96 protein-coding genes and 2 tRNA genes (2 of these 98 only partly in view) are annotated in these 113062 nt (G+C 68.3%); 45 read left to right on the forward strand and 53 right to left on the reverse strand.

From position 1 onward, the window contains the following. From SNE35_RS15780 to SNE35_RS15795, 4 genes are all read left to right on the forward strand, one after another. Positions 1-1135, forward strand: the 3' portion of a protein-coding gene (locus SNE35_RS15780; RefSeq protein WP_320423885.1) for a DotU family type VI secretion system protein. It extends 245 nt beyond the left edge of the window; 1135 of the gene's 1380 nt are visible here — the last part of the coding sequence; its start codon lies beyond the left edge, outside the window; the stop codon is at positions 1133-1135. Then, positions 1132-4683, forward strand: coding sequence for a type VI secretion system membrane subunit TssM (gene tssM / locus SNE35_RS15785; protein WP_320423886.1), 3552 nt, complete (start codon positions 1132-1134; stop codon positions 4681-4683). Before SNE35_RS15780 ends, tssM begins: the two co-directional genes overlap by 4 nt. Then, on the forward strand, positions 4683-5840 hold the full coding sequence (locus SNE35_RS15790) for a formyltransferase family protein (RefSeq protein WP_320423887.1): 1158 nt from the start codon (positions 4683-4685) through the stop codon (positions 5838-5840). Before tssM ends, SNE35_RS15790 begins: the two co-directional genes overlap by 1 nt. Positions 5841-6100: 260 nt before the next feature. Further along, a complete protein-coding gene (locus tag SNE35_RS15795; protein ID WP_320423888.1) occupies positions 6101-7270 on the forward strand; it encodes a GGDEF domain-containing protein in 1170 nt (389 codons plus the stop codon). A gap of 15 nt (positions 7271-7285) precedes the next feature. Here SNE35_RS15795 and SNE35_RS15800 read toward each other — a convergent pair whose 3' ends face one another. Then, a complete protein-coding gene (locus tag SNE35_RS15800) occupies positions 7286-8650 on the reverse strand; it encodes a hypothetical protein (RefSeq protein ID WP_320423889.1) in 1365 nt (454 codons plus the stop codon). Between the two features lie 99 nt (positions 8651-8749). Here SNE35_RS15800 and tagF point away from each other — a divergent pair, with 99 nt between their 5' ends. The 6 genes from tagF to SNE35_RS15830 are packed head-to-tail and all read left to right on the forward strand — an operon-like array spanning position 8750 to position 15636. Continuing rightward, positions 8750-9367, forward strand: coding sequence for a type VI secretion system-associated protein TagF (tagF, locus tag SNE35_RS15805; protein WP_320423890.1), 618 nt, complete (start codon positions 8750-8752; stop codon positions 9365-9367). Between the two features lie 44 nt (positions 9368-9411). Beyond that, the gene (locus SNE35_RS15810) at positions 9412-11253 is read left to right on the forward strand and encodes a type VI secretion system contractile sheath domain-containing protein (RefSeq protein WP_320423891.1); all 1842 of its coding nucleotides are present in this window, start codon (positions 9412-9414) and stop codon (positions 11251-11253) included. Continuing rightward, positions 11250-12137 carry a hypothetical protein gene (locus SNE35_RS15815; protein WP_320423892.1) on the forward strand — a complete coding sequence of 296 codons (888 nt, stop codon included), beginning with the start codon at positions 11250-11252 and terminating at the stop codon, positions 12135-12137. Before SNE35_RS15810 ends, SNE35_RS15815 begins: the two co-directional genes overlap by 4 nt. Positions 12138-12176: 39 nt before the next feature. Then, positions 12177-13046, forward strand: coding sequence for a Tll0287-like domain-containing protein (locus SNE35_RS15820; RefSeq protein WP_320423893.1), 870 nt, complete (start codon positions 12177-12179; stop codon positions 13044-13046). A gap of 59 nt (positions 13047-13105) precedes the next feature. After that, a complete protein-coding gene (locus SNE35_RS15825) occupies positions 13106-14542 on the forward strand; it encodes a serine/threonine-protein kinase (protein ID WP_320423894.1) in 1437 nt (478 codons plus the stop codon). Positions 14543-14595: 53 nt separating this feature from the next. Beyond that, on the forward strand, positions 14596-15636 hold the full coding sequence (locus SNE35_RS15830; protein ID WP_320423895.1) for an aldo/keto reductase: 1041 nt from the start codon (positions 14596-14598) through the stop codon (positions 15634-15636). Here the strand turns inward: SNE35_RS15830 and SNE35_RS15835 are convergent. From SNE35_RS15835 to czcI, 4 genes are all read right to left on the reverse strand, one after another. Further along, positions 15590-18787 (reverse strand): CusA/CzcA family heavy metal efflux RND transporter, encoded by a 3198-nt coding sequence (locus SNE35_RS15835; protein WP_320423896.1) that lies wholly within the window; start codon positions 18785-18787, stop codon positions 15590-15592. The genes SNE35_RS15830 and SNE35_RS15835 overlap by 47 nt on opposite strands. A gap of 14 nt (positions 18788-18801) precedes the next feature. Further along, on the reverse strand, positions 18802-19965 hold the full coding sequence (locus SNE35_RS15840) for an efflux RND transporter periplasmic adaptor subunit (protein WP_320423897.1): 1164 nt from the start codon (positions 19963-19965) through the stop codon (positions 18802-18804). An 18-nt stretch (positions 19966-19983) separates the two neighbouring features. Continuing rightward, entirely contained in the window at positions 19984-21219 is a 1236-nt protein-coding gene (locus SNE35_RS15845; RefSeq protein ID WP_320423898.1) for a TolC family protein, read from the reverse strand. A gap of 74 nt (positions 21220-21293) precedes the next feature. Further along, entirely contained in the window at positions 21294-21662 is a 369-nt protein-coding gene (gene czcI / locus SNE35_RS15850; RefSeq protein ID WP_320423899.1) for a cation efflux protein, CzcI family, read from the reverse strand. 141 nt (positions 21663-21803) lie between these two features. On the opposite strand from czcI, the gene SNE35_RS15855 reads away from it, so the two are divergent. Both SNE35_RS15855 and SNE35_RS15860 read left to right on the forward strand, forming a co-directional pair. After that, entirely contained in the window at positions 21804-23693 is a 1890-nt protein-coding gene (locus SNE35_RS15855; RefSeq protein ID WP_320423900.1) for a serine/threonine-protein kinase, read from the forward strand. Between the two features lie 13 nt (positions 23694-23706). Then, positions 23707-24087, forward strand: coding sequence for a VOC family protein (locus SNE35_RS15860; RefSeq protein ID WP_320423901.1), 381 nt, complete (start codon positions 23707-23709; stop codon positions 24085-24087). 4 nt (positions 24088-24091) lie between these two features. On the opposite strand, the gene SNE35_RS15865 is transcribed toward SNE35_RS15860, so the two are convergent. Continuing rightward, positions 24092-25051, reverse strand: a complete 960-nt coding sequence (locus SNE35_RS15865; protein WP_320423902.1) for a phytanoyl-CoA dioxygenase family protein — start codon at positions 25049-25051, stop codon at positions 24092-24094. 124 nt (positions 25052-25175) lie between these two features. Between SNE35_RS15865 and SNE35_RS15870 the strand changes: the two genes are divergently transcribed. From SNE35_RS15870 to SNE35_RS15885, 4 genes are all read left to right on the forward strand, one after another. After that, entirely contained in the window at positions 25176-26051 is an 876-nt protein-coding gene (locus tag SNE35_RS15870; protein WP_320423903.1) for an AraC family transcriptional regulator, read from the forward strand. Between the two features lie 134 nt (positions 26052-26185). Then, positions 26186-27730 (forward strand): methyl-accepting chemotaxis protein, encoded by a 1545-nt coding sequence (locus SNE35_RS15875; RefSeq protein ID WP_320423904.1) that lies wholly within the window; start codon positions 26186-26188, stop codon positions 27728-27730. Between the two features lie 153 nt (positions 27731-27883). Beyond that, complete coding sequence (locus tag SNE35_RS15880) at positions 27884-31690, forward strand: hypothetical protein (RefSeq protein ID WP_320423905.1); 3807 nt, start codon at positions 27884-27886, stop codon at positions 31688-31690. A 25-nt stretch (positions 31691-31715) separates the two neighbouring features. Next, complete coding sequence (locus tag SNE35_RS15885; RefSeq protein WP_320423906.1) at positions 31716-34988, forward strand: hypothetical protein; 3273 nt, start codon at positions 31716-31718, stop codon at positions 34986-34988. 55 nt (positions 34989-35043) lie between these two features. On the opposite strand, the gene SNE35_RS15890 is transcribed toward SNE35_RS15885, so the two are convergent. Continuing rightward, entirely contained in the window at positions 35044-36939 is a 1896-nt protein-coding gene (locus SNE35_RS15890; RefSeq protein WP_320423907.1) for a hypothetical protein, read from the reverse strand. Positions 36940-37057: 118 nt separating this feature from the next. Further along, positions 37058-38416, reverse strand: coding sequence for a hypothetical protein (locus SNE35_RS15895; RefSeq protein WP_320423908.1), 1359 nt, complete (start codon positions 38414-38416; stop codon positions 37058-37060). Between the two features lie 123 nt (positions 38417-38539). On the opposite strand from SNE35_RS15895, the gene acnA reads away from it, so the two are divergent. Then, the gene (gene acnA / locus SNE35_RS15900) at positions 38540-41272 is read left to right on the forward strand and encodes an aconitate hydratase AcnA (protein ID WP_320423909.1); all 2733 of its coding nucleotides are present in this window, start codon (positions 38540-38542) and stop codon (positions 41270-41272) included. 57 nt (positions 41273-41329) lie between these two features. Here the strand turns inward: acnA and SNE35_RS15905 are convergent, their stop codons facing one another. Next, on the reverse strand, positions 41330-42322 hold the full coding sequence (locus SNE35_RS15905) for a PEPxxWA-CTERM sorting domain-containing protein (RefSeq protein WP_320423910.1): 993 nt from the start codon (positions 42320-42322) through the stop codon (positions 41330-41332). Positions 42323-42800: 478 nt separating this feature from the next. Further along, complete coding sequence (locus tag SNE35_RS15910) at positions 42801-43727, reverse strand: LysR family transcriptional regulator (protein WP_320423911.1); 927 nt, start codon at positions 43725-43727, stop codon at positions 42801-42803. Between the two features lie 76 nt (positions 43728-43803). Between SNE35_RS15910 and SNE35_RS15915 the strand changes: the two genes are divergently transcribed. Next, positions 43804-45243 carry an aldehyde dehydrogenase family protein gene (locus tag SNE35_RS15915; protein WP_320423912.1) on the forward strand — a complete coding sequence of 480 codons (1440 nt, stop codon included), beginning with the start codon at positions 43804-43806 and terminating at the stop codon, positions 45241-45243. Here SNE35_RS15915 and SNE35_RS15920 read toward each other — a convergent pair. The 3 genes from SNE35_RS15920 to SNE35_RS15930 form a co-directional block, all read right to left on the reverse strand. Continuing rightward, the gene (locus tag SNE35_RS15920) at positions 45158-45919 is read right to left on the reverse strand and encodes a PEP-CTERM sorting domain-containing protein (RefSeq protein WP_320423913.1); all 762 of its coding nucleotides are present in this window, start codon (positions 45917-45919) and stop codon (positions 45158-45160) included. The two genes, SNE35_RS15915 and SNE35_RS15920, sit on opposite strands and share 86 nt — an antisense overlap. Before the next feature lie 68 nt (positions 45920-45987). After that, positions 45988-46308 (reverse strand): RnfH family protein, encoded by a 321-nt coding sequence (locus tag SNE35_RS15925; RefSeq protein WP_320423914.1) that lies wholly within the window; start codon positions 46306-46308, stop codon positions 45988-45990. Then, entirely contained in the window at positions 46298-46780 is a 483-nt protein-coding gene (locus SNE35_RS15930; protein ID WP_320423915.1) for a type II toxin-antitoxin system RatA family toxin, read from the reverse strand. Before SNE35_RS15930 ends, SNE35_RS15925 begins: the two co-directional genes overlap by 11 nt. 47 nt (positions 46781-46827) lie before the next feature. On the opposite strand from SNE35_RS15930, the gene smpB reads away from it, so the two are divergent. After that, on the forward strand, positions 46828-47277 hold the full coding sequence (gene smpB / locus SNE35_RS15935; RefSeq protein WP_320423916.1) for an SsrA-binding protein SmpB: 450 nt from the start codon (positions 46828-46830) through the stop codon (positions 47275-47277). A 4-nt stretch (positions 47278-47281) separates the two neighbouring features. Here the strand turns inward: smpB and SNE35_RS15940 are convergent, their stop codons facing one another. Next, entirely contained in the window at positions 47282-48472 is a 1191-nt protein-coding gene (locus SNE35_RS15940; protein WP_320423917.1) for a PLP-dependent transferase, read from the reverse strand. Next, positions 48469-49869 (reverse strand): 30S ribosomal protein S12 methylthiotransferase RimO, encoded by a 1401-nt coding sequence (gene rimO, locus SNE35_RS15945; RefSeq protein ID WP_320423918.1) that lies wholly within the window; start codon positions 49867-49869, stop codon positions 48469-48471. The genes SNE35_RS15940 and rimO overlap by 4 nt, the downstream gene beginning before the upstream one ends. A 416-nt stretch (positions 49870-50285) precedes the next feature. Between rimO and SNE35_RS15950 the strand changes: the two genes are divergently transcribed. Next, positions 50286-51005 (forward strand): DVUA0089 family protein, encoded by a 720-nt coding sequence (locus SNE35_RS15950; RefSeq protein ID WP_320423919.1) that lies wholly within the window; start codon positions 50286-50288, stop codon positions 51003-51005. Between the two features lie 66 nt (positions 51006-51071). Continuing rightward, positions 51072-53732, forward strand: a complete 2661-nt coding sequence (locus SNE35_RS15955) for a S8 family serine peptidase (protein WP_320423920.1) — start codon at positions 51072-51074, stop codon at positions 53730-53732. Positions 53733-53800: 68 nt separating this feature from the next. Here SNE35_RS15955 and phaR read toward each other — a convergent pair whose 3' ends face one another. The 6 genes from phaR to SNE35_RS15985 form a co-directional block, all read right to left on the reverse strand. Beyond that, a complete protein-coding gene (gene phaR, locus SNE35_RS15960) occupies positions 53801-54406 on the reverse strand; it encodes a polyhydroxyalkanoate synthesis repressor PhaR (RefSeq protein WP_320423921.1) in 606 nt (201 codons plus the stop codon). An 87-nt stretch (positions 54407-54493) separates the two neighbouring features. Continuing rightward, positions 54494-56512 (reverse strand): M13 family metallopeptidase, encoded by a 2019-nt coding sequence (locus SNE35_RS15965; RefSeq protein WP_320423922.1) that lies wholly within the window; start codon positions 56510-56512, stop codon positions 54494-54496. Positions 56513-56582: 70 nt separating this feature from the next. Beyond that, a complete protein-coding gene (locus SNE35_RS15970) occupies positions 56583-58610 on the reverse strand; it encodes a M13 family metallopeptidase (protein ID WP_320423923.1) in 2028 nt (675 codons plus the stop codon). A gap of 131 nt (positions 58611-58741) precedes the next feature. Continuing rightward, the gene (locus SNE35_RS15975; protein ID WP_320423924.1) at positions 58742-60706 is read right to left on the reverse strand and encodes an alkyl/aryl-sulfatase; all 1965 of its coding nucleotides are present in this window, start codon (positions 60704-60706) and stop codon (positions 58742-58744) included. Positions 60707-60743: 37 nt separating this feature from the next. Beyond that, the gene (locus tag SNE35_RS15980; RefSeq protein ID WP_320423925.1) at positions 60744-62375 is read right to left on the reverse strand and encodes a GMC family oxidoreductase; all 1632 of its coding nucleotides are present in this window, start codon (positions 62373-62375) and stop codon (positions 60744-60746) included. A gap of 7 nt (positions 62376-62382) precedes the next feature. After that, positions 62383-63801, reverse strand: a complete 1419-nt coding sequence (locus tag SNE35_RS15985) for a coniferyl aldehyde dehydrogenase (RefSeq protein ID WP_320423926.1) — start codon at positions 63799-63801, stop codon at positions 62383-62385. Positions 63802-64028: 227 nt separating this feature from the next. Here SNE35_RS15985 and SNE35_RS15990 point away from each other — a divergent pair, with 227 nt between their 5' ends. Continuing rightward, complete coding sequence (locus SNE35_RS15990; protein WP_320423927.1) at positions 64029-65012, forward strand: AraC family transcriptional regulator; 984 nt, start codon at positions 64029-64031, stop codon at positions 65010-65012. Positions 65013-65021: 9 nt separating this feature from the next. Here the strand turns inward: SNE35_RS15990 and SNE35_RS15995 are convergent, their stop codons facing one another. The 6 genes from SNE35_RS15995 to SNE35_RS16020 all read right to left on the reverse strand — a co-directional run bounded on the left by SNE35_RS15995 (position 65022) and on the right by SNE35_RS16020 (position 69647). Further along, entirely contained in the window at positions 65022-65405 is a 384-nt protein-coding gene (locus tag SNE35_RS15995; protein WP_320423928.1) for a hypothetical protein, read from the reverse strand. 179 nt (positions 65406-65584) lie between these two features. Beyond that, positions 65585-65661: transfer RNA gene (locus tag SNE35_RS16000), tRNA-Val, on the reverse strand. 80 nt (positions 65662-65741) lie between these two features. Beyond that, positions 65742-65818, reverse strand: a tRNA-Val gene (locus SNE35_RS16005). Between the two features lie 64 nt (positions 65819-65882). Beyond that, positions 65883-68132 (reverse strand): RelA/SpoT family protein, encoded by a 2250-nt coding sequence (locus SNE35_RS16010; RefSeq protein ID WP_431312755.1) that lies wholly within the window; start codon positions 68130-68132, stop codon positions 65883-65885. Further along, complete coding sequence (locus tag SNE35_RS16015; protein ID WP_320423929.1) at positions 68129-69007, reverse strand: alpha/beta fold hydrolase; 879 nt, start codon at positions 69005-69007, stop codon at positions 68129-68131. Before SNE35_RS16015 ends, SNE35_RS16010 begins: the two co-directional genes overlap by 4 nt. A 34-nt stretch (positions 69008-69041) precedes the next feature. Then, positions 69042-69647 carry an ATP-dependent Clp protease proteolytic subunit gene (locus SNE35_RS16020; RefSeq protein WP_320423930.1) on the reverse strand — a complete coding sequence of 202 codons (606 nt, stop codon included), beginning with the start codon at positions 69645-69647 and terminating at the stop codon, positions 69042-69044. Positions 69648-69816: 169 nt separating this feature from the next. Here SNE35_RS16020 and ompR point away from each other — a divergent pair, with 169 nt between their 5' ends. Beyond that, complete coding sequence (ompR, locus tag SNE35_RS16025) at positions 69817-70563, forward strand: osmolarity response regulator transcription factor OmpR (protein WP_320423931.1); 747 nt, start codon at positions 69817-69819, stop codon at positions 70561-70563. A gap of 22 nt (positions 70564-70585) precedes the next feature. Next, the gene (locus tag SNE35_RS16030) at positions 70586-71905 is read left to right on the forward strand and encodes an ATP-binding protein (protein ID WP_320423932.1); all 1320 of its coding nucleotides are present in this window, start codon (positions 70586-70588) and stop codon (positions 71903-71905) included. Here SNE35_RS16030 and ispF read toward each other — a convergent pair. After that, positions 71883-72374, reverse strand: a complete 492-nt coding sequence (gene ispF / locus SNE35_RS16035) for a 2-C-methyl-D-erythritol 2,4-cyclodiphosphate synthase (protein WP_320423933.1) — start codon at positions 72372-72374, stop codon at positions 71883-71885. The genes SNE35_RS16030 and ispF overlap by 23 nt on opposite strands. Next, positions 72371-73084: a 2-C-methyl-D-erythritol 4-phosphate cytidylyltransferase gene (gene ispD / locus SNE35_RS16040; RefSeq protein WP_320423934.1), complete on the reverse strand. Its 714-nt coding sequence runs from the start codon at positions 73082-73084 to the stop codon at positions 72371-72373. The genes ispF and ispD overlap by 4 nt, the downstream gene beginning before the upstream one ends. A gap of 48 nt (positions 73085-73132) precedes the next feature. Between ispD and SNE35_RS16045 the strand changes: the two genes are divergently transcribed. The 3 genes from SNE35_RS16045 to SNE35_RS16055 are packed head-to-tail and all read left to right on the forward strand — an operon-like array spanning position 73133 to position 74767. Further along, complete coding sequence (locus tag SNE35_RS16045; RefSeq protein ID WP_320423935.1) at positions 73133-73405, forward strand: YlcI/YnfO family protein; 273 nt, start codon at positions 73133-73135, stop codon at positions 73403-73405. A gap of 8 nt (positions 73406-73413) precedes the next feature. Continuing rightward, on the forward strand, positions 73414-73728 hold the full coding sequence (locus tag SNE35_RS16050; protein WP_320423936.1) for a type II toxin-antitoxin system RelE/ParE family toxin: 315 nt from the start codon (positions 73414-73416) through the stop codon (positions 73726-73728). Then, the gene (locus SNE35_RS16055) at positions 73715-74767 is read left to right on the forward strand and encodes an RNA methyltransferase (RefSeq protein ID WP_320423937.1); all 1053 of its coding nucleotides are present in this window, start codon (positions 73715-73717) and stop codon (positions 74765-74767) included. Before SNE35_RS16050 ends, SNE35_RS16055 begins: the two co-directional genes overlap by 14 nt. Here the strand turns inward: SNE35_RS16055 and SNE35_RS16060 are convergent. Next, positions 74743-75414 (reverse strand): DJ-1/PfpI family protein, encoded by a 672-nt coding sequence (locus tag SNE35_RS16060; RefSeq protein WP_320423938.1) that lies wholly within the window; start codon positions 75412-75414, stop codon positions 74743-74745. The two genes, SNE35_RS16055 and SNE35_RS16060, sit on opposite strands and share 25 nt — an antisense overlap. 95 nt (positions 75415-75509) lie before the next feature. On the opposite strand from SNE35_RS16060, the gene mfd reads away from it, so the two are divergent. The 3 genes from mfd (at position 75510) to SNE35_RS16075 (ending at position 81643) form a co-directional block, all read left to right on the forward strand. Beyond that, entirely contained in the window at positions 75510-78974 is a 3465-nt protein-coding gene (gene mfd / locus SNE35_RS16065) for a transcription-repair coupling factor (RefSeq protein ID WP_320423939.1), read from the forward strand. Positions 78975-78982: 8 nt separating this feature from the next. Beyond that, positions 78983-79675, forward strand: coding sequence for a phosphoserine phosphatase SerB (serB, locus tag SNE35_RS16070; protein WP_320423940.1), 693 nt, complete (start codon positions 78983-78985; stop codon positions 79673-79675). 81 nt (positions 79676-79756) lie between these two features. After that, the gene (locus SNE35_RS16075; RefSeq protein ID WP_320423941.1) at positions 79757-81643 is read left to right on the forward strand and encodes a putative bifunctional diguanylate cyclase/phosphodiesterase; all 1887 of its coding nucleotides are present in this window, start codon (positions 79757-79759) and stop codon (positions 81641-81643) included. On the opposite strand, the gene SNE35_RS16080 is transcribed toward SNE35_RS16075, so the two are convergent. From SNE35_RS16080 to SNE35_RS16095, 4 genes are read right to left on the reverse strand one after another with little or no spacing between them, the layout of a single operon-like run. After that, entirely contained in the window at positions 81615-81842 is a 228-nt protein-coding gene (locus tag SNE35_RS16080) for an RNA-binding S4 domain-containing protein (protein WP_320423942.1), read from the reverse strand. The genes SNE35_RS16075 and SNE35_RS16080 overlap by 29 nt on opposite strands. A gap of 26 nt (positions 81843-81868) precedes the next feature. Continuing rightward, the gene (locus tag SNE35_RS16085) at positions 81869-83095 is read right to left on the reverse strand and encodes a cyclopropane-fatty-acyl-phospholipid synthase family protein (RefSeq protein WP_320423943.1); all 1227 of its coding nucleotides are present in this window, start codon (positions 83093-83095) and stop codon (positions 81869-81871) included. Next, positions 83092-83895, reverse strand: a complete 804-nt coding sequence (locus tag SNE35_RS16090; RefSeq protein ID WP_320423944.1) for a DUF1365 domain-containing protein — start codon at positions 83893-83895, stop codon at positions 83092-83094. Before SNE35_RS16090 ends, SNE35_RS16085 begins: the two co-directional genes overlap by 4 nt. Continuing rightward, positions 83892-85208 carry an NAD(P)/FAD-dependent oxidoreductase gene (locus tag SNE35_RS16095; protein WP_320424359.1) on the reverse strand — a complete coding sequence of 439 codons (1317 nt, stop codon included), beginning with the start codon at positions 85206-85208 and terminating at the stop codon, positions 83892-83894. The genes SNE35_RS16090 and SNE35_RS16095 overlap by 4 nt, the downstream gene beginning before the upstream one ends. 272 nt (positions 85209-85480) lie before the next feature. On the opposite strand from SNE35_RS16095, the gene SNE35_RS16100 reads away from it, so the two are divergent. Together SNE35_RS16100 and SNE35_RS16105 are read left to right on the forward strand one after the other, a co-directional pair. After that, on the forward strand, positions 85481-86065 hold the full coding sequence (locus SNE35_RS16100) for a sigma-70 family RNA polymerase sigma factor (protein ID WP_320423945.1): 585 nt from the start codon (positions 85481-85483) through the stop codon (positions 86063-86065). Between the two features lie 4 nt (positions 86066-86069). Beyond that, positions 86070-86726 (forward strand): ChrR family anti-sigma-E factor, encoded by a 657-nt coding sequence (locus SNE35_RS16105; RefSeq protein ID WP_320423946.1) that lies wholly within the window; start codon positions 86070-86072, stop codon positions 86724-86726. On the opposite strand, the gene SNE35_RS16110 is transcribed toward SNE35_RS16105, so the two are convergent. The 8 genes from SNE35_RS16110 to SNE35_RS16145 are packed head-to-tail and all read right to left on the reverse strand — an operon-like array spanning position 86709 to position 94651. Next, positions 86709-87125: a DUF2177 family protein gene (locus SNE35_RS16110; RefSeq protein WP_320423947.1), complete on the reverse strand. Its 417-nt coding sequence runs from the start codon at positions 87123-87125 to the stop codon at positions 86709-86711. The two genes, SNE35_RS16105 and SNE35_RS16110, sit on opposite strands and share 18 nt — an antisense overlap. A gap of 10 nt (positions 87126-87135) precedes the next feature. Then, positions 87136-87744: a DUF6134 family protein gene (locus tag SNE35_RS16115; protein ID WP_320423948.1), complete on the reverse strand. Its 609-nt coding sequence runs from the start codon at positions 87742-87744 to the stop codon at positions 87136-87138. Further along, the gene (locus tag SNE35_RS16120; RefSeq protein WP_320423949.1) at positions 87741-88532 is read right to left on the reverse strand and encodes a DUF1295 domain-containing protein; all 792 of its coding nucleotides are present in this window, start codon (positions 88530-88532) and stop codon (positions 87741-87743) included. The genes SNE35_RS16115 and SNE35_RS16120 overlap by 4 nt, the downstream gene beginning before the upstream one ends. Next, a complete protein-coding gene (locus tag SNE35_RS16125) occupies positions 88532-89584 on the reverse strand; it encodes an SAM-dependent methyltransferase (RefSeq protein WP_320423950.1) in 1053 nt (350 codons plus the stop codon). The genes SNE35_RS16120 and SNE35_RS16125 overlap by 1 nt, the downstream gene beginning before the upstream one ends. Positions 89585-89641: 57 nt before the next feature. Then, positions 89642-91090, reverse strand: coding sequence for a cryptochrome/photolyase family protein (locus tag SNE35_RS16130; protein WP_320423951.1), 1449 nt, complete (start codon positions 91088-91090; stop codon positions 89642-89644). Further along, positions 91087-92817, reverse strand: coding sequence for a thiamine pyrophosphate-binding protein (locus SNE35_RS16135; RefSeq protein ID WP_320423952.1), 1731 nt, complete (start codon positions 92815-92817; stop codon positions 91087-91089). Before SNE35_RS16135 ends, SNE35_RS16130 begins: the two co-directional genes overlap by 4 nt. A 46-nt stretch (positions 92818-92863) precedes the next feature. Then, the gene (locus SNE35_RS16140; protein WP_320423953.1) at positions 92864-93766 is read right to left on the reverse strand and encodes a substrate-binding domain-containing protein; all 903 of its coding nucleotides are present in this window, start codon (positions 93764-93766) and stop codon (positions 92864-92866) included. A gap of 27 nt (positions 93767-93793) precedes the next feature. Next, a complete protein-coding gene (locus tag SNE35_RS16145; RefSeq protein ID WP_320423954.1) occupies positions 93794-94651 on the reverse strand; it encodes an amidohydrolase family protein in 858 nt (285 codons plus the stop codon). A 228-nt stretch (positions 94652-94879) separates the two neighbouring features. Between SNE35_RS16145 and SNE35_RS16150 the strand changes: the two genes are divergently transcribed. The 5 genes from SNE35_RS16150 (at position 94880) to SNE35_RS16170 (ending at position 100236) form a co-directional block, all read left to right on the forward strand. Next, positions 94880-95851, forward strand: coding sequence for an ABC transporter substrate-binding protein (locus SNE35_RS16150; RefSeq protein ID WP_320423955.1), 972 nt, complete (start codon positions 94880-94882; stop codon positions 95849-95851). Positions 95852-95865: 14 nt separating this feature from the next. Continuing rightward, positions 95866-96888 (forward strand): amidohydrolase family protein, encoded by a 1023-nt coding sequence (locus tag SNE35_RS16155; protein WP_320423956.1) that lies wholly within the window; start codon positions 95866-95868, stop codon positions 96886-96888. A 13-nt stretch (positions 96889-96901) separates the two neighbouring features. Continuing rightward, positions 96902-97756 carry an HpcH/HpaI aldolase family protein gene (locus SNE35_RS16160; protein ID WP_320423957.1) on the forward strand — a complete coding sequence of 285 codons (855 nt, stop codon included), beginning with the start codon at positions 96902-96904 and terminating at the stop codon, positions 97754-97756. A 28-nt stretch (positions 97757-97784) separates the two neighbouring features. Continuing rightward, a complete protein-coding gene (locus SNE35_RS16165) occupies positions 97785-99059 on the forward strand; it encodes an MFS transporter (RefSeq protein ID WP_320423958.1) in 1275 nt (424 codons plus the stop codon). 73 nt (positions 99060-99132) lie between these two features. Further along, positions 99133-100236, forward strand: coding sequence for a porin (locus SNE35_RS16170; protein WP_320423959.1), 1104 nt, complete (start codon positions 99133-99135; stop codon positions 100234-100236). An 11-nt stretch (positions 100237-100247) separates the two neighbouring features. On the opposite strand, the gene SNE35_RS16175 is transcribed toward SNE35_RS16170, so the two are convergent. After that, on the reverse strand, positions 100248-101468 hold the full coding sequence (locus SNE35_RS16175; protein ID WP_320423960.1) for a LysR family transcriptional regulator: 1221 nt from the start codon (positions 101466-101468) through the stop codon (positions 100248-100250). A 157-nt stretch (positions 101469-101625) separates the two neighbouring features. Here SNE35_RS16175 and SNE35_RS16180 point away from each other — a divergent pair, with 157 nt between their 5' ends. The 6 genes from SNE35_RS16180 to SNE35_RS16205 are packed head-to-tail and all read left to right on the forward strand — an operon-like array spanning position 101626 to position 105426. After that, a complete protein-coding gene (locus SNE35_RS16180) occupies positions 101626-101832 on the forward strand; it encodes a hypothetical protein (protein WP_320423961.1) in 207 nt (68 codons plus the stop codon). A gap of 15 nt (positions 101833-101847) precedes the next feature. Continuing rightward, positions 101848-102909, forward strand: coding sequence for a DUF5694 domain-containing protein (locus SNE35_RS16185; protein WP_320423962.1), 1062 nt, complete (start codon positions 101848-101850; stop codon positions 102907-102909). Positions 102910-102959: 50 nt separating this feature from the next. Next, positions 102960-103436 (forward strand): protein-tyrosine phosphatase family protein, encoded by a 477-nt coding sequence (locus SNE35_RS16190; protein ID WP_320423963.1) that lies wholly within the window; start codon positions 102960-102962, stop codon positions 103434-103436. Positions 103437-103444: 8 nt separating this feature from the next. Continuing rightward, positions 103445-104053 (forward strand): RluA family pseudouridine synthase, encoded by a 609-nt coding sequence (locus SNE35_RS16195; protein ID WP_320423964.1) that lies wholly within the window; start codon positions 103445-103447, stop codon positions 104051-104053. Between the two features lie 3 nt (positions 104054-104056). Further along, complete coding sequence (locus SNE35_RS16200) at positions 104057-104665, forward strand: DUF938 domain-containing protein (RefSeq protein WP_320423965.1); 609 nt, start codon at positions 104057-104059, stop codon at positions 104663-104665. Between the two features lie 5 nt (positions 104666-104670). Further along, positions 104671-105426, forward strand: coding sequence for an SDR family NAD(P)-dependent oxidoreductase (locus SNE35_RS16205; RefSeq protein WP_320423966.1), 756 nt, complete (start codon positions 104671-104673; stop codon positions 105424-105426). 15 nt (positions 105427-105441) lie between these two features. Here the strand turns inward: SNE35_RS16205 and SNE35_RS16210 are convergent, their stop codons facing one another. From SNE35_RS16210 to rpsP, 8 genes are all read right to left on the reverse strand, one after another. Continuing rightward, positions 105442-106143, reverse strand: a complete 702-nt coding sequence (locus SNE35_RS16210; RefSeq protein ID WP_320423967.1) for an SDR family oxidoreductase — start codon at positions 106141-106143, stop codon at positions 105442-105444. A gap of 55 nt (positions 106144-106198) precedes the next feature. Then, a complete protein-coding gene (locus tag SNE35_RS16215) occupies positions 106199-106789 on the reverse strand; it encodes a TetR/AcrR family transcriptional regulator (protein WP_320423968.1) in 591 nt (196 codons plus the stop codon). Between the two features lie 52 nt (positions 106790-106841). Further along, positions 106842-107834: a CobD/CbiB family protein gene (locus SNE35_RS16220; RefSeq protein ID WP_320423969.1), complete on the reverse strand. Its 993-nt coding sequence runs from the start codon at positions 107832-107834 to the stop codon at positions 106842-106844. 37 nt (positions 107835-107871) lie between these two features. Then, positions 107872-108573, reverse strand: a complete 702-nt coding sequence (locus SNE35_RS16225) for a CoA pyrophosphatase (RefSeq protein ID WP_320423970.1) — start codon at positions 108571-108573, stop codon at positions 107872-107874. A gap of 129 nt (positions 108574-108702) precedes the next feature. Beyond that, positions 108703-109056 (reverse strand): 50S ribosomal protein L19, encoded by a 354-nt coding sequence (gene rplS, locus SNE35_RS16230; RefSeq protein WP_285231640.1) that lies wholly within the window; start codon positions 109054-109056, stop codon positions 108703-108705. 105 nt (positions 109057-109161) lie between these two features. Then, positions 109162-109908 (reverse strand): tRNA (guanosine(37)-N1)-methyltransferase TrmD, encoded by a 747-nt coding sequence (trmD, locus tag SNE35_RS16235; protein ID WP_320423971.1) that lies wholly within the window; start codon positions 109906-109908, stop codon positions 109162-109164. A gap of 29 nt (positions 109909-109937) precedes the next feature. Next, the gene (gene rimM, locus SNE35_RS16240; protein WP_320423972.1) at positions 109938-110543 is read right to left on the reverse strand and encodes a ribosome maturation factor RimM; all 606 of its coding nucleotides are present in this window, start codon (positions 110541-110543) and stop codon (positions 109938-109940) included. 13 nt (positions 110544-110556) lie between these two features. Beyond that, on the reverse strand, positions 110557-110817 hold the full coding sequence (gene rpsP / locus SNE35_RS16245; protein ID WP_320423973.1) for a 30S ribosomal protein S16: 261 nt from the start codon (positions 110815-110817) through the stop codon (positions 110557-110559). Between the two features lie 192 nt (positions 110818-111009). On the opposite strand from rpsP, the gene SNE35_RS16250 reads away from it, so the two are divergent. Both SNE35_RS16250 and SNE35_RS16255 read left to right on the forward strand, forming a co-directional pair. Further along, entirely contained in the window at positions 111010-111561 is a 552-nt protein-coding gene (locus tag SNE35_RS16250) for a GNAT family N-acetyltransferase (protein ID WP_320423974.1), read from the forward strand. Next, the gene (locus SNE35_RS16255; protein WP_320423975.1) at positions 111558-111980 is read left to right on the forward strand and encodes a hypothetical protein; all 423 of its coding nucleotides are present in this window, start codon (positions 111558-111560) and stop codon (positions 111978-111980) included. Before SNE35_RS16250 ends, SNE35_RS16255 begins: the two co-directional genes overlap by 4 nt. A 6-nt stretch (positions 111981-111986) precedes the next feature. On the opposite strand, the gene SNE35_RS16260 is transcribed toward SNE35_RS16255, so the two are convergent. Together SNE35_RS16260 and SNE35_RS16265 are read right to left on the reverse strand one after the other, a co-directional pair. Continuing rightward, positions 111987-113006: an inorganic phosphate transporter gene (locus tag SNE35_RS16260; protein WP_320423976.1), complete on the reverse strand. Its 1020-nt coding sequence runs from the start codon at positions 113004-113006 to the stop codon at positions 111987-111989. A 1-nt stretch (position 113007) separates the two neighbouring features. Then, positions 113008-113062: the end of a DUF47 domain-containing protein gene (locus tag SNE35_RS16265; protein ID WP_320423977.1), read on the reverse strand. The gene runs 593 nt beyond the window's last position; 55 of the gene's 648 nt are visible here — the last part of the coding sequence; its start codon lies off the right edge, out of view — the gene reads right to left on this strand; its stop codon occupies positions 113008-113010.

The following is a 113062-nucleotide window of genomic DNA, read 5'->3' on the forward strand; positions in this document are numbered from 1 at the left end:
GCTGCTGGCCGCGGCGCCGCGCGTGCGCACCACCGCGCGTCACCCGAACCCGGCGGGGCTGCGCGACGCGCTGTCCGAAGGCATCCGCAAGTTCGAGAACCAGGCGCGTGCGCAGGGGCTGCCGAACGATCAGGTGATCGCCAGCCGCTACATCCTGTGCACCCTGCTCGACGAAGCCGCCGCCAGCACCCCCTGGGGTGGCTCGGGCGTGTGGTCCGCGCAGAGCCTCTTGGTGCAGTTCCACAATGAGACCTGGGGCGGCGAGAAGGTCTTCCAGTTGATGAGCAAGCTGGCCGAGAACGTGGCCGGCAACCGCAACCTGCTGGAGCTGCTGTACGTGACGCTGGCCTTCGGCTTCGAGGGCCGTTACCGCGTGATCGAGAACGGCCGCGCGCAGCTCGACAGCGTGCGCGAGCGCCTGGCCCAGTTGCTGAAGCAGCAGCGCGGCAGCTACGAGCGCGCGCTGTCCCCGCGCTGGGAAGGCCAGCCGGTGGCCGGACAGCGCATCCGCGACGGCATTCCGCTGTGGGTCATTGCCTCGGTCAGCGCGCTGGTGCTGGGCCTGATCTTCATCGGCCTGCGCTTCAAGCTGAACGACCTGGCGCAGCCGACCTTCGCCGCGCTGGCCTCGCTCGATGCCAAGGCCGCGCAGATCGCCGCGCCCTCACCGCCCCCGCCGCCCGCGCCCACGCCACGCCTGGCGACCTTCCTGAAGCCTGAGATCGACGCCGGCCTTGTGCGGGTGCAGGATTTCGCCGACCGCTCGATCGTCACGATCAAGGGCGATGGCTTCTTCGAGCCCGGCAGCGCCGTCATCTCCAGCGCCGTGCGTCCGCTGCTGCCGCGCATCGCCGCCGGCCTGAACAGCGTGCCCGGCACGGTGCTGATCACCGGCCACACGGACAACCAGCCGATCCGCACCGTCCGCTACCCGAGCAACTGGCACCTGTCGCAGGACCGCGCCAACGCCGTGCGCGACGAACTGGCCAAGACGGTCAAGCCCGAGCGCATGCGCGCCGAGGGCAAGGCCGATTCCGAAGCTGTCGCCGACAACAGCACGCCGGAAGGCCGCGCGAAGAACCGCCGCGTCGAGATCACGCTGATCGTGCAACAGCCGCAGGCAGCCGCCCAATGAAAAAAGTTCTCTCGTTCCTCATCCATCCGCTGGCGCTCGCGCTCTACGGCTTCCTGGCGCTGGCCGCGCTGGTCTGGTGGCTCGGCCCGGTGATCTCGATCAAGGAGCATCACCCGCTCGACGACGAAGGCACCCGCCTGTGGGTGATCCTCGGCATCGCGCTGATCTTCGCGATCGTGCTGGGCATCAAGTGGTGGAAGCGTCGCCGTGCCAACGCGGCGATGGTCGACAGCATGAAGGGCGGCCCCTCCGCGTCCGACCGCGAGGCCGAGGTACTGAACCAGCGCTTCAACGAAGCGCTCGGCGTGCTGCAGGAAAGCGCGAAGAAGTCCGGCAAGGGAGGCTCGCTGTACGACCTGCCCTGGTACATGTTCATCGGTGCGCCCGGCTCCGGCAAGACGACGGCGCTGATGAATGCCGGCCTCACCTTCCCGCTGGCCGGCAAGATGGGCCAGGCGTCCGTCAAGGGCGTGGGTGGCACGCGCAACTGCGACTGGTGGTTCACCGACGAGGCCGTGCTGATCGACACCGCCGGCCGCTACACGCTGCAGCAGTCCGACGAGAAGACCGATGCCTCGGCCTGGGAGAACTTCCTCGGCCTGCTGCGCAAGTCGCGCCCGCGCCGGCCGATCAACGGCGTAATCCTGACCGTGAACGTGCAGGACCTGCTGCAACAGAGCCCGGCCGAGCGCAAGGACCACGCGGCACGGCTGCGCAGCCGCATCCAGGAGCTGCACGAGCGCCTGGGCATCCGCCCGCCGGTCTACGTGATGGTCACCAAGTGCGACCTGATCGCCGGCTTCAACGAGACCTTCGGCGACCTCGGCAAGGAGGAGCGCGACCAGGTCTGGGGCTTCAGCTACACCTACGACCCGCACAGCGTCGACAGCCCGATGCAGCAGTTCGGCAGCGAGTTCGCTGCGCTGGAGAAGCGCCTGCGCGACCGCCTGCTCGATGCGATGCAGGCCGAGGGCGACGTGATGAAGCGCGCCGCGATCTTCGCCTTCCCGCAGCAGTTCGGCGGCCTGAAGGGCCTGCTGGGCGGCTTCCTGGAATCGGTGTTCGACGGCGGCCAGGGCCTGGAGCAGAAACCGCTGTTGCGCGGCATCTACTTCACCAGCGGCACGCAGGAAGGCACGCCGATCGACCGCGTGATGGGCACGCTCGCGCGCACCTTCGGCGTGGACGCCAAGGCCGCGTCGATCGCCTCCTCGCGCGGCAAGAGCTTCTTCCTCAGCCGCCTGCTGAAGGAGGTGGTCTTCGCCGAACAGGGTCTGGTCGGCGACAACGCGCAGGCCGTGTCGCGCCGCCGCCGGCTGCGGCTGGCGGGTGTCAGCGTGATCGGCCTGGTGGCCGTGCTGGTGCTGGCCGGCTGGGTCGTGAGCTTCATGCGCAACAAGACCTACATCGACGAAGTCGCCGCGCGCGTGCCCGACGTGAAGGCCGCCGTGGACGCGCTGCCGGCCGCGCAGGTCGACGTGACCGCGCTGCCGCAGGTGCTCGACAAGGTCGCCGCCGCACCGGTGCCGAACGACTTCCCGCTGGACGAGCCGCCGCTGCTCAACGGCCTGGGCCTGTACCAGGGCAAGTACCTCGCCGCCGGCGACGAGATCGGCTACCGCCACCTGCTCGACAAGGCGCTGCTGCCGCGCGTGACGCGCCGGCTGGAGGAGCGCCTGCGCGCCGTCAACAAGGACAACCTGGAGCTGGCCTACGAGGCGCTGAAGGCCTACCTGATGCTCTACACACCGGAGCACTTCGATGCCGAGGCGCTGCAGGGCTGGGTCACGCTGGATTGGGACCAGAACCTCTCCAGCACCTTGACGCCCGAGCAGCGCGAGGCGCTGTCCAACCATCTGGCCGCGGCGCTGGCCAACGGCGCGCCGGCCGCGGTGGCGCCGATGGACAAAACGCTGGTGGCGAACGTGCGCGACATGCTGATCGCCTACCCGCTGGAGTACCGCATCTTCAGCCGCATCAAGCGCGCCAATGTGGGCGGCGACTTCCCCGAGTTCTCGGTCGCCTCGGCCGGCGGGCCCAACGCGGTCAACGTGTTCGAGCGCGCCAGCGGCAAGCCGCTGACCCGCGGCATCCCCGGCATCTTCACCCGCGACGCCTACTTCAAGGCCTTCAAGGGCAAGGTCGAGACGGTGGCGCGCCAGCTCGCCGACGAGGAACGCTGGGTGCTCGACGTGAAGACGCCGACCGACGCGCTCGCCAAGGCAAGCGCCGGCGCCGAAGACCTGGACACGCGCGTGCGGCGCCTCTACCTGCAGGAGTACATCAAGGTCTGGGACGAGTACATCGCCGACGTGCGCCTGGTGAAGCTCGGCGGCCTCGACCGCAGCCTGGCCGTCGCGCGCCTGCTGGCCGCACCGGATTCTCCGCTGACCGCCTACATGCGCGCCATCGCCCGCGAGACCTCGCTGGAGAAGCTGGCGCTGGAAGCGCGCGCCGCCCAGGCCGCGCAGAAGAAGGCCATCAGCAACATCAAGATCCCCGGCAAGCTCGGCAAGACGCAGAAGGAGCTGGCCGCGCTCACCGGCCAGCCGGCCGGCGGCACGCCACAGCAGGCCGATGCGGGCCGTCCGCTGGAATCGATGGTGGACGACCATTTCGCCAACATCCAGCGCATGGTCACCGGCACGCCGGCCCCGATCGACGACGTGGCCAAGCTCTTCAACGAGGTGTTCGTGCAGCTGACTGCCGTGGACGCCGCGCAGAAGAGCAAGAGCCCGCCGCCGCCGGGCGGTGGTGGCGCGGCCAAGGCCGCCGCCGCGCTGCAGCCCGAGCCGATCAAGACCATGCTGGAAACGCTGGCCGACGCCGGCGCCAACCAGAGCCGCACGGCCGAGCGCCAGGGCCTGAGCTCCGAGCTGCAGCCGATGGCAGACTTCTGCAAGCGCACGATCGCCGGCCGCTATCCGTTCGCGCAGGGCTCGAAGTCCGACGTGCTGCCGGACGACTTCGGCCAGTTCTTCGGCCAGGGCGGCATGCTGGACGACTTCTACCAGCGCCGCCTGGCCGCGCTGGTGGACACCGGCGCCAGCCCCTGGAAGTACCGACCGCTGCCCGACGGCAGCACGCCCCCGGGCGGCGGCGCCGCGCTGGCCGATTTCGAGCGCGCCGCGAAGATCAAGGAGGCCTTCTTCCGCGCCGGCGGCAAGCAGCCGGGCTTCAAGGTCGACCTGCGCGTGATCGAGATGAGCGACGGCATGAAAGACCTGACCCTCGACTTCGACGGCACGGTCTTCAAGTTCACCGCCGGCAACACCGCCGCGCAGACGCTCACCTGGCCCAGCAGCAAGGTCGCCTCGCAGATCAAGCTCAGCGAGGGCACGGGCGCGCCGCAGCTGTTCGAGGGCCCGTGGGCGCTGATGCGCATGTTCGGCAAGTTCGAGATCCAGCCCTCGGCCCAGCCGGAACGCTTCACCGTCGTGCTGAACCTCGACGGCAAGAAGGCCAAGCTGGAAGTCATCTCGGGCAGCGCGATCAACCCGCTGCGCATGCGCGAGATCGGCCAGTTCCGCTGCCCGGAGACGCTTTGATGTTGCTGAAGTGCGCGCTGGTTGGATCGCGCTTCTTCGGCGCTTCGGTGTTCGAGGCACTGCGCGGCGAAGAAGGCATAGCGATCACGAGCGTGGTCGCCCCCGCGGCCGATGACCGGCTGGCGGCGGCGGCGCGGGCCGCGGGCATCGAGCCGCACGTGCTCGAGAACCCGCGCCTCGTGCCGGCACACGCGATCGGCGAAGGCACCGACCTGATCATCGCCGCGCACACCCATGCGCGGGTCACCAACGAGGCGTTGGCGCGCTCGCGGCTCGGCGGCGTCGGCTATCACCCGTCACTGCTGCCGCGGCATCGCGGTATCGCCGCGGTCGAGTGGACGATCCTCGCCGGCGATCCGATCGCCGGGGGCTCGGTGTATCACCTGGCTGACGGTTGGGACGCGGGCGCCATCGCGGCGCAGGACTGGTGTTTCGTCGGCCCGGGCGAGACCGCGCGCGATCTCTGGGAACGGGCGCTCGCGCCGCTGGGCCTCTCGCTGCTCACCCAGGTCGCGCACCACGCGCGCCTGCATGGCGAACTGCCCGCTCGCACGCAGGACGCCCGCTACGCCACCAAGGCGCCGATGATCCGCCGCTCCGTCGTCATGACCGAGGACGCGACGCCCGCGATGACCTCCGTCGTCGTCACGATCATGGGCCCCGACCGCCCCGGCATCGTCAGCCTGCTGTCCGACCGCGCGCAGCGCCACGGTGCGAACTGGGCAGCCAGCCGCCTCGGCCGCTACGCCCGCGAGTTCGCCGGCATGGTCCATTTCGAAGTGCCGCGCGACAACGCCGACGCGCTGGTCGCCGCACTGCAAGGGCTGGAGTCCACCGGCCTGCGCCTGGCCATCACCAAGAGCGACGACACCCACGTGGCCGGCTCACTGCGCAGCGTCGAGCTCTCGCTGGTCGCGGACGACCGTATCGGCATCGTCAGCCAGCTCACCCGCGTGCTTGCCGATCACGGCGTCAGCATCGAGAACATCCAGACGGAAATCGTCCGCGGCGGGCCAGCGGGCAAGACGACCTTCAAGGTGCACGCACACCTGCTCGTCCCGGCCGCGCTGTCGATGGAGAGCCTGCAGCGCGAGGTCGGCGCGCTGGCGCACGAGATGACGGCGGACCTGGCGCTGGGAGAGCGCGGGGCGGGATGAGAGCTTCGCGATAGAGGCTTAGCTGACTGGCGCCTGCCACGGGCAGCGGGTGTGCAGCAGACATAGGACCGCAGGGACACCTCGCACAACTCCACTTCGCGTGGCGTTGTCGTCGTGCGCGCGCGCTCGCAACTGCCGCTCAATCGTCCAGTTCCGGGAGCCGCCAGGCCCTGCGGACCCCCCACGTTTGTCACCACTAGCCTCCGCTACATTTTCCCGATGCAGCGACGCTTGAAATGCTGACTTGACAACAGAAACAGATGGACCCGCGTACCAGCGTTCTTATTGGCTGCATCACCTGCGCGCTCATGGCGATCGTGATCACGGTGCTCGCCCGGGTGACGCCGCTTCCTGTTCCCGGCCTCAGGCGCTGGATGCAGGGCTCGTGGCTGATCTTCGTTGCCTTGCTGCTGCTGGGACTGAGGGATTGGGTTGCACACCTCGCGTCGGTGACCGTGGGCAACGGGGCACTGATGCTGGGATATGTCTTCTGGCTGGCCGGCACGCACGAGTACCACCGGCAGCACTTCAGATGGACGAGGTGGCTGGTCGCCACGGCCCTGGCCGTCGTCGCTATCACCTGGTTCGTCTACGGCGAGCCCAGCTTTCGCATGCGGGTCGTCATCGTCGCGGGGCTCTGCACTCTCATCAACGCACGGCACGCGTTCGTCATGCTGCACATGCCGAACAGCAAGCGCAGCCTGAAGACGCTGGGCGTGCCGATGGCTGCGACCCTGCTCATCGGCCTGACGCTGATCTACGGGTGGCGCACCGGCCATGCCATGCTCTTTCCACAGGGCAACACCGGGCTCCTGACGCAGGACGCCATCCAGGTCGTCTACACAAGCAGCTTCACGGTGTGCAATCTGATGCTCGTGGTTGCCTTCGCCACCTTGGCATCGGACCATGTGCGTGCCCGGATCGAGGAGGAGTCCGTGCGCGATCCGCTGACCGGCGCGCTCAACCGGCGTGCGTTCTCGGAGGCACTGGACCTCGAGCTTGCGCGCAGCCAGCGTTACGGCCGCAGCTTCTGCGTGGCCATGATCGACGTGGACCATTTCAAGCGCGTCAACGACCAGTTCGGGCATCCCTGCGGCGACCGCGTTCTCGTCGGCATCTGCCGACGCGTGGCCGGCCTGATGCGCCCGAACGATGTATTTGCCCGCTACGGCGGTGAAGAGTTCGTCGTCCTGATGCCCGAGACCACGCTGGAATTCGCCATGCAGGTCGCGGAAAGACTCCGCAGCGAGATCGACCGCAGCGTCGACGACAAGGTGCCGCATGTCACCGTCAGCGTCGGCATCACCGAATGGTCTGCGCGCGATGTCGATGCGGAGCTGCTGATGGCGCGGGCCGACGAGGCCCTGTATGCCGCCAAGGCCGGCGGCCGCAATCGGATTGCGAGCACTCCGAATCCAGCCTTGGAATAGGCTGGCGGACCGAACTCAGGGCTTCTGGACCTTCAAGTCCGCGCCGGCCTTTTCGCTGTGAAGCGCGGGGCCGGCACCGGCACCAGCACTGCCGGATGCGCCGCCCGAGACACCGCCGGAAACGCCGCTGCTGAGTTTCGGGACCGCAGCGCTGGCACCACCGCTCAGGCCACCACCGACACCGCCGCTCAATTTCGGCGCGACGCCTGCCGCGCCGCCGGCGATCCCGCCTGATGCTCCACCCGTCAGGCCACCGCCGACGCTCAGCCCACCGGCCGCGCTACCTGCGCCACCGCCAGCCGCCACCTTCAACCCAGCCGAGGCACCGGCACCCGCCGCGCCCATTGCCAGACCGGCGCCGACGGCTGCCGGGTTGCTCAGCAAGGCCAGCGGGCAGACGGGCAAGGCGCAGGAGCCGGGCGCCAGACCCAGCTTTGCGCTGGCCATCAGGTTCATCAGCATCGCCAGTTGCGCCGCGCCGGACAGATTGGCCGCAGCCACGCCGGCCAGGTTCATGCCGGGGGCGGCGCTGGCCGATGCTGATGCCGAGGCACTGGCGCTCGCGGTGGCCGCGAGACTCGCGCTGAGGCTCGCCAGCGCGGCCAGTGGCAGGCCTGCCAGCGCCAGCTTCAGCTGCGCCAGCGCATTGGCGGAGAGCAGGTTGACGCCCAGGCCCAACTGGATCGTCGCGAGCATCGACGTCACCGCCGACAGGCTCGCCAGCGCGCCGAAATTGCCGATGCCCGGCAGGCCCGCCATCATGCTGGCCAACGCGGAGGCTTGCGCATTGGCGGCCAGCGCACCATTGGCGTTCATCGACAAGCCCAGCGCCGCCATCAACGAGGCCATCAGGCTGGCCTTGGCACTGACGCTGAGCGCGGCCGACGCCGAGGCGGACGCCATCGCGCTGAGCTTCGCCTGCAGCGCCAGGATCGCACCGCTGGCGCGCAGGTCGATACCGAAGGCCGCCTTCACCGCCAGCACCAGACCCGCCAGACCCACCAGCAGCTTGAGGTCCAGCGCCAGCTTGGCCAGCAGGCCCACGTTGATGCCCAGCGCCGCGGCGTTGAACGAATTGATCGAAGCCGCCAGGCTGGCCGAGGCCTGCGCCGACAGCGCCGCCGACAAGGCGGCCTGCAGGTTCATGCCCAGCGCCGACTGCAGTGCTGCCGAAAGGCTGGCCATTGCCGACAGATTGGCGGTCGCGCTCGCCATCGCACCCACGTTGGCCGCCAGGCCCAAGCCCAGGCCCGCACCCATCGACAGGCTGCACGCGGCGACGAGGTTCAGCGAGATCGGCGGCACCAGGCCGATCGTCGGCGGCACCAGCGACAACTGCGCCGTCAGGCTGGCAAGCTTGGCCGAGCAGAAGCAGGACATGGATGGGGTTTGAATGGTGGGGCGCGACGATGATAGCGGCTACAGTCACGGGGATGATGGCGACTAACGCCTAAACCAAGCTGACACGGGAACGGACACTTGAACGACGACGCAGCGCCCCCCCGCACCGGCTGGTACGGCAAGCTGCCCAGCCTCGGCGACTTCGCTTCGCGTCGGCTGGCGCCGGAGCGGGTCGAGGCCTGGGACCAGTGGCTCGCGGCAGGCCTGGCGCAGTGGCGCGAGCAGGATCCCGATGGCTGGCTCGACGCCTACCTGACCGGCCCGAGCTGGCGCTTCCTGCTGATGCCGGGCGCGCTGGTACCGGGCGCAATGCAGCCGATCGGCGGCGTGCTGATGCCCTCGGTGGACCGCGTCGGCCGCTACTTCCCGATGACGCTGATGCACGACTGCGACAAGGCCTGTGCCGGCACTGAGGCACACCTGTCCTGGCTGCACCGTCTGGACGATCTGGCCCTGGACGCGATGCACGAGGACTGGAGCGTCGAGCAGTTCGAGGCCGAGCTGGCTCGGCTCGATGCCAATGAGCTGGCGCCCCCTGCCGACGCCGTCTCCAGCCTGCCCGAGCTGTACCGCGGCCAGGCCTGCTGGTGGCGCATCGGCGACGACGGCCATCGCCTGACGCTTTGCACCGATGGCCTGCCCACCGGCGCCGCCTTCATTGCGCTGCTGAGCGGTCACGCCGGCGCGCCCGATTGAATCGACACCCCGACACACGAACGAACACCAAGGAGAGACCCGACATGAGCGACAACGACTGGACCGGCGACTTCGCCGGCATCAGCACCCCGGCCCCGAGCTGGAACCCCAAGCGCCCGCTGCGCATCGCGATCCTGGGCGACTTCGGCGGCGGCGCGCTGCGCGGCCGGCTCGACAAGGGCGCGGCGCTGGCCAAGCGCAAGCCGCTGAAGGTCGAGTTCGACACGCTGGAGGACGCACTCGCCCGCCTGGACCTGAAGCTGACCCTGCCGATCGGTGCCGACGGCGCGCCGGTGGAAGTCGAGATCTCGGAGCTCGAGTCCTTCCACCCCGATGAGCTGTACCGCAACGTCGAGGTGTTCTCGGCCCTGGCCTCGCTGCGCAAGCGCCTGAACAACAGCTCCACCTTCGCCGCTGCGGCGGCCGAAGTGCAGGCCATGGGCGGCAAGTCCGGTGAAGACAGCTGGCAGACCGCCTCCAGCGTCTCGCGCCACGGCCGCGCCCGCGGCGGCGCACCGGCCGGCAGCGCCAAGCTCGACGACTTCGCGCGGCTGACCGGCCGCGCCAGCGTCGGCAGCCAGGCGGACGACTCGATCGCCGCGCTGCTCAAGCGCATCGTCGGCCCCTTCGTGAAGGCCGCCGCTGCGCCGAACAAGGACGCGCTGATCGCCACCGTCGACGCCGCGCTGACCGATGCGATGCGCGCCGTGCTGATGCAGGGCGATTTCCAGAACGCCGAGGCGCTGTGGCGCGGCGTCGACTTCCTGCTGCGCCGCGTCGAGACCAGCCACCAGTTGCAGGTCCACCTGATCGACATCAGCGCCGAAGAGCTGGCGGCTGACCTGAGCGCCGTCGACGACCTGTCGGAATCGGGCCTCTACAAGCTGCTGGTCGAGACGCCCTCGCAGGACGCGGACGGCGGCTACAGCTACATCGCCGGCCTCTACCAGTTCGAGGCCACGCCGCCGCATGCCGAGCTGCTGGGCCGCGCCGCGCGCGTCGCCGCGCACGCCGGTGCGCCCTTCATCACGCAGATCGCCCCCGATGTCTTCACCGATCGCAAGGAGCCGCCGCACCGGCTGATCCAGCAGGCCTTCCGCGCGCTGAAGGAGCTGCCCGATGCGTCCTACCTGGCGCTGATGGCGCCCTCCTTCCTGCTGCGCCACCCCTACGGCAAGAAGAGCGATCCGATCCAGAGCTTCGCCTTCGAGGAGTTCAGCCGCAGCAGCGGCCTGCGCGGCATGCTGTGGGGACACCCGGCGCTGCTGGCGCTCAGCGTGCTGGCCACGCCCGGCGCGCAGCTGACCATCGGCGACCTCGCCTTCCACTACTACGTGGACGAGGACGGCGACAGCATCGCCCTGCCCTGCACGAACCGCCTGGTCAACACCAACGCGTCGAGCCTGCTGCGCGAATGGGGCATCAACGGCGTAATGGCGCACAAGGGCGAGGCGCTCGTGCGCCTCGCCGGCCTGGAAGCCGTCAACGACGACGGCCTGGCCGCCGGCAATGCGCCGCGCAAGAAGCCCAGCGACAGCCGCGGCTCGATCGGCAGCAAGCCCGCCACCGGCAAGCCGGCCGTGGACTGGGCGCCAGCGCAGCGCGGTGCCGGCACCGTCGGCGTCAGCATGACGACCAAGGCAGCAGCACCGGCCCCCGCTGCCGCCGCCCCCGCGCCGGCCGCCGCCGCTGCCGAGCCCGAGGAGGCCGCTGCGGTCAGCGCCGACGATGAACTCGACGCGCTACTCGCCAGCCTCGGCGACCCGCCGGAGCCCGCTGCCGCCGCGCCCGCTGCGGCAGACGAGCCGGCGGCAGCGCCGGCCGAAGCCGCTGCCGATCCCGACATGGACCCCGACCTGGAAGCGCTACTCGCCTCGCTGGGTTGACCGAGACCCACGGCACCGTCATGCCCTCGCGCCGACAGATCCTGTCCCTCTGCGTCCCGCCGTGTCTGTCGGCCGCGCTGCCCGTTCTGCCCGCCCGGGCCGCGGGGTCGGGTCTTGCCCTCACGACCATTCTTGACGGCGAGGCCGCGCTACTGCGCGGCGAGACCCGGCTGCAACTCACCGAGGGAGTGGCGCTGCAGGCGGACGACATCGTCGAGCTGCCGGAGAAATCCGGCCGGCTGCTGCGCATCGAGTTCGCCGACGGCCTGTGCCTGGACCTCGGCCCCGGCGCGCGTACGCTGCTGGCGCCGCGCCTGCCGGGTGAGCGCGGCCGTGCGCGCGCCTACCTGCTGGGCGGCTGGGCCAAGCTCACGCTGCCGCCGAAGGGCCAGCCGGCGCTGCTGCTGACGCCCGGCTTCGATGCCGGCGGCATCGACGGCAACGCCGTGCTGGCTGCCCTGCCCGATGGCGCCGGCCAGGCCTTCGCCGAGGCCGGCCGGATCGAACTGCGCATGGCAGGCGCAGCGCCGATCGCGCTGAAGACCAACGAATGGATGAGCCTGCCCCCGGCCGGCGGCAAGCCGGTCGTCCACCCGCACCCCGGCCCCGCCTTCGTGCAGCAGGTGCCGCGTCCGTTTCTCGATCCGCTGCCCTCTCGCGCCGCGCTGTTCGCCGGCAAGGAGCGCACGCCCAAGTCCGTCGGCATGATCAGTTATGCCGACGCACAGGACTGGATGGACAATCCCGACCCCGCGCTGCGCCGGCTCGCGCTGACGCGCTGGCGCGGGCTGCTGCGCTCCAACGAATTCCGCGCCGGTGCCCTGATGGGCTTGAAGGCCCATCCTGAGTGGCAGCCGCTGCTGTTCCCGCCACAGGCCAAGTAGTACTCGCCGACCGCGCCCGATTTCCCAAGGACTCCGATCATGAAACTCCTCGTCAAATTCAACCTGATGTTCCTGCTGGTCTTCCTGCTGGGCCTGGCCGGCTCCTGCCTGGTCGCGCGCGGCATGCTGCAGAAGGCCGCCAAGGAAGACGTGATCGACCGCGCGCGCCTGCTGATGGAGAAGGCCAACGCGGTCAGCACCTACACCGCCACGCAGATCAAGCCGCTGCTGGAAACGCAGATGAAGTACACCTTCCTACCCCAGTCGGTGCCGGCCTACTCGGCGGCCGAAGTGCTCGCCGCGCTGCAGAAGTCCTACCCCGAGTACGGCTTCAAGTCGGCGATGCTGAACCCGACCAACCCGCGCGACCGCGCGGTGGCGTGGGAGGAAGACGTGGTCGGCCAGTTCAAGCAGAACCCGGAGATGAAGGAATTCATCGGCGAGCGCGACACGCCTACCGGCCCCTCGCTCTACATCGCCCGCCCGATCCGCATCAGCAACCCGGCCTGCCTGGCCTGCCACACCACCCCCGACATCGCGCCCGCCACCCTGACCGAGCGCTACGGCCCCTCCAACGGATTCGGCTGGAAGCTCAACGAAACGCTGGGCGCGCAGGTCGTCTCCGTGCCGATGAGCGTGCCGATGAAGCGCGCCGACCAGGCCTTGCTGCTCGTCGCCGGCATGCTGGCCGCCGTGTTCCTGCTGATCGGCGCCACGCTGAACTTCATGCTCTGGAAGCTGGTCATCCAGCCGGTCAGCACCTTGTCGAAAATCGCGGACAAGGTGAGCCTTGGCGAGGAGGCGCCCGACTTCTCGGTGCGCTCGCAGGACGAGATCGGCACGCTCACCGAGTCCTTCGGCCGTATGCGCAAGAGCCTCGCCCACGCAATGAAGATGTTGGATGCCTGACCCGGCAGAACAACTAGTTCACTGACGCGGCGCCGCCGCTGGCGGATACTCGCCCCTCCATGAAAGCAGTCCCAGAACGCATCGGCAAGTTCACGATCGAGAAGGTCCTCGGCCAGGGCGCGATGGGCGTCGTCTACCAGGGCTTCGATCCGCACATCCACCGGCGGGTTGCGATCAAGACGGTGCGCAAGGAACTGCGGGGCGACGGGGGCGATGCGCCCGATTCGATCGCCGCGCGCTTCCGCAACGAGGCGCAGGCCGTGGGCCGCATCCACCATCCCGGCGTCGTGGCGATCTACGACTTCGGCGAGGACGAGGAGCAGGCCTACATCGCGATGGAGTTCGTCGAGGGCCGCAACCTCGAGCAGATCCTGGCTGGCACGCCGCTGCTGCCCGAAGCGCAACTGCTGCACATCATGGACCAGTTGCTGGAGGCGCTGGCCGCCGCCCACGCCCAGGGCGTGTGGCACCGCGACATCAAGCCGGCCAACCTGCTGATCACCGCCAGCGGCCAGGTCAAGCTGACCGACTTCGGCATCGCACGGATCGCCGACATGGGGCTCACCCAGGTCGCCTCGATGATCGGCACGCCCGGCTACATGGCGCCGGAGCAGTACACCGGCCGCCCGATCGACCAGCGGGCCGACATCTTCGCCGCCGGTGTGCTGCTGTACCGGCTGCTGACCGGCCGCCCCGCCTTCAGCGGCACGGCCGAGGCAGTGATGTACCAGATCGTCAACGAGGCGCCGGTGCCGCCCAGCGAGCTGAGCCTGGGCCGCCGACCCAAGGCCTATGACGCGATCGTGTCGCGCGCCATCGCGAAGCGGCCCGACGAGCGCTACTCCAGCGCCGCCGAGTTCCGCCGCGCATTGGCCGCCTGCGCCGCGCACAGCGCCAGCGCGGGCGACGCCACGGTAATCGTGCCGCCGGGCCACTGGGCACGCGCCGTCGAGGCTGCTGCCTCGGCGCATGGCGGCGCCCCGCAGGGCAGCAGCGGCTTCACCCAGTCCGCCCCGCCCACCGGCTGGGACGCGCAGGTGCTCAGCCGCATCGAGCGCAGCCTGGCCAGCTTCGTCGGCCCGATGGCCAAGCTGATGGTGCGCAATGCGGCCAAGCATTGCCACGACGTCGCCAGCCTCGCCAACGAGGTGGCCCAGCACATCGGCGAGGAAAAGCAGCGCCAGCAGTTCATCGCCACCGCCACCGGTGGCACGCAGCTCGCACCACGCAGCGGCGCGACGGCGCTCGGTTCCTCGGCCACGCAGCGGGCACCCGCCACAAACCCGCCGGCCACGCAACTGGCCGGCGAACCGCTCACCGACGAGTTCAAGGCCCACGCGCTGCAGGTGCTGGCGCGCCACCTGGGCCCGATCGCCAAGGTGGTCGTCAAGCGCACCGCGGAGCGCACGCACACGCGCGGTGCCTTCATCACCGCGCTGCTCGATGCGGCCGAGGGCGTTGACCGCACGGTGCTGCAGCGCGAGCTGGGCAACTAGCAAAGTTCGAAGCGCATACTCCGCGGGCTTTTTCCCGCAGGAGGATCCCGCGCATGCAATACAAGCAATTCGGCCGTACCGGCCTGTTCGTCTCGCAGCTGTGCCTCGGCACGATGACCTTCGGCGGTGCCGGAGACCTGTGGGGCAAGATCGGCCGGCTGCAGCAGGACGAGGCCGACCGGCTCGTCGGCCGCTCGCTGGACGCCGGCATCAACTTCATCGACACCGCCGACGTCTACTCCGAAGGCCAGTCCGAGACCATCACCGGCCAGGCGCTGAAGAACCTGAAGGTGCCGCGCGAGAACGTCGTCGTCGCCACCAAGGTCTTCGGCGAGACCGGCAGCAAGGCCGCCAACTCGCGCGGCGCCTCGCGGCTGCACATCATGGACGGCGTCAAGGCCAGCCTTGCGCGCCTGCAACTGGATCACATCGACCTCTACCAGATCCACGGCTTCGACCCCGCCACGCCGATCGAAGAGACCGTGCGCGCGCTGGACACGCTGGTCCAGCAGGGGCACGTCCGCTACGTCGGCGTTTCCAACTGGGCGGCTTGGCAGATCATGAAGGCGCTGGGCATCGCCGAGCGACTGGGGCTGGCACGCTTCGAGTCGCTGCAGGCCTACTACACGGTGGCCGGCCGCGACCTGGAACGCGAGCTGGCGCCGATGCTCGCCAGCGAGAACCTCGGCCTGATGGTGTGGAGCCCGCTGGCAGGCGGCCTGCTCAGCGGCAAGTACAAGCCCGACACGGCTGCGGCCGCGGGCGACCGGCGCGCCACGTTCGACTTCCCGCCGGTGGACCGGCCGCGCGCCTTCGCCTGCGTGGACGCAATGCGGCCGATGGCCGAGAAGCGCGGCGTCAGCGTCGCGCAGATCGCGCTGGCCTGGCTGCTGCACCAGCCGGTCGTCACCAGCGTGATCATCGGCGCCAAGCGCGAGGACCAGCTGGAGGACAACCTCGCCGCCACGCAGGTGAAGCTCGACGCCGACGAACTCGCCGCGCTGGCCCAGGTCAGCGCGCTGCCGCCGGAGTACCCGGGCTGGATGTTCACGCGCCAGGGTGAATACCGGCGGAAGCAGCTGGCAGGCGGCTGAACTCGTCGTCCGGCTCGCGTTCCGGCTCCTGCCGGTGCGCGCAGCGGTACAGCAGCGGCAGCACCAGCAAGGTCAGCGCGGTGGACGACAGGATGCCGCCGATGACCACCGTCGCCAGCGGGCGCTGAACCTCTGCGCCCGTGCCGGTGGCCAGCGCCATCGGCACGAAGCCCAGCGAGGCGACCAGCGCCGTCATCAGCACCGGCCGCAGCCGGGCCAGCGCGCCTTCGCTCACCGCCTCTTCCAGCGGCCGGCCCTCCTCGATCAGCTTGCGGATGAAGGACAGCATCACCAGGCCGTTCAGCACCGCCACACCCGACAGCGCGATGAAGCCGACCGCGGCCGAAATCGACAGCGGGATGCCGCGCAGCCACAGCGCCAGCACGCCGCCGGTCAGCGCGAACGGGATGCCGGTGAAGACGAGCAGCCCGTCCTTGGCGTTGCCGAACATCGCGAACAGCAGCACGAAGACCATCAGCAGCGACAGCGGCACGACGAGCTGTAGGCGCTGCGCTGCGGACTGCAACTGCTCGAAAGTGCCGCCCCAGGTGGTCCAGTAGCCAGCGGGCACCTTTACCTTCTGCTCGATCGCCGCCTGCGCATCGGCGACGAAGGAGCCCAGGTCGCGCCCGCTGACGTTGGCGCTGACGACGATGCGGCGCTTGCCGCTCTCGCGCGAGACCTGGTTGGGGCCCGGTGCGACCTCCAGCATGGCAATCTCCGAGAGCGGCACATAGCTGGCGGCGCGTCCTTCCGCGCGCGGCAACGGCACCGGCAGCCGGCGCAGCGCATCCAGGTTCTCGCGCTGCGCATCGGGCAGCCGCACCAGCAGCTCGAAGCGCCGGTCGCCCTGGAACACGGTGCCGGCCGCGCGGCCGCCGATCGCGGTGGCGACCAGCTCCTGCACCTCGGTCATGTTGAGTCCGTAGCGCGCCGCCTTGGCGCGGTCGATGTCCACCGTCAGCATTGGCAGGCCGGTCGTCTGCTCCACCTTCACCTCGGTCGCGCCGGGCACGGCCTGCAGCACCTGGGCGATGCGCTGGGCCGTCGCATCCAGCACCTCGTTGTCGTCGCCGAAGACCTTGACGGCCACGTCCGAGCGCACGCCGGAGATCAGCTCGTTGAAGCGGAGCTGGATCGGCTGCGAGAACTCGTAGTTGCTGCCGGGCACTTGGGCGGCCTCGTCGCGGATCGCGGCGAGCAGTTCGTCGCGAGTCATTCGTGGTGCAGGCCATTGGTCTTCAGGCTTCAGCATGATGTAGCCGTCCGAGATGTTCGGCGGCATCGGGTCGGCGGCGATCTCGGCGGTGCCGGTGCGGGCGAAGATGCGGTCGATCTCGGGGAACTTCGCCTTCAGCCGCGCCTCCAGTTGCTTCTGCATCTCGACGGATTGCGTGAGGCTCGTGCCCGGGATGCGCAGCGCCTGCACGGAGAAGTCGCCCTCGTTCAGATGGGGCACAAACTCCGAGCCCAGCCGGCTCGCCACCGCGCCGCAGAACAGCACCAGCACGACGGCGGCCGTGGCGACGACCGGCCCGTTGCGCAGCGAGCCGGCCAGCAGCGGGCGATAGCCGCGCTCGGCCCACTGCATCAGCCGGTTGTCCTTTTCGGCGACGCGCTCGCCGATGAACAGCGCCACCGCGGCCGGCACGAAGGTGACGGACAGCAGCATCGCGCCCAGCAGCGCCAGCAGGACCGTCCAAGCCATCGGGTGGAACATCTTCCCCTCGACGCCGGTCAGCGCCAGGATCGGCACGTAGACGACCATGATGATCAGTTGGCCGTAGAGCAGCGGCCGGCGCGCCTCGCGGGCCGCGGCGAACACTTCCTCGAAGCGCTCGCTGCGGGTCAAGACCTGACCCTTGCGATGCTGCGCATGCGCCAGGCGCCGCACGCAGTTCTCGACGATCACGACGGCGCCGTCGACGATGATGCCGAAGTCCAGCGCCCCCAGGCTCATCAGGTTCGCGCTGATGCCGGCGCGCACCATGCCGCTGAAGGTGAACAGCATCGCCAACGGGATCACCATCGCAGTGACCAGCGCCGCGCGGATATTGCCGAGGAACAGGAACAGCACGGCGACGACCAGCGCCGCACCTTCGACGAGGTTCTTCTGCACCGTGCGCACCGCCTTGTCCACCAGGGTCGTGCGGTCGTAGACGGTGACGGCCTTCACGCCGGCGGGCAGCGTCTTGTTGATCGCCTCCATCTGCCGGTCCACCGCGCGCGAGACGGCGCGGCTGTTCTCGCCCATCAGCATGAACACCGTGCCCAGCACGACCTCCTGGCCGTTCTCGGTGGCGGCGCCGGTGCGCAGCTCGCGGCCCAGCTCCACCGTGCCGATGTCGCTCACGCGGATCGGCTGGCCCTGCGCGCTGCCGACGATGATGTCGCCGATCTCGTCCATCGAGCGCACCTGGCCCGGCGCGCGCACCAGGTACTGCTCGCCCTGGCGCTCGATGTAGCCGGCGCCCTGGCTGGCGTTGTTCTTCTCCAGCGCGGTGACGACGTCGGCCAGGCCCAGGCCGTAGGCCGAGAGCCGCTCCAGGTTCGGCGCCACGACGTACTGCTTCTCGAAGCCGCCGATCGAGTTGATCTCGGTGACACCGGGCACGTTGCGCAGCTGCGGCTTGATGACCCAGTCCTGGATCTCGCGCAGGTCGGCCGGCGTGTAGGCGCCGCCGCCGTCGGGCTTGCGCGCGCCGGGCTCGGCCTCCACGGTCCAGAGGTAGATCTCGCCGAGGCCTGTCGAGATCGGCCCCATCGTGGGCGCGATGCCCTCGGGCAGGCGGCTGCGCGCCTCCTGGATGCGCTCGTTGACGAGTTGGCGGGCGAAGTAGATGTCGGTGCCGTCCTTGAAGATGATGTTCACCTGCGAGAGACCGTAGCGCGACAGCGAGCGCGTCTGCTCCAGGCCCGGCAGGCCGGCCATCACGGTCTCGATGGGGAAGGTCACGCGCTGTTCGGTCTCCAGCGGCGAGTAGCCGGGCGCCTGCGTGTTGACGACGACCTGGACTTTGGAGATGTCGGCCACGGCGTCCAGCGGCAGCCGCGTATAGCTGTAGACGCCGAGGCCCGCCATCGCCAGCACGACCAGCATCACGAGCCAGCGCTGCTCGATGCAGAAGCGGATGAGCTTTTCGAAAAACATGTCATGCCCTCCGTTCAGTGGTCGTGCGAGGCGCCGGCCTTGCCCAGCTCCGCCTTCAGCACGAAGGCATTGGCGGCGGCGACGCGGTCGCCCGCCGCCAGGCCCTGCACGATCTCGACGCGCCGGGCATCGCTGCGGCCGGTCTTCACCGGCACCGCATCGAAACCCGCGGCCGTGGCCCTGAACACCACCGCCTCGTTCGCGATCGTCTGCACCGCCTCGGCCGGCACCGACACCGCCACGGCCTGCTCACCGCCCAGCACGCTGACGGTGACGAACAGCCCCGGCCGCCACGCGCCCTGCGGATTGGCCAGGGTGACGCGGGCACGCGCGGTGCGCGTCTGCTCGCCCAGCAGCGAGCCGACGTAGGAGACCTTGCCCTCCACCTTCTCGTCGAAAGCCGACGAGGACACGACCACCTTCTGGCCCACGCGCACGACCGCCAGGTCCTTCGGCGCCACGGCGAACTCGGCCCACACGGTGCCCAGATCCGACAGCGTGAAGATGCTGGCGTCCTCGCGCACGGCCTCGCCGCGCGACAGGTGCTTCTCGACGAGGGTGCCATCGAAAGGCGCGCGGATCTCGAAGCGGTTCAGCGGACCGCTGCTTCCGGCGGCGCCGATGGCCGCCAGCTTCTGCCGCGCGTTGTCCACCGCGATGTCGGCCTCGCGCAGCGCCGTCTGTGCGGCCAGGTAGTCCTGCTCGGCGGAGATCTTCTGCTGCCACAGCCGCTGCTCGCGCTCGTAGGTGGCACGCGCGGCTTCCTGCCGGCGCTGCGCCGTCAGCAGTTCGCTGCGCTGCTCGGACAGCGCGGTGCTGGCGATGACGGCCAACACCTGCCCGGCGCGTACCTGCTGGCCGAGATTGGCCGGCACTGCCTCCGCCACGCCGGCCAGGCGCGGCACGACGTGGGCGGTGCGGTCGTCGTTGAAACGGATCTCGCCGCTGAAGTCGCTGGTGCTTTGCAGCGACGCGGGGCCGGCAGCCACGGAGACGATGCCGGCCGCCTTCTGCTGCTCGGCGGAGAGCGTGACGGCGCGTGAGTCCTCATCGTGTGTCTCGGCGACTTCGGCCGCGGGTGCAGCGGCGTGGCCGCCCCACAGCACGGCGGCCGTGCCAACCAGTCCGGCCGCGGCCAGTGCAGCCATCAGGCCCGCTTGTTTCTTCGTGATGTTCATGAATGTCTTTCCTGTTCCTCAGCGACCGGTGATGCGGTCGATGGCGGCGGCGGCCTGGAAGGCGGCGGCCAGGGTGTTCAGGGCGCGCGAGCGCGCCTGCAGCAGCGAGCGCTGCGCGTCGATCACTTCGAGAAAGCCGAACTTGCCGGCGTCGAAGCCCTGGCCCGCGGCCTCGTAGGCTTCCAGCGCGGCCGGCAGCACGGCGTCTTCCAGCGTGCGCAGCGAGGCGCGGGCCAGGCTCAGCCGGCCGCTGGCTTCCTGCAACTCGGCCAGCAGGCTCAGACGCGCGGCCTGCAATTCGTCGTCGGCCTTGGCGGCGCGGCGCGAGGCTTCGAGGATGGCGCCCTGGTTACGGTCGAACAGCGGCAGCGGGATCGAGAAGCCGATGACGGCCTGGCTACGTCCAGCGGCGGCGTCGCGCTTGCCGCCGAGGCTCAGCGTCAGGTCCGGCTGCGCCTTGCTGCGCTCGACCTCGATCAGTGCGCGACGGCGCTCGGCCTCCAGGCGGCCGACCCGCAACTGAGGCGAGCTTTCCAGTTGCGCCATCAGCTCCGGCAGCGCGGGTCGCAAGGGCGCGGCCGTCTCGCCTCGCACGGCATCGAAGTCCGGCGCGTCCTCGCCCATCACGGTCGCGAGCCGAACGCGCGCGTTCTGCAGCTCGGCGGCCGCCTCGTCCCGTTCCAGCCGGGCATTGGCGACGTCGACCCGGGCGCGCGTCGCCTCGACCGGCGAGACTTTGCCCGCCGCCACGCGCTTGCTCACCGCATCGGCCGCACGCTCGGCCAGGCTCACCGAGCCGGCCGCCAGCTCGACGCCCTGCTGCGCGACCAGCACGCCGAAGAAGGCGCCGATCGTGCGGGCGCGAAGCTCGGCGCGGAGGTTATCGAGTTCGGCGCTCGCGACGCCGACGGCGCGCTCGGCGGCGCCCAGGCGCGCCGCGCGCTTGCCACCCATCTCGAGCGGGATGTCCAGCGTGAGGGTGCTCGTGCGGGTCTCTGGGCGCGTGTCCTCGACGGTGGCACTCAGCGACGGGTTGGGCCGCACGCCGGCCTGGCGCACGGCGGCCTGCTGGGCCTCGACCTCCTTTGCCGCGGCGCTGAGAGCCGGGCTGCGGGAGAGCGCGCGATCGAACGCGGCTTCGAGGGTCAGCGGGGGGCGTGCGCCATCAGCCTGCGCACGGACGGAAACAGGGCTGGCGAATGTGCCAATGCAGGCGACCGCCAGTCCAAGCGGCCATAGGAAATGTTTTCTCATCGAATCTCATCGGTTGGAACCTTGGATTCGGCGAGACGGAACGAAGGGGATGTTCTGTTCTGACGTCTCGCCGGCTAGGCGAGACGAGGCCACTGTGGGCGGTCGGGCGCGCGCTGTGGCGCAGAGGGCGGGCGCAGATCGCCCAGCGCCAGCGGCGGGACAGCCGTGGCGGGTGCTTCAGGCAGCGCCTCGAAGGCCGGCAGCGCGGCCGCAGGCGAGGCGTGGCAGAAGCCGCAGTCGAAGTCCGCCGCCAGCTTGGCGCCGGCGAGCTTCCCAGCAGTCTTGCCACCATCAGGCTTGGCCTCGGTGTGCACATGCGTGTGGTGCCCGAAGTGGCGGGCCTGCTGCGGCGTCGTCTCGTGCTGGCAGTAGGTCGCGGCCACACCCCAGGCAAGCTGGAAGGGCAGCAACAGGGCCACGAGAAGGACGAACAGACGCTTCATGCGGGGCCGATTATGGCCGACGGCCGGAGGGCAGCGGCGCTATCAAATATGGTTACGATCACTGGAATCTCGGCGTTAGACCGCGTTGTGCGCGCGCGGACGATGCCCCAGAATCGGCCCCTTATCCCCATCCGCCCCCCAATGAGCACCGAGTCCAGCCCTGCCGACGACGATCGCACGCAGATCATCGCCCCGCCCAAGGCTCCGCCGCCCGCGCCGGCCCAGCCGACTTCCGCCGGCCATAGCAGTGCCGGCGACAGCGGCAACGCGCTGCCGGTCGGCACCTACCTGGCCGAGTTCGAGATCAACAGCGTGCTCGGCGAAGGCGGCTTCGGCATCGTCTACCTGGCCTGGGACCACTCGCTGGAACGCCGTGTCGCTCTGAAGGAGTACATGCCCGCCTCGCTGGCTTCGCGCAGCGGCGCGACGCAGGTGAACGTCAAATCGGAGCGCCACCGCGGCACCTTCGAAGCCGGCATGAAGAGCTTCATCAACGAAGCCAAGCTGCTGGCCCAGTTCGACCACCCGTCGCTGGTCAAGGTCTACCGTTTCTGGGAAGCCAACGGCACCGCCTACATGGTGATGCCCTTCTACGAAGGCACGACGCTGAAGGACCGGCTCAAGAGCTTCGGCCAGCCGCCCGACGAGGCCTGGCTGATGGGCCTGCTGGCGCCGCTGACCGAGGCGCTGGCCGTGATCCACCAGGAGCGCTGCTACCACCGCGACATCGCGCCCGACAACGTGATCCTGCTGAACGCGACCGGCCGGCCGCTGCTGCTGGACTTCGGCGCCGCACGCCGCGTGATCGGCGACATGACGCAGGCGCTGACGGTGATCCTGAAGCCCGGCTACGCGCCGGTGGAGCAGTACGCCGAAACGCCCAATATGAAGCAAGGCGGCTGGACCGACGTCTACGCACTGGCCGCCACCATCCACTTCGCCATCCTCGGCCGCACGCCGCCGCCCTCGGTGAGCCGGCTGATGGGCGACAACTACCAGCCGCTGGCCGAGGCCGCCGCGGGCCGCTACAGCGAGCGCTTCCTGAACGCCATCGACAAGGCGCTGCGCGTGCGCCCCGAGGAGCGCACCCAGACGATCGGCGAACTGCGCGCCGACCTGGGCCTGGACGCCGAGATGCCACACCACGCGCAACCGACGCAGATCGTGCTGCGCGGCGACGCCACCGGCATGAGCGGCGACGAGAAGACGCAGTTGCAGGCCCGGCCTCCGGCCCCCAAGCGCGCGCCCTCTCCTGCCGTGTCATCGCCATCCGCTGCCGCGCCGGCCCCCGCGCCCTCATCGAAGACGCCACTGATCGCCGGCATCGGCGCGCTAGTGCTCATCGGCGGCGGCGTGGCCGCGTGGATGGCGATGTCCGGCAAGAAGCCCGAGCCCGCGGTCGCCGCCGCACCGCCCCCCATCAGCACCGCCGCGGCACCCGCTCCGGCCCCTGCCGAAGCGCCCGCCCCTGCAGCCGCGCCGGCCACCGCAGCGCCGACGACGCATTTCGACGCCCTGGCCCAGTTCGACCAGTTGCTCGCCTCGCAATCGCCGGGCTTCAAGGTCGAGGCCACCGCGGAGAAGTCCCGCCTGCGCATCGGCAAGGACCTGCTGAGCTTCACCGTCAAGTCGCAGAAGGACGGCTACGTCAACGTGCTGGTCTACGGACCCGACGGCTCGCTGATGCTGCTGTTCCCGAACAAGCTGAATGTGCAGACCGGCCACAACAAGATCAAGGCCGGCCAGACGCTGCGCATCCCCGACGAGAACTGGGTGCTGCAGACCTTCGAGCCGACCGGCCCCGAGCACTTCGCCGTCATCGTCAGCGACCAGCCCCGCGACTTCGCCGCCATCGGCGCCGTGCCCGACGACGCCTTCATGAAGCTGCAGACCGGCGCCGCCGGAGACGCCCAGATCGCCCGCTGGACCAAGCCCACGCCGATGCTGCTGGGCACGCCGCCGGCCGGCTGCACGGGCGCGAATTGCGATGCCTACGGGGCCGCGCGATTCACGGTGGAGATCGTGCGCTGAGACTACGCTGGCCATGTTCGACCACGTGAAATTCGGCGTCAGCGACTACGCGGCCAGCAAGGCGTTCTTCCTCAAGGCGTTGGAGCCTCTCGGTGTCGCCGTCGTCGCGGAAGGCGAACCGACCTACGGTATCGAGCTGTGCGTGCCCGGCGAGACGGTCTCGCTATGCCTGTACCAGGCGGAGCACCAGCCGGCGCCATTGCACCTCGCGTTCAAGGCCACGAGCCGCCAGCAGGTACGCGACTTCCATCGCGCGGCCCTGAAAGCCGGCGGCACGGATCACGGCGCGCCGGGCCTGCGGCCGCACTATCACGCCAACTACTACGCCGCCTTCGTCATTGGCCCGGACGGGCACAACGTCGAGGCGGTGTGCCACGAGCCCAACGAGACCTGAGGCTTCAGCAGTCCCGAGCGCCCAGGATCTTCTCGCCCAGTTCGGTCAGCTCGGCCCGCCCATAGCGGGTCTTCTCCCATTCCCGCGGATCGCCCGGGAAGGCGAAGCCCTCGGGCGCCTGGCATTCGCGCCAGGCGCGCACCCGCTCCTCGCGAAGCGCGGCATCCGACGAGTGCGCCGGCGCGAAGGAGATGTATTGCGCGAGCCGCACCTGGTCTTCCGACGTGTTGGGCCGGATGCCGTGGGCCAGCAGGCTGTTGAAGATCAGCAGGTCGCCGGCCTTCATCGGCACGAACTTCACCGACCAGGGCACGTGGTCCAGGTCGGGGCGGAACGGGTGGCGATCCTGCGGCGCCGCGGCGCGCCAGTCGTCGAAGTGCTCGAACAGCTCGGGGATGCACTGAAAGCCGCCGGTTTCCTCGCTGGTGTCGGACAGCGCGAGCACGCCCTGGACATTGATCGGCAGCGGCGTCATCGAGGTGTCCGAGTCCCAGTGAATGAAGCCGGTGAAGGCGCGGGCGCCGCGGTTGGGTGTGTTCAGGTTCGCACGGTCCAGGCTGACCCACAGGTCTTCCCGGTCCCAGATGTCGACGAAGGCGTCGTAGACACGCTGGGTCTGCCGGTTGTCCCAGAGGTGCTGGTTCTGGTAGACCTCGACCATGCCGGAGCCGTTCAGCTCGGCCATGCCATGGCTGCGGCGCTCGGCCTGGTTCCATGAGGCGGGGTCGTGGCGATCCAGTTCCTGGAATTCCCAGAGGAAGTCCACCGTGCGCCGCACCTGTTCCTCGGGCACCGCCTGCCGGATGATCACGTAGCCGCGGCGCTGCCAGTGCTCGAAGTCGGCCTCGCTCAGCACCCGCAGCGGCAGGGCCTTCTTCAGCTCGCGCAGCTGCACGCCGTTGGCATAGGTGAGGCTGGGGTTGCCCGGCGTGTCCGGGCGGGCCTGGCGGTAACGGTCGTTCATGATGAGCTTGTCTCCATCGCTGCTTTGATTGATGGAGCAAATTCTGGAGACGGTGGCGCTCGCGCTGTTCGCCGCGCCTGACCAGAGTTGATACGATTCTGACGATTTCATCTCGCCGAAGATCATGAAACCGCAGTTCGAACAGGTCACCCTGGCACCCGGCGAGTCGTGGACGCTGCTGTGGCGCGAGCTGCCGGAACTGCCCTTCCTGTGGCACTACCACCCCGAATACGAACTCACGCTGACGCTCAACGCACGTGGCCAGCGCCACGTCGGCGACAGCTTGGAAGACTTCGAATCGGGCGACCTCGTGCTGCTGGGTCCGAACCAGCCGCACACCTGGGCGGCGAGCGAGCGCGCGGACGATGAGACGAAGCCCATGCTGGCCGTGGTCGTCTGGTTCAGCGAGGCCTGGCTGCAGCGCCTGATCGATGGCTGGCCGGAGCTGGCCGTGCTGCGCCGGCTGGTGGACGGCGCGGGCCGAGGCTTGCACTTCTCAGCCGCCACCGCGCAGGCGGCACGGCCACTGCTGGCTCGCCTGCAGGACCTGACGCCGGAACAGCGCCTGCCAGTCCTGCTGCAGGTGTTGCCGCTGCTGGCGCGCGACGAAGGCGCCCGAGCGCTCGCCACCCATGCCGCCAACTCACCACCCGGTGACAACAAGGCCCGCGGCCGGCTCGATCGCGTGCTGGAGCGCCTGCACGCCGCGCCGCTGGCCGACCCGCCCGGCGCGCCGCAGCTCGCGGCCGAGGCGGCGCTCTCGCTGGGCGCCTTCCATCGCTTCTTCAGGCGCCACACCGGCATGACGATGCTGGACTACCTGGCGCAGTTGCGCATCGGTGCCGCCTGCCAGGCGCTGATCAGCAGCGAGAAGCCGATCGGCGTCGTCGCGATGGAGGCCGGCTACGGCACGGCCGCGCACTTCAATCGCCAGTTCCTGGCGCGCAAGGGCATGACGCCGCGGCAGTTCCGCGCGAGCTACCGCGGTAGCTCGCGCTAGGGATTACGGGCGGATTGCACGAATCCATGCGCCATCGCGCGCGGCAAGGGCGAATAGCAATCGCTTTTTCTGTCGTCCCCGTCAGAATCCCGGCACCGCTTGAATTGGCAGTTAGTACTGCTCGAAAGACCTCCATGACTTTGAACAACTTGCGCGTCGGTACCCGGCTCGGTGCCGGATTCGCCCTGATCCTGCTGCTGCTGGCGCTGATGCTGGTGGTCAGCGTGCTTCGCCTCAACAGCGCGTCCATCGCGGTACAGGGCATGATGGCCTCGCCGCTGGCCAAGGAGCGCCTGATCGAGGAACAGCTGCGCAACGTCGCCGTCGGCGTGACCCGCGGCAAGGCGATCGCGAAGAACGCGGACGGCGGTCTCGAAGCGCTGTTCCGCGACGAGGCCAAGGCCTCGACGGCCCGCGGCAACGAGATCATCAAGTTGCTGGCCGCCATGCCCTCGAGCGAGGCCGAGAAGCCGCTGCTGGAGAAGTTCAACAGCGCGCGCGACGCCTATCTCAGCGCACGCAACCGCATGATGGATGCCAAGCGCGCCGAGAAGTCGGACGAGGCCAACGCGATCTACGACAAGGAATTCTCCGTCGTCGCCCCGGCCTACGTGGCCGCGCTGACGGCCGTGCTGGACTTCCAGCGCAAGACCATCGACGACATGAACGCGCAGATCGCCGCCGACACGGATCGCGGCGAGGTGCAACTGGCGCTGCTCGGCGCCGTGGCAATCGCGCTGGGCGCCGTGCTGGCCGTGATGCTGACCCGCTCGATCACGCGCCCGATGGCGCAGGCTGTGACCCTCGTCGACGCCGTCGCCAAGGGCGACCTGTCGCAGCGACTGCAAGTCGACGGCCGCGACGAGATCTCCCACCTGGTCGGCTCGCTGGGCGAGATGAGCGGCGGCCTGGCCCAATTGGTGCGCCAGGTGCGCGAGGCCTCCGAGAGCATCCAGACGGCCAGCGACGAGATGGCCATGGGCAACATGGACCTCAGCGCGCGCACCGAGCAGCAGGCCAGCGCGCTGCAGGAAACCGCGTCGTCGATGGAGCAGCTCAGCTCCGCGGTGCGTCAGAACGCCGACAGCGCCCAGCAGGCCAACCAGCTGGCGCGCAGCGCCTCCGACGTGGCCACGCAGGGCGGCGAGGTGGTCAGCCAGGTCGTTCAGACGATGAAGGGCATCAACGATTCGTCGCGTCAGATCTCCGACATCATCGGCGTGATCGACGGCATCGCCTTCCAGACCAACATCCTCGCGCTGAACGCAGCGGTGGAAGCGGCACGCGCCGGTGAGCAGGGCCGCGGCTTCGCCGTCGTCGCCTCCGAGGTGCGCTCGCTGGCTGGCCGTTCCGCCGAGGCGGCCAAGGAGATCAAGCGCCTGATCAGCGCCAGCGTCGAGCGCGTCGAGCAGGGCTCGTCGATGGTCGACAAGGCCGGCGAGACGATGAACGCCGTCGTCGGCAGCATCCGCCGCGTCAACGACATCATCGGCGAGATCAGCTCGGCCAGCGGCGAGCAGTCGGCCGGTGTCGCGCAGGTCGGCGAGGCGGTCACGCACATCGACCAGGCCACGCAGCAGAACGCCGCGCTGGTCGAGCAGATGGCTGCTGCGGCCACGGGCCTGAAGTCGCAGGCGCAGCAACTTGTGAAGGTGGTGGCGACGTTCAGGCTGGCGTAACGGGCACGAGCTTCAAGCTTGCGATGGGCGGCTAAAGCCGCCCACATCGATCGGGATTCACCTCAGTATTTACACGGGGGGCTGTGGCATATTCCTGCGCGGAGCGGACGCCGAACATTTCGGCACCAAAAACACAATCCCCAGGAGTTGCAGATGCCCGACCCCACCCTCAGTGAAGCGGCCAAGTGGTGCGAGGAGGCCCGCAAGAAGCTCAAGCTCAAAGGCGGCGCCTACAAGCCAACCAAGGGCGAGGCCAACATCAAGAAGGAAGGCGCGGCGCTGCAGAAGAACCTGAAGGCCTTGCAGGGCCTGGATTCCGATGCCGCCGCCTCATTCGAGCAACTCTTCATCGGTCTCGCGAGCCAATTGAACAAGGCCGCCGAAGCAGGTGACAGCGCTGGCGTGGCGATCGCCGCCGAAGACCTGGCGCTGCTGAACCTGCGCGTTCAGGTGGACCTGGCGAAGTCGGCCAAGAAGCCGGACCGCGGCGCGGTCACCAAGGCCGAGAATGCGCTGGCCGAGAAGATGAAGCAGTTCGAACAGCGCTACCTGCAGGCACTGCCCCTGTGCGAGCAGAAGCTGCGTGACCTGCGTGCCGTTCCCTACGCCGTCGTCACCGCGGTCGAGACCAACATCAACGAGGCCAAGGCCGCCGGCCCCGGCCGCAAGGACTGGGCGGCCGCCGTCGGCCTGCTGAACACCGTCAATGCGCTGTTCGAGAGCGCCAAGAAGACCGCCGAGGACTGGAAGAAGGTCGAACTCAAGCACGCCGCGCAGGAGCAGCATTACAAGAGCAAGACGACGAAGCTGGGCGAGGTGCTGGTCGAGCTGACAATGGTGCCGAGCGCCCAGGCCGCCTGCGCGACGATCCGCAAGGCGCAGAACGCCGGCGTGCTCGCCCTCGAGCCGCCGTCGGGCTGCCCGCTGACGATCAAGTTCTACGACGACGGCTACAAGGCGATCGTCGCGATCATTCCGAAGACCAAGGTCTTCCACAAGGAAGCACTGGAAGCCGCGTCCAAGACGGACAAGGCGATGGCCAAGGACTCGGACATCAGCAAGGCGGTCGAGGCGACGCGCAAGGCCATGGTGGCGCTGCGCACCCCGCCGGCCCTGCTGCTGACAATGAGCGCGGCCGAGCCGCACGAGCTGGAAATCTCGAAGGCTGAACTGCTGAGCATCCAGAGTGGCAAGAAGGAGTTCGGCATCAAGCGCCTGAACGAGCTGACCGGCCAACTGACCGGGCTGAAGAACACGCTCGAACCGCTGCGCACTTCCTGCCTCAAGAAGACGCAGGACGCCGAGAACGCGATGGGCGCGCTGCTGAGCGCCGCCTCGACGTCCGACGAGCGCGACGCCCTCGCCCGCCTGCAGAAACGCCTCGACGACGCCGGCGTCGCCGTGGCCGCGCTGGAGTTCCAGGAGGCCGACAACGCGTTGACACAACTGGTGTCGGAACTCAACACGCTGCTGTCCAACAGCACGACGACACCCGACGCGATGAAGGCGAAGTGGGACGCCATCGCCAAGCCCGGTGGCCGCCTGGACAACGCGCGGCGCCGGATCGGCGAACTGCAGAAGCTGCTGCAGGAGAGTCCCATCCCGGGCGCCAAGGGCCTCGGTGATGGCTCCTATGCGGACATCCTCGACCGCGAACTGACCAAGATCGAGAACATGGCCAAGCTCGACAAGGCCTGGGCTCGCGCCGTGACGCGATTCAACGAGATCTCCAAGGAGATCGTGAACCATCGTAATCGGCAGAAGGACGTCGGCAAATTCATCACCGAGCGGGACAAGCTCGCCGCCCCCGTGGCGCTGCAGATCAAGGCCGCCGAGGCGGCGCTGCAGAAGCTGCGCGACGCACTGGCGAAAGTACCCAACTCCGGCAACACGCTGGCCCTGGCCGCGGACGAACTGGCCCAGGCCCAGCAACTGTGGGAAGACCGGGCCACGCGCGCCGGCAATGCCACCGAGCTGGCGGCCGATCAGGCTCTGGCCACCTTCAAGCGCCTGACGGACAAGTTCAACGGCTTCACCGCTTCGCCCGAGGCGCTGAACCAGGCGGTAGCCGACGGCCGCGACGACGCGGCGATGAAGGAATTCGAGCAGCTTGCCGGGCCGGTGGAAGAGGCGCTGGTGGCGCTGCGCCAGCGCGACGGCACCGCCGCCGCCCTCCATGCCAAGACCCTGGCCGGTCTGCGCGGCGAACTGAAGGCCAAGACCGACCTGCACGGGCAGGACAACCCGCGCGAGAAGCTCAAGCGCCTGAGCCTGCTGGTGACCGAAGCCGTGAAGACGGCGCAGGACCAGCTGAACGCCGCCACGCTGGCGGCCAAGACCGAGTACGACAAGGTCAACCAGCAGTTGGTCGCGCTACGCAAGCTCGGCGCCAAGTCGCTGGGCCGGGGCAACCGCGATCTGTTCACGCCCTTCTTCGACAAGCTGGAGCAGGAGTTGAAGGACCTGCTGGGCATGGTCAACAGCCCCAGCATCAACACCGCCAAGGCAGCGCTGAGCGAGCTGCAGGCGATGTCGGCACGGGCTACGAAGCTCCAGCAGGAAGTCGAAGCGCAAGGCAAGCAAGGTGCCTCGGGCATCGCCCAGGGCCTGCTGGACGAGCCGACCGACGACGAGGACCTCGGCCTCTCCCAACTGTTCAGCGACGAGCCGGTCGAGGAACGCGCCACGCCGAATTTCCGCCTCGTGCTCGAAGCGGTGCGGCTCATCACCAAGAGCCTGGAAGACGCCAACCTCGCCACCTGCCTGCCGGCCCAGAAGCTCCAGTTGGACACCGACTTCACGACGCTGCAGGAAAGCATCTACGAGGACGACCCGACCACCAGCTTCGAGGCGCTGCGCGAGCTGCACCGGCGCGTCACCGAGACCATCGGTCGGGCCGCCACGGCGATGGAGTTGCGCGAGCAGTTCAAGCTGAACCTCGTCACCGTGCAGCAGCACTTCCAGACGCTCGGCGGCTACAAGGTCGACACCTGGGCAGGCAAGCTGCACAAGCTGCGCAGCGAGCCCACCGCCTACCTCGGCGAGCTGGATCAACGCATCGTCGCCGCCAAGTCGCTGACCAAGACGCCACAGAAGGAGCAGCGTGCACTCGACGACCTGGCCAAGATCGACCAGGAAATGCTCGCCGTCATCTCGACCGACACGGACACCGACGAACAGCGGCAGGAGAAGCAGGAGAAGCGCGTCGAGCAGGAGAAGGCCGCGCAGGCCCGTGCCCACCAGAAAGAGCTCGAGAAGGTCAAATGGAAGGCGCTTGTCACTGACTTCGAAAACATGGACCTGGACCGCGCGACGAAGGCGGTGGACGGAGCCGATGGCGGCGACGACACGCAGATCACCGACCTCAAGAAGATGCTCAAGCAGGCCAAGGGCATCTTCGACGACAGCGGCAATTTCGTCGGCGCGGTGGAACTGCTGAACTCGGCCAAGCAGTACGCGGCGCGCGTCATCGCCCACCCGATGGGCCTGAAGGCCGCCGCCCGCGACGAACTGCCCAAGGTGCGCCAGCACTGGCACGACGCCGTCCTCGCGTTCAACAACAGCGTGGACGCCGTGACTAGCGCCATCTCGTCGGCCGATGACGACATCGACATGAGCGGTCTTTTCGGCGGCGACGACGAGGAAGACGAGGCGGCGAAGAAGCGCGTGGCCGAGGCGGTGAAGAAATCCGTCTCGATGCTGGAAGGCCTCAAGGGCCTGTTCAACGCCAACATCATGAACGCGCCGATCGCCGTGCTCACCAGTGACCAGAAGGCGCCGATCAAGCGCGCCGCGCGCGAGCAGGCGATGCAGCACGTCAACGCCTACAAGGATCTGCTGCGCACGGACCCGGTGCTGCTCAAGCTGATGCAGAAGGACCGCCCCTTCGGCACCGTCGACTTCTACGGCCTCAATGCGGCACTGCGCGACCTGGACCTGAACATCCAGCGCGCCGTCTGAGCAAACTCCAACAGGACTACCCATCGTGTCACTCAGCAAGCCCCAGATCGACTGGCTGCAGGAAGTTTCCGGCCTGGCCATCGTCAAGCAGCGCGCCGACAGCAAGCGCGAGAAGAAGAACGGCCTGGCCAACGAGCGCAACGCCAAGGTCGGCAACGCCAAGGAGAGCATCAAGCGCAAGCTCTCCGCGGCTTCGTACAAGAACGGCGTCTTCAGCAGCGTCAAGGTGCTGGACGAGAAAGGCGGCCAGCAGGCCGAGTTCGACTACTCCGACCTGAAGGGCGATCGCCAGTTCGAGCAGCAGTACCTCGTGATGATGCAGGACGCCATGGAGCAGATCTCCGAGGCCGTGGCCGCGATGCGCGACGAGAAGGTGCCAGTCGTCTACCAGCCCACCGGCAAAGAGGTGAAGGACAAGGACGGCAAGCTCCGCACGGCGGAGGGCTATATCGTCGACGGCAACAATCTGCGCGACGAGAACGGCGACATCGTGATGGAGCCGCTGTACACCGACGAGGAGATCGCCGAAGAGGTCTACATGCCGCTGGTGCGCGAGCGCGTGATGCCCGAATGGCTCGTGCCCAACAAGTGGAGCAAGACGCAGCAGATGCTGGACGCCAGCGACAAGCTCTACAAGGACCGGCTGATCGAGTACACGGCCGAGTTGGACGAGGAGGACCAGTCGCTGCTGGATGCCGGCAAGGACGCCACCACGCAGCTCGGCGCGCTGGCGCAGAAGGCCGCCGCCATGGTGCCCGGTGGCGAGGCGGCCGGCACCATCATCGGCCTTGTGACGCTGGGCACGACGACGCTGATCACCGGCGTACAGGCCATCAGCAAGGGCAAGCTGACGAACTCGCTGAACGGCGTCATCGACAACGTCGGCAAGATCCTCGCCGAATCGGTCACCCTCGCCACTGGTGACAAGGACGCCGGCAAGGCCGCAGCGACGCTGTTCACCGCCGCCGCCACCGGCAGCAAGATGGCCGTCTCGCTACTGCAGACGCCGCCCGACAAGGCCGGCGCCATCAACATCTTCGCCGAGGGCCTGGGCGCCGCACTGGGCGCCAGCCTGGAAGGCGCGCACGTCGACCCGGGCGTGACCAAGATCGCCAGCAGCGTGGCGACGCAGGTGTTCAAGCGCATCGCCAACGCGATCAACATCGTCGAGCACGTGGCCAACGGCGACTCCGAGGCGGTGATCGCGGAGCTGACCACCGCCGGCAAGGAAACGGTCAAGGCGGTGCAGGAGATCGTCACGCAGGAGCTGTCCAAGGGCAAGTCCGAGAGCGGCAAGAAGAAGTTCGAGAAGTCGCAGGAGGAGCTGACCGACCAGATCCTCAAGGGCATCGATCTGGCCGCTTTGGGCATCAGCACCGGCAAGAAGATCGTCGACGCCGTCAAGAAGCGCAGCATCGACGGCATGGCGGAGGAGATCGTCAACGGCGTCGGCGACGTGCTCACCGGCACCCTGAAGATCGCCGCGCCGGCGGTGGCCAACGAGATCGGCAATGCCTACCGCGCGGTCACGAAGACCACGCTGGTGGCCTACTACCTGACGATGGATCCGCCCGACCAGGCCAATGCGCTGAACAGCCTGGGCAAGGGCTTCGAGGCCGCGTTTAAGCTGGCCGGCGACGAAAGCAGCAGCAAGGCGCTGGAGACCGTCGGCAGCGCGGTGTCCTCGGCCTTTGTCGCCGCGGCGAGCACGGTCGACCTCGGCAAGGCGATTGCGGACGGAAAGTACAACGATGCGGCCAAAGCCCTGTCCAAGCTGGCCCGCACGGTGCTGGGCAAGGCGCTGAACGCGGACATGAGCGGCGACCCGTCGGTCACCGCCGAAGGCGAACAGGGCAACGAGCTGATCGAGGGCATCGAGAAGGGCATCGGCACCTTCGAGAAGATCAGCGGCGAGGTGGCGAAGGCGCTCGAAGGCCTGAAGGACCCGAAGGTCAAGGCCAAGCTGCAGAAGCAGCTCGACGACATCGAGACCGCCGAGGCTCTCGCCGACATCGAGGACGCCAAGGACGAGGTCGAGCGCATCCTGATCCAGGGCGACGGCGGTGGCGAGGCCGCGGCCGACACCCGCTCGATCGAGGTCCTGATCCAGGCGATGAAGCGCGACCGCATGATCATGGAGATGGCGCTGAAGCTGGTCTCCGGCGGCGTCTCGGTGGTGCAGCACTTCGTCGCGCCGATGGCCGCCGCGGGTGCAGCAATCAAGCTGGCCGCCAACCTGATCAAGGCGGCCGAGCGCGCCACGACGCTGAACACCTGGATCAACAACCAGAAGGACATGCACAAAGCGGTCAGCAGCTTCGAAAGCTCGGCGGCCAACTTCGTCAAGAATCAAGGCGAGCAGTTCTCGCACTACGCGATCCAGGCGGCACTGGAGCTGGCGCGGATGATCGGCGAGATCGTCGCCTGCTCCGGCATCGCGACCGCCGCCGGCCAGGCACTGGCCAAGGGCTCGGCGCTGGCACTGGCCGCCGAAGACATCGCCTACCAGTTCTACAAGAAGGCCGACCTGGAGAACGCCTGGCGCATCACGCGAAAGGCCTGGGCCCATCCGGAAAGCCGCAAGCTGGGCCTGCTGGCCCGCAAGCTCAACCCGACGCTGGCCAAGTACACGCTGGCCTGGGGCGCCACCGTCAAGCGCGATGCCCTGGCCCAGGAGGCCATGCGAAGCTGCGGCCTGAACGCGCTGACGCTCTCCCAGAAGGACAGCAATGTCGGCAAGGTCCAGGAGTACCTGGAGACCTGCTTCAACGAGGACAACGTCGTGCTCAAGCGCTATACGTTGCCCGACTGGATGCCGGCGGTCGTGGAGCTGACCGCGAAGAGCTGGGCCACGGCCAAGTCACGTGGCGAGACGCTGGGCGAGGTCCAGCCGATCGATGCCGGCGGCGTCGACGAGGCGCTGTGCCAGATCGGCGTGCTGCAGAAGGACTTCCAGACCAAGGTCGACGTGATCGAGAGCCTGGGCTACGTGCAGGCCAAGCGCCAGGGCCTCTACGACGAGCTGGATGCGCTGCGCAAGAGCTACGAGCAGGCGGCGGAGCACTTCAGCAAGGAGTTGCTGCGCTATCACCCGACCGACAAGAAGGGCGAGCGCCACAAGGAGATGGAGGCCCTGGTGCTCGAGTACCGCCTCGCCGCGGAAGAAGCCACCGGGGACATCGACGCCGTCTGGCAGCATCACGCCGAAATGCTGGCCAAGATCGAACTGAAGGAGAAGGTCGCGCTGGACGGCGAAGGCTCGGAACAGCCGCAGGAGAAGCAGACGGCGACGGTCTGACGGAACGGGCCGCCGGCACGCCGGCGGCCTCGATCATCGGCGGCCAGACCAGGGGTCAGGCGTCGACGAGGTTCTTCTCGATATCGTCCATCGCGCTGAGCAGCGCCTTCTTGAATCGGCCACCGTCCATGCCCGGCGCCGACAGCAGGTGCTTGACGAGATCGTCTTCCTCGACTTCGGCGCGCAGGCCCTTGATGACGCCCATGTCGCCCTTGTTGATGCCGGCGTCGAGCTTGTCCTGGATGTCGTCCAGCAGTTCCTTCAGGCGGGCGTCGATCGCGTCCACCAGTTCCTGCGGGTTCTCGTCGATGCCCTCCTCGGCCGTCAGCACGCCCGACAAGGTCTTCAGTTCGACGTCCAGCTCCGCCGGGATCTTCTTCCAGCGCTCCAGCATGAAGACCCGCTGCTGCACCAGGCTCTTGGGCTTGTTGCTGGCGCTCACGTCGGGCTTGGGTTCCGACGTCGTCTGATCGGCCTGGATGCCCACGGCCGCCAGCAGCAGCTTGTCGAGCTGCGCCATCGCGTTGTTCGCCTTGGCCCACTGCTTGGCGGCGGCCTGCTCCTCGGCATAGCCGAAGACGGCGCGGATGCGCGTGGCTTCGGCCGGGTTCTCCTTCAGCACGAGCAGCATCCGCTCTTCCATCTGGTCGCGGAGCTTCTGATAGCCGTCGGCACCCTGGCCTGACGAACCCAGCAATTCCTCGGCGTCGTCGAGCAGCGCATGGGCCGCATCGAACTCCTTCTTGCGCGCGGCCACACCGGCCTCGCTGACCTTCAGCTTGATGTCCGTCGCGCTCGGTCCGGCAGCGGTGATCGCCTCCTTGACCTTGGGCATCAGCCCGGCCAGCCGCGTGTTGAACGCTACGGTAGCCTCGTCCTGGACCGTCGGGGCCGGTCCCTCGGTCTTCTTCTCGGGAAGGGGCGGAGCTGGAGGGATGTTGCCGCCACCGCCACCGCTGCCGCCATCGGCCATCAGCCGCTCGGCCTGGTCCAGCAGCGCATTGGCCTCGCCGAACTCCTTCTTGCGCGCAGCCACACCGGCCTCGCTGACCTTCAACTTGATGTCCGTCGCGCTCGGCCCGGCGGCGGTGATCGCCTCCTTGACCTTGGGCATCAGCCCGGCCAGCCGTGTGTTGAAGGCGGCAGCTTCGTCGCTGACCGGTTGCGTCTCCTGCTTCGGCACGGGCCGCTCGCCGGCCTGCGGCAGCGGCGGCGCCGGCGGGATGGTGGACTCCGCTTTTGCGCCTTCCTGGCCCTCCTGCTCGCCACCTTCCTGCTCGGGCGCGGGCTCGCCGTCGTCATCGATGTCGTTCGGATCTTCACCGCGCACCCGCACCTTGAAACGCTGCTCCACCTGCTTGAGCAGCGCCGCCTTGATCTTCTTGGCCAGCCCTCCCGCCTGCGTGCTCAGCACGAAGGTGTGTGCGTTCTCTTCCCAGATGCATTCGCCCACGGCGAACTTCGCACCGCTGCTCACGCCCAGGTAGTCCGTCAGTACCTTGCGCTTGGGCGGCCCGATCGGCTTCCTGCTGACCAGCACCGCCACTTCCTTGCCGGTGATGGCCACCATCGTGTGCATCACGTCGCCCTTGCGCACCTGGCGCAGCAGCGGAATCATCTTGGACGTCAGCGCCGCCGGCGAGTCGTCTTCATCCTCTTCCGACGCCGACTGCTTCGCTGCGGCCTTCTTGGCCTCCATCTCCTGCAGCTTGCGCTCCTTGCCGGCAGCCTTCTCGGCGTCGTCCAGGTAGCTGCCCAGTTCCTTGTCGGCCTTGTTGGCTTTGCGCAGCGCGTCGCCTTCCTTCTCGATCGTGTCCAGCGCCGCCAGCTTGGCTTCCGGCGTCTTGCCCGTCTCCAGCGCCGCCAGCGCCTTCACGAACGCTCCGTCCTTGTAGCCCTTGCCCTTGGCGAACTTCTTCCACTCGAGTTCGGTGATGTTCTTGTCGCTCATGCCCACTCCTTGCAACGGGTCCGGTCCCCGGGCCCCAATCCGCCGAGCATAACGTCCTTGTTCAGCGGTATGAAGACAGGCTTATCCCTGCCGGCAGCCAGTCACTTCACCGCCGGTTTCAGCCGATCAGCTTGGCCAGGGTGCCGAGCGTGCCGACCAGCGTCGCCTGCGCGGTGATCGGAACAAAGGGGTTGGCCTCGAGCTGCTGGATGAACGGGTCGTTGGCCGAACGATCGAGGAACTTGCGGATCACTGCCGCGGCTTCCTGGTGGTAGCGCTGGCGCGCGGCGGCATCGGTCTCGTTCAGCGCGCGGTCCAGCGTGTCGGAAAGGTTTTCGGCGAAGTCGGCCAGCACCGTGTCCATCTTGCGGATCTTGACCGCGATGTCGGCGAAACCGGGATCGTCCTTGTAGGCCTCGACGATCGCCGCTTCAAGCTTCTGATACTCGGCCTGGGCCTTCCTCTTGGCCCCGTCCCAGGCCAGCCGGCACTTGGCGTAGTCGACCTTGCCGGCACTGGCCGGCGGCGTCGTCGGCACCGGCAGACTCAGGAATTTTTCCAGTTGGTCGAGCGCGGCCAGCGCAGACTTGTGGTTACCAGCCTCGGCCTTCTCGGTGGCGAAGGCAGAGACCGCGCGCAACTTGCTCGCCTCGGCATGCTGCCCGGCCAGCGCAGCCTCCAGGCGCGGCGCCATCTGCGCCCAGCGGGCATCGAAGGCGACCTGCTCGGGCGAGGGCTCGTTTGCCGGCTCGGACGAGGCCTCCGGGGCCTGCTGTTCCGATTGCTGCGCCTGCGCTTCCTGCTCAGGCGCGGGCTCGCCGTCGTCATCGATGTCGTTCGGGTCTTCACCGCGCACCCGCACCTTGAAGCGCTGCTCCACCTGCTTGAGCAGCGCCGCCTTGATCTTCTTGGCCAGGCCACCCGCCTGCGTGCTCAGCACGAAGGTGTGGGCGTTCTCCTCCCAGATGCATTCGCCCACGACGAACTTGACCCCGCCGCTCGCGCCCAGGTAGTCCGTCAGCAGCTTGCGCTTGGGCGGCCCGATCGGCTTCCTGCTGACCATCACCGCCACTTCCTTGCCCGTGATGGCCACCATCGTGTGCATTACATCGCCCTTGCGCACCTGGCGCAGCAGCGGAATCATCTTGGACGTCAGCGCCGCCGGCGAGTCGTCTTCATCCTCTTCCGACGCCGACTGCTTCGCGGCGGCCTTCTTGGCCTCCATCTCCTGCAGCTTGCGCTCCTTGCCGGCAGCCTTCTCGGCGTCGTCCAGGTAGCTGCCCAGCTCCTTGTCGGCCTTGTTGGCCTTGCGCAGCGCGTCGCCTTCCTTCTCGATCGTGTCCAGCGCGGCCAGCTTGGCTTCCGGCGTCTTGCCCGTCTCCAGCGCCGCCAGCGCCTTTACGAAGGCTCCGTCCTTGTAGCCCTTGCCCTTGGCGAACTTCTTCCACTCGAGTTCGGTGATGTTCTTATCGCTCATGGTGACAACCCTTCGCAGAGGCACAAAGCATAACGTTCGATCCGTGCGGCATACGACTTCAGCGGTTTGCGCACGACTGCCCGCTCGGGTACAAGATCGGCAACCCATCAAGCCGGAGCTTCCATGCCCAAGCCGACCCCCTCCCCCAGCACCCACGCCTTCGCCGCCTGCGAGGCCGAATTCAACAGCGGCGGTGGCCGCAGCGGCCGTTTCTACTCACTGCCCAAGCTGGCCGAACAGTTTCCGAACGTGAAGCGCCTGCCGGTTTCGCTGCGCATCGTGCTGGAGTCGGTGCTGCGCAACTGCGACGGCAAGAAGGTCACGCCCGAGCACGTGGCGGAGCTGGCGAACTGGTCGCCGACGGGCAAGCGCGACACCGAGATCCCCTTCGTCGTCGCCCGCGTCGTGCTGCAGGATTTCACCGGCGTGCCGCTGCTGGCCGATCTGGCGGCGATGCGCAACGTGGCCGCCGCGGCCGGCAAGAACCCGAAGGCGATCGAGCCGCTGGTGCCGGTGGATCTGGTCGTCGACCACTCGGTGATGATCGACCACTACGGCACGAAGAACGCGCTGGACCTGAACATGAAGCTGGAGTTCCAGCGCAACCAGGAGCGCTACGAGTTCATGAAGTGGGGCATGCAGGCCTTCGACACCTTCGGCGTCGTGCCGCCGGGCTTCGGCATCGTCCACCAGGTGAACCTGGAGTACCTGGCGCGCGGCGTCCACAAGACGGCGACCGGCAAGGTCTACTACCCCGACTCGCTTGTGGGCACCGACAGCCACACAACGATGATCAACGGCATCGGCGTCGTCGGATGGGGCGTCGGCGGCATCGAGGCGGAAGCCGGCATGCTGGGCCAGCCGGTCTACTTCCTGACGCCGGACGTCGTCGGCTTCGAGCTGAGCGGTCAGTTGCGGGAAGGCGTTACGGCGACCGACCTGGTGCTCACCGTGACCGAGCTGCTGCGCAAGGAGAAGGTGGTCGGCAAGTTCGTCGAGTTCTTCGGCGCGGGCACGGCCAGCCTGTCGGTGCCGGACCGCGCGACCATCGGCAATATGGCGCCCGAGTACGGCGCGACGATGGGCTTCTTCCCGGTCGACGAGAAGACGATCGAGTACTTCAAGGGCACCGGCCGCACCAAGGCCGAGATCGAGGCCTTCGAGGCCTACTTCCGCGCGCAAGGCCTGTTCGGCGTGGCGATGCCTGGCGAGCTGGACTACAGCCAGGTCGTGAAGCTGGACCTCGGCAGCGTCGTGCCTTCGCTGGCCGGACCGAAGCGGCCGCAGGATCGCATCGAGATCACCAACCTGTCGTCGAAGTTCGCCGAGCTGTTCAGCCTGCCGGTGCCCGCCAACGGCTTCAACCAGCCGGCTGAGCTGCTGCACAAGCGCTACACCACGCCGAGCGGCCTGGACATCGGCAACGGCGACGTGCTGATCGCCGCGATCACCTCGTGCACGAACACCTCCAACCCCAGCGTGCTGCTGGCCGCGGGCTTGCTGGCCAAGAAGGCGGTGGAGGCGGGGCTGAAGGTCAAGCCGCACATCAAGACCTCGCTGGCGCCCGGCTCGCGCATCGTCACCGAGTACCTGACCAAGGCCGGCCTGCTGCCCTACCTGGAGAAGCTCGGCTTCACCTTGGCCGCCTATGGCTGCACGACCTGCATCGGCAACGCCGGCGACCTGGCGCCGGAGATCAACGAGGCGATCACCGCCAACAACCTCGTCAGCGCGGCCGTGCTCTCGGGCAACCGCAATTTCGAGGCGCGGATCCATCCGAACCTGAAGGCCAACTTCCTGGCCTCGCCGCCGCTGGTCGTGGCCTACGCGATCGCCGGCAATGTAATGGTGGACCTGATGACCCAGCCGGTCGGCAAGGGCAAGAAGGGCCGCGACATCTACCTGGGCGACATCTGGCCCACCAGCGACGAGATCCACGCGCTGATGCGCTACGCGATGAACCCCAAGGCCTTCCGCGAGAACTACGAGCAGGTGGCCGAGAAGCCGGGCAAGCTGTGGAAGAAGATCGAAGGCGTGAAGGGCCAGGTCTACGACTGGCCCAAGAGCAGCTACATCGCGCAGCCGCCCTTCTTCGAGCAGTTCGCGCAGGAGCCCAGCTTCACGCATGCCGGCGTGACCGGTGCGCGCGTCATGGCGCTGTTCGGCGACTCGATCACGACCGACCACATCTCCCCCGCCGGCTCGATCAAGGAGACCTCGCCGGCCGGCCAGTACCTGAAGAGCCTGGGCGTGCTGAAGGCCGACTTCAACAGCTACGGCTCGCGCCGCGGCAACCATGAGGTGATGATGCGCGGCACGTTCGCCAACGTGCGCATCAAGAACCTGATGATCCCGCCGGGCGCCGACGGCAGCCGCGAGGAAGGCGGCGTGACGCTCTACCAACCGAGCGGCGAGAAAAAGTTCATCTACGACGCCGCGATGGCCTACATCGCCGCCGGCGTGCCCACCGTGATCTTTGGCGGCGAGGAATACGGCACCGGCTCCAGCCGCGACTGGGCGGCCAAGGGCACGCAGCTGCTGGGCATCAAGGCCGTGATCGCGCGTAGCTTCGAGCGCATCCACCGCTCCAACCTGGTCGGCATGGGCGTGCTGCCGCTGCAGTTCAAGGGCACGGAAAGCTGGGAGACCTTGGGCCTGAAGGGCGACGAGACGATCGACGTCATCATCGACGGCGAATTGGCGCCGCAGCGCGACGCCAAGCTCGTCATCACCCGGGCCGACGGCACGACGCAGACGACCACGCTGATCCTGCGCATCGACACGCCGATCGAGGTCGACTACTACAAGCACGGCGGGATCCTGCCGTTCGTGCTTCGTCAACTACTCGCTGCTTGAAGTAAGAGAAGCCGAAGGCCCGGGTGCGTACCGGGCCCTCGGCGGCGCAACGCTCCGTCAGGCAGCCGCGCGACGTCGCCGGCCGAGCAGGCCGACGGCGCCGAGGCCCGCCAGCATCAGGGCCCAGCTCTCGGGCTCCGGCACTGCGGCGGCGATGCTCAGCTCCTGGTAGGCCAACTGCTGCAGCGACACCGCCTGCGCGCTGCTGATACCCAGCGCCGCGGCGGCCGCCTCGCCGGCGCCGAGCGAGCGCGGATCGAGGCCGGTGACCTGGCCGAACGTCGTCAGCGCCTCCAGGTAGCTGCCCCAGGCGCTGGCGTGGTAGCTGTCCACGTTCCACAGGTTGATCTTGCCGGGGTCGATGCCGTTGTACGGGTTGCTGTCGGCCACGCCCGAGTGCACGGCCAGCAGGAAGGAGTCGCCGACCGGGATCACGCCCGCGATCGAGCTGTCCATCTGCGCGGCCGTGTAGTAGGCGTTGTGCAGGTCACCTCCCATTTGCTCGATCGACGTGCCGTTCCAGTGGCCGCCCGGCGTGTTGTAGACCTGGTCGGCGCGCGCCCAGGTCTCCATCAGGTAGACGCTGGCCGCCGGGTTAGCGTTCGGATCGCTGCCCGAGGTGCCGTGGATGTACTGCTCCAGCAGCTTGGAATAGTTGTAGAGGTTGGCCGGGTTGCCGGGATCGCTGGCGTTGAGCGTGCTGTAGTCGTGCATCACGACGACGTCGAAGCTCTTGCTGCCGATCTGCGTCAGCTTGTTGTTGTAGTGGTACTGCAGCGACTGGCCGCTGACGGCCTCGATGTTGACGTCGTAGCTGAGGCCGGCCTCGGAGGTGAGGGTCTGGAAGATGCCCGGCACGCCGCCGTAGCCGGTGCCGTTGAGGTCGGTGACGTTGCCCGTGTTGTAGTGCAGGGTGGGCTCGTAGTTGCCGTGGGTGAAGCTGTTGCCGATGAACAGGATGCTGGTCGTCGCGGCCGAGGCGCCCCCGCATAGCGAGAGAACCAGGAAGCCGGCGCCCGCGAGGCGAGCTGTCAAAACGTTGGCTTGCATCGGAATCGTCTCCTTCTTTTGTATGTCGTGGTGTGCACCCCGGCCCCCGCGGCCAGGGCAGCCGTTTCAGCGTAGTGCGCACGGAGCTGGCAAACAAACACGATCAAGCCGCGTGCCACCTGCGGCCAGGTGCGTCTGGCACGGGCTATGCATTGCCCGCTCTGCCGGCGCGCCCGGCCGCCAGAGGCAACACCCGACCCCATGGCGGCATACGTAGTCACCGCAGAGTTACATCGATGAAGGGCCCCGCACCCCCTCGGTTTTTACGTAGTGTGACGTCCAAACACGGCCCTATGGCCCGAACGGACTTGCGCCGCACCCTAGTCGCAGGCTTGCGTCCATCCCGCATGCCGGGGGTTCGCCTGGCGCACGCAGATCTCGAAATGCCCTGCAGGCCGCGCCAGTGGGCGCTTTACAGGCTGGAGCAGCTCGGGAATCGCTTCTTCACACCCCCTCATATGAGGGGGTTTCTGTTTCTTCACGTGTGCGAACTGTGAACGTCAGCGGGGATTGGCGCTTCGTTCATCTCCCGGACCAACTCGACGAAGGCCCGAAGGCCGGCCGGCGCGTGGCGACGGCTCGGGTAGTACAGCGCGATGCCGGGGAACGGCGGTGTCCAGTCGGCGAGCACGCGCTGGAGCCGGCCGCTGGCGATGTCGGCGCGCACGAAGACTTCGGAGAGGTAGGCCAGGCCGATGCCGTCGCGCGCAGCGGCGCGCATGGCGGGCATGTCGTCCAGGGTCAGCGGGCCCTCGACGTCGATGGCGAGGGCCTCGCCCTCCTTCTGGAACTCCCAGCGGTACAGCTCGCCGCCCGGCAGGCGCAGGCGGATGCAGCGGTGCGCGGACAGCTCGGCCGGCGTGCGCGGCGGCTCTTGCAGCGCGAAGCAGGCCGGCGTGCCGACGACGGCCATGCTCAAGGGCCCGCCGATCGGCACGGCCACCATGTCGCGCGGCACCTGCTCGACAAGCCGCACGCCAGCGTCGAAGCCGGCGGCGACGATGTCGATCAGCCGGCCCTCGGTGACCACGTCCAGTTGCATCTCCGGGTAGCGGCGCAGGTACTCGTGCAGCAGCGGCCCGATCATCCGCGCCGCGCCGGCGTGCATGTTCAGCCGCAGGGTGCCGCTGGGGCGTGCGCGCAGGTCGGCAGCAGCATCCAGCGCATCGCGGATCTGCAGCAGCGCAGGCGCCACCTGGGCGGCGAAGCGCGCGCCGGCCTCGGACAACGAGACGCTGCGCGTCGTGCGGTTGAACAGGCGCACGCCGATGCGCGCCTCCAGCCCCGCCACTGCCTGGCTCAGCGCCGAGGTGGACATGCCCAGCTCGACAGCGGCCGCGCGGAAGCTGCCGTGGCGGGCGACGGCCAGCACGGCTTCCAGTTCGGTCATTCCGCTTCGGTGCATTGTGTGGATTATCGGGACGATTCATCCGCCATTGGCTGGCTTATCAATTGCAATCGAAACGCCCAGACTGGCGGCCATGAACACCACCACCGCCCTCCCCCTGATCGACACGATCTACATCGACGGCCAGTTCGTCACGCCGCAAGGCACCGAACTGTTCGACCTGCACAACCCCGCCACCGAGCAGGTCGTCGCCCGCGTGCGCCTGGGCGACCGCGAGGACGCGCGCCGCGCGATCGCCGCGGCCAAGCGTGCCTTCGAGCGCTTCTCGCGCAGCAGCGTGGCCGAGCGGATCGCACTGCTGCAGCGCCTGCACGCTGCCGTCGCCGCCCGCGAGAACGACATCCGCGCCGCGATGCAGCTCGAATACGGCGCCCCCGACGGCTTCGCCCGCTTCGCCGCCAAGCACGCGGCCGATGCGTTCACCAACATGGTCGAGACGCTGCGCCGCTACGAGTTCACGCGCCGCATCGGCACGGCCGAGGTGCAGATGGAGCCGGTCGGTGTCGTCGCACTGATCACGCCCTGGAACAGCAATGCCGGCTTCATCTGCAACAAGCTCGCCACGGCCATCGCCGCCGGCTGCACCGCCGTCATCAAGCCCAGCGAGATGAGCGCGCAGCAGACGCAGGTGGTGCTGGAGGCGCTGCACGCCGCCGACCTGCCGGCGGGCCTGTTCAACATCGTCAATGGCCGCGGCGACGTGGTGGGCGACGAGTTCAGCGCCCATCCGGACGTGAGCAAGGTGTCGTTCACCGGTAGTACCGCCGTCGGCAAGGCGATCCTGCGTGCCGGCGCGGAGACGCTCAAGCGCGTCACGCTGGAGTTGGGCGGCAAGTCGCCGACACTGCTGCTGCCCGACGCCGACTTCACCTCGGCCATCCCGCTGACCGTGCGCGCCGGCTTCATCAATAGCGGCCAGGCGTGCATCGCCGGCACGCGGATCCTGGTGCCCGAGGCGCGCATGGACGAGGCGCTGGCGGCGATCCGCACGGCTGTCGAGGCGATCCGCGTCGGCCCGGCGAGCGACCCGGCCAGCGAGATCGGCCCGATGGTCAGCGCCCGGCAGTGGGAGCGCGTGCAGGGCTATATCGCGCTGGGTGCCGAGGAAGGTGCGCAGCTGCTCACCGGCGGCCCGGGCCGGCCCGAGCACCTCAGCGAAGGCTGGTTCGTGCGCCCGACCGTGTTCGCCGGCGTGCGCAACGACATGCGTATCGCCCGCGAGGAGATCTTCGGCCCGGTGCTCTGCGTGATCGGCTACCGCGACGAGGAGGACGCGATCGCCATCGCCAACGATACGAACTACGGCCTGCAGGCCAGCGTGTACGGCAGCGACTTCGCCCACGCCCGCAAGGTCGCCTCGCGCCTGCAGGCGGGCCGCGTGTTGATCAACGGCCTGCACCACGAACCGCTGGCCCCCTTCGGCGGTTTCAAGCAGTCGGGCATCGGCCGCGAGTTCGGGGCCTTCGGGCTGGAGGCTTACCTGGAGCCGAAGACGCTGCTCGGCGCAGTCTGAGCGCGGCCAAGCCCAGCGCGAGCAGCAGCCATTGAGCCGGCTCGGGCACGGGCGCCACCGCCAGCGAGGCCGGCAGCAGCGTGCCAGAGACGGTCGTCGTGCCGTCGCTCCAGCTGAAGCTGGCCGTGCCGCTGACCGCATCACCGTCGACAACGACGGTGCCCAAGGCGTCGATCGGGCCGAACACGAGGGCGCTGTACTGGCTGTAGAGCGAAGTCGTGACATCGCTGGTGACACCTCCGACGCGGCCCGCGGCGCCGTAGTCGGCCGACGAGACGGCGTAGCCGCCGAACAGGGTGCCGATGTAGTTCTGCGTGTACTGGACATGGCCGTCGTAGTCGCCCGCGAAGGCCAAGTCGTGGCCGCCGACGCTCAGCACGGCAGAGACCGGCGAGACCTGCAGCGAGGGCGGGCCGGAGTCCGGCGGGTAGGAAGTGCCGCCCATCAGGTAATTGGTACTGCCAAGACCGCCGGTGGCGCCGCTGAACATGCCCAGCGAGAAGTCGGCTCGGTAGTCCAGCTCGAAGCTCGTGCCGGTCGCTGGTGCCCCGAGCAAGCCCGACGGATCGGTGAGCGTCTGCACCACGCCGGTGAGGCGGTAGACCAGCACCTGGGCGTTCGCTGCGCCGTGGGCGAACATGCCGGCCATCAGAATCGCGATCGTCCTGCTGCGCATGGCTTCACCTCCGCTGCGCCGGGCCGGCGCCAAGCGGCGGCGGGCAAGCCGCATGCCCGGATGTGCCCTCAGCGCGAGGACTTGCCCGCCAGCGGTCGGTGACGCGAGACGATGCGCTCGCCGCGCGCCTGGTAGCGCTGGCGGCGTGCTTCCTTGGGGTCGACCGTCAGCGGCCGGTACACCTCGATGCGATCGCGCTCGCGCAGCGGGGTGTCGAGCGGCCGCAACCGGCCCCAGACGCCGACCTTCAGCGTCGGCAGCAGCGGCAACTGGTCGGCAAATTCCGGCCAGGCGCGCAGTGCTTCTTCAATGCTCGTGCCTTCCGGCAGTTCGAGCCAGCCCTGGCGGACCTCGCCCGCCACGGGGCTGCAGACCAGCTCAACGCGCACCGTAAACGGCCTCGGCGCGCTGGACGAAGCTGTCCACGAAGGTGTTGGCGATGCGGTCGAACACGGGGCTCACCACCGCCTCCAGCGCCACGCTGGAGAAGGCGTAGCTCAGCTCGAATTCGATCTTGCAGGCCTGCGGCCCGCCCTCGCCTCCCTCGGTAGCCAGCGCGACGCCACCGGGCTTGAACAGCGGCTTGAAGGTCCAGACGCCGTCGAGCTGCGAGAACGGGCCGTCGACCAATGCCATGTGGACGCGCTGGTCCTGCAGGTTGGTGTTGCGCGTGGTGAAGGACTGGCGCACGCCCGAGATCGCGAGGTGCAGCCGTGCGGTCATGCCGTCCTCGTGGCGCTCCAGCACCTCGGCGCGTTCGCACCAGGGCAGGAACTCGGCGTAGTGCTCGACGCCGGTGACCAGCTCGTACATCTCATGCGGCGAATACCAAAGCAGGACTGACTTTTTGACGTGCTTCATACAATGCCAAGAATTGTATTGGGGCATCCCGCCCACACCTTCCTCAAATGTCCATCGCAGAAAACCGCCGCGCCCGATTCGAATACCACATCGAGGAACGATTCGAGGCCGGCATCGTGCTTGAAGGCTGGGAGGTCAAGGCCGTGCGCGCCGGCCAGGTCCAGCTGACCGACGGCTACGTGATGATCAAGAACGGCGAGCTGTTCCTGATCGGCTGCCGCATCAACCCGCTGAACACAGCGTCCACCCACGTCAACCCGATGGCGGACCGGACCAAGAAGCTCCTGATGAAGAAGGACGAGATCCGGCGCCTGATCGGCAAGACCGAACAGCGCGGCTTCACGCTCGTACCGCTGAACCTGCACTACAAGGGCTCCCACGTGAAGGCCGACATCGCCCTGGCCAAGGGCAAGGACAAGGCCGACAAGCGCGACACGATCAAGGAGCGCGAAGGCAAGCGTGAAGTCGAACGGGCCATGAAGGACCGTTCGCGCTGAAGTTTCAACGCAGCGCCGCGAAGGCCTGCTCCAGATCCGCCCGCAGATCGGCCTCGGCCTCCAGCCCGATCGCGAAGCGGACGATGACGCCCTCCCCGCACGGGGTCGCCAGCGAGCGGCTGCGGCTCATGTCGTAGGGCACGGCCAGGCTCATCGGGCCGGCCCACGAATAGCCGATGCCGAACAACTGCAGCGCGTCGACGAAGGCATCGACCTGCGCCATCGCGTACTCGGGCTTGAACACGGCCGAGAACAGGCAGGCGGCGCCGTCGCTGCTGGTGGCCAGCCAGTGCTCATGGCCGGGCGAGCCGGGCAAGGCCGGATGCAACACGCGCGCCACCTCGGGACGCGACTGCATCCATGTGGCCAGCGTGCGGGTGCTGGCGTCCTGCGCGTGATAGCGCAGCTCCAGCGTCGGCAGGCTGCGCAGCACCAGCTCGACGTCGTTGGACGCGACGCCGTAGCCCAGGTGCTCGTGCGTCCAGTTCAGCTTGTCGTGCAGCGCCTGCTGGCGGGTGTAGACGGCGCCCATCAGCACATCGGCACCGCCGCTGGGGTACTTGGTGAGCGCCTGCATCGAGATGTCCACGCCGACGCCATGCGCCAGCGCAAACGGGTCGAAGGCCACGCCCGCGCCCCAGGTGTTGTCCAGCGCGGTGATCACGCCCCGCTCGCGGCAGGCCGCGATCAGGCCCAACAGGTCCGGGAACTCCAGCGTGATCGAGCCGGCCGCCTCCAGCCACACCAGCTTCGTCTTGTCACCGATCAGCGACTTGAAGCCGGCGGCGTCCAGCGGATCGTAGAAGCGGTGCGTGATGCCGAATTGCGGCAGGAACGACTCGGTCAGGTAGCGGTTCTGGCCGTAGGCGTTGTCGGGCACCAGCACCTCGTCGCCGGGGCGCAGCAGCGCCATCGACACCAGGGTGATCGCGGCCAGACCGCTGGGCGTCAGCAGGCAGTGCTCGGCGCCCTCCAGCGTGGCCAGGCGGGCGGCCAGCGTGTAGGACGTGGGCGTGCCGTGCAGGCCGTAGCGGTAGCTCTTGCCGTCGCGCGGCTTGTAGTCGTGCAGATCGGCCGTGTCCCTGAACAGCACGGTCGAGGCCTTGGCGACCGGCACCGGCACCGCGTTCCATCCGGCGGGCGCGCGGTACGGGTGGTGGATCTGACGTGTGGAGATACCTCTCTTGCGAGTCATACGGGCATCGCGATGAGGTCATGCCCTTCGGCGGCGACGATCTTCGCCTTGGTGAACTCGCCGACCTTCAGCGTCTTGCTGGCCTTCTGCGGCGGCAGCAGGCGCACGGTGCCGTCGATCTCGGGAGCGTCCGCATAGCTGCGGCCCACGCCGCCCTTGCGGCCCAGTGCCGGTGCGGAATCGACCAGCACCTGCATCGTGGCGCCGATGCGCGAGCGCAGCTTCTCGACCGACACTTGCTCGGCAATCGCCATGAAGCGGGCACGGCGCTCCTCGCGCACCTCGTCGGGAAGCGCGCCTTCGAGCGCGTTGGCCGTGGCGCCGTCCACCGGCGAGTAGGCGAAGCAGCCGGCACGGTCGATGCGCGCTTCCTGCATGAAGTCCAGCAGGTACTGGAACTCGGCCTCGGTCTCGCCGGGGAAGCCGGCGATGAAGGTCGAGCGGATCACGATGTCCGGGCAGGTCTCGCGCCAGCGGGCGATGCGCTCCATGTTCTTCTCGCCGTTGGCCGGGCGCTTCATGCGCTTGAGCACGTCCGGGTGAGCATGCTGCAGCGGTACGTCGAGGTAAGGCAGGATCAGGCCTTCGGCCATCAGCGGCAGCACCTCGTCCACGTGCGGGTACGGGTAGACGTAATGCAGGCGCACCCAGGCTCCGTGGGCCTTGGCCAGTTCGCCGAGCTTGGCGACCAGGTCGAACATGCGGGTCTTGACCGGCTTGCCGTCCCAGAAGCCGGTACGGTACTTGACGTCCACGCCGTAGGCCGAGGTGTCCTGGCTGATGACCAGCAGTTCCTTCACGCCGCTCTCGAACAGCGCGCGGGCTTCGTTCAACACATCGCCGATCGGGCGCGAGACCAGGTCGCCGCGCATGCTGGGGATGATGCAGAACGAGCAGCGGTGATTGCAGCCCTCGCTGATCTTCAGGTAGGCGTAGTGCTTGGGCGTGAGCTTGATGCCGTAGGCCGGCACCAGGTCGACGAAGGGATCGTGGGGCTTGGGCACGTGGGTATGGACGGCATCCATCACCTCCTGCGTGGCGTGCGGGCCGGTCACCGCGAGCACCGAGGGATGCATCTCGCGCACAAGGCTGCCGGCGTCGGCATTGCCATCGCTGCCCTTGGCACCCAGGCAGCCGGTGACGATCACCTTGCCGTTCTCGGCCAGCGCCTCGCCGATCGTGTCCAGGCTTTCCTTGACCGCGTCGTCGATGAAGCCGCAGGTGTTGACGATCACCAGGTCGGCGCCGGCGAAGGTCTTGGAGGTCTCGTAGCCCTCGGCGCGCAGCTGGGTCAGGATCAGTTCGCTATCGGTCAAAGCCTTGGGGCAGCCGAGGCTGGCGAACGCCACCTTGGGAATTTTTTGCGGCGCCGGAGCGATATAAGTGTTTGATTCCATTTGACTATTTCCTTCGATCCAGCGCGCGAGCGCAGCCTGCCATTGTATTTCAAAGCGGGCTCGAGGGCTTGTGGGTCGCGGAGGGACGGGGCATCGGCGCCGCGGAGGCAGGCCCGGCGGGCCCTCGCCGCTTGAATTCCAGCCGGAACGACATCGATATAGCGCTGACTAACCCCAGGGGTAGTAAACGGGGATTACACCGCCGTAGATACCCGGATATCAAGTAACAGCGGCAACGGCGCTCCTCTATGAGGCCGTCAAAACCCTATTTCCCTGTCACTGACCTGAAGCTGACCAAATACCCCACGGACGCGGGAGGAGTTTCCACCGTGTTGAGAATGATTGCCGAATGTCACGATCGAGCAACGGTCGCCAATTAGGCGTTTTCGGCGTTTTTCACAGTGGCAGGAGATTTCATGAGAAAGTTTTCGATGCTTGGCGCGGCGCTCGCCGTCGGTCTGGCTCTGGGTACGTCCCACGCCGCCTTCGCTGGCAGCTACACGGAAGTCGGCGACGCCGGCGACATCGTTTCCGGGGCCGCTCAGATGGTGACCGGCAATGCCGGCGAAACCGTCAGCGCCATCAAGGGAATGCTGGGTTCCAGCGCCGGTGGTACTACCGAAGCGGATGCATTTGAAATCTATATCAGTTCGCCGACCAAATTTTCGGCTTCGACGGCCGGATTCACACCGGGTTCGAATAGTTTCGATTCCCAGCTATTCCTTTTCTCGCTGGACGGAAAAGGTATTGTCGCCAATGACGACGATGCCTCGAGCGGATCGCAATCCACAATTCCGGCTGGCAATAGTTTCACCAGCGCGCTGACGCCTGGCTACTATATTTTGCTGATTTCGGGCAACGGAAACTCCCCGGCCAGCACGGGCGGCCTCATCTTCCCGAGTTGGACGGACGGCGTTACCGACCCCACGGGCGTCTACGGCCCGACCGGCCCCGGTGGCGCCCTTGCGATTTCGTCCTTCGGCGGCACCAGCAACGAAGGTGGCGCCTACTCGATCACCCTGACGGGTGTCACGGCCGGCCCCGTCGCGGCAGTCCCCGAGCCGGGCACCCTGGGCCTTGGCCTGCTGGGCGGCCTCGCATTGATGGCCTATCGCCGTCGCCGCGGTCAGCAATAAACCCAACAAAAGTCCGCGCAAGGAATTTGCGCTCTCTTTTTCTTCAAGTTCAACCAGGCTTTTGTCATGACATCGAAAAAGAATCTTCGCTCGTCGCGTGACCTGTTTGCATTGACGGCCGTCGCGCTCGCGCTGGCCGCCTCCGGCTCCGCTTTTGCGCAGAGCAAGGCCACGATCCTCACAGCACCGGCATTGCCGGACAACCTGGCCTTCGGCCTCAGCGACCTCGTGCAGGCCTACCAAGCACCGGCCGCCACCTCGTCGCTGACCAAGGGCGCCACGGCGGCGACCACCGTGAACGATGGTTTCCGCACGGCCCTCGCCGACATGAAGCTGGCGCGCGTCAGCGACGACAACCGCGTGCTGGTCGACGTCTACCTCGACGGCAAGGTCACGATCGACCAGGCGATCCGCGACTACGAAGCGCTCGGCAGCACCGTGGTGGCACGGCTCGACTGGTATCGCCAGGGCGCCCTGTCGCTGTGGGTGCCGGTGAGCCAGGTTGCCACGCTGGGCGGCACGCGCGGCGTCAGCTCCGTCCAGTTGAGCTTGAAGCCCCGCCATCGTGTGGGCAAGGTCACCTCCCAGGGCGCCTTCGTCCACAAGACCGAGAACCTCAACGCGAGCGGCTACAGCGGCGCAGGCATCACCGTCGGCGCCCTGTCGGACAGCTTCGACAAGCTGAAGACCACCGGCACGGGCACCAGCAGCGCACCGCTCTACGCCAACGTCAAGTACGCGCAGGATCAGCTCAGCGGCGACCTGCCCGGCCCGAACAATCCGTTCGGCCGCACGACGCCTGTCAACGTCCTCAAGGACTACACGAGCAGCACCGGCGTCGAAGACGAAGGCCGCGGCATGCTGCAGATCGTGCACGACCTGGTGCCCGATGCGAAGCTGGCCTTCTACACCGCCGACGTGTCCGAGGTCGACTTCGCCGCCGGCATCGTTGCCCTGCAGGCGGCCGGCGCACAGGTCATCGTCGACGACGTGGGCTACTACGACGAACCGATGTTCTCCGACGGTCCCGTCGGCAAGGCAGTCGACAAGGTCAACGCGCTGGGCGTCTCGTACTTCTCGTCGGCCGGCAATGACGACAGCGCCGGCTACACGGCCACCTTCAACCCGGTCGCGAACGATGCGAACGCGCAGGCGCGCCTGGTCGCGCAGGGCGTGACCTACAGCGGCCTGTCCACTGCCGAGAAGGCCGCGATCGTCTCGTTCCACAGCTTCGGCACGAATCCCGACGGTACGCCGATCCTGGTGCAGAACATCCGCATCCCGGGTACCAGCGCCGATGCGACCGGCATCATTTCGTTCCAGTGGGACGACCCGTACAACCTCGTCGTCAACGGCGTGAAGCAGGTCACCACCGACTACGACATCCTCGTGTTCAGCTCGGCCGGTGCGATCCAGACCTCGCGCAGCGGCATGACCAACAGCATCAGCACGAACACGCCGATCGAACTGCCCGGCACGGCCCTCGCCGCCGCCACGTCCTACAAGATCGTCATCGCCAAGACCAATCGGTCTTCGGCCGTCGGTGCAGGCGTGACGCCGAACCAGGCCACGCACATCCGCTACGCGATCGAGACGAACGACACGCCGGTGCGCGGCGACTTCCTGACGATCTCCAACGTCGAGACTCACGGCCACAACGACGCCGCAGGCGCCAGCGGCGTGGCGGCCTACCGCTACGACGTGTCGCCGACGGTGGACGTGCACGATCCCTCGCACGTGGTCTTCCCGGTCATCGAGCAGTTCTCGTCGAACGGTCCGGTCGTCAAGTACTTCGATGCGAACGACCAGCGCCTGGCCGTGCCGGTCACGCGCAAGCAGCCGCTGATCGCGGCCGTGGACGGCGTCAGCACGAGCTTCTTCCCGCCTGACTACGTGACCAGCGGCAGCACCCCGCCCGCCGCGCCCGGCCCGAGCAACCCGAGCCCGAACGACTTCAACGGCGACGGCTACCCGAACTTCTTCGGCACCAGCGCTGCGGCACCGCACGCCGCCGGCGTGGCCGCCCTGCTTCTGAGCGCCGCAAAGACCAACAGCATCACGCTGTCGCCTGCCGACGTGCGCACGCTGCTGACCAGCACGACGCAAAGCAACCAGGACCAGACGCCCAACTACACGCAGGCCACGGCCGGCCCCGTGACGGTGACGGCCAGCGGCTGGGGACGCGCGGACAACAACTTCTTCCGGGTGACGTTCAACGGAGCGGCCGGTCAGTCGCTCAGCAGCCTGCAGATCGATCTGTCCAAGGTCGGCATCCACTTCGACCCGACCTCGGCGATCCCGACCGACGCGTCGACCACGGCCACCGGCACGGGCGTCGTCGTCAGCGCGTTCAACGGCGCGACTGCCCCTCCGGGCGGCAGCACGAAGCCCAGCGTCGCGAGCTACACCGTGAGTACCGGCGCCAGCGGCCAGACCTCGATCCTGACGGTCAACTTCGCGAACTTCGCGCCGGGCGCCACGCTGAACTTCGGCATCGGCCGCCGCAACGATGTGACCAACATCTTCGGCTACAGCGCTGATCCCCTGGGCGGCAACCCGGCAGTCTCGGGTTCCGCCGGCGCCACCATCTCCGTGAATGTGGCGGGCGACAAGGCCTACGCCGGCAGCTTCACCAACAGCTACGCCAAGAAGTGGAACTACAAGAGCGGTTACGGCCTCATCGACGCGCAGGCCGCACTCAACAAGCTGCTGGGCATCTCCCAGTAAGCGAGTAAGCAGAGAAAAAGCCGGTGCCAGGATTCCTGGCACCGGCTTTTGCATGTCTGAACGAGGACTCAGCCCTTCTTCGGCGGGAACCCGGGCATGCCCGGGAACAGCACCCCGGCGTTCTTCATCTGTTCCTGCATGGTCTCGAAGATGTTCTTCGACTGGGTCACGTAGCCGCCCATCAGTTCCTGCATCACCGGCGCCTGGCCGCCAAGGAACTGGGTCCAGAGTTCGGGGCTGAAGGCCAGGCCCTTGCTCTGCTCGGTGAAGCGGCCCTGCATGTCGGAGAAGAGCTGCATGTTCTTCTCGAGGTAGTCGCCCATCACGCCCTGCATCGAGTGGCCGTAGAAACGGATGATCTGCGACAGCGCACCGGTGCTGAACATCGGCACGCCGCCGGTTTCTTCCTCGAGGATGATCTGCAGCAGGATGCTGCGGGTGATGTCCTCGCCGGTCTTGGCGTCACGCACCTCGAAGGCCTCAGCGGCCAGCACCATCGTCTTGACGTCAGCCAGCGTGATGTAGCTGCTGGTCTGGGTGTCGTAGAGCCGGCGGTTCGGGTACTTCTTGAGCACGCGGATCGCGCTGCCTGCATTGCCAGCGTTAGCTGCCTCGGGCGCGCCCGTCGTCTCGTCCGCCGCTTTCGCCGCCTTGCCTCTGCGGGCCGTCGCCATATCGCCTTGCTCCTATATTTTTGTGCGGGTGCACAAAACGATTCTAGGAGGGCCCCTCCGGGCGTCCCGAAGGGGTTTACCCCTGCGTCACCAGATACGAATGCGCTCTGCGGACGGCTTGTACATCTTGTCCCCCGGCTTGGTGCCGAAGGCCTCGTGGAAGCCGTCGTGGTTGACCGCCGCGCCATCGGCGCGGTATTGCGCCGGCGAGTGCGGATTGGTCGTCACCAGCTGCAGCAGGCGCTCGCCACGCATCTTCTCGCGCCAGGCCTGGGACCAGCCGTAGAAGAAGCGCTGCTCGCCGCTGAGCCCGTCGATCACCGGGGCCGGCTTGCCGCCCAACGACCGCTTCCAGGCCTTGTAGGCAATCTGCAGGCCCGACAGGTCGGCAATGTTCTCGCCCAGGGTCAACTTGCCGTTGACGTGGTGGCCGGGGATCGGCTCGTAGCTGTCGTACTGGGCGACCAGCCGGGCGGTGACGGCTTCGAAGGCCTTGCGGTCGGCCTCCGTCCACCAGTTGCGCAGCGCGCCGTCGCCGTCGTACTGACTGCCCTCGTCGTCGAAGCCGTGGCTGATCTCGTGGCCGATCACGGCGCCGATCGCGCCGTAGTTGGCAGCGTCGTCGGCGGCCATGTCGAAGAAGGGCTTCTGCAGGATGGCCGCCGGGAAGACGATCTCGTTCAGCGAGGGCTCGTAGTAGGCGTTGACGGTCTGCGGCGTCATGCCCCACTCGGTCCGGTCCACCGGCTGGCCGACACGGCGTGCCTGGCGTTCCCACTCGAAACGGCCGGCGCGCTCGCGGTTGCCGACCGCGTCGCCGGCCTTGACCTCCAGCGCCGAGTAGTCGCGCCAGTGGTCGGGGTAGGCGATCTTGGTCGTGTACTTGGCGAGCTTCTGCTGGGCCTGCGCCTTGGTCTCAGGGGACATCCAGCTCAGCGTGTCGATCGAGTCCTTGTAGGTCGCGAGCAGGTTGGCGACCAGCTCCTCCATCCGCGCCTTGTAGGCCGGCGGGAAGTAGCGCGCGACGTAGACGCGGCCGATGGCCTCGCCGATCGCGTTGTTCGCCTCGGTAACGCCCTTCTGCCAGCGTGGGCGCGGCTGCTTGGTGCCGGTGATGGCGGTGCCGTGGAAGGCGAAGCCGGCATCGCGATAGGCCTTGGGCAGCACGTCGGAGGCGTCGTCCAGCACGCGCATGCGCAGGTAGGCCTTCCACTGGTCCAGCGGCACCTCGGCGACCATGCGAGCCAGCGCGCTGAGGTAGCTCGGCTGGAACACGGTCAGCCGCTCGGCTTGGCCGAGCGACGCGCCGTCGAGGAAGGCGGCCCAGTCGATGCCCGGCGCCTTCTCGGCGAGTTCGGCGCGGCTCGTCGGGTTGTAGATCTTGATCGGATCGCGCATGTCTTCCTGCGCCCACTGGACCTCGGCGAGCTGCTTCTCCAGCGCCATCACGCGGGTGGCGGTGGCGGCGGCATCGCGGTCGCCGGATAGCGTCGCGAGCTTGGTCAGGTAGGCCTGGTAGGCGGCGCGGGCCTTGGAGAGCGCCGGGTCATCGGTCTTCAGGTAGTAGTCGCGGTCGGGCAGTCCCAGGCCACCCTGTGAGGCCAGCGCGGCGTAGTGCGTCGGGTCCTTGGCGTCGCCGAGCACGCCCAGTTGCAGCGGCGTGTTGTTGACGCCCTGCGAGCGGCCCAGCCAGGCGGCCAGCGCCTTCGGCGAGTCGATCGCGTCGACGGCGGCGAGCTGCGCGCGCAGCGGCGCGAGGCCGGCCTTGTCGAGCGCGGCGGTGTCGACATAGGACTTGTAGAAATCGGCGATGCGCTGCTCGTCGCTACCGGCCTGCTGCGGCTTGGCGGCCAGCGTCTCGACGATGGTGCGCACGCGCTGGTCGGACAGGTCCTCCAGCATCGAGAAGGAGCCGGTGTCGGCCTTGTCGGCCGGGATCTGCGTGCGGGCCAGCCAGCGGCCGTTGACGGCGCGGAACAGGTCGTCCTGCGGGCGGACCGACTTGTCGATGCCGGCGGGGTCGATGCCGGTCGACGGCGGTGCAGCGAAGGCGCAGGCCGCAGCCAGCGACAGCACGAGCGGTGCGAGGCGGAAGGGGAATGTCATGGACGGGGATCTCCGATGAATGGAAAAAAGCCGCGACCGAGGTCGCGGCTTCCGGGCCGTGAGGCAGTGCTTACCAGAGGCGGATGCGCTCGCCGGCCGGCTTGAACATCTTGTCGCCTTCCTTGGTGCCGAAGGCCTCGTGGAAGCCGTCGTGGTTCACCGCGGCGCCGTCGGCGCGGAACTCGCCGGGCGAGTGCGGGTCGATCGTCAGCAGCTGCAGCTGGCGCGCTTCGCGGGTCTTGGTGCGCCAGACCTGCGACCAGCCGATGAAGAAGCGCTGCTCGCCGGTGTAGCCGTCGATCACCGGCGCGGGCTTGCCGCCCAGCGAGTGCTTGTAGGCCTTGTAGGCGATCTGCAGGCCCGACAGGTCGGCGATGTTCTCGCCCAGCGTCAGCTTGCCGTTGACGTGCTTGCCGGCGATCGGCTCGTAGCCGTCGTACTGGGCCACCAGCTTGGCGGTGATCGCGTCGAAGGCCTTGCGGTCGGACTCGGTCCACCAGTTGCGCAGCTTGCCGTCGCCGTCGTACTGGCTGCCCTGGTCGTCGAAGCCGTGGCTGATCTCGTGGCCAATCACGGCGCCGATGCCGCCGTAGTTGACCGCGTCGTCGGCGGCCATGTCGAAGAACGGCGGCTGCAGGATCGCGGCCGGGAAGACGATCTCGTTCATCGCGGGGTTGTAGTAGGCATTGACCGTCTGCGGCGTCATGCCCCACTCGGTGCGGTCCACCTTCTTGCCGACGCGCACGGCCTGGCGGTCCCACTCGAAGCGGCCCGCGCGCTCGCGGTTGCCGACCGGGTCGCCGGCCTTGACGACCAGCTTGGAGTAATCACGCCAGACATCGGGATACCCGATCTTGGTCGTGTACTTGGCCAGCTTGTCCTGGGCCTGGGCCTTGGTCTCGGGCGACATCCAGGTCAGGCCGTCGATCGAGGACTTGTAGGTGGCCAGCAGGTTCTGCACCAGCTCCTGCATGCGGGCCTTGTAGGCCGGCGGGAAGTAACGACCCACGTAGACCTTGCCGACCGCCTCGCCCAGCGCGCCGTTCAGCTCGGTGATGCCCTTCTGCCAGCGCGGGCGCTCTTCCTTCGTGCCGGTGATGGCCGTGCCGTGGAAGGCGAAGCCGGCGTCGCGGAAGGCCTTGGGCAGCACGTCGCTGGACTCGTCCAGCACGCGCAGGCGCAGGTAGGCCTTCCATTGCTCCAGCGGCTTGTCGGCCAGCAGCTTGGCCACGGCTTCAGCCACTTCCGGCTGGCCGATGTAGAGCTTGCTCGGGTTCGACAGGTGGGCGGCGTCGAACATCGCCGTCCAGTCCAGGCCTGGGGCCTTGGCCTGCAGCTCGGCCAGGGTCATCGGGTTGTAGTTCTTCACCGGGTCGCGCAGCTCGACCTTCGGGCGCTGCACCTGGGCGACGGCGGTCTCCAGTGCCAGCACCGCCTTGGCAGTGGCGGCAGCGTCCTTGTCGCCGGCCAGGGTGCCCAGCGTGGTCAGGTAGGTCTCGTAGTCGGCGCGGGCCTTGGCCATGCGCTCGTCATCGGTCTTCAGGTAGTAGTCGCGGTCGGGCAGGCCCAGCGCGCCCTGCCAGGCCACGGCCGTGTAGACGGTCGGGTCCTTGGCATCGGTGTCCACGCCCAGCGCCATCGGCGTGCTGAACGAGCCCTGGGCATGGCCCATCCAGGTGGCCAGTTGCTTGGGCGTCTTGATCGCGTCGATGCTGGCCAGCACGGCCTTCACCGGCGCCAGGCCGGCCTTGTCGATGGCGGCGGTGTCGAGGTAGGAGCCGTAGAAGTCGGCGATCTTCTGCTCGACGGTGCCGGGCTTCTGCTTCTGCTTCACCAGCTCGTCGACGATCGTACGCACGCGCTGGTCGGACAGGTCGCGCAGGCTGATGAAGGCGCCGTAGCTGGACTTGTCGGCCGGGATCTCGGTCTTCTTGACCCAGTCGCCGTTGACGGCGCTGAACAGGTCGTCCTGGATCCGGACGCTGGAATCGAAGCCGGCCTTGTCGACGCCGGAGGTCAGGGTCTGTGCGTGGCTCATGCCCGCCAGCGTAAGAGACAGCACCAGCGGTGCCAAGCGGAAAGCCTTGGAGAATTTCATCGACTCACATCCTGTATGGGTTCCGGGCGCGTCGGAGCCGCGCCGCAAAGCGGTGCAGGGTAGTGGAAGTGAAAAGGGCTGACAACATGGCTTTCGTCATGCTGTCATCCCGGGTCGCTACACGAGGCGGACTATTTCTTCAGCGGCTCGACGATCGGGAAATCCGGCGTGAAGTTGTCGAACATCGCGAAGAGTTCACCGAACTTGCGCACGTCGCCCTCGGGCTTGACGAGGCCCTGCTGCATCAGCTCCGGCAGCTTGGCACGGCCGAGCAGGAACTGGTTCAGTGCGTCGCGGGTCAAGGTCAGGCCGGCGTCGGGCTTGGCTGCCAGCCGGCCTTCGACCCAGGTCAGGGCCGAGTTCTCCAGGTTCATCGTGAACTGCTGCTTCGTGTCGGTGAAGTTCCAGTTCAGCACCAGGCGCTTGCCCTCGGCCTTGGCAGCGTTCAGGCGCACGCCGAGGAAGTCGAAGAACAGCTCCAGATTGACGGCCTTCAGCGTGTCGGCATTCAGCGTGCTGGGCGGCGGGAGCTTGGGCACGCCCCGGCGCAGCTCCTGCGCGCCGCTGAGGTAGGCGCCGCGCCAGGTGCCGGCCTCGGCCTGGTAGCCGAGCTGTTCCAGCGCATCGGCCGCGAGCTGCCGCGCGGCCTGGTTCGTCGGGTCGGCGAACACGGCCTGGCTCATCACGCTGGCGACCCAGCGGTACTCGCCCTTCGCGTAGTCCGCGCGGGCCTTGGCGAGCACGGCGTCGATGCCGCCCATGTACTCGATCTGCTTCTTCGCCTCCTCGGACTGCGGCAGCGGGTTCAGGTGCGCGGGGTTGGCGTCGTACCAGCCGAGGTACTTCTGGTAGATGGCACGGGTGTTGTGGCTCAGCGTGCCGTAGTAGCCGTGAGCAGTCCATTCCTTCTCGAGACTGGCCGGCAGTTTCAGCGTCTCGGCGATGTCGCCGGGCGTCCAGCCCTCGTTGAGCAGGCGCACCGTCTGGTCGTGCATGAACTTGTAGAGGTCGCGCTGGACGACCAGGAAGTGGTCGACGCCGGCCGTGCCGTAGACGGGCCAGTGGTGCGACATGATCAGCGTGTCGGCCTTGGCGGCATAGCGTTCGCGCACGTCCGAGATGTAGCCCGACCACTTGTTGGCATCGCGCACCTCGGCGCCACGGATCGTGTAGACGTTGTGCATGTGCTGCGTCGTCACCTCCGCGGTGTCCAGCACGCGCTGCTGCGGGAAGTACATCATCATCTCGGCCGGCGCCTCGGAGCCAGGGGCGAGGATGAACTCGATCGGCACGCCGTCGATCACCTGCTCCGGCGCCTTGGCGGTGATGACGTCGGTCGGCGGGATCAAGGTGAGCGCGCCGCGGCTCAGCGCCTTGCCCAGGCCGGTGTCGACGTGGCCCATCGACCCCGGCGGCAGCAGCGCGCCAAACTGGTAGGCCGCACGGCGGCTCATCGCATTGCCGGCAATGATGTTCTCCGCAATCGCCGTCTCCATGAAGCCGTCGGGCGCGTAGATCCTGACCTTGCCGGCGGCCACCTCCTCATCGCTGGTCACGCCCTTGACGCCGCCGAAGTGGTCGGCATGGCCGTGGCTGTAGATCACCGCGACGACAGGCCGTTTCGGCCGGTGCTGGTAGTACAGCTCCAGGCCCGCGCGGGAGGTCTCGGCGGTCAGCAGCGGGTCGATGACGATCAGGCCGGTCTTGCCCTCGACGATGGTCATGTTGGCCAGATCCAGGCCGCGCAGCTGGTACATGCCGTCGGTGACCTTGAACAGGCCCGAGATCGCGTTCAGCTGCGCCTGGCGCCACAGGCTCGGGTTCACAGTCGGCGGAGCGTCGCCACTCAGGAAGTCGTACGCGGCCATGTTCCACGCGGGCGCCGGACCCGTGCCTGCGATCACATTGCCCGGGATGCCGGCGATGAAGCCGCGGCGGGCATCTTCGAAGGACTGCTTGTCGGCCCAGGGCAGCGTGGCGCCGAAGTCGGCGTTGGCCCGCACGGTCGCGGGCTCGGCGGGCTTCGGTGCGGTCTGTGCGCCGGCGGAACTCAGCAGGGCCAGCAGCACGGCGCCGGCGATCAGGGTCGGGGTCATCCTCGTCATGTCTCTCGTCTTTCCAGGTGGATGCAATTCAGGCCGCGGCCAGCGCCTTCTGACGGGCGTCTTCGCGGATCATCGTGGCGGCCTTCTCGCCGACCATGATGGTCGGCGCGTTGGTGTTGCCGCCGATCAGCGTCGGGAAGATCGACGCATCGCAGACGCGCAGGCCCTCGACACCACGCACGCGCAGGCGCTCATCGACAACAGCCATGCCGTCATGCGCCGGGCCCATCTTGCAGGTGCCCACCGGGTGGTACTGCGTATCGGCACGGGCGCGGATGTCGGCCTCCAGGCCTTGCAGGTCGTCGGCGCGGGTCGGGTGGAGTTGCTTGCCACGCACGCCGTCGAAGGCCTTCGATTCCATGATGCGCTGCTGGATCTGCACGCCGCGCAGCAGCGTCGGCAGGTCGCGCTCGTCGGACAGGAAGCGCGGGTCGATCAGCGGCGCGTCGTTCGCGTCGGTGCTGGCCAGCGAGACGGTGCCGCGGCTGTAAGGGCGCATCAGGTCGACGTGACAGGAGATGCCGTGGCCCAGGTGCATCCGGCGCGCGTGGTCGTCGACGATGCCGATCACGAAGATCAGCTGCAGGTCGGGCACCCGCACCTCGGGCGCGGAGCGGATGAAGGCACCAGCGCCGGCATAGCAGGTCGTGATCAGGCCGGTGCGCTGCTTGCGCCACTCGGCCATCGCCTTCAGGATCTTGGGGCCGGCGCGCAGCGAGATGCCGAAGGTCTCGGTGTCGCTGGGCACGCGCCAGTTCTGTACGTGGTCGATGTGGTCCTGCAGGTTCTTGCCGACGCCGGGAAGGTTCGCCACCGTCGCGATGCCCAGCTTCTGCAGTTCGGCGCCCGCGCCGATGCCCGACAGCATCAGCAGCTGCGGCGAGCCGAAGGCACCGGCCGACAGCACGACCTCGCGCCGCGCCCTCACCCGCCGCTTCTCGCCGGCCTGCGTGTACTCGATGCCCACGGCGCGGCGGCCCTGCATCAGCACGCGCTGGCTGGTGGCGCGGGTGACGACCTTCAGGTTTCGCCGCGACAGGTTCGGCGTCAGGTAGGCCTTGGCGGCGCTGCAGCGCTCGCCGTTCTTGTGCGTCACCTGGTACATGAAGGAGCCGAACTGCTCGGCGCCGTTGTAGTCGGCATTGGGCGGAATGCCGTGGGCGGCGGCGGCCTCGAGGAACAGGTCGTTCAGCGGGCTGTGGAAGTTCTGGTAGGTGACGTTCAGCGGGCCGCCCTGACCGTGGAACTCGTCGTGGAACTGCTCGTTGTGCTCCGACTGGCGGAAGAAGGGCAGCACGTCCTCGTAGGACCAGCCCTCGTTTCCGAGCGCGGCCCAGTGGTCGTAGTCCCAGCGGTTGCCGCGCACATAGAGCATCGCGTTGATCGAGCTGGAGCCGCCCAGGGTCTTGCCACGCGGCTGGTAACCGCGGCGACCGTTGAGGCCCGGTTGCGGCACGGTCTTGTAGGCGTAGTTGTTGAGCCTGGTCGGCAGCAGCGCGACGACACCGGCCGGCGCGTGGATGAACACGCTGTTGTCGGGGCCGCCGGCTTCGAGCAGGCAGACGCTGACCGTCGGGTCTTCGCTGAGGCGCGCGGCGATCACGCAGCCCGCGGAGCCACCGCCGACGACCACGTAGTCGAATTCGTTGTTGTTGCCCATGTCGTCCTCAGGCGATGAACCGGATCAGCTTCAGCATGAATGCGAAGACGCGGCCATAGGGCGGGTACAGCAGCGGGATGCCGCTGAGCGAGGACTGGACGAACACCGGCTTCTCCTTGCTGAAGGCGCGGAAGCCGTGCTCGCCGTGATACGCGCCCATGCCGCTGGCGCCGACGCCGCCGAAGGGCTGCGACTCCTGGCCGATGTGCCAGAGGCAATCGTTGATCGTCACGCCGCCGGCGATGGTGTTGCGCAGCACCTGCTCGCGTGCCGCGCCGTCGCTGCCGAACCAGTAGAGGGCCAGCGGCCGCTCGCCGGCGTTGATCCTGGCGATCGCTTCCGCGGTGCCGGAAACCTCGACGATGGGCAGCAGCGGGCCGAAGATCTCCTCCTGCATGATCTGCATGGCTGGCGTCGTGTTCAGCACGGCCACGGGCGCGAACTTGCGCGAGCCCGGCGGCGTCGCGTCGTCGCTGAGCGGGACGATGGTCGCGCCCTGGGCCTTCGCGTCGTCGACGAGCTGCTGCAGGCGGGCGCGGTGGCGCGGCGAGATGATGGCCGTGTAGTCGGGGTTGCTCTCGATCGTCGGGTACATCTTGGCGACCTCAGCCTTGAGCGCTTGCGCGACGGCGGCGCCCTGCCCCGCCGGCACCAGCAGGTAGTCGGGCGCGATGCAGGTCTGGCCGGCGTTCATCAGCTTGCCGAAGGCGATGCGCGGGGCGATGGCCTTCAGGTCCGCCGAGCGATCGATGATGCAGGGCGATTTGCCGCCCAGCTCCAAGGTCAGCGGCGTCAGGTTCGGCGCCGCCGCGGCGGCCACCTTGCGGCCGACGGCGGTGGAGCCGGTGAACACGAGATGGTCGAAGGGCAGCGCGCAGAAGGCCGCGCCGAGCTGCGCATCGCCGCAGACGACGGCGATCTCCTCGGGCTTGAAGAACTTGGCGACCAGCTTTTCCAGCAGCGCCGCGAAGGCCGGCGCCAGCTCAGAGGGCTTGATCAGCACGCGGTTGCCGGCCGCGACGGCGCCGATCGCCGGGCCGATGCTCAGCTGCAGCGGGTAGTTCCAGGGCGAGACCACGCCGACGACGCCCAGCGGCTGGCGCATCAGGCGGTTACTGGCCGGCAGATAGGCCAGCGAGGTGCCGGGACGACGGGTCTTCATCCAGCCCCGCAGGTGACGCTTGGTGTGGGTGATGCTGGTGCTCAGCACGCCCACCTCGGCCAGCAAGGTCTCGTGCGCCGAGCGGTTGCCGAAATCTTGCGAGATCGCCTGGACGAAATCGGCGGCATGCTCGTCCAGCATGCGCGCGATGCGGTCCAGCCGGTCGATGCGCACCGCGCGGTCGGGCGTCGGATCGGCGCCGTGTGCGGCGCGTTGCGCGGTCAGAAGGCTGGCGGCGGTGGCCTCGGGGGTCAAAGCGTTCATGGCGGGCATCTCCTCCTCGCGGGGCGAGCGTTTCTTCTGTAGGCATGGCGGTGCGCAGCCCTTACCCTTGCTGGTGCGCGGGCCGCCATGAGAAACCCGAATGGTGCGCAGGCGCACGAAAATCGGCTATGACCGGCGATGCCACGTTCATGACATTGAGTGCCAACTCAGGGTTTTCCCAGCAAGGGACTACCCGCAAACCGACGATTCACGATCGCGTCTTCCCGGTGCATCCGTTCGCGGGCGTGCTGGCCGTCGCGCAGGAGCAGGACTGGACCGATCCCGCGCTGTTCCCGAGCTTCACCGCCGGCAGCGGCGCGGGCCTGCCCACGCAGCCGTATTGCAGCTACGCCGAAGCGCGCGAAAGCCTGCAGCGGGCGCTGCACCACCATCACAGCCTGGAACTGGCAATCCTGTCCGGCGCGCGCAAGTCGCTGCCGCATCTCGGCGTGATGGGCCTGGGCCTGATGTCGCATGCAACCTTGGGCGGCTCGCTGGAATTCGGCATGCGCTACCAGCTGGTAGCCGGCTCGATGCTGCAATTGCGGCTGGCGCAGGACGGCGCGGAAGCGGCCATCGTCGCGGACGAGTTGTTCGACGATCCCGAGATGCGGCCCTTCCTCGCCATCGACCACCTGGCCACTGCGCTGAACAGCATCCGCCAGGTGACGATGGCGCCGCTGGGCGTGCTCAAGCGCGTGGAATTCGCCTTCGACGCGCCGGGCTTGCGCAGCGGGCTGCAAGACCTGTTCGGCGCGCCGGTCACCTTCGGCGCGGCCTGCAACCGGATCGTCTTCGACGCTTCGCATCTCGCCCTGCGCCTGAATTTCCACAACACCGCCAGCGTCGAGATTTCGCGCCAGGCCTGCGAACGGGAACTGGCCGCGCGCGGCCTGGGCCAGGATGGCAGCGGCCTGCGGGATCGGCTGTTCGACGCCGAGGGTCGTCTGCTGCCGCTGCCGGCGGTGGCGGCCTCGATGGGCCTGAGCCTGCGCTCGCTGCACCGCGCCATGGCGCGTGAAGGCATCCGCTACTCGGACCTGCACGAGCAGCAGGGTCGCCAACGCGCCGAGGGACTGCTTTTGAGCGGCATGCCGACCAGCGCGGTGGCGGAAGCGCTGCAGTTCAGCGATCAGCGCAGCTTCGTGCGCGCGTTCGAGCGCTGGACGGGCTCGAGCCCGGCGGCGTGGCGGAAGCTGCGATCGGCCTGAGAGGGGCGATCAGGCGGTCAGCCCGGCATCGGGCTTAGGTTCCTCGCCGGTCTCGTTGTAGGCCTTGGCCTTCTCCAGCGACGAAGGGTAGTGGCGGAAGTCGTAGACCTGCTGCTCGAAGACGGTGACCTTGCCGTCCTTGTTGCCGTCCGCTGCCTGGAAGGTCCAGTCCGGCTTGACCGTCTGAGCCGCCGCTTCCTGGGTGGCAGCCTGCTCGGAGATCGTCACGGTGGCGGCCTCATCGTTCGTGCTGCTCGCGGGGGCTGCGGTGGTTGGGGTGGCTGTGACAGGCGTGGAGACAGCAACCGCTGCGACGCTATCGTCGGCGGGTGCATGGCGGGCCGCTGCCGTGCTGGTACTGGCAGCAGTGGTGCTGGTAACGGCAGGAATCATGGCAAACCTCCACAAAAACGACCGCCGACCGAGGCGCTTGCGCCATGCCGACGGCCCGGGCTGGCAAGGCTGCCCGGCAGTTCATGAGTCCTTATCGGCGCGATCGCGCGCAACTTTAGGGTTCCGCGATGCAAGAAAAAAGCCCGGTACGAAGATTTCGTGCCGGGCTTTGCTTTATTTGGTAGGCGCGATTGGATTCGAACCAACGACCCCCACCATGTCAAGGTGGTGCTCTAACCAACTGAGCTACGCGCCTGGGGCCTTCAGCAGTTCAGATCTTCAAAAAACTAAGCCCGGCAATCTCATGATCTGCCGGGCAACGTGTTCCCGTCAATCTGGTAGGCGCGATTGGATTCGAACCAACGACCCCCACCATGTCAAGGTGGTGCTCTAACCAACTGAGCTACGCGCCTGCTGAAGCTAGCAGTATATGCCAGTTTTCATGAGGCCGACAAGAAGTGCGGCCTCGCACGTCTTCTATTTCCGCCGGGCGGACTTCACGCCGGAGACCTGCGCCACGCTGCGCAGCACCTGCGCGAGCCGACCGGAATCGGCCACTTCCACCGTCAGGTTCGTCAGCGTGGCCTCGGCCGTCTTGGTGGACTGGGTGTTCACCGCGCTGACGTGGAACTTCTCCTTCGCCAGCACTTCCAGCACGTCGCGTAGCAGGCCCGGCCGGTTCGTCGACTCGATCACCACGTCCACCGGATAGACCGGCGCGCCCTTGCCGCCCTGCCCCGCATCGCCACCCCATTCGACGGCGATGACCCGCTCCGGCGCGCGCTGCGCCATCTGGCGGAAGTTCGTGCAGGCCGCACGGTGGATGGCCACGCCCTTGCCGCGGGTCACGTAGCCGCCGATCTCGTCGGGCGGTGCCGGCCGGCAGCAGCGAGCCAGATTGGTCAGCAGCGAATCGACGCCGACGACCAGCACGCCGCCGCGCGGCGCCGCGCCGGCCGACCCGCCCGAGCGCTGATTGCGGCGCTGGGCCAGCAGTTCGTCCTCATCCGGCTCGGGCGCCGGCGGGCGCAGCAGCAGTTCGATGTTGCGCAGCGAGAACTCGTCCTTGCCCACGACCTCGAACAGCGCGTCCGCGCTGCGAAAACCCAGCCGCGAAGCCAGGTCATCGAGCTTGATGGCCGTCTTGCCCTCGCGCTGCAGCAGCTTTTCGACCAGTTCCCGACCCTTGGCCACCGTCTGCGCCAGAGCGAGGTTGTTGAACCAGGCACGCACCTTGGTGCGCGAACGCGAGCTCTGCAGGTAGCCGAGCTCCGTGTTGAGCCAGTCCAGCGACGGACCGCCCTCCTTGGCCGCGATGATCTCGACCGTCTGGCCGTTCTGCAGCCGCGTGTTCAGCGGCACCATCTGGCCGTCCAGCTTGGCGCCGCGGCAGCGGTGGCCCAGGTCGGTATGCACCGCGTAGGCGAAGTCGATCGGCGTGGCGCCGGCCGTCAGCTCGACGATCGAGGCCTGCGGCGTGAACACGTAGATGCGGTCGTCGTAGACGCCCGGCTCGGCCGATTCTGCGCCTTCGCTGAAATCCCGCTCCCAGGCCAGCAGTTGGCGCAGCACCGCCTTGCGCGCCTGGGCCACCTGGTCATCGCTGGCGATGATGCCCGCGTAGCCACGCGCACCGGCTTCCTTGTAGGCCCAGTGCGCGGCCACGCCGTGCTCGGCATGCTCGTGCATCTGGCGCGTGCGGATCTGCACCTCCATCGGCCGGCCGTCGGCAGCCAGCACCACCGTGTGCAGCGACTGGTAGCCGTTCGGCTTGGGCTTGGCGATGTAGTCGTCGAACTCATCGGGCACCGGGGTGTAGCGCTCGTGCAGCCAGCTCAGGGCGGCATAGCACTCGGCCACGTCGGCCACGACGACGCGCAGCGCGCGCAGGTCGAACACCCGCTCCAGCGCCAGCGCCTTGCCCTGCATCTTCTTGTAGATGCTGTAGAGGTGCTTGGGCCGGCCCTGCACCTGCGCCTCGATGCCATGAGCCGCCAGGTCTGCCTGCAGTTGCGCCCGCACCGCCTCGACACCAATCTCGCGCTCGGCCCGCTTTTCATCCAGGGCCTTGGCGATCTCCTTGTAGCGCTCCGGCTGCAGGAAGCGGAAGGCCAGGTCCTCCAGCTCCCACTTGATCTGCCAGATGCCCAGCCGGTTCGCCAGCGGCGCGAACACCTGCTGCGACTCGGCCGCCACGCTCTGCGGACACGGCGTCTTGCTGGCGGCGAACCAGCGCAAGGTCTGCAGGCGTGAAGCCAGGCGCAGCAGCACGACGCGCAGGTCGCGCGAGAAAGCCAGCAGCATCTTGCGCACCCGCTCGGTCTGCTGCGCGCGCTGCTCCTGGCCGACGTGCTGCGCCTCGCGTGCGGCGCGCTGGATCTGCACCAGGCGGCGCGTGTGCATCACCAGGCTGGCATAGGACTCGCCGAAGGCCTTGCTGACGATCTCCTCGGGCTTGTTCAGGTAGTCGCCGGCATAGACCAGGTAGCTCGCCGCCTGCATCGCCGGCGCGGCACCGATGCCGGCCAGGATCGCGGCCACGCCGTCGGCATGGGCCAGCGCGTCTTCGCCGGTCTCGAGCGCCTGGCCGGCCAGCAGCGGCTCGGCGAACGCGCGGGCGCGCTGGACGGGCGAGACGTCCTCGCCCGCCGTCTCGACATCCATCAAGGCAACGATCGGCGCAGTCGCTTCCTCGGCGCCCGCCTGCAGTCCCGGGCTCGTCTTCATGCGCCGCCGAGGAACTCCCGCACGACGGTGATCTGGTCGGCATGGACCAAGGTCGGCGCGTGGCCGACACCGGGCAGCTCATGCAGCCGCGCGCGCGGGCCGCGCTGCGTCATGGCCGCGGCGGTGTCGACGGTCAGCAGGTCCGACTCGGCGCCGCGCAGCAGCAGGGTCGGGCAGGTGATCGCGTCGTAGGCCTTCCACATCGCGGCCTCGCCGGCGGCGGCGATTTCGGCGGTGACCGCCTTGAACGGCAGCGCCATCGACGGGTCGTAGTGCAGCAGGAACTTGCCGTCGCCATCGGGCCGGAACATCGGCGCCGACAGCGCGGCCCACTCTTCGGCCGTGTGCGGCCCGAAGCTCTTCGAGATCGTCCACAGGTACTCGGTGCCCTGCTCGATCGAATCGAAACGGATCGGCTGGCCGAGATAGGTGCCGATGCGCTGGATCGCCTCGCAGCGGATCGCCGGGCCGACGTCGTTCAACACCAGCCGGCGGATCGGGCTGCCGGGCAGCGAGGCCAGGCCCATGCCGATCAGCCCGCCCATCGAGGTGCCGACCCAGTCGACCTCGATCGCATCGAGCCGGGCGAGCAGCGTGACCATGTCCGCCATATAGGCGGGGATCTGGTAGCCGGCCGGATTGGCGAGCCAGTCCGATCGGCCGCGGCCGGCCACGTCCGGCGCGATCACGCGGTAGCGATCGCTCATTGCCTGCGCCAGGGCCGCGAAGTCCAGGCCCTGCCGGCTCAGGCCGTGCACGCACACCAGCGTCGGCGGATTCGCCAGGCCGCCGGTGTGTTCCCACTGCCAGTAGGCCATCTTGTGCAGGCCCGCGGGGCCCAGGCACTGCACGCGCTTCAGGGTCGGTTCGGCCATGGTCTCGCTCCCTCTGATTCCTCTGATGCCGGACTCAGCCGAGTTCCTTCTGCGACTGGATCACCTTGGACACGATGCCGTAGCTGATCGCTTCGTCGGCGCTCATCCAGAAGTCGCGTTCCATGTCGGCCGTGACCGTGTCCAGCGGCTTGCCGGTCTGCTTGGCGATGACGCGGGCGATGCGCTCGCGGGTGCGCAGGATCTCCCGGGCCATGATGGCGATGTCGCTGGCCTGGCCACCGGCGCCGCCGGCCGGCTGGTGGATCATGAAGCGGGTGTTGGGCAGGCACATGCGGCGCTCCTTCGGCGGCGCGAGGAAGATGTGGGCGCCGGCGCTGGCAACCCAGCCGGTGCCCAGCGTCGTCACCGGCGCGCGGACGAAATTGATCATGTCGTGGATCGCGTCGCCGGATTCGACGTGACCGCCGGGCGAGGAGATCAGCATTGTGATCGGCGCGTCCGAGTCGGCCGACAGCGCCAGCAGGCGCCGGCACACCGCCTGGGCCAGCGTGTCGTTGATCTCGCCGAACACCATCACGAAGCGCGACTTGAAGGCCAGTTGCTCTTCCAGGCGGTCGAGCTTGTCGCTGGCCGCAGCAGGCTTGTCGTTTGCCTCGTCCTTGCCGAGATGGAATTGCATGGGGATCTCCTGTTGCGATGAATCGAAAAGATGGACCCATTGTTGCGCAAGCCGCTCACCCCTCGCCGGCGGACCAGTTTGTTACCAAGCTGTAACGGTGCCCGGGCAGGCGCGAAAACGGTCCGAAAACACGCTCACAATCGCCCCTGTTACAAATTCAGGAACGGGTATGAACAGCAGCACAGGTGCCACGACCAACACACGACAGAACCGCATCCTCGTGGTGGACGACGACGCGCGCATCCGCGATCTGCTGCGCCGCTACCTCACGCAGGAAGGCTTTGACGTGCTGCTGGCCGAGGATGGCAAATCGCTGAACCGCCAGCTCACCCGCGAGACGGTCGACCTGATCGTGCTTGATCTGATGCTGCCCGGCGAGGACGGCCTGACGATCTGCCGCCGCCTGCGCGCCGCCAACGACAACACGCCGATCATCATGCTGACGGCCAAGGTCGAGGAAGTGGACCGCATCGTCGGCCTGGAGGTCGGCGCGGACGACTACCTCAGCAAGCCCTTCAACCCGCGCGAGCTGCTGGCCCGCATCAATGCCGTGCTGCGCCGCCGCCCGGCACTGGAAGCGCCCGGCGCGCCGGCCAAGGAACCGATGACCGTCAACTTCGGCCCCTTCGAGTTCGACCTGGCGCTGCGCCGGCTGACCAAGGACAGCGAGCCGCTGCCGCTGACCACCGGCGAGTTCTCGATGCTGAAGGCGCTGGTGCGTCACCCGCGCCAGCCGCTGTCGCGCGACAAGCTGGCCCAGTTGGCGCGCGGCCGCGAGTTCGAACCCTTCGACCGCAGCCTGGATGTGCAGATCTCGCGCCTGCGCAAGCTGCTGGAAGCCGACCCCGCCCAGCCGCGCTACATCCAGACCGTCTGGGGTGTGGGCTATGTCTTCGTGCCGGATGAGGCTGCCTGATCCCTGCGCGACCTGAGCTGACGTGGCACGCCCACACCTTGCGCTGAATCTTTTCTGGCGCACGTTCGCCCTGCTCGCCGTGCTGCTGGCCGGCGGCGTGCTGGCCTGGCAGCAGACCTTCAAGGCGCTGGAGGCGGAGCCGCGCGCGCTCGAAGCCGCACAGCAGCTCGCCGGCCTCGTCAACCTGAGCCGCGCCGCGCTGGCCAACACCGACGCGATCAACCGCGTCGCCGTCATCAGCTCGATGGGCCAGCAGGCGGTGCAGGTCCGGGTGGCCGAGTCGCACGACCGCTGGCAGCCCTACGACATGAACCCGTTCGCCACCCGGCTGGCCCAGCAATTGCGCAGCGAGCTCGGTCCGGGCACCGTCGTAGCCAGCAGCGTCAATGGCGACACCGGCCTGTGGGTGCGTTTCGATGTCGAACGCGACAGCTACTGGCTGCAGACCAGCGCGGCGCCGCTGTCGATCTCCTGGTCCACCAACTGGTGGTGGATCGCCGTGGCGCTGGCCGGCACGGCCGTCGGCTCGGCCTGGATCGCGCGGCTGATCAACAACCCGCTGCGCGAGCTGAGCATCGCCGCCGGCCGCATCCGAGAGGGCGAGTACGACTCGCACCTCGACGAGCACACCCGCACCAGCGAGATCCGCGAGGTCAACATGGGCTTCAACCGCATGGCCCGCGAGCTGGCCAAGATGGAAGAGGACCGCACGGTGATGCTGGCCGGCATCTCGCACGACCTGCGCACGCCGCTGGCGCGGCTGCGGCTGGAAGCCGAGATGAGCGTGCAGGACGACCAGGCGCGCCAGTTCATGGCGCAGGACATCGACCAGCTCGACGCCGTCATCAACAAGTTCATGGACTACGCGCGGCCCAGCGACATGCAGTTGGAGCCGGTGCTGCTGGCCGACGTCGTCGAGCGCGAGGCGCAGGGCTTCCGCGATCCGCAGCAGATCCGCATCCTTTGCGACGTGCCGGTGGACGTGAAGGTCTGGGCCGACGAGACCGAACTCGGCCGCATTCTGCTGAACGTGTTCGAGAACGCGCGCCGCTACGGGCACGGCCCGGAAGAGGCGACGCGGGTGGAGGTCAGCGTCGCCCACGGCGGCCCCTGGGTGCACCTGCGCATCCGCGATCACGGGCCGGGCGTGCCGCCCGACAAGCTGGCGAGGCTGACCACGCCCTTCTTCCGCGGAGATGCTGCGCGCACGGCGGCCAATGGCGCGGGCCTGGGCCTGGCGATCGTCGACAAGTCGGTCCAGCGCCTGGGCGGTCAGCTGGACATCAGCAACGCCGAAGACGGCGGCCTGCTGACGGTGATCAGGCTGCAGCGGGCGACTTGATCAAGAGCGCGACGGCGCGCGCCTCGATCGCCCTACCCTCGCCCACCGGGCCCATCTTCTCGGCCGTCTTGGCCTTCACGTTCACCTGACCGGCCTCGATGCCCAGCACCTCGGCCAGGCGCGAGCGCATCGCGCCAATGTGAGGCGCCATCTTCGGCGCCTGGGCGACGATGGTGGTGTCGATGTTGACGATGGCCCAGCCCGCCTCCTTCACGCGCACGTAGGCAGCGGCCAGCAGCACCATCGAATCGGCGCCCTTGAACTCCGCCGCCGTGTCCGGGAACAGCTTGCCAATGTCGCCCAGCGCCGCGGCGCCCAGCAGCGCGTCGGTGATCGCGTGGGCCAGCGCGTCGGCATCGGAATGGCCCAGCAGGCCGTGCGTATGAGGGATCGTGATGCCGCCGAGGATCAGCGGGCGGCCCGTGACGAGCTGGTGCGTATCCCAGCCCTCGCCAATGCGAATGTTCATGTGCGGCTTCGGAGCAAACGTTCGGCCAGCGCGAAATCGGCCGGCCAGGTGACTTTGAGGTTTTCAAGGGCGGCCTCGACCAGCAACGGCTGATGGCCCAGCGCCTCGATCGCGCTGGATTCGTCGGTGACCTCGTCGCCGGCCTGTGCCAGCGCCTGCTGCAAGGTGCCCAGCCGGAACATCTGCGGCGTCTGCGCGGCCCACTTGGCCTTGCGGTCGAGCGTGCCGGTCACGCGGCCATTCCCCGACTGCTTCAGCGTGTCGGCCACCGGCAGCGCCAGCAGCCCGCCGACCGGGTCATCCCAGCAGGCCTGGATCAGCTTCTCGACCCAGCGCGGCTGCACCAGGCAGCGCGCCGCATCGTGTACCAGCACCCAGTCGTGCGGCTGCGCGCCGTGGGCCTGCAGTTCGAGCAGGCCCTTGGAGACGCTGGCGGCCCGCGTCGCACCGCCGCAGCGTGCAACCCAGGCACGCGCACCGCGAAACTCGGGCACGGCGTTCTCGAACAGCGTGTCCTGCGGCGACAGAACGACCAGCGTCGCCGCCAGCTTGGTCACGCGACTCAGCGCGGCCAGCGTGTGCGTGATCATCGGCCGGCCGGCAATGGGCACGTACTGCTTCGGACGGTCGGCGCCGGATCGCGCGCCGATGCCGGCCGCGGGAACCAGGGCGAAGCAGCGGGGCTGCAGGCCGGGGATGGGAGTCGTCATGGTCCGCAGTCTACAATGCATCGCAATTGCATCACAGGAGAGATTGCGATGAAGACCGCCACGATTCCTGCCGTTCGCGTCGAGCCGGAATTCCGCGACGAGCTCGAAAGCATGCTGGACGAAGGCGAAACGCTGTCCGCCTTCGTCGAGAAGGCCTTGCGCGAAAGCCTGCATCGACGGCAGACGCAGGCCGAGTTCGTCAAGCGCGGCATCGCTGCCCTGGACCGCTACAAGACGGAGGGCGGTCGGACCTACACCGTCGATGAGGTCGTCGCTGAACTCCGTGCCAAAACCGCGGCCGCTAGGGCTGCCAAGGCCTAGCGGCAAGGATGAGCTACGAAGTCCGCTTGCTGCCCGAAGCCATGGAAGACCTGGCACGGCTGCACGACTACCTGCTCGAGCGGGAATTGGCGCGCGACGGTGACCTCGACTATGCGGATGAAGCCGTCAACGCCATCCAGGCCGGTCTGTCCATGTTGGGTCGGACGCCGTTCAGTTGCCGCAAGTGCGCCGGCAGTGCATTCTTGCGCGAGTTGGTGATCCCGTTCGGCCGCACCGGCTACGTCGCCCTGTTCGAGATCGTGTCCAGCACGCTCGTCCTCGTCTCCGCCATCCGCCACCAACGCGAAGATGACTATCACTGAACTGCGCCAGCGCCTGCGCGCCCTCGGCGCCGTGCCCCTGCACGAAGAGCGCGTGCTGCGCCAATGGGTGCAGGCGAAACCTATCGTCAGCGACAGCCAGCGCTGGTTCACCGATTTCTTCCCGCTGACCCTGCGCGAGGCCATGCCCGGCATCGCGGAAGAGTTGGGCGGCATTGCGCGGCTCCAATCCAGCCATCCGGGCGAAGATGGCTCGGCGCGCCTGCTCGTCGAGCTGCGCGACGGCCAAGCCGTGGAAAGCGTGCTGCTGCCGCGCGACGGGCTGTGCGTGTCCTCACAGGTCGGCTGTGCCGTCGGCTGCCAGTTCTGCATGACCGGGCGCGAGGGCCTGATTCGTCAGGTGACCAGCGCCGAGATCGTCGCCCAGGTGGCGCTAGCGCGGACGCTGCGGCCGGTGAAGAAGGTCGTGTTCATGGGCATGGGCGAGCCGGCGCACAACCTCGATCACGTGCTGGAAGCGATCGAGCTGCTCGGCAGCGCCGGCAACATCGGCCACAAGAACCTGGTGTTCTCCACCGTCGGCGATCCGCGCGTGTTCGAGCGGCTGCCACTGGGTGTCGTCAAGCCCGCGCTGGCCCTGTCGCTGCACACCACCAAGCACGAGCTGCGCGAGCGCCTGCTGCCCCGCGCGCCGCGGATGAGCCCGGACGAACTCGTTGAGCAGGGCGAGGTCTATGCCCGCAAGACCGGCTATCCGATCCAGTACCAGTGGACCCTGCTGGACGGCATCAACGACGGCGAGGACGAGATCGAAGGCATCGTGCGCCTGCTCAAGGGCAAGTACGCGCTGCTGAACATGATCCCGTACAACACGATTCCCGACCTGGACTTCAAGCGCCCGAGCTGGGACAAGGCCCGCGCGATCGCCCGCACGCTACACCAGCGAGGCGTGCTGACGAAGCTGCGCGACTCGGCCGGGCAGGACGTGGATGGTGGCTGCGGCCAGCTCCGGGCCCGCGCCGAGAAGCCGATCCGTCTCGTCGCCAAGAACGCCGCTCAGCGCACGCCGCTCGCCGGCTGAACCAAGGTGCCGCTGGCCGCGCGCCAGTCGTAGTCCATCTGCCGGGCGGTGCGCCGCGCCAGCTCCGGCGTGGCCAGCTCGGCCACCAGGTGCAGGCTCAGGTCGATGCCGGCCGAGATGCCGGCCGAGGTGAACAGCCGACAGACGCCGCCGTGGTGCACTGCCGGCTTGGCCTCGACCCAGCGCTGGTTGACCAGCACCTTGACCAGCGAGCCGGAGTCGTGCGAGACGCGGCGGAGATCGTCGATGTCCTCCCAGTGCGTGATCGCCTCGCGCTCGTTCAGGAGGCCCGCTTTCTCCAGCAGGAAGGCGCCGGTGCAGACGGAGGCCAGCACCTTGACCTGCAGGCTCTGCGCCATGATCCAGTCGGTCAGCCGCGGGCGGTCCAGCTCGGCCGTCACGACACCGCCGGGGACGATCAAGACGTCCAGTTTCGGATGCTCCGCCAGCGTGTAGTGCGGCAGCACCTGCAAGCCGGCGCGGGCGCGCACCGGATCGGGCGTGGCCGCCAGCAGCAGCACCTCGAACGGCGCATTGCCGCCGTCGCGCTGGATCAGGCGGGCCGCGGTGGAGAACACCTCGAACGGCCCCGCGAAATCCAGCACCTCGACCTCGTCGAACACATAGATGCCCACCTGCATTGCCATGACTTGATCACTCCTGCCACGCAGCATGCCACGGCTCCCTACAATCGCCGCAAGCCCCGCTTCCGGGGCTGCATTCATTTGTACGACGACTCGAGATGCAGCTGCCCGCCATCCTCCCCGGCAAGAAGTTCTCCCAGCCCAAACCTCCAGGTTCAGCGGATGCCCTGCTGCTGGCGCGCTATGCCGTGCAGCAGCTGGAAGCCGGGCGGATCACCGCCATCGTCACCGCGGAGCCGGGCGACACGCAGCGCCTCGAAGACGAGCTGAAGTTCTTCGCGCCGCAACTGCGCGTGGCCGTTTTCCCCGACTGGGAGACGCTGCCCTACGACACCTTCTCGCCCCACCAGGACCTGATCTCCGAGCGCCTGGCCACGCTCTGGGGCCTGCTGCAAAGCCGCGGCAAGCCGGCGGACCAGCGCGACGTGGACGTCGTGCTGATGCCGGCCACGACGGCGCTGGTGCGCCTGGCCCCGCCGTCCTTCCTCGCCGCGACCACCTTCAACTTCAAGCAGAAGCAGCGGCTCGACGAGGCCTCGCTGAAGGCGCAGCTGACGCTCGGCGGCTACACCCACGTCAGCCAGGTCGTCTCACCCGGCGAGTACGCGGTGCGCGGCGGCCTGATCGACCTGTTCCCGATGGGCTCGCTGGTGCCTTACCGCGTCGACCTGTTCGGCGACGAGGTCGACTCGATCCGCACCTTCGACCCCGACAGCCAGCGCAGCCTCTACCCGGTGCCGCAGGTGCGCCTGCTGCCCGGCCGCGAGTTCCCGATGGACGAGGCCTCGCGCAAGGCCTTCCGCTCGCGCTGGCGCGAGAAGATGGACGGCGACCCGACCAAGGCGCGCATCTACAAGGACATCGACTCCGGCATCGCCACCGGCGGCATCGAGTACTACCTGCCGATCTTCTTCGAGGAAACGGCGACGATCTTCGAATTCCTCGGCGAAGGTGCCGCGCTGGCCCTGCACGGCGAGGTGGACGAGTCGCTGAAGCGCTTCTGGACCGACACCCGCGAGCGCCACCGCTTCATCCAGCACGACCCCGAGCGGCCCATCCTGCCGCCCGAGGACATCTTCCTGAAGCCGGAGGACTTCTTCGCGCTGACGCATCCGCACGCGGTGCTGTCCGTGCGCGGCAGCGAGGCGGTGGACTACGCCCGGCCGCTGCCCGACGTCAGTGTCGAACGCGGCGCACAGGAGCCGCTGGCCCGCTTTGCCGCGCACCTGAAGAACACACCCAGCCGCGTGCTAATCGTGGCCGAGAGCGAGGGCCGGCGAGAGAGCCTGCTGGAGCTGCTGCGCGACAACAAGATCGATCCGCCCTCCGTCGCCGACCTTGAAGCCTTCGAAGCGAGCGACGAAAAGTTCGCGATCACCGCCGCCCCGCTGGCCAGCGGCTTCCTCTGGCGCGAGCCCGAAGCTAACCGTGAAATTCAGCTGATCACGGAAACCGAGCTGTTCGCGACGACGCCCACCACGCGCCGGCGCCGCAAGCAGGAACAGGTCAGCGACGTCAACGCGCTGATCAAGGACCTGTCGGAGCTGAAAGTCGGCGATCCGGTCGTTCACGTGAACCACGGCATCGGCCGTTACCAGGGCTTGCTCAACATCGACCTGGGCGACGGCCCCAGCGAGTTCCTGCACCTGGAGTACGCGGACAAGGCGACGCTCTACGTGCCGGTGGCGCAACTGCACCTGATCAGCCGCTACACGGGCGTCTCGCCCGATGAGGCGCCGCTGCACAAGCTCGGCTCCGGCCAGTGGGAAAAGGCCAAGCGCAAGGCCGCCGAGCAGGTGCGCGACACCGCCGCCGAGCTGCTGAACCTCTACGCCCGCCGTGCCGCCCGCGAGGGCCATGCCTTCCGCTACTCCGGCCACGACTACGAAGCCTTCGCCGCCAGCTTCGGCTTCGAGGAAACGCCGGACCAGCGCGCCGCGATCCACGCGGTGATCCAGGACATGATCTCGCCCAAGCCGATGGATCGCCTCGTCTGCGGCGACGTCGGCTTCGGCAAGACCGAGGTCGCCCTGCGTGCCGCCTTCGTCGCCGTCATGGGCGGCAAGCAGGTGGCGCTGCTGGCGCCGACCACGCTCTTGGCCGAGCAGCACTACCAGAACATCGCCGACCGCTTCGGCAAGTGGCCGGTGCGTGTCGCCGAGATGAGCCGCTTCCGCTCCGCCAAGGAAATCAAGGCCGCGATGCAGGGCCTGGAAGACGGCACGATCGACATCGTCATCGGCACTCACAAGCTGCTGTCGGGCGACGTCAAGTTCTCGCGCCTGGGCCTGCTCGTGATCGACGAGGAACACCGCTTCGGCGTGCGCCACAAGGAGGCCATGAAGGCCCTGCGCGCCGAGGTGGACGTGCTCACGCTCACCGCCACGCCGATCCCGCGCACGCTGGGCATGGCGCTGGAAGGCCTGCGCGACCTCAGCGTCATCGCCACCGCGCCGCAGCGGCGCCTGGCGATCAAGACCTTCGTGCGCAGCGAGAGCAGCGGCACCATCCGCGAGGCCGTGCTGCGCGAACTCAAGCGCGGCGGCCAGGTCTACTTCCTGCACAACGAGGTCGAGACGATCGAGAATCGCCGCCAGAAGCTCGCCGAGCTGCTGCCCGAGGCACGCATCGTCATCGCCCACGGCCAGATGCCCGAGCGCGAGCTGGAGCGGGTGATGCGCGAGTTCGTCGGCGGCAAGCACAACGTGCTGCTGTGCTCCACCATCATCGAGACCGGCATCGACGTGCCCTCGGCCAACACCATCATCATCAGCCGCGCCGACAAGTTCGGCCTGGCGCAGCTGCACCAGTTGCGCGGTCGCGTCGGCCGTTCGCACCACCAGGCCTATGCCTACCTGATGGTGCCGGACGTGCAAGGCCTCACCAAGCAGGCTCAGCAGCGCCTGGAGGCGATCCAGGCGATGGAAGAGCTGGGCTCCGGCTTCTACCTGGCGATGCACGACCTGGAGATCCGCGGCGCCGGCGAGGTGCTGGGCGAACACCAGAGCGGCAACATGATGGAGGTCGGTTTCCAGCTCTACAACGAGATGCTCAGCGAAGCCGTGCGCTCGCTGAAGGCCGGCAAGGAGCCAGACCTGCTCTCTCCCCTGGGCGCCACCACCGAGATCAACCTGCACGCGCCCGCGCTGCTGCCGGACGCCTACTGCGGCGACGTCCACACCCGCCTGTCGCTGTACAAGCGCCTCGCCTCGGCCGAGAAGAACGAGCAGATCGACGCGATGCTCGAAGAGGTCACCGACCGCTTCGGCAAGCTGCCCGCCCAGGGCCAGACCCTCTTCGACACGCACCGGCTGCGCGTGCTGGCCAAGCCCTATGGCGTGGCCAAGGTCGATGCCGGCCCGGCGGTGATGAACATCAACTTCCGCCCCAACCCGCCGATCGACGCGATGCGCGTGATCGAGCTGGTGCAGAAGAACCGCAACATCAAGCTCGTCGGCAACGACAAGCTGCGCATCGACAAGGCGCTGAAGGACCCGAAGGACCGCGCCCAGGCCATCCGCGAGGTGCTGCGCCTGCTGGGCCAGCCCGTCAAGCAAGACTGAAGAGACTCATGACTCCGCTCATCACGCAGAACCTGCCCACGCCCTTGCGTCTGGCCGACTTCAAGCTGGCCGCCTTCGACATGGACTCGACCTTGATCAACATCGAGTGCATCGACGAGATCGCCGCGGCGGCCGGTCGCAAGGCCGAGGTGGCGGCGATCACCGAGGCCGCGATGCGCGGCGAGATCACCGACTTCAAGGACAGCCTGCGCCGCCGCCTGGCGCTGCTGAAGGGCGTGCCGGTTGCGGCGCTGGAAAAGGTGCTGAGCGAGAAGCTGCGCTTCAATCCCGGTGCGCGCGAACTCTGCGCCGCGCTGAAGGCCGCCGGCCTGAAGCTGCTGCTGGTCTCCGGCGGCTTCACTTGGTTCACGCGGCATGTGGCGGCTGAGCTGGGCATGGATTTCGTGCGCAGCAACGAGCTGGAGATCGTCGACGGCGCGCTGACCGGCCATCTCGTCATGCAGCCCTGGGGCGAGATCTGCGACGGCGAGGAGAAGCGCCGGATGATGCTGCAGTGCGCCACCGAAATCGGCGCGCAGCCCGCGCAGTGCATCGCCGTCGGCGATGGCGCGAACGACCTGCCGATGATGGGCGCCGCCGGCCTCTCGGTGGCCTACCACGCCAAGCCCAAGGTGCGGGCGCAGGCGATGGTGGCGATCGACGAAGGCGGCCTGGATCGCCTGTTGGGCTTATTCACCTGATCCCGGCCTGCTCTTCGCACAAGCTGACACAGTGCCGGCGCAGAATGGACGACCGATCTCCAATCGGCCGCCCATTCGAAGATGCAACACCACGCTCCGCACGCCAGCGCCGTCGCCAACGATGAAGCCAGCGCCATCGCCGCCTTGCAGCGCGAGGTGCTGGAGATGGTGGCCCTAGGCCGGCCGCTGAGCCAGACGATGGACCGGCTGTGCCGGCGCGTGGAGGCACTGGCACCGGACGTCATCTGCACCGTACTGTCAGTCGATGATCAGGGTTATGTCCATCCGCTGGCCGCGCCGAGCCTGCCGGGCCGCTTCAGCGAGGCGATCGACGGCGAGCCAATCGGTCCCAAGGCAGGCTCCTGCGGTACCGCCGCCTGGCGACGCGAGCCGGTCGAGGTCAGCGATATCGACACCGATCCGCTGTGGAGCGACTACCGGCCGCTCGCCCAGGCCTTCGGCCTGAAGGCCTGCTGGTCCAACCCGATCATCATCGACGGCGAGCGCGTCCGCGCCACCTTCGCGCTGTACTACCGCGACCGGCGGCCGGTGGCCACCTTCCACCGCCTGATGGTCGAGGCCTGCGTGCAGCTCTGCCAGATCGCGCTGCGGCATGAGGACCACCAGCAGCAGATCGAGCGCCTGGCCTACTACGACAGCCTCACCGGGCTGCCCAACCGCGCCTTGTTCAGCGAGCGCGCGCACATGGCACTGCAGATGGCGCAGCGGCTCGACGCGCCCGCAGCGCTGTTGCTGCTGGACGTCGACAGCTTCAAGACCATCAACGACTCGCTGGGCCACGCCAGCGGTGATGCCGTGCTGTGCGCGCTGGCCGGGCGGATGAGCCGGCAGCTGCGCGAGGTCGACACGCTGGCCCGGCTGGGCGGCGACGAGTTCGTGCTGGTGCTGCCCGGCTGCCACGCGACCGAGGCAATGTCCGTGGCCGAGAAGCTGCACAAGGCGCTGGAGCCGCCGCTGCAGATCGCCTCGAACGAGCTGCGCGTGTCCGCCAGCATCGGCGTCGCCATCTTCCCGGTCGACGGCCGCCTGCTCGACGACCTGCTGAAGAACGCCGACCTCGCGATGTACGAGGCCAAGCGCGCCGGCCGCCGCTGCACGCGCTTCTTCCTCCAGCAGATGAACGAAGCCCTGGGCGAGCGCCTGCGCATCGAGCGCGCGCTGCGCCGGGCCCTGCACCATCAGCGGCTGCGCCTGCACTACCAGCCCAAGCTGAACCTGGTCGACGGCTCATTGCTGGGCGTCGAGGCGCTGCTGCGCTGGACCGATGCCGAGCTCGGCGACGTGCCGCCGGACCGCTTCATCCCGGTCGCCGAGGAGTGCGGACTGGTCGCCGCGCTGGACGCCTGGGTGCTGGACACCGCCAGCGCCCAGCTGGCACGCTGGCGTGCCGACGGCTTCATCGTCCCCGGCCTGGCCGTCAACGCCTCGGCACCGCGCTTCAGCCGGGAGGACGTGGTGGCGCAGGTCGAGCAGCTGTGCCGCCACCATGGCCTGCAGCCGCAAGACCTGACCCTGGAGGTCACCGAACGATTGATGCTGGAGGACTGCGCGCAGGCCGCCGAGCAGCTGCGTCGCCTCGATGCGCTGGGCGTGCGGCTCTCGGTCGACGACTTCGGCACCGGCTATTCGAGCCTGGCCTACCTGAAGCGCCTGCCGGTCAGCGAGTTGAAGCTGGATAAGAGCTTCGTGCGCGACCTGGAGACTGATGCCGACGATCGCGCGCTCGCACGCGCCGTCATCGCGATCGGCCAGGCGCTGAACTTGGCCGTCGTGGCCGAGGGCGTGGAGACCGAGGCGCAGCGCCGCCTGCTGCTGGAGGCCGGCTGCATGGAGGCCCAGGGCTACGGCCTGGCGCGGCCGATGCCGCCCGAGAAGTTCGAAGCCTGGCTGCGCGCCAGGATGCCGGAGCCCTTCTCCGTCAAAGTGTCGGATCGGCCAGCACCGTGATCCGCACACCGTGCAGGCCCACCACCTGTCCGGCACGGATCTTGGCTGTCTTGCGCGATTCGTCCTGGCCGTCGACCTGGACCTGGCCCTCGGTGATCATCACGCGGGCCCGGCCGCCACTCTCGGCGAGGCCGGTGGCCTTCAGCAGGCTGTCCAGGGCGATGTACTCGCCGCGCAGGGTGAATTCGATCTGTTGCATCGCCCGATTGTCGCCGCCCCGCGTCCCTACGCGCGCCGCAGCTTATAGAGCCCCACGTCCACCCGCCCAGCATTGAACCCCGCCTCGCAGTAACAGAGGTAGTAGGTCCAGAGCCGCTTGAATGCTTCGTCGAAGCCCAGCGCCTCGATCAAGGGCCAGTTCGCGAGAAAGCGCCGGCGCCACTCGGCCAAGGTGCGTGCATAGCTGGGACCGAAGGTCTGTTCCTCCTCGACCACGAAGCCCGCAAGCGCCGCCTGCTCGCGCAGCACGCGCGGACAGGGCAGCATGCCGCCGGGGAAGATGCAGCGCTGGATGAAGTCCGCGCCCTGCCGGTAGGAGGCGAACTGCTCGTCGGCGATCGTGATGGCCTGCAGCACGGCCACGCCGCCGGGCTTGAGCCGCTCGCGCAGCGTGGCGAAGTAGGCGGGCCAGTAAGCCTCGCCCACGGCCTCGATCATCTCGATGGACACGATGCGGTCGAAGCGGCCCTGCACGTCGCGATAGTCCTGCAGGCGCAGGTCCAGACGGTCCGCCACGCCCCAGGCTTCGGCGCGGTCCTGCGCGAAGGCGAGCTGTTCGGTCGATAGCGTCACTCCGGTCACGCGGGCTTCGCACCGGCGAGCCAGGGTGGCGGCCAGGGTGCCCCAGCCGCAGCCGATCTCCAGCACCTCGCCGCCGCGCGGCACGTCGAGCAGCTCGACGATGCGATCGAGCCGCCGCGCCTGCGCTGCCTCCAGCGTGTCACTCGGTGCATCGGCATAGAGCGCGCTCGAATAGAGCATGCTGTCGTCGAGCCACTGCCGGTAGAACGCGTTGCCCAGGTCGTAGTGGAAGGCGATGTTGTGGCGGCTGCCGCGGCGCGTATTGGCGCGGGCCCGGTGGGCGAGCCGCGCGAGCCAGCGCGCCGGGCCGCTGCCCGCGAGCAACGAGCCCCAGGCGCTTTCGTTGGCGGCACCGAACTCCAGCAGGGCCGTCAGGTCCGGGCTGTCCCAATCGCCGTCGCGGTAGGACAGCGCCAGGCCCAGGTCGCCACCGACGGCCAGGCGCCAGAGGGCGCGCCAGCGGTGCAGGTTCAATCCCGCCTGCGGGCCCGACTCGCTGCCGGCCGCTTCGATGAGGCCGCCACCCGGCAGGCTCAGCGCCAGCCGCCCGTGCCGCGTGCGGCCGAGCAGACGGCGCAGCGGCGCGAGCAGGGCCGGCGCGGATGAAGAGGCCGGCGGTGCCGCGTTGACGGTGCGGGTGTTCAGACTCATGGTTGCTCGCGGGTGGGAACTATCGTGATGTCTCGCGCCGGAGCGGCCGGCCGCGGCTGCAGGGGCACGCGCTTGAGCCACAGCTTCAGCGCCTCCCAATGGATCGCGCCGACGACCTTCAGCGTCAGCAGCGGATGGCTGAACAGCACCCGCAGCAGCGTCGCGTCGCTCAGTGGACGGCGCTGGCCGTCGAAGCGGGCATTGAGCACCGCGCGGTCCTGGCCGTGGACGCTCACGCCGATGGACACGGCCTCGCCGGGCGGCGCCACGCGGAAGCGGTAGCGCATGTCCATGCCGTTGAAGGGCGACACGTAGAGCTGCTTGTCGCAGTCCTGGTCGATCACCGTCTGGCCCGCATCGGCCACCGGGATCAGGTAGCTGTGGCGCTGGCCGAAGGTGTTGTTGACCTCGTAGATCAGCGCCTGCAGCGCGCCGCTGCCCGGCGCGTGGCAGAACCAGACGCTCAGCGGGTTGAAGACGTGGCCCAGCAGCCGCGGCAGGGTCAGCAGCCGGATGGCGCCGCCCGCGGGCAGCCCGGCTTCGCGCAGGCGCGCGTCGATCTGCCCGCGCAGGTCGATGCCCGAGCCGTCGCCGTGGTCGCGGGCATGGAAGCTGAACAGGTTGAAGCGATCCACCGAGAAGCAGCGCAGCCGGGAATCCAGCAAGGGCAGTTCGTCCAGATCGAGCAGCAGCTGATAGAGCCGGTAGGCGAGCCGGTGGCGACGAGGCCACAGCCGCTGGTGCATCACGCGCCCCAGGTAGAGCGCTGAATGGGGCACCGACACCGGATCGGCGCTCATTGCGTCGACACCTCGGGCAGGAAGATCCGGCCCGACTCCTGCGGCACGTCCCAAGGCCGGCGCACGCCGCCCAGCGCCTCGGCCACGGCCAGGCCCGCCTGCAGTCCGTCCTCATGAAAGCCCGAGCCGAAGTAGGCGCCGCAGAACCAGGTGCGCTGCACACCCTGCAGGCGCCACAACCGCCGCTGCGCGGCCATGGCCGTGGCATCGAACAGCGGATGCTCGTACATCTCGGTGCGCACCAGATGCTCGGGGCGCGGCGGCACGGGCGGGTTCAGCGTGACGAAGAGTTCACCGCCTGCGCCCTGAGGCAAATGCGGCTGCAGCCGGTTCATCCAGTAGCTGACCGTCGGCGGCGCGCCGCTGCCGCGCCGGGCCAGGTAGTTCCAGCTCGACCACACGCCCCGGCGCCGCGGCATCAGGGCCGGATCGCGGTGCAGCACGGCCAGGTTGCGGCTGTACCTGAAGCACTCCAGCACCTGCTGCTCGTCGGACGTAGGCTGGCCCAGCAGCCGCAGCGCCTGGTCGGCATGGGTGGCGAGCACGACATCGTCGAAGCGCTGGGGCCACCAGCCCCGGTTCGTGCGCAGGCGCACGCCATCCGCCTCGCGGCGCAGCTCCAGCACGCCCTGGTCGAGCAGGAAGCGGTGCGCGAAACCCTGGCTCAGGCGCCGGACGTACTCTCGGCTGCCGCCGCGCACCGTGCGCCAGACCGGCCGGTCGCTGATCTGCAGCAGGCCGTGGTTCTCGCAGAAGCGCACGAAGGCCGCCACCGGGTAACGGCCCACCTGCGCGGCCGGCGCCGACCAGATCGCGGCGGCCATCGGGTAGAGGTGGTCGTCGCGGAAGGCGCGGCCGTAGCCGCGCGCATCCAGGTAGTCGTCCAGGGCCTGGCTGCCGGCCTGCGCCGCGTCGAGGGGCGCCTCGCGGTAGAAGCGCATCAGCTCGCGCAGCATGAGCCAGAAGCGGGGCCGCAGCAGGTTGCGCTTCTGCGCGAACAGCCCGCGGAGATCGGTGCCCGCATATTCCAGCGCGCCGCCGTCCAGGCTCACCGCGAAGGACATGTCGGTGGCATCGGTGGGCACGTCCAGATGCCGGAACAGCGCCGTGAGGTTGGGATAGGCCGCTTCGTTGTAGACGATGAAGCCCGTGTCCACCGGCACGGTGGTTTCGGCGCCCGGCGCGGCGGCGGCGTCCACGGTATTGCTGTGCCCGCCCGGCCGGGCCTCGCTCTCGAAAACGGTGACGTCGTGCCGGCTGGACAGCAGCCAGGCACAGGACAGGCCGGAGATGCCCGTGCCGACCACGGCGATGTTCTTGCGCGACGCGGCCCCGCTGCGGGCTCGCTCGCCCGGATGGTCTCGGTTTTCAGGAGGTTGGATCAAGGTTGCCTCAGCGCCCGTTTTGCTTGGTCTCTTGCTCCTACGTAGCCACGGCCAATTTGGATCTCTCCGCGCAGAGGTGATCCAATGGCCGTCGTCCTGCGTAGGAGTCGATGGAAACCTCACGCATGGCCACGCCCCTACCCCAAACCCCGCCTCCCGGCCCCGCATCGCGCGGCGATGGGAGGCCGCGAGCGCCTGCCTTGACCGTCGTTCCCCTCGATCCCGACCGCAGCCCCCGTCCCGACAGGGACTGGAGCCGGCTGCTCTGCGCGGTGGCCGAGCGCCAGGACCGGCCGGCCTTCGCCCAGCTCTTCGCCCACTTCGCGCCGCGCATCAAGCGCCACCTGATGCAGTGCGGCAGCCCCGAGGTGCAGGCGGAGGAGCTGGCGCAGGAGGCGCTGGTGGCCGTGTGGCGCAAGGCGGTGCTGTTCGACCCCGCCCAGGCGGCCGCCTCGACCTGGATCTTCACGATCGCCCGCAACCTGCGGGTGGACCTGCTGCGCCGCCGGCAGGGCCTGGAGGCCGCGGACGAGCCCTTCGACTTCGACATGCTGGAAGGCGACGAGCCCGCCGCCGACGAGCGCCTGCACACGAGCCGCGAGACCGAGCGCCTGCGCGGCGCCCTGGCCCAGTTGCCCGACGAGCAGCAGCAGGTGCTGCGCCTTTCCTACTTTGACGACGAGCCGCACGCGCGCATCGCCACCGAGCTGGGCATCCCGCTCGGCACGGTGAAGTCGCGCGTGCGCCTGGCGGTCGCGCAGTTGCGCCGCCTGCTGGACCGCTGACGACATGGACATCCGACACCACCCCGAAGACGACCTGCTGCTGGCGCTGTCCGCCGGCAGCCTGGAGACGGGCACCCGGCTGGTCCTGTCCAGCCACCTGGAACTGTGCGCGCACTGCCGCGAACGCCTGCGCACCCTCGATGCGCTGGGCGGCGCGCTGCTGGAAGACGCCCTGCCGGCTCCGCTGGCCGATGCCGCGCTGGACCGGGTCTTCGCGCGCATCGACGCGCTGGAAGCCGCCGCGCCGCGCCCCATCAAGGTCAGCGCCCCGCCGCCGCTGCCCGAGGGCGCGCGCTGGCCGCGGGCGCTCGCCCGGTGCACGGCCACGCCCTGGCGCTGGATCGGCCCCGGCATGTCCTGGAGCCGCGTGAGCGTGCCGGCCGCGCCCGACGCCAACGTCTTCCTGCTGCGCATCGCGGCCGGCAAGTACCTGCCGCAGCACACCCACCGCGGCCTGGAGCTGACGCAGGTGCTGCACGGCCGCTTCCACGACGGCCGCGCCCTGTTCGGCCCCGGCGACTTCGACGCCGCCGACGACGGCATCCATCACCAGCCGGTGGTGCAGGAAGGCAGCGAGTGCATCTGCCTCGCTTCGCTGGACGGCCGCCTGCGCTTCGACAGCCCCATCGCGAGGCTGTTCGGATCACTGGTGGGCATGTGAGGCGACTCGCGCCCCGGCCCACGCGGCAACGCCGCTGACAACGGCGCCCCAGGCCAGGTCGGCCGCGGTGACCGCCCAGGGCCAGCCGCGCAAGGTGGCCTGGTTGGTCAGGTCGTAGGTGGCATAGGCCACGAAGCCCATCAGCGCGCCCAGGCGCAGCGCACGGCGTGGCCCGCCTCTCTCCAGCGCGGGCAGGATGGCGAAGACCACCAGGCCCGTCAGATAGACGGCATAGAACAGGCCGGCCGCCAGCCAGTCGACCTCATCGGCCATCAGCGCCGCCAACTTCGGCCGGTACAGGCGCGGGCCCATCAGGCTGAGCCAGCAGGCGTCCAGCGCCAGGAAGCACAGCAGCGCGGCGAGGCCGGCCGGCAGCAGGCGGCGGGGTGAAGGTTTCATGGCGGGGCTTTCATGACGAGGCTTTGTCGGGCGGGATGCGGTAACTGAGCCGGCGGCCGCCCTTGGCGTCGGCGTCCAGGCCGATCCAGCGACCCGTGTCGGCGGCATACCAGACGGTGATGCGCTGCTTGTCGGCCAGCAGCAGCCAGCCGTGGGCCGGCACCGCAGTGCCGCGCACCTCGATCGAGGCGTCGGCCTGCGGTTCGAAGCGCACGTCGGTGACACGCCCGGTCTGCGGATCGATCAGCTGGCGCTGCTGCACCAGCTTCGGGTTCCAGTAGGCAAAGCCCATCAGGCAGTCGGGACCGTCGAAGCGCTGCTTCACCTGTTGACGTTTGCCATCGTCGTCGGTGTCGGCGTTCAGCTCGCGCAGGCAGTCGCCCTGCCAGTGTTCCTCGGCGCGATGGCGATAGCGGTAGACGGGAATGCCCAGCACGCGCACGACGAAGTCGGCACGGCTCTCGACGCCGCGGTTCTCGTCGGCACCGGTCACAACGAAGCGGTGCGTGCCGATGGGCTTGCCATCGAGCGCCACGGCGAAGTCCCATTCACTGCGCGCCTGCGCCCATGCCATCACCGGCAGCAGCGAGCAGGCGAGCGCAAGGGCGGCCCGCCTCATGATGCCTGCTGCGGGCCGCGCCGGGGCGGCCAGGGGATGAAGGCGCTGGTGCGCGCGGCGTAGTCGCGGTAGGCGGGGCGCCGCTCGGCGATGTCCTGTTCCAGCAGCGAAACGCCCGAGACCTTGAGCAGCAGCACCGTCATCATCACCGGCGAGACCAGGCTCCAGGCCGCCGCCCAGCCGCCGGCCGACAAGGCCATCACGCCGAGGCCCCACCACACGCACGCCTCGCCGAAGTAGTTGGGGTGGCGCGACCAGGCCCACAGGCCGCGGTCCATCACCGCGCCTTCGCTGTGCGGGCCGCGCCGGAAGCGGGCCAGCTGCGCATCGGCCACGGCCTCGGTGGCGAGGCCGGCCGTCGCGAGCAGCGCGCCGGCGATGTCAAGCGCCGCCAGCGGAGTCGGATGAGCGAGCGCGGCCAGCACCGGCCAGCCGACGATCCAGCCCAGCAGCGCCTGCAGGCCGAACACGAGGTACAGGCTCTTGAGCCCGAAGCCCGGCCCGTGCCGCTCGCGCATCGCGCGGTAGCGGCGGTCTTCGCCATGGCCCCAGTTGCGCAGGCCGATGTAGACCGCCAGGCGCACGGCCCAGGCCAGCAGCAAGGCCAGCATCAGCATGCAGCGCGGGTCCAGGCTCGACTTCCAGGCGTAGGCCAGGACCGGCGCGGCGATCAGCAGCGACCAGATGCGATCGGCGAGGCTCGCGTCCCGCAGCGGCAGGCTCAGCGCCCAGACGGGCAGTGCCACCGCGAGGGCGACCAGCAGGCCGAGCATCGCGAGCGTCACCATCAACCTCGCTTCTCGAACAGGTAGTGGCTGACCCACCACTGCCCGCCCTCGGCGTAGGCGAACAGTTCCTCCACCGACAGGAAGAAGAGCCGCCAGCGCATCCACCACATCGAGGCTTCCGACCCGCCATAGATCGACACGAACAGCGGCATCAGCTCGTCGCGCTGCGCGTCCATCCGCGTCAGCCAGGCGGCGGAGGTGCGCGCGTAATGGCAGCCATCCCAGCGCCACTGCCGCAGCAGGCGCACGTCGTCCTGGCAGCGAAGCGCCAGGTCGTCGCTGGGCATCATGCCGCCGGAGAAGAAGTGGCGGCTCATCCAGTCGCTGGCATCGCGCGGCTCGAAGGCATAGGGTGCCTCGCGGTGCGCGAACACATGCATGAAGAAGCGCCCACCGGGCCGTAGCCAGCCGGCCACGCGCGCGAAGGCCAGCGGCCAGTTGCGCAGGTGCTCGAACATCTCCACGGACACGATGCGGTCGAAGCGCGCATCGGTGCTGAAGTGGTTGAAGTCCTGCGTCAGCACCTCGAGGTTCGTCAGGCCGCGGGCCGCCGCCTCGCCTGTGATGTAGGCGCGCTGCGAATGCGAGTTGGACAGCGCGGTGATGCGCGCGTTCGGATAGCGCTCGGCCATCCACAGGCTCAGCGAACCCCAGCCGCAGCCGAGTTCGAGGATGTGCTGGCCGTCGGCCAGGCCCGCGCGCTCGCAGGTGGCGGCCAGAGCGGCGGCCTCGGCCTGCTCCAGCGTATCGACGCCCTCGGGCCACCAGCAGCAGCTGTACTTGCGATGCGTGCCCAGCACGGCGCCGAAGAACTCGGCGGGCAGCTCGTAGTGCTGCTCGTTGGCCTTCTCGGGCAGCGGGGCCAGCGGCGCCTCGGTCAAGGCGGCGAAGAAAGCATCGGTGATCCACGCACCGGCTTCGGCGTCGCCGCTGTGCAGCTCGGCCAGGCGCTGGCGCAGCAGCCGGCGGATGCCCAGGCGCACGGCCCCGTCGGGCACGAGGCCCTGCTCAACCCAATGAATCGCCCTGGCGGTGTTGTCCGTCTTGCCCATGAAGGCCCTTGATGCGTTGGTGTCTGCCTGTTCCTACGCAACGCGGGCCTGTTTGGATCAGCCGGCCGGATGCCCCTTGACGACCTTGTAGCGCTCCAGCGTCTGCATGCGCGCGATCTCGTGGCGCACGATGGGCCGCGGGTAGTCGCGCCCGAGCTGGACACCGGCGGCCTCCAGGTCCACCGGCCGGGCCTGCCAGGGCGCGTGGATCAGTCCATCGGGCAGCTTCGCCAGCTGCGGCAGGTAGCGGCGGATGAACTGGCCCTGCGGGTCGAACTTCTCGCTCTGCGAGACGGGGTTGAAAATGCGGAAGTAGGGCTGGGCGTCGCAGCCGGTGGAGGCCGCCCACTGCCAGCCGCCGTTGTTGGCGGCGAGGTCGAAGTCGTTCAGGTGCGTGGCGAAGAAGGCTTCGCCGCGGCGCCAGTCGATGCCGAGGTCCTTCACCAGGAAGCTCGCCACCACCATGCGCAGCCGGTTGTGCATGTAGCCGCTCTGGCGGATCTGCAGCATCGCCGCATCCACCAGCGGGTAGCCGGTACGGCCTTCGCACCAGGCCTTGAAGTTGTCGTCCGCCTCGTCGCCCTCCTCCCACCGGATGGCGTCGTAGGCAGGCTTGAACGAGCGCTCCACCACATGCGGGTGGTGATGCAGGATCTGGTGATAGAAGTCGCGCCAGACCAGCTCCGACAGCCACACCGCCGCGCCCGGCGAGTCCGTGCGCCGCCAGGCCGCGGCGGCGAGCTGGCGGATCGAGACAGTGCCGAAGCGCAGGTGCACCGACAGATAGCTCGGGCCACGCACCGCAGGGAAATCGCGCGCGCTGCCGTAGTCGTCGATGCGGCTCAGGAAGTCTTCGAGCAGTTGCTGCGCGCCCTGCGCGCCGAGCGGCAGGCGCAGCGTGCTCAGATTGGTGGGCTCGAAGCCCAGCGCGGCCAGGCTCGGGATCGCGCCCGCATCGTCCGGCAGCGGCGCCAGCCCCTGCGCATGGCGCTGCACCGGATAGGCCTTCACGAAGAAGGGCGCGAGCTTGCGCAGCCAGGCGTTCTTGTAGGGCGTGAACACGCTGAAGGGCGAGCCGGTGGCGGTGAGCACCTCGCTGCGCTCGAAGATCACATGATCCTTGACCGTGTGGAAGCCGATGCCCTGCGCGGCCAGGCGCTCGCGCACGGCGTCGCGCGCCAGCGAGGCGGGTTCGTCGTCATGGCTGGCGACGACGAACTCCACACCCAGCTGCACGGCAAGGCGGACGATTTCCTCCTCGGCACGGCCGTGGCGCACGATCAGGCCGGCGCCGGGTTGCAACTCTCGCAGCGCAGCATCCAGCTCCACAACGGCGCCGTGGATGAACTCGACGCGGCGATCCGCGCGCGGCAGCGGCGCGAGGATGTCGGTGTCGAAGACGAAGCCACAGGAGACCTGCGCGGAACGAGTCAGCGCGAAGTGGAGCGCGGCATGGTCCTCGGCACGGAGATCGCGGCGGAACCAGACGAGGCTGCGCGTGCTCACGAGCGCTGTTCCTGCAGCCGGCGCTCCGCCGCCGCGCGGATGGCGCTCAGGGTGGTGCGGCTGGTGGACACGTCGGCGTCGAGCTTCAGGTGCAGCAGCGCGGGCCGACCGGCGGCGATGGCGGCCTGCAGCGCGGGTTCGAAGTCTTCGGTGCGATCGACCCGCTGCGCGTGCCAGCCGTGTGCCTGCGCCAGCAGCGCGAAGTCCGGGTTGAACAAGTCGCTGCCTGAGACACGGCCTGGGTACTCGCGCTCCTGATGCATGCGGATGGTGCCGTAGGTGCCGTTGTCCACGACGATGGAGATCAGCTTCTTCGCGCCGTAGCCGGTGGCCGTGGCGAGTTCCTGGCCGGTCATCAGGAAGTCGCCGTCGCCAGCGAGGTTGACGACCCAGCGCTCGCTCTGCAGCAGCGCCGCCGCCACGGCCGCGGGCACGCCGTAGCCCATCGCGCCCGAGGTCGGCGCGAGCTGCGTGCGGCCATGGCGGTGCAGCGCGGTGTAGCGGTGGTAGCGGTGCAACCAGCCGGCGTAGTTGCCGGCACCGTTGGTGTAGATCGTGCCCTCGGGCAGCAGGCGGCCCAGGGTCTGGATGACGACGGCCATGTCCAGCGGCGCCACGGCCGGCGCGACGAGGTTGGCCTCGTAGTCGGCGCGGGCCTGCGCGGTCCAGGCGGACCAGCCGTTGACCTGGGGCGCCAGCGCGGCCAGGGCCGGCGCGGCGCTGGCCATGCTCGCCTGGATCGCCAGGTCGGCCGTGTAAACGCGCCCGAGTTCCTCGGCGCCAGCGTGGATGTGGATCAGCTGCTGCGCCTGCCGCGGCGGCTCCAGCAAGGTGTAGCCGCCGGTCGTCATCTCGCCCAGGCGCGCGCCGATGGCCACGATCAGGTCCGCCTCGCGGATGCGGGCCGCGAGCTTCGGATTGATGCCGATGCCGACGTCGCCGGCATAGAGCGGGTGGTCGTTGTCGAACAGGTCCTGGCGGCGGAAGGCGCAGCCCACCGGGAGGTGCCAGGCCTCGGCGAAGGTTTGCAGCGCGGCGGTCGATGTCGCGCTCCAGCCGCCACCGCCGGCGATCACGAAGGGACGCTGCGCCGCGGCGAGGCGCTCGCGCAGATCGCTCAGTGCCTGCGGCGACGGGGCGGCCTGCGCGGGCTCGCGGCGCGGCAGCACGGGCGCCTCGGTCAGCGTCGTCAGCATGTCTTCGGGCAGCACCAGCACCACTGGCCCCGGCCGGCCCTGCAGCGCCGTGCTGAAGGCGCGTGCCACGTACTCGGGCAGGCGGTCCGCGTCCTGCACCTCGCCGACCCACTTGGCCAGGCCCAGGGTGCCGGGGCCGAACATCTGCCGGTAGTCGATCTCCTGGAAGGCCTCGCGGTCACGCTGGTCGCTGGCCACCTGGCCGACGAAGAGCACCAGCGGCGTCGAGTCCTGGAAGGCCGTGTGCACGCCGATGCTGGCATTCGTCGCACCCGGCCCGCGGGTGACGAAGCAGACGCCGGGCCGCCCGGTCAACTTGCCTTGCGCATCGGCCATGAAGGCCGCACCGCCCTCCTGCCGGCAGGCGATGAAGCGGATGCGATCGCGGTGTTCGTGGAAGCCGTCGAGCACGGCGAGATAGCTCTCGCCGGGGACGCCGAAGACGGTGTCGACGCCCTGCTCGATCAAGGCTTCGACCAGCGCATGTCCGGCAGGACGGGCGCCGGCTCCCAGGTGATGATGGCTGCTCATGACCGCCGACTGTAGCCGCGGTCCGCGTGCCTTCTCAGGGTGCGACTCAGGGCGCGAGTGAGGCCGTCAACTCGCTGAACATCTCGTCGACCGGGATCTCCCGCGGGATGATCTTCTGCTCGAAGGCCCAGCGGCTCGCGAACTCGATGCTCTTGCGGTTGGCCGCGAGGCCGATCGGCGGGAAGGTCTTGAAGGTCTCGGCCGGCGCGAGATTGCGACTCTCGATCAGCAGGCGCGCGAGTTCGCGGACCACGTCGGGCCGCTGCTGCGCGAGATCGTCGTGCACGACGAACAGATGGTTGATCGGGATGAACTGCTCGCGCGCATGCCAGGCCTTGGCGGCCTCCTGCGGCTCGGGGATCAGGCGCTCGATGCGCGGGTCCTTGGGCATGTCGCTGCCCATGATGGCGGCGGCGAGTTCGCCGTTCAGCATCATCTCGGCCAGCGACGAGCCCTTGGGCAGGCGCTGGCAGTTCGGCGGGTCCTGGTACTCGCTCAGGTGCGCCTCGCCGATGGTCATCCAGGTGACCTTGTCGAGGTCGACACCGTACTCGTGCTGCAGGATGCCGCGTACCCACAGGCCGGTGGTCTGCGCATAGGTGCGCACGCCCACCTTCTTGCCCTCGATGTCCTTGGGCGTGAGCTCGCCGAAGGCCTTGTTGTAGCCGATGCTGTGGTGCTGGAAGCGGCCGGACACCGGCAGCGGCAGCGCCGTGTAGGGCTTGCCGTAGGCCCTGGCCTGCAGGTAGGTGACGATGGCGAGTTCGCCCGCGTCGTAGGCGTCCTCGCGCACCATCGGCTTGAAGCCCTTGTTGGCCGGCTTGGGGCCGACGAACTCGAGCTTGACGAGGTCGGAGGTGACGCGGCCGTCCTTCAGGGCGGCGGAGACGGCGTAGTCGTCGAGGTTGATGCGCAGCGTCAGCGGGCCGCTCTTGGCGTAGTCAGGCATGGGAATGCTCCTGTTGGTTTGTTGTCGTCAGTCGGCCAGGCGCGGATAGAGCTTCATCGCGGTGCCGGCCATGATCCAGTGCTGGTCCTCGGCGGGCAGGAAGGCGATGCTGTCGCGCAGATCCTGTGCGATCTCGGCCAGGGTGCCGTCGCTCGACGGCCAGTTCGATCCCCAGGCGATGCGGTTCGCGCCGAACTCCTTGACGACCAGGCCGAACCAGCTCTGCGGCGTGGCCTTGCCCTCCTTCGCCATCACCGTGTTGCGGTCGGTCATCTTCAGGTAGACGTTCGGGTAGCGCGCCAGGCTCAGCATCGGCCGGGCCTTGTCGTAGGGCGGGCCTTCCGAGATGTCCGGCTTCAGCATGTGGTCGATGATCACGGGGAAGTCGGGGTACTGCTGCAGCAGCTTCTCCAGGTCGGGAATGGCCGCGGCCGTGATCTGCGCGCAGATGGGCAGGCCGGCCTCGCCGGCCGCGCGCCAGCCCGGATGGATGCGCGCGTCGTTGAGGATCGGCGCCTGGCCGCGCATCGTGCTGCCGGTGGTGAAGATGCGCAGGCCGCCGAGTTGGCGGTCGCGGGCCCAATAGTCGATCTTCTGCGGCGCGTCGTCGGCCAGGATGTCGACAGAGAACACGCCGTCGAAGCGCTCGGGATGGGCGGCGATCGCATCGGCCACATAGGAGTTGTCGTAGCCGTAGGTGGTGGACGAATGGACGATCGCGGCCTTGTCCACGCCGGCCTCGTCCATGGCCTTGATCAGTTCCTCGAAGGTGGCCGGGTGCTCCTCGGACCAGCTCGATCGCTTGCCGCCCAGCGGCGAGATCGGGTAGCGCTCGGTGTCGGGCGAGATGATGTGCGGGTGGATGTCGATGAGTCGGGTGACCATGGGCGCGTGGGTCCGTTGGAGTGGAACTGGCCGCGAAGATTAGCGGCGCAGGGCTCGCCGGACCCATCCGAAAATTCGCCACGCCAATAGGATTTCTTGCCGCACGGTTCCGTGCGATCTGCGACTATCGATAGTTCTTCCGAGGCCATAGGTTTTCATCCGGACCCGATACGGAACCGCGGCTGCGCTCTTAGGATGGCTGCAAGTCCAGACCTCACGGAAGACCGCATGCCCGCCCCAGTCAAACTGAAGATCGCCATCGCCGACCACGCCCATGTGATGGCGGTGAAGAACGGCTCCATTCCCATCGAAGGCGTCGACGCCGAGTTCGTCACCGTCAAGCCGCAGATCGCGGCCTTCCGCCGCATGGTGCGCGAGGTGGAGTTCGACGTCTGCGAACTCGCGCCGACCACCTACATCATTGCCCGCGCCTACCGCGCTCCCTTCGTCGCGCTGCCGATCTTCGTGCAGCGGCGCTTCCATCACGCCGGGCTGCTGGTGCGTCCTGACGCGAACATCAAGACCCCGAAGGATCTGGAAGGCAAGAAGGTCGGCGTGCGCGCCTACTCGGTCACCACCGGCGTGTGGACCCGCCAGGTGTTGATCGAGGAGTTCGGCCTTGATGACTCGAAGGTCACCTGGGTGGTGGACGACGAGGAGCACGTGCAGCAGATGAAGCTGCCGCCCAATGTGGTCCACGCACCGGCCGGCACCTCGCTGGCCGACATGATGGCCAGCGGCGAGCTGTCGGCGGGCTTCGCCGCCAATGCCGGCATCGGCCGCACGGGCAACCCGAACGGCGGCTGGAAGGAAGTCGAGGCCGACTACCCCGACCTGCTGCCCAACGCCGCCGAGCTGGAGGCCGACTACTACGCGCGCACCGGCATCTACCCGATGCACGGCACCATCGTCGTGAAGGACGCGGTGCTGCAGGAGCACCCCTGGGTCGCCAAGTCGATCTACGACGCTTTCGAGCGCGCCAAGCAGGAATGGCTGGCCAAGCTGAACGCCGGCGAAGCGACCGGAAAAGACGATGCCAAGTACCGCAAGCTGAGCAAGATCGTCGGCCCCGATCCCCTGCCCTACGGCATGGCACCGAACATCAAGACCATCGAGGCGCTGGAGCGCACCGCCTTCGCGCAGGCCCTGACGCCGCGCCGCATGAGCCTCGCCGAACTCTTCGTCGATCCGCAAGCCTGAGAACCCATCGCACCATGATCATCGATTGCCACGGGCACTTCACCACCGCTCCCAAGTCCTTCCGCGACTGGCGCGCCGCGCAGGTCGCGGCCGCCGCCGATCCGTCCGCATCGCCGCTCGAAAAGCCACACGTCACCGACGACGAGATCCGCATCGCCATCGGCGAGGGCCAGCTGAAGCTGCAGCAGGAGCGCGGCGGCGACCTCACCCTCTTCTCGCCGATCGCCGGCCTGATGAGCCACCACCTCGGCAACGAGCGAACGAGCCTCGAATGGGCCGAGCTGTCCAACGACCTGGTACGCCGCGTCTGCGATCTGTACCCGGACAACTTTGCGCCGGTGTGCCAGCTGCCGCAGTCGCCGCTGGCGCCGCCGAAGAACATCGTGCCCGAGCTGCGGCGCTGCGTGGAGCAGATGGGCTTCGTCGGCTGCAATCTGAACCCCGATCCCAGCGGCGGCTACTGGACCGGCAAGCCAATGACCGATCGCGAGTGGTATCCGGTCTACGAGGCGCTGTGCGAGCTGGACGTGCCGGCGATGGTGCACGTCGCCTCGTCCTGCAACCCGAACTTCCACAGCACTGGCGCGCACTACCTGAACGGCGACACCTCGGTGTTCATGCAGCTGATCCAGGGCGACCTGTTCAAGGACTTCCCGACGCTGCGGCTGATCATTCCGCACGGCGGCGGCGCCGTGCCCTACCACTGGGGGCGCTTCCGCGGCCTGTCGCTGGAAGGCTCGGGCCGGCCGCTGGAGGGCCTGCTGGAGAACGTGTTCTTCGACAGCTGCGTCTACCACCAGCCGGGCATCAACCTGCTGACCGAGGTGATCCCCGCCAGCAACGTGCTGTTCGGCTCCGAGATGATCGGCGCCGTGCGCGGCCGCGACCCCTTCACCGGCTACTACTTCGACGACACCAAGCGCTATGTCGACGGCGTTGCCTCGCTCAGCGCGGAAGACCGTCACGCGATCTACGAAGGCAACGCGCGCCGCGTCTATCCGCGCCTGGACGCGCTGCTGAAGGCCAAGGGCCTCTGAGGGAACCGGCACCATGACCCGCCTCAACAGGATCATCCAGGCGCTCGAATCGGGCGGCCCGGCCTACACCGCCTTCGCCAAGCTCGACAAGCAGACCGCTATCGAGATGAGCGATTCGCCCTACGACGGCGTCGTGTTCGAGATGGAGCACAACCCGTACGACGTCTCGGCCCTCGGCGACGCGCTGCAATACATGCTCAACCGCCGGCAGATCGCCGAGTCGGGTTCGGTCGCCTCGCAGGTCACGCCGATCGCGCGCATCCCGGCCAACGGCGTCGAGATGAACCAGGCCTTCGCCAAGCAGGTGCTGGACCGTGGCTGCTACGGCGTCATCTGGCCGCACATCGCCACGGTGGCGCAGGCCTACAACGCGGTGGCCTCCTGCCGCTACGCGCGGCCCAAGGGCGCCCCGCTCTACGAACCCAAGGGCGTGCGCGGCGACGGGCCGTCCACCGCCGCGCGCTACTGGGGCCTGAGCATGAGCGACTACTACGCCAAGGCCGACGTCTGGCCGCTGGCGCCCGAGGGCGAGATCATCGTGGGCCTGATGTGCGAGAGCACCGAGGCGATCGAGAACCTGGACGACATCCTGGCCAATGTGCCGGGCATCGGCTTCGTGCTGATCGGCGAGGGCGACCTGAGCCAGCAGCTCGGCTTCCCGCGCCAGTACGAGCACCCCGAGGTGCTGGACGCGATGCGCCGCATCGCCGACACCTGCCACCGCCACAAGGTCGTCGTCGGCAATCCACACGTCACGAGCAAGAACCACGAGCGGCTCAAGGCCGAGGGTTATCGCTTCCTGATGGCCGCGCCGCAGCGAAGTTACGGCGTCGTCGGCAAGGCCCGCGAGCCCGGCTCCAGCTACTGAAGAGAACGAGAACAAAATGGACATCAGGATGGAGACAACGGACACCGCGGCAGTACCCCAGGCGACTCGCACCGAGAAGCCCTGGGCCGTGGTGCTGCTGCTGATGGTCGGCTGGATGATCGCCTTCATCGACCGCACCAGCATGTCGGCCGCGATGGCGGACAAGACCTTCATCGGCACCTTCTCGCTGAGCCACGTCGAGCGGGGCTGGCTGGGCTCGGCGGTGTTCTGGTCGTATGCGGTGATGCAGGTGCCGCTGGGCTGGGTGGTGGACCGCTACGGCGTCAAGTGGCCCTACACGATCTGCTTCGCGCTGTGGTGCGTGGCGACGGCGGCCACCGCCTGGGCCGAGTCGTTGACCGGCCTGGTGGTCGTGCGTCTCTTGATCGGCGCCACCGAGGCGATCGTCCTGCCCGCCAGCTACCGCTATATCGCCAACCATTTCGACGAGAACCGCAAGGGTTCGGCCACCGCCGTCTACTCGATGGGCGGCAAGCTCGGCCCGGCGGTGGGCGCGGCGCTGGCGGCGGCGCTGATCGTGCAGTACTCGTGGAAATCGATGTTCATCCTGACCGGCCTGATCGGGCTGCTGTGGCTGCTGCCCTGGCTCACGATGGTCTCGAACGACTTCCCGTCGAAGGCAGCGCTGGCCGCGACCAAGCGCCAGGCCGGCCGGGTGCCGATGCGCAATCTGCTGGTGAGCCCGGTCGTGTGGTCCGGCTTCATCATGACCTTCTGCTTCAGCTACTTCCTGTTCTACGCGGCCACCTGGATGCCGGCCTACCTGGTGGAGCAGCGGCACCTGTCGATGATGCATTCGGGCATCTACACCTCGGTGAGCTTCGTGCTGAGCGCAGCGGTGGCACTGGCTGCCGGGACGGCGGCCGACTACTTCATCGCCCGCGGCCACGATCCGGTCTCGGTGCGCAAGAAGTTCATCGTCGTGGGCGCCTTCGGCGGCATGACCATCCTGTTCGGCGCCTACGCCGAGTCGCAGACCGCAGCGCTGTTCTGGAACGTGGCCTCGCTCGCGATGGTGGGCCTGGCCACGACGAACAACCTCGCGCTGTCGAAGATGACCCTGATCCCCAAGCCCGCGATCGGCCTGAACACCGGCCTGCTGACCATCGCGACCAGCCTGGCCGGCGGCATCTCGGCCAGCCTCTCGGGATGGCTGCTGCACGTCGGTGGCAGCTACACGCTGCCGATGATGTCGGTGTGCGTATTCCTGCTGATGGCGGTGCTGAGCGCGCTACTGCTGATGAAGCGCAAGTGGGCGCCACGCATCAACGACCTGAACTGATCACCCCGAATCGACAAGCGGCGCAGACCGCACACCCCGCTGCTGGAGGACAGCAGCTTCTGGAGACACTCCCATGAGAAATTTCGTCCGGCCGGCCACGGCTGTTGCCTGTGCCTGCGCGGCGCTCTTCAGCTCGGCGCCCGTGCGCGCGCAGGGCAAGATCGAGATCTACGGCGTCCTCGACGAGGGCATCGAGCACGTCAACAACATCGGCAAGGCCCGCGCCAGCAGCTGGCGCTCCAGTGCCGGCTACCTGGCCACGTCGTTCTGGGGCGTGCGCGGCGAGGAAGACCTCGGCGGCGGCATGAAGGCCTTCTTCGACCTGGAGAGCGGCTTCGGCCTCGACACCGGCGCCACCGCGCTGTCGCGACAGTGGGGGCGTGGCGCCTTCGTGGGCCTGTCCGGCGATTTCGGCAAGGTGACCTTGGGGCGGCAGTACACGATGCGTTTCTACGCCCAGCAGCCGCTCAATATGTTCGGCACCGGCTCGCAGTCGCTGGGCATCTTCGACAACGGCTTCACCAACCCGCGCGTCGACAACGCCATCAGCTACATGCTGAACAAGGGTGGCTTCCAGGGCGGGGTCGAACTGAGTTTCGGGCGCGACAGCCAGAACGGCGGCACCAACGCGGCCGCCAACTGCCCGGGCGAAACCATCCCCTCCAAGGAGTGCCGCGAGTACTCATGGGTGCTGAACTACAGCGACAAGAACTGGGGCGTCGTCAGCTCCTTCGAGCGCGACTACGGCGGCATGGTCGGCACCTTCGCCGGCCTGACCAGCCCGGACCTCTCCGACAGCCGCCTCAACCTCGGCGCCTGGTACCGCTTCGGCGAAACCAAGATCTCCGCGGGCCTGATCAAGCGTGATCAAGAGGGCCTGGCGATTCCGAAGAGCAATCTCTATTTCATGATGGCCTCGACGCCGCTGACGCACGCGATCACGCTCACCGCCCAGCTCGCACACCAGAAGTACGAGAACTCCGCCAACAAGGCCAGCCAGTTCGCGCTGCGCGGGCTATACGCCTTCTCCAAGAAGACGCGCGTCTACCTGACGGCCAGCTACGTGAGGAATGACGGTGCGCTGAGCCTGCCGGCCACCACGGCACAGCCGGCCACCACGCCGCTGCCGGGCAGCAGCCAGTTGGCCATCACCACCGGCATCTTGTTGGCGTTCTGATGTCCTTCTGATCAGCCGGCGGGTTGTGCCTCACGCGAGGTGATCGCGCGCAGGCAGTCGAGGAAGGCGACGTGCGCCTGCGTGGGCAGCCAGCCCTTGTTGGTGGTCACGCCCTTGAGCAGCACGTCGTCGAGCGCGGGGCAAGGCAGGCGCGCGATCAGGCCCTGGTCGACGTCGCGCTGCACCTCGCGCCCGCCCATGATCGTGACCGTATCCGAGTCGAGCACCAGCGCGCGGCTCAGCGAGACGGACGAGGTCTCGAGCCGGAAGCGCGGCCGCTGCGGCACGCCGTTGAACAGGGCCTCGATGCGTTCGCGGCGCGGCGTGCCGACCGTGGGCACCACCCAGGGGTAGCGGGCCATGTCCTCGGGCGTGACCACGGCCCGCTGCGTGAGCGGATGGCCGGGGCGCGCGATCAGGCAATAGCCGTCGCTGAACAAGGTCTCCCGCTCCACGCCGCTGTTGGACTCGTCGGCGCGCAGGGTGCCGAAGAGCAGGTCGATGCGGCTGTTGGCCAGATCGGCCACGAGCGAGCGGTACTCGCCGGGCATCACCCGCACCTTGACGGTCGGGTGCGCCGCCAGAAAGTTCCGCGTGGCCTCGGCCAGCTCATGCGCACCAGCCATCGGCAAGGTGCCAATCACCAATTCCAGCACGTCGGACGCGCCGGCCGCCATCAGGATTTCGCCGCGCGCCAGCTCGATCTCGCGCAGCGCGCGGCGGAACTCGCGGCCCAGGAACTCCCCGGCCTTGTTGGGCACCAGGCCTTGCGCGGTGCGATCGAACAGCGGCTTGCCGAGCGCGCGCTCCAGCGAGCGGGCCGAGCGCAGCAGCGAATCGGGCGCGAGGGCCAGGCTCTCGGCAATCTCGGCCATCCGGCCCTGCTCGCTGGCGGCGACGAATGCGCGCAGCTGCGTGCTGGTCATCAGCCGCTCGGCCGGCGTCGGCGAGCCCGATCGCCCCAGCAACTGCGCGACGGCGGTGTCGAGGATCTCGAAGACGCGGTCGATACGCAGCAGATACTGCTTGCCCGCAGCGGTGGCCTGGGAGCCGGTGGCGAAGCGCTCGAAGATGGACGCGCCGATCTCGGCTTCCAGATTGGTCACCGCCTGGGTGACGGCCGGCTGCGAGGTGCAGAGTTCGCGCGCCGCGCCGCTGACGCCGCCGACACGGCCGATGACCTGGACCATGCGCAGATGGCGCAGGTTGGGAATGGGAGGAAAGGGATACATGGCCGCTCGAATTATCCGGCCGGCGCCTTCCGCTGATCGCCCGTGATTGCGGCTCACGCCGCGCCAGCGTCGGTTCATCGCATCCCGCTCGCGGCGAGGCGCCTCGCTGAAGACACTGGCTTCACTGACACAGACAAACAAGCCAACGGAGCCCGCCATGAACACCACCGCCCAAGCCCTCGTCTTCGCCATCGCTTCCGTCGCCGCCGCCGCGGCCATCGGCACCACGCTCGCCGACCGCAGCGCCGCACCGGCCACCGAGGTCGTCAAGCTGGAACGCGTCGTGGTGGTCGGCAAGCGCGCCCAGCCGGTGGCGCTGCTGCAACTGCCGAAGGTCATCGTCGAAGGCCACCGCGTCGCCTGAACGGAGCCGCCGGACATGCCTCGCTGGATGCGACGACTGCTGCCGCTGGCCGCCCTGCTGCCGCTGGCCACCCATGCCCAGGTAGACCTGGGCGCCCTGGACCGCGAGATGGTAGGCCCGCGCGCCCACGTGCTGGTGCTCGGCACGGTGCACCTCAGCGAGTTGCCGGACGACTTCGACCCCGCCGCGCTGGATGGGCTGCTCGACCGCCTCGCCGCCTTCCGGCCCGAAGTCATCACGATCGAGGCGCTGCCCGGCGAGGAATGCGATCTCGCGGAACGGCTGCCCACGCGCTACGGCAGCGACTACTGCGCCTCCCGGGAAGTCGCCGCACACGCCACGGGCCTCGATCTGCCGGCGGCGATCGCGGCCGTGGACAAGACCTTGGCCTCCTGGCCCGCCCAGCCGACGCCCGCGCAACGGCGCCACCTGGCCGCCCTGTTCCTGGCTGCCAGCGATCGCGCCTCTGCCTATGCCCAATGGCTGCAGTTGCCCGCCGCGGAGCGCCACCCGGGCGACGGGCTCGAGCCCTCGCTGGTGGAGCTGATCGGGCAGATCGCCACCCGCAGGAACGAGAACTACCTGATCGCCTCGAAACTGGCGGCCCGCCTGGGGCTGCCGCGCGTCTACGCCTGCGACAACCACACCGGCGACAACGTCGACGCCGATCACGTGAAGGATGAGAAGGCCTTCGGCAGCGCCATCGAAGCCGCCTGGAAGGCCGGCCGGGCCGAGCTCGACCGGCGTGAGCAGGCGACGGCAGCGATGAAACGCGCTAGCGACCTGCTGCCGCTCTACCGCACCATCAACCGCAGCGACTACCTGCGCGTGACGGCGGAAGTGAACGTCAGTGCGGCGCTGCGTGCCCGCTCGGCCGAGGGCTATCCGCAGATGTGGGTGGCCGGCTGGGAGATCCGCAACCTGCGCATGATCGCCAACCTGCGCGAGGCCTTCCGCGAGCGGCCGGGCGCCCGCGTGCTGTCCATCGTCGGCGCCTCGCACAAGCCGTGGTTCGACGACGGGCTGGGCCGCATGCAGGGCGTGGACATCGTGGACGTGGCAGACGTCCTGAAGTAAGGCAAGGCGGGCTCGCCGAAACGCTCACGTTTCGGCGGGACAATCCGCGCATGTCTTTCCGTTCCGTCCCCCTCCCCGCCAGCGCCAGCGGCGCGCTGTGGCTTCAGTCCATGCCAGGCCGACTCGAAAGCTGGGGCGAGTTCCTCGACGAGGCGCGCCTGCGCCAACTGAACCTCGTCGTCTGCCTGAATCCGCTGGAGGAAGTGGCCCAGTTGTCGCCGGCTTATCACAAGGCCATTGCCGAAGGCCGGCTGCCGTTCCGCTGGCAGCACCTGCCGATGCGCGACTTCGGCCTGGGCAGCGACCCGGCAGCCTTCCGCCACGGCGTGGAGCAGATCGCCAACGGCCTGGTGCTGGGCGACCAGGTGCTGCTGCATTGCGCCGCCGGCATCGGCCGCACCGGCACCGTCGCGGCCTGCGTGCTGAAGCAGCTCGGCACCGACCGGGACGAGGCGCTGCGCAAGGTGCGCGCGGCGGGCTCGAACCCGCAGTCGGCAGTGCAGTCGGGCTGGATCGACCAGTTCTGAGCCGGCGAATGGACATCGTCCACGTCGACGCGCAGCTGATCGTCGTCAACAAGCCGGGCGGCCTGCTGTCGGTGCCGGGCCGCGGCCCGGACAAGCAGGACTGTGCGATCCATCGCATCCAGGCGCTCTACCCCGAGGCGCTGACGGTGCACCGGCTCGACATGGCGACCTCCGGGCTGCTGCTGATGGCACGCGGGCCGGAGCAGCAGCGGCTGCTGAGCGCCGAGTTCCGCGAACGGCGGGTCAACAAGCGCTACGAGGCGGTGCTGACGGGGCGCGTCGACGGCATTGCCGGCGAATGGCAAGAGGTGGATCTGCCTTTGCTCACCGACTGGCCGAACCGGCCGCGGCAGAAGATCGACCACGAGCACGGCAAGCCCTCGCTGACGCGCTGGCGCATCCGCTCGCAAGACGCCGGCGGCACGCGGGTCGAGCTGGAGCCGGTGACCGGCCGCACGCATCAGCTGCGCGTGCACATGCTGGCGCTGGGTCATCCGATCGTCGGCGATGCGCTGTACGGGCCCGACCCGAGCGAAGATCAGCGCCTGCTGCTGCATGCCAGCATCCTTGAACTGCCCGAGCGCGGGATTGCGCTGCACAGCCCACCGGATTTCTGACCGATGACCATGACCGCCGCCCTGCACTCCCCCGCCGCCGATCGCAACAAGCAGGTCATCCTCGACGTGCTGCTGAAGGCACTGCCGCGGCGCGGCCGCGCACTGGAGATCGCCAGCGGCAGCGGCCAGCACGTCGCGCATTTCGCGGCCGCCATGCCTGGCTGGCAGTGGCTCGCCTCCGACCCGTCGCCGCAGGCCCTGGCCTCGATCGCCGCGCTGTGGCCCGAAGGCCTGACCCCGCTGCAGCTCGACGTGCTGCAATCGCCCTGGCCGCTGCCGGCGAGCCACCAGGAGGTCGATGCGATCTTCAGCGCCAACATGCTGCATATCTCGCCCTGGGCCACCTGCGCGGCGCTGATGCAGGGCGCGGCACGACACCTGACGGCCGACGGCAAGCTCCTCGTCTATGGGCCATTCATCGTCCCCGGCACGCCGACGGCGCTCAGCAACGAAGCCTTCGACGCCGACCTGCGCGGGCGCAATCCCGCCTGGGGCCTGCGTTCACTGGTCGATGTTCAAGACGAAGCCAAGGCCGCCGGCTTGCGACTGGTCAATACGACGCCGATGCCGGCCAACAACCTGATGCTGGAATTCCAGCGAAGCGAGACCTGACCCTCATGAGCAAACACCTCTATATCGTCACCGGCGCCTCGCGCGGCATGGGCGAAGCGATCGCCCGGCAACTGCTGTCGCAGGACCATCTGCTGATCGGCATCTCACGCCGCACCAGCGCCGCGCTGGCCGATGCGGCCAAGGCGAGCGGTGCGCCGCTCGAACAGTGGGAGCAGGACCTGGCCGATCCGGTGGCCGCGGCCGAGCGCCTGCAGGCCTGGCTGGCGGCACAGGCGACCGGCAGCTTCGCCAGCGCCACGCTGATCAACAACGCCGGCGTCGTGCCGCGGCCGGGGCCGGTGGAGCGCGCGTCGCTGGCGGAGTTGTCGAACGCCTTGCGCGTCGGGCTGGAGGCGACGCTGCTGCTGAGCAGCGTTTTCCTGAGCGGCACGGCGGCGCTGGGCAGTCGGCGCCGGATCCTGAACATCTCGTCAGGCCTGGGCCGCCGAGCGATGGCCGGCAGCGCGGCCTATTGCGCCGCCAAGGCCGGCATGGACAACCTGTCCCGCGCGATGGCGCTGGACGAGGCTGCCAAGCCCGATGGTGCGGCCATCGTCTCGCTGGCGCCCGGCATCATCGACACCGACATGCAGGCCGACCTGCGCGCCGGCGACCCGGCGGGCTTCCCCGATCGGGCGGTGTTCGTCGGCTTCAAGGAAAGCGGCGCGTTGACGAGCCCCGACGAGGCCGCAGCCCGCGTGCTGCGCGTGCTGGCGCGGCCCGACTTCGGCCAGACGGTGCTGGCCGATGTGCGGGAATAGCGCTTAGCGCTCTGATCAGCGCTCAATGGCCTGCAGGTAGACGCCGCCGACCAGGCCCTGGTGCACCATGCGGCTGATGTCGTCGGACAGCACCTCGCGGGCACCGGTCTCCAGGCCGTCGAGCGCCGCCTTGACGATGGCTTCCGGCGTGCTCTTGGGCATCTCGATGCCCTGCGTCATGTCGGTGTCGATGAAGCCCGCATGCAGGCCCAGCACCTGCGTGCCCTGCTCTTCCAGCTCAAGCCGCATGCCATTGGTCATCGACCAGGCCGCGGCCTTCGTCGAGGCGTAAGCACCGAGCAGCGGCGTGCTGATCCAGCTGGCCACGGACAGCACGTTCAGGATCGCGCCGCCGCCGTTCGCCTTCAGGACAGGCGCGAAGGCCCGGCCGAGTCGCATCGGACCGAAGTAATTGGTTTCCATCATCGCCTGCGCGGACGCGTCGGCATCGGCGGCGAGGAAGCCGCCGAAGTTGGCGATGCCAGCGTTGTTGATGAGCACGGTCACGTCGCCCGCGGCTGCGACGGCGGCGGCAACATCGGCCGGGCTCGTAACGTCGAGCTTCAGCGGCACGACGCCGGGCAAGGTGACGCTCTCGGGCTTGCGGGCGCCGGCGTAGACCTTGCGGGCACCGCGCGCCAGTACCTCGCGGGCAAAGGCCAGGCCGAGGCCACGATTGGCGCCGGTGATCAGGACGGTGGCGTTCTCAAGCTTCATGATGTGCTTCCTTCTTCAATAAATATGACACTCGTCATATGTTTGGTCAAAAAAACTAGACTTCGTATTGGGACAGCAGGCTCTTGCGCGCCGCACTCAGCATTGCACGTCCCTGCGCGTTCGGGCCGAGTACCCGCGCCATCTGCAGGGTGCCAACGATCGTGCCGGCGATGACCTGGGCCTTGGCCTTCGCATCATCCTGCGGCGGCAGGACCCGCTGGACGCCATCGATCATCGCGCGCACCCGCTCGGCCGACACGGCCAAGAGTTCAGGCGGCTGGCGCGACATCTCCGAGCCCAATGCGGCGACCGGGCATCCGCCGTCCGCATCCGCCAGATGCGAGTCGGACAGGTACTGCTCGATGAATGCACGGAACGGCGAGGTTCCGCGCGCGACCTGCGCTGCGATCTTCTCGCGCATCGACGCGGCGCTGTCCTGACCGGCCCGCGCCAGCGCCTCGGCCAGCATCGCGTCGCGCGATTCGAAGTGGGCATAGAAGCCGCCGTGCGTCAGGCCGGCCTCCTTCATCACCTCGGCGACGCCGACGCCCTCATAGCCGCGCCGACGCAGCGCACGCGCTGCCACGTCGACGATGCGATCGTGGGTCAGTTCGCGCTTGCTGGGTTTGCGTGCCGGTGTGTCCATGGCCGGCAGTGTACGCCAATTTATGACGTGCGTAATATTTATTGCACCTAGGTCAGCCGACCAGATTCGCCAGCGTCAGCAGCGCCAGCAGCAGCATCCACAGCACGACGGAGCGCCACACCAGCGCAACCACGCTCTGCAGATGGCCCAGCTGCGGCAGTGCGCCGGGCGTCGATCCATCGGCACCGGTAGCCTCGGCATCGACGCCGGAATCGAAGGTCTTGCTGCGATCCGGCGTCACGCCCGGGGCAGCGGCGCCGCCCAGTTGCAGGCCCAGCGCGCCGGCGGCGGACGCGAGGATGATGCCCTCGTTCGCATGCAGCCACAGGGCCGCATCGCGGCGCCATCCGTTCACGGCTTCCTCGAAGTTGCCGACGATGGCGAAGCCGGTGGCGGTCATGCGCGCGGGCACGTAGTCGATCCAGCCGAACATGCGGCGCGAGAGGATCATCAGCCGTTCGTTGGTCGGCGCATCGAGCGTGCGGCTGTTGAAGGCCCAGTAGCGGCTGGCGAACTCGGCCATGCGGTAGAGCACCGCGCCCGCAGGCCCGAGGCCCAAGGTGGACAGCACGACGAACCAGAAGAACACGCCGAACACGTGGCGGTGCGCCGCCAGCAACGAATGCTCGATCACGTGGCGCAGCAGCTCGGTGCGCGGCAGTTCGCTGGCATCGAGGTGGCGCCAGGCGCTCAGCAGCCGGCGGGCCTCGAGATCATCGCCCTGCTCCAACGCGTCGCGGATGTCGGTGAAGTAGTGGCTGAACTGCCGGAAGCCGAGCGTGAGGTAGAGGATCAGCACATCGAAGGCCAGGGCCAGCACGAAGCCCAGGTAGTGGCTGATCAGCATGTGCACGGCCGCGGTGACGATGCCAGGGCCGATCACGGTGATGCCCCAGACGACGACCGAATGGTGCTCGCGGCCTGCATCGAAATTGCGGCCCGTCCAACGCACCCAGCTGATCACCTGCTGGTGAATGCTGTTGCCATGCCGCAAGGGTTTCAGCTGCTCCAGCAGCAATGCCAACAAGACCGCAAAGAAGTTCATGGCCCGGGATGATAGCGGCCGGGGTGTCGCGTTCCGCCTACGCGGCGAGGAATCGATAGAGGTTGCGCAGCATCGAGGCGGTGGCACCCCAGATGAAGTATTCGCGCGCTGCTTCGGCGGCGGTTTTCGGGACCCATGGCATGGACAGGAATTGCCGCGTGCCGCCGTCGAAATCGAAGCGGCGGCGCTGGTGGTTGGCCGGATTCATCAGAAAGGCCAGCGGCACTTCGAAGGCCTCGGCCACCTCGAAGGCATCCAGCACCAGGGAGAAGCCCGGGCGAACCAGTGCGACCACCGGCGTGACCTGGAACGAGGTCACGGTCGAATAGAGCGGCAGCCGGCCGATGATGTCGACGAACTCATGCCGCAGTCCGATCTCCTCCTCGGCCTCGCGCAGTGCGGTGGCATCGACGCTGGCGTCCTCGGGCTCCGCACGCCCGCCGGGAAAGCTGATCTGGCCGGCGTGGGCGCGCAGGTGGTCGGTACGGCGCGTCAGCAGCACCGAGACCGCATCGTCGCCATGCATCACCAGCGGTACCAGCACGGAGGCGGCAGCGGGCGGCTTGTTCGCAAACACGCCGCCATCGCCGGGGAACTCAGGCTGCCAGGACGGCGGATTCGCAAAGCGTGCGCGCAACGCGGCCGGCGTCATCCGTTCGGACGAGATGGCGGGAAGGTGGTCGTCAACGCCGAGGATCGGCTGAGCCTGGGCGTTCAGGATCGGGGGACGGATCGTCATTGCCGCAAGCATAGGCCCCAAAAACAAAAACCGCCCGAAGGCGGTTTCTGAAGCGCTCGTGCAAAAACGTACGAGCTTTTGCCTGCGCTAACGAAGCCTGCGGCTTCATTAGCTCCGGCGAAAGTTGGCTTACGCCAACTTTTCCTTGATACGCGCCGACTTGCCCGAGCGCTCGCGCAGGTAGTACAGCTTGGCGCGACGGACATCGCCGCGGCGCTTGACTTCGATCGAAGCGATCAGCGGGCTGTACAGCTGGAACGTACGCTCCACGCCTTCGCCGCTCGAGATCTTGCGGACGATGAACGAGGAGTTCAGGCCGCGGTTGCGCTTGGCGATCACGACGCCTTCGTAGGCCTGCACGCGCTTGCGGGTGCCTTCGACGACGTTCACGCTGACGATCACCGTATCGCCGGGGGCGAACACGGGAATGGTCTTGTTCAGGCGAGCAATTTCTTCTTGCTCAAGGGTTTGGATCAGGTCCATGGGTTCTCCTAGTGATCGTGGCGGCGTCTGGGTTTCTTGTGAGCCTTCAAACATGATGGCTCGACCCGCCAGAGGATCGGACAGCCCGCTAGTATAGCCTGGAAATCAGAGGCTGCCCAGTTGCGCGAGAAAGCGCTCGTCAGCCTTGCTCAGCCGGCCCGCGGCGCGGGCGGCCTCGATCAGCTCGGGGCGGCGGCGCAGCGTGAGTTCCAGCGAGCGCTCGCGGCGCCAGCGCTCGATGTTGGCGTGATGACCGGACATCAACACCGGCGGCACGGCCAGCCCTTCGTACACCTCGGGTCGGCTGTAGTGCGGGCAGTCCAGCAGGCCGTCGGAGAAGCTGTCCTGCTGGTGCGAGGCGGCGTCGTTCAGCACGCCCTCCTGCAGTCGCGCGATCGCATCCAGCATCGCGATCGCAGGCAGCTCGCCGCCGGACAGCACGAAGTCGCCCAGGCTCAGCTCCAGGCTCACGTGACGGTCGAGGAAACGCTGGTCGATGCCCTCGTAGCGGCCGCACAGCAGGATGCCGCCGGGGCCCTGCGCGAGTTCCTGCATCAGCGTCTGGTCCATCTTGCGGCCGGTGGGGCTGAAGTGGATGACGGCGGGAACTGCATCGCCGCGATCGGCCTTGACGGCCGCGATGGCGCGCTCCAGCGGTTCGACCAGCATGACCATGCCGGGTCCGCCGCCAAAGGGGCGGTCGTCGACGCGGCGGTAGTTGTTGTCGGCGAAATCGCGCAGCTGCCACAGCCGCACATCGACCTGGCCGGACTCGAAGGCACGACGGGTCACGCCCTGCGCCATGAAGGGCGCGAACAGCTCGGGGAACAGTGTGATGGCGTCGAAGCGCATGGCCGGAAGCCCAGCAAGCGGCGCAGGACTCAGTAGTCCAGGCCCCAGTCGACCGTGATCTGCCGCTGCTCGAGATCCACGTCATCGACGAAGGCGGCGACGAATGGAATCAGGCGCTCCTGATCGGGCTTCACGGGCGCCGTCAGGCCAGCCGGCACGACACGCAGCACGCTGTGCGGGCCGGTGTCGATCAGTCCTTCGACGGTGCCGAGCGCCTCGCCCTGGCGGTTGATGACCGCGAGGCCGATCAGGTCGACCCAGTAGAACTCGTCGGGATCGGCGCTCGGGAAAGCGGAGCGCGAGACGAAGATGCGCGCGCCGCGCAGCGCCTCGGCGCCGTTGCGGTCCGCCACGCCCTGGATCGTGGCAACGATGCCTTCTCCATGGTCGCGGACCGAAGTGATCTTGATCAGCCGGGGAATGGTGCCGCCCTTGGGCCTCACCATCATCGGCTTGTCCTGCTCCGGCGGCTGGAGGAACCAGCGGCGGGAGGAGAACAGTGCCTGGGCATCGGCGGAATAGGCTTGCACCTTCACTCCGCCCTTGATGCCCCAGGCGTCCAGAATGCGCCCGACCTCCACCGCGTCCTCGGGCCAGGCGAGTTCGTCGGCAGCGGTGTCGGGCGATCCGGTCATCGTGCTTGCTTAATTAGGCTGCAGCGACGGTCTTCTTCTTGGCGGCGTCGACCAGGCGAGCCACGGTCGGCGACAGCTGGGCGCCAACGCCGGTCCAGTAAGCGACGCGGTCAGCAGCGATACGCAGCGATTCGGCAGCGCCGGAGGCGACCGGGTTGTAGAAGCCGACGCGCTCGATGAAGCGGCCGTCACGACGGTTTTGGCTGTTGGCCACGACGATGTTGTAGAAGGGGCGCTTCTTGGAGCCGCCGCGAGCCAGACGAATAACAACCATGATGTTTCCTTGAGAACTTTGAGAAGGATCGACCGCGCGAGGAGACACTCAGGGCGAGAAGATCGGGCTGGCCGAGGGATCCAATCAGAAATAGAACCTCAGCCGCTTTCAATGCCGTAGATACGCCGGGCTTCAATCCGGCCAGCACAGAACCGCGCATTATAAACTCGCGAATTGCCCCAAGAAAGCAACATGAGCCAAGAAAACGATAAGACCGCGCCGGCGATCACGCTGCGCCCCAGCACCGAGGCCGACATCCCGGCCATCCAGGCGATCTACGAACATGCCGTGCTGCACGGCACCGGCACCTTCGAAACAGACGTCCCCGACCTGGCCGAGATGGCCCGCCGCCGCAGCGAGGTACTGAGCCGCGGCCTGCCCTGGCTGGTGGCCGAGCAAGCCGGTGAAGTCACGGGTTATGCCTACGCCAACTACTTCCGCCCTCGCCTCGCCTATCGTTTCTGCCTGGAAGACTCGATCTACCTGGCGCCCGCAGCCCAGGGCAAGGGTGTCGGCCGTCTGCTGCTGGCCGAGCTGATGGCCCGCTGCGAGGCGGCCGGCGCGCGCCAGATGCTGGCCGTGATCGGCGACGCCGAGAACAAGGGCTCTATCGGCCTGCACACCTCGCTCGGTTTCGAGCACACCGGCGTGCTGAAGAGTTCGGGCTGGAAGTTCGGACGCTGGCTGGACGTCATCCTGATGCAGCGTCAGCTCGGCACCGGCAACACGAACAGCCCGGAATGAGCGCCGCCTACAAGTCGAAGGCCGCCGCCACCTGGTTGGCGCTGGCGCTGGGCAGCTTCGGCATCCATCGCCTCTATCTGCGAGGCTTTGGCGACAAGCTCGCCTGGCTGCATCCCATCCCGACGCTGATCGGCCTCTACGGCGTCCAGCGCATGGACCAGATCGGGCAGGACGACCGCCTGGCCTGGATGCTGATCCCGTTGCTGGGCGTGATGCTGGTGCAAGGCATGATCAGCGGCATTGTCTTCGGACTGACGCCCGACGAGCGCTGGAATGCACGCTGGAACGCCGGACAGGAGCCGCGCCCCAGCGGCTGGGCCGTGATCATCGGCCTGGTCTTCTGCGTCTTCCTCGGCGGTATTTGCCTGATGTCGACGATCGCCTTCACTGCGCAACGTTACTTCGAAGCACAGGTCTGATGGCGGTCAGAACATCGTGAAGCTGATCCAGTAGCAGACGCCGGCGATGAAGGCCGACGCCGGGATCGTGAAGATCCAGGCCCAGACGATGTTGCCGGCCACGCCCCAGCGCACGCTGGAGGCGCGCTGCACCGAACCCACGCCGACGATGGCACCGGTGATCGTGTGCGTCGTCGACACCGGCACGCCCAGCGCCGTCGCCAGGAACAGCGTGATCGCGCCGCCGGTCTCGGCGCAGAAGCCTCCGACCGGCTTCAGCTTCGTGATCTTCTGGCCCATCGTGCGGACGATGCGCCAGCCGCCGAACATCGTGCCCAGGCCCATGGCGACGTAGCAGGCGGCGATCACCCAGGTCGGCGGGCCGCTGGCCTCGGCGCTGGCGTAGCCGCTGGTGATCAGCAGCAGCCAGATCAGGCCGATCGTCTTCTGAGCGTCGTTGCCGCCGTGGCCCAGGCTGTACAAGCCGGCCGAGACCAGCTGGAGCCGGCGGAACCAGTTGTCCACTTTCAGCGGCGAGCTGCGGCGGAACAGCCAGGCGACAAGGACCATCATCATCGAACCCAGCAGGTAGCCCAGCAGCGGCGAGATGAAGATGAAGGCGACCGTCTTCAGGATGCCCGATGCCACCAGCTTGCTGGCACCGGCCTTGGCGATGACCGAGCCGACGAGGCCGCCGATCAGCGCGTGCGAGGAACTGGACGGGATGCCGTACCACCAGGTGATCACGTTCCACGCGATCGCGCCAGCCAGCGCTCCGAAGATCACGTGGTGATCGACGACCGAGGGGTCCACCGTGCCCTTGCCCACCGTCGCCGCCACCTTCAGTTCGTGGAAGACCAGGATCGCGACGACGTTGAAGAAGGCGGCGAAGAGCACCGCCTGCTGCGGCTTCAGGACGCCGGTGGACACCACCGTGGCGATCGAGTTGGCCGCGTCGTGGAAGCCGTTCATGAAGTCGAACAGCACGGCCATGGCGACCAGCAGCCCGACGACCCAGAAGGCCACCTGTACGTTAGCAGCGCTCATCTCAGGAATTCTCGAGAACGATGCCTTCGATCAGGTTGGCGACGTCCTCGCAACGG

It is taken from the genome of Roseateles agri, from assembly GCF_034043675.1.
Classification (GTDB): Bacteria; Pseudomonadota; Gammaproteobacteria; order Burkholderiales; family Burkholderiaceae_C; genus KK5.

What these genes read in the sequence shown, in the direction of transcription:
- SNE35_RS16060 (WP_320423938.1), bottom strand. Translation starts at nt 75,414, where the DNA reads ATGGCAATGCAGGTGGGCATCTATGTGTTCGACGAGGTCGAGGTGCTG.
- SNE35_RS16055 (WP_320423937.1), top strand. Translation starts at nt 73,715, where the DNA reads ATGACTATCACTGAACTGCGCCAGCGCCTGCGCGCCCTCGGCGCCGTG.
- SNE35_RS15920 (WP_320423913.1), bottom strand. Translation starts at nt 45,919, where the DNA reads ATGCGCAGCAGGACGATCGCGATTCTGATGGCCGGCATGTTCGCCCAC.
- SNE35_RS15910 (WP_320423911.1), bottom strand. Translation starts at nt 43,727, where the DNA reads ATGCACCGAAGCGGAATGACCGAACTGGAAGCCGTGCTGGCCGTCGCC.
- SNE35_RS15825 (WP_320423894.1), top strand. Translation starts at nt 13,106, where the DNA reads ATGAAAGCAGTCCCAGAACGCATCGGCAAGTTCACGATCGAGAAGGTC.
- SNE35_RS16140 (WP_320423953.1), bottom strand. Translation starts at nt 93,766, where the DNA reads ATGCCTGACTACGCCAAGAGCGGCCCGCTGACGCTGCGCATCAACCTC.
- SNE35_RS16050 (WP_320423936.1), top strand. Translation starts at nt 73,414, where the DNA reads ATGAGCTACGAAGTCCGCTTGCTGCCCGAAGCCATGGAAGACCTGGCA.
- SNE35_RS16090 (WP_320423944.1), bottom strand. Translation starts at nt 83,895, where the DNA reads ATGAGCGCCGATCCGGTGTCGGTGCCCCATTCAGCGCTCTACCTGGGG.
- SNE35_RS16080 (WP_320423942.1), bottom strand. Translation starts at nt 81,842, where the DNA reads ATGCAACAGATCGAATTCACCCTGCGCGGCGAGTACATCGCCCTGGAC.
- SNE35_RS15985 (WP_320423926.1), bottom strand. Translation starts at nt 63,801, where the DNA reads ATGAACGCTTTGACCCCCGAGGCCACCGCCGCCAGCCTTCTGACCGCG.
- rplS (WP_285231640.1), bottom strand. Translation starts at nt 109,056, where the DNA reads ATGGACCTGATCCAAACCCTTGAGCAAGAAGAAATTGCTCGCCTGAAC.
- SNE35_RS15860 (WP_320423901.1), top strand. Translation starts at nt 23,707, where the DNA reads ATGTTCGACCACGTGAAATTCGGCGTCAGCGACTACGCGGCCAGCAAG.
- SNE35_RS15840 (WP_320423897.1), bottom strand. Translation starts at nt 19,965, where the DNA reads ATGAACATCACGAAGAAACAAGCGGGCCTGATGGCTGCACTGGCCGCG.
- ispD (WP_320423934.1), bottom strand. Translation starts at nt 73,084, where the DNA reads ATGACGACTCCCATCCCCGGCCTGCAGCCCCGCTGCTTCGCCCTGGTT.
- ispF (WP_320423933.1), bottom strand. Translation starts at nt 72,374, where the DNA reads ATGAACATTCGCATTGGCGAGGGCTGGGATACGCACCAGCTCGTCACG.
- SNE35_RS16260 (WP_320423976.1), bottom strand. Translation starts at nt 113,006, where the DNA reads ATGAGCGCTGCTAACGTACAGGTGGCCTTCTGGGTCGTCGGGCTGCTG.
- smpB (WP_320423916.1), top strand. Translation starts at nt 46,828, where the DNA reads ATGTCCATCGCAGAAAACCGCCGCGCCCGATTCGAATACCACATCGAG.
- rimM (WP_320423972.1), bottom strand. Translation starts at nt 110,543, where the DNA reads ATGACCGGATCGCCCGACACCGCTGCCGACGAACTCGCCTGGCCCGAG.
- SNE35_RS15970 (WP_320423923.1), bottom strand. Translation starts at nt 58,610, where the DNA reads ATGAAATTCTCCAAGGCTTTCCGCTTGGCACCGCTGGTGCTGTCTCTT.
- SNE35_RS16250 (WP_320423974.1), top strand. Translation starts at nt 111,010, where the DNA reads ATGAGCCAAGAAAACGATAAGACCGCGCCGGCGATCACGCTGCGCCCC.
- SNE35_RS15895 (WP_320423908.1), bottom strand. Translation starts at nt 38,416, where the DNA reads ATGAGCGATAAGAACATCACCGAACTCGAGTGGAAGAAGTTCGCCAAG.
- SNE35_RS15930 (WP_320423915.1), bottom strand. Translation starts at nt 46,780, where the DNA reads ATGAAGCACGTCAAAAAGTCAGTCCTGCTTTGGTATTCGCCGCATGAG.
- SNE35_RS16155 (WP_320423956.1), top strand. Translation starts at nt 95,866, where the DNA reads ATGATCATCGATTGCCACGGGCACTTCACCACCGCTCCCAAGTCCTTC.
- SNE35_RS15955 (WP_320423920.1), top strand. Translation starts at nt 51,072, where the DNA reads ATGACATCGAAAAAGAATCTTCGCTCGTCGCGTGACCTGTTTGCATTG.
- SNE35_RS15880 (WP_320423905.1), top strand. Translation starts at nt 27,884, where the DNA reads ATGCCCGACCCCACCCTCAGTGAAGCGGCCAAGTGGTGCGAGGAGGCC.
- SNE35_RS16180 (WP_320423961.1), top strand. Translation starts at nt 101,626, where the DNA reads ATGAACACCACCGCCCAAGCCCTCGTCTTCGCCATCGCTTCCGTCGCC.
- SNE35_RS15800 (WP_320423889.1), bottom strand. Translation starts at nt 8,650, where the DNA reads ATGTCCTGCTTCTGCTCGGCCAAGCTTGCCAGCCTGACGGCGCAGTTG.
- SNE35_RS15950 (WP_320423919.1), top strand. Translation starts at nt 50,286, where the DNA reads ATGAGAAAGTTTTCGATGCTTGGCGCGGCGCTCGCCGTCGGTCTGGCT.
- SNE35_RS15940 (WP_320423917.1), bottom strand. Translation starts at nt 48,472, where the DNA reads ATGACTCGCAAGAGAGGTATCTCCACACGTCAGATCCACCACCCGTAC.
- czcI (WP_320423899.1), bottom strand. Translation starts at nt 21,662, where the DNA reads ATGAAGCGTCTGTTCGTCCTTCTCGTGGCCCTGTTGCTGCCCTTCCAG.
- SNE35_RS15905 (WP_320423910.1), bottom strand. Translation starts at nt 42,322, where the DNA reads ATGCAAGCCAACGTTTTGACAGCTCGCCTCGCGGGCGCCGGCTTCCTG.
- SNE35_RS16105 (WP_320423946.1), top strand. Translation starts at nt 86,070, where the DNA reads ATGGACATCCGACACCACCCCGAAGACGACCTGCTGCTGGCGCTGTCC.
- SNE35_RS16220 (WP_320423969.1), bottom strand. Translation starts at nt 107,834, where the DNA reads ATGAACTTCTTTGCGGTCTTGTTGGCATTGCTGCTGGAGCAGCTGAAA.
- SNE35_RS16010 (WP_431312755.1), bottom strand. Translation starts at nt 68,132, where the DNA reads ATGAAGACGAGCCCGGGACTGCAGGCGGGCGCCGAGGAAGCGACTGCG.
- SNE35_RS15830 (WP_320423895.1), top strand. Translation starts at nt 14,596, where the DNA reads ATGCAATACAAGCAATTCGGCCGTACCGGCCTGTTCGTCTCGCAGCTG.
- SNE35_RS16150 (WP_320423955.1), top strand. Translation starts at nt 94,880, where the DNA reads ATGCCCGCCCCAGTCAAACTGAAGATCGCCATCGCCGACCACGCCCAT.
- SNE35_RS16085 (WP_320423943.1), bottom strand. Translation starts at nt 83,095, where the DNA reads ATGAGTCTGAACACCCGCACCGTCAACGCGGCACCGCCGGCCTCTTCA.
- SNE35_RS15995 (WP_320423928.1), bottom strand. Translation starts at nt 65,405, where the DNA reads ATGATTCCTGCCGTTACCAGCACCACTGCTGCCAGTACCAGCACGGCA.
- SNE35_RS16210 (WP_320423967.1), bottom strand. Translation starts at nt 106,143, where the DNA reads ATGAAGCTTGAGAACGCCACCGTCCTGATCACCGGCGCCAATCGTGGC.
- SNE35_RS16185 (WP_320423962.1), top strand. Translation starts at nt 101,848, where the DNA reads ATGCCTCGCTGGATGCGACGACTGCTGCCGCTGGCCGCCCTGCTGCCG.
- SNE35_RS15980 (WP_320423925.1), bottom strand. Translation starts at nt 62,375, where the DNA reads ATGGGCAACAACAACGAATTCGACTACGTGGTCGTCGGCGGTGGCTCC.
- SNE35_RS16190 (WP_320423963.1), top strand. Translation starts at nt 102,960, where the DNA reads ATGTCTTTCCGTTCCGTCCCCCTCCCCGCCAGCGCCAGCGGCGCGCTG.
- mfd (WP_320423939.1), top strand. Translation starts at nt 75,510, where the DNA reads ATGCAGCTGCCCGCCATCCTCCCCGGCAAGAAGTTCTCCCAGCCCAAA.
- SNE35_RS16115 (WP_320423948.1), bottom strand. Translation starts at nt 87,744, where the DNA reads ATGAGGCGGGCCGCCCTTGCGCTCGCCTGCTCGCTGCTGCCGGTGATG.
- trmD (WP_320423971.1), bottom strand. Translation starts at nt 109,908, where the DNA reads ATGCGCTTCGACGCCATCACACTGTTCCCCGAGCTGTTCGCGCCCTTC.
- SNE35_RS15870 (WP_320423903.1), top strand. Translation starts at nt 25,176, where the DNA reads ATGAAACCGCAGTTCGAACAGGTCACCCTGGCACCCGGCGAGTCGTGG.
- rimO (WP_320423918.1), bottom strand. Translation starts at nt 49,869, where the DNA reads ATGGAATCAAACACTTATATCGCTCCGGCGCCGCAAAAAATTCCCAAG.
- SNE35_RS15890 (WP_320423907.1), bottom strand. Translation starts at nt 36,939, where the DNA reads ATGAGCGACAAGAACATCACCGAACTCGAGTGGAAGAAGTTCGCCAAG.
- SNE35_RS15915 (WP_320423912.1), top strand. Translation starts at nt 43,804, where the DNA reads ATGAACACCACCACCGCCCTCCCCCTGATCGACACGATCTACATCGAC.
- serB (WP_320423940.1), top strand. Translation starts at nt 78,983, where the DNA reads ATGACTCCGCTCATCACGCAGAACCTGCCCACGCCCTTGCGTCTGGCC.
- SNE35_RS16215 (WP_320423968.1), bottom strand. Translation starts at nt 106,789, where the DNA reads ATGGACACACCGGCACGCAAACCCAGCAAGCGCGAACTGACCCACGAT.
- tssM (WP_320423886.1), top strand. Translation starts at nt 1,132, where the DNA reads ATGAAAAAAGTTCTCTCGTTCCTCATCCATCCGCTGGCGCTCGCGCTC.
- SNE35_RS15845 (WP_320423898.1), bottom strand. Translation starts at nt 21,219, where the DNA reads ATGAGAAAACATTTCCTATGGCCGCTTGGACTGGCGGTCGCCTGCATT.
- SNE35_RS16200 (WP_320423965.1), top strand. Translation starts at nt 104,057, where the DNA reads ATGACCATGACCGCCGCCCTGCACTCCCCCGCCGCCGATCGCAACAAG.
- SNE35_RS16175 (WP_320423960.1), bottom strand. Translation starts at nt 101,468, where the DNA reads ATGTATCCCTTTCCTCCCATTCCCAACCTGCGCCATCTGCGCATGGTC.
- SNE35_RS15875 (WP_320423904.1), top strand. Translation starts at nt 26,186, where the DNA reads ATGACTTTGAACAACTTGCGCGTCGGTACCCGGCTCGGTGCCGGATTC.
- SNE35_RS15855 (WP_320423900.1), top strand. Translation starts at nt 21,804, where the DNA reads ATGAGCACCGAGTCCAGCCCTGCCGACGACGATCGCACGCAGATCATC.
- SNE35_RS16170 (WP_320423959.1), top strand. Translation starts at nt 99,133, where the DNA reads ATGAGAAATTTCGTCCGGCCGGCCACGGCTGTTGCCTGTGCCTGCGCG.
- phaR (WP_320423921.1), bottom strand. Translation starts at nt 54,406, where the DNA reads ATGGCGACGGCCCGCAGAGGCAAGGCGGCGAAAGCGGCGGACGAGACG.
- SNE35_RS15965 (WP_320423922.1), bottom strand. Translation starts at nt 56,512, where the DNA reads ATGACATTCCCCTTCCGCCTCGCACCGCTCGTGCTGTCGCTGGCTGCG.
- SNE35_RS15835 (WP_320423896.1), bottom strand. Translation starts at nt 18,787, where the DNA reads ATGTTTTTCGAAAAGCTCATCCGCTTCTGCATCGAGCAGCGCTGGCTC.
- SNE35_RS16225 (WP_320423970.1), bottom strand. Translation starts at nt 108,573, where the DNA reads ATGACGATCCGTCCCCCGATCCTGAACGCCCAGGCTCAGCCGATCCTC.
- ompR (WP_320423931.1), top strand. Translation starts at nt 69,817, where the DNA reads ATGAACAGCAGCACAGGTGCCACGACCAACACACGACAGAACCGCATC.
- SNE35_RS16120 (WP_320423949.1), bottom strand. Translation starts at nt 88,532, where the DNA reads ATGGTGACGCTCGCGATGCTCGGCCTGCTGGTCGCCCTCGCGGTGGCA.
- SNE35_RS16045 (WP_320423935.1), top strand. Translation starts at nt 73,133, where the DNA reads ATGAAGACCGCCACGATTCCTGCCGTTCGCGTCGAGCCGGAATTCCGC.
- SNE35_RS16110 (WP_320423947.1), bottom strand. Translation starts at nt 87,125, where the DNA reads ATGAAACCTTCACCCCGCCGCCTGCTGCCGGCCGGCCTCGCCGCGCTG.
- SNE35_RS16160 (WP_320423957.1), top strand. Translation starts at nt 96,902, where the DNA reads ATGACCCGCCTCAACAGGATCATCCAGGCGCTCGAATCGGGCGGCCCG.
- SNE35_RS16075 (WP_320423941.1), top strand. Translation starts at nt 79,757, where the DNA reads ATGCAACACCACGCTCCGCACGCCAGCGCCGTCGCCAACGATGAAGCC.
- SNE35_RS16135 (WP_320423952.1), bottom strand. Translation starts at nt 92,817, where the DNA reads ATGAGCAGCCATCATCACCTGGGAGCCGGCGCCCGTCCTGCCGGACAT.
- acnA (WP_320423909.1), top strand. Translation starts at nt 38,540, where the DNA reads ATGCCCAAGCCGACCCCCTCCCCCAGCACCCACGCCTTCGCCGCCTGC.
- SNE35_RS15975 (WP_320423924.1), bottom strand. Translation starts at nt 60,706, where the DNA reads ATGACCCCGACCCTGATCGCCGGCGCCGTGCTGCTGGCCCTGCTGAGT.
- SNE35_RS16020 (WP_320423930.1), bottom strand. Translation starts at nt 69,647, where the DNA reads ATGCAATTCCATCTCGGCAAGGACGAGGCAAACGACAAGCCTGCTGCG.
- SNE35_RS16255 (WP_320423975.1), top strand. Translation starts at nt 111,558, where the DNA reads ATGAGCGCCGCCTACAAGTCGAAGGCCGCCGCCACCTGGTTGGCGCTG.
- SNE35_RS15810 (WP_320423891.1), top strand. Translation starts at nt 9,412, where the DNA reads ATGAGCGACAACGACTGGACCGGCGACTTCGCCGGCATCAGCACCCCG.
- SNE35_RS15820 (WP_320423893.1), top strand. Translation starts at nt 12,177, where the DNA reads ATGAAACTCCTCGTCAAATTCAACCTGATGTTCCTGCTGGTCTTCCTG.
- SNE35_RS16015 (WP_320423929.1), bottom strand. Translation starts at nt 69,007, where the DNA reads ATGGCCGAACCGACCCTGAAGCGCGTGCAGTGCCTGGGCCCCGCGGGC.
- SNE35_RS15795 (WP_320423888.1), top strand. Translation starts at nt 6,101, where the DNA reads ATGGACCCGCGTACCAGCGTTCTTATTGGCTGCATCACCTGCGCGCTC.
- SNE35_RS16205 (WP_320423966.1), top strand. Translation starts at nt 104,671, where the DNA reads ATGAGCAAACACCTCTATATCGTCACCGGCGCCTCGCGCGGCATGGGC.
- SNE35_RS16145 (WP_320423954.1), bottom strand. Translation starts at nt 94,651, where the DNA reads ATGGTCACCCGACTCATCGACATCCACCCGCACATCATCTCGCCCGAC.
- SNE35_RS16165 (WP_320423958.1), top strand. Translation starts at nt 97,785, where the DNA reads ATGGAGACAACGGACACCGCGGCAGTACCCCAGGCGACTCGCACCGAG.
- SNE35_RS16195 (WP_320423964.1), top strand. Translation starts at nt 103,445, where the DNA reads ATGGACATCGTCCACGTCGACGCGCAGCTGATCGTCGTCAACAAGCCG.
- SNE35_RS16125 (WP_320423950.1), bottom strand. Translation starts at nt 89,584, where the DNA reads ATGGGCAAGACGGACAACACCGCCAGGGCGATTCATTGGGTTGAGCAG.
- SNE35_RS15790 (WP_320423887.1), top strand. Translation starts at nt 4,683, where the DNA reads ATGTTGCTGAAGTGCGCGCTGGTTGGATCGCGCTTCTTCGGCGCTTCG.
- rpsP (WP_320423973.1), bottom strand. Translation starts at nt 110,817, where the DNA reads ATGGTTGTTATTCGTCTGGCTCGCGGCGGCTCCAAGAAGCGCCCCTTC.
- SNE35_RS15865 (WP_320423902.1), bottom strand. Translation starts at nt 25,051, where the DNA reads ATGAACGACCGTTACCGCCAGGCCCGCCCGGACACGCCGGGCAACCCC.